Source organism: Staphylococcus sp. McC-251-APC-3A2 (genome assembly GCF_009695665.1).
Lineage (GTDB): Bacteria > Bacillota > Bacilli > Staphylococcales > Staphylococcaceae > Staphylococcus > Staphylococcus cohnii.
In genome coordinates this window covers 57,672-173,014 of the sequence record NZ_VUNO01000005.1, presented here as the reverse complement: position 1 = coordinate 173,014, position 115,343 = coordinate 57,672, and the positions used below count along the sequence as shown (strand labels likewise).

The following is a 115,343-nucleotide window of genomic DNA, read 5'->3' as shown; positions in this document are numbered from 1 at the left end:
TGTCGTTATAAGAAAGTAATTTAGCAAAACTATTTGCTTTTTTAATTTTTGCAGGTAGATAATGCGCATATTCAAACATTTTTTCATCGAAACGAAGCAAAAATGTATCGCCACATTGAGACTCTACGTTTGTACGCTGAGGTTGATTAAGTAAATCATATTGCTGATGTACACAAATACTACAATTGCTATTTTTAAGTTGGTTGATATTCACTGTATGATACTGAATTGAAAAAGTATCTATCGTTATTAATTTTTGAGAGAATCCAGCTGATGTTAGCCAACGCAATAATTCTGAGACTTCCATACTAGCTACTTGGTATATGACTGTAGGCAACACACCATTAATAGAACAACTTTCTGCAGATTCAGGTATTTTATCGAGCACACATTTTAAACATGGTCCTTTATAATCAATGCCATAAATGGTGCCTTGACTTCCAATTGCAGCCCCATAAATCCAAGGTATCGAAAATTTGTGGCATGCTTCGTTAATCAAGTACCTAATTTTAAAATGATCCATTCCATCCATGACGATAGCAGGATTAGAGTTTCTTAAAATGTGTTCAATGTTGGTGCAAGTTATTTCTTGGTATAATGCGTTGATTTTAATATTAGAATTTATATCTAATAAATGCTTTTTTAATGCTTCTACTTTGGGTACCATCATTTGTGCATCATTTTCAGTATAAGTGGCTTGCCTATGTAAATTTGATATTTCTACAATATCCATATCAATTATTGTAAGTTCGCCAACTCCCATACGTGATAATATTTCTGCACAATGACTTCCTAATGCTCCGGCTCCTACGATCATCACGTGTGTTTGTTCTAGTTTACGCTGACCATTTCTTCCAAAATTTTTATAACGTATTTGACGAGAATACCTTTCCATCATAAAAATCCGATTCCTTCTGTTGGACTTGAAGCTTGAGCTGTATACTTAACTGGTATTCTTCCTGCCTGATAACTCATTCTTCCTGCTTGAATGCCCAACTTCATAGCTTCTGCCATCTTCCCTGGATCTTTCGCACTTGAAATTGCTGTGTTTAATAGAATGGCATCTGCACCTAATTCCATAGCATGGCATGCATCTTTTGGTGATCCTACACCTGCATCGACTATTACAGGTACATTGGCGCGTTCAATAATATAACGTAGATTTAAAGGATTATTTATTCCTCTTCCAGTACCAATAGGTGAAGCTAGTGGCATAATTGCATGCACACCTAATTCTTCTAGACGTTTGGCAAGTACAACATCATTTGAAATGTAAGGACACACTGTATAACCTTTTTCTAGCAAAACTTTGCATGCCTCATATGTTTCTAAAGGATCGGGTAGTAAGGTTTCCTGATCACCTATCACTTCTACTTTAATCATGTCACAAAGATGGGCGTGGTTAGCAATTTCTGCAATTCTTATCGCTTCCTCAGCTGATGTTGCACCAGCAGTATTAGGAAAAGTAACAAAGTTTGATAAGTCAACTTTTGCTAAAGGATTAGGTAATTTCTCATCATATAAGTTCATTCGACGCACTGCAAAAGTTAAAACCTCTGTTTCAGACGCGTTTATAGCTTCCTTTTGAATGGCTTCTGTTTCAAATTTACCAGTACCTAATAACAATCTTGAATTAAATTCAAATTTACCTATTTTAAACATCCTATCCGCCTCCTACAAATTCTAGTAATTCTAAACAATCTTTATCATTAACGATATAATCTTGAAATTGGTTTTGTTTAATTAATTTTTTATTATGTTCAACAATCACTCTCTTTTCTTCTAACCCGAGTGTTTGCAATATTTCTTGTATATTCAAAGGGTTTTCAAATGTGAAATTATCACCATTAATAACACAATGCATCACGATTCATTCCTTTCTCACTTATTGATAAGTAAATAATTAACCTTAGGTTACTTCATAATTTAACCATGCTCTGTGTAAGGCTTGTACTGTTTTTATCGAGTGATTAAATATTGATATACCTGCGATACCTTGAAATCCTTTAGGTAAATGAGACACCGTTTTTAAATTAATACCACCTAATGCGACTACAGGAATATCACTTTTCAATGCATCATTAACCTCAGTTAATGATTTAGGTGCTAATCCTTTTTTAGACTTTGTTTCAAATACGTGCCCATAAAGTACAAAATCCAAATTTAAATCCTCTGCACATTGGATCGCCTGGCGATTGTGTGTAGACATACTTATTTTTATGTTTGAACAATGTTGTTTTAAAGCACGAATTTGCTCATCATTTTCTCTAAAATGTATACGTGACAAGTCGCAAGATTGGAGTACATGATAATCACTGTGAATAATAATTTTATCTTTCGGAAAATGCCGTTGCTTTAGTTGGTTTATCCATTCTATTGTCTCAGAAGTACACATCGGTGATCTGACGATTAGGTAATCTATATAAGGTTCAATTTCGCAATAATTAATGCTATCTTGCTTAGTTAATTTATGATAACTGGTAATCGCAATAATCACTATAATCACTCCTAAAATAAAAAAACGTTATTTTTCCAAATAGGAAAAATAACGTTAATGTGAACGGACAAATATGGTTTATAACGCCACTTTTCCTACGCCAGTACAAACTGGATCAGGTTCAAGGAATTCTAGCGTATCACGCTAGTCTCAGCCTTTTTATCATAAAGGCACTTCCAGTGGTTAAACTTAGCTCTATTTAATTAATGTGAATTTTACAATTAATTCATGTTTAATTTAACGTAAAAACTGTATTTTTTCAACCTTATATATTTTCAGCTTATTATTTTCTAGGAAATATCATGACCAATCATGCATGATTGTTGCTATAAAATAATTTTAGTGAGAGATTTTTAATAATTCCTTTGTTATTTCTTTAGTCTCATCGTAAATTTTTTGGTATATTGCAAAATATTTCATATATTGCATATGACGTTCTACACTGGGTTCAAATACTTTATCATATTGAATAAATTGTTGAACCATCTCAGCGACATCATTAAACCACCCTACACCTTTTGCTGCTATCATCGCTGCACCCATACTTGGTCCTTCTTCATGCTTTAATTTATATACTTTAGCGTTAAAGATATCTGCTTATAACTGAAGCCAAAAATCACTTTTAGCCCCACCACCGATAGAAATCATTTCTTTAATTTTTTTATCATTTTTACGTAAATAATAGATAGATTCATATAATGCAAAAGTGATGCCTTCAATCACAGCACGAGCCATATCTTTATTATTATGCATATGACTTAAGCCAATAAAACTTCCTCTAATTTGACTATCACCGTGGGGTGTACGTTCTCCTGATAAATATGGTGCATATATTAAACCATTACTCCCTAGAGAAGATTGTTTAGCTTCATCCAAAATTTGGCTATAAGTTAAGCTTGGCGTAATGTTTTTTTGAAACCATTTTAAACTATCACCTGCAGCTAATATGACACCCATTGCATAAGAATTTTGAGGGAGCACATGATTAAAGTGATGTATATTGTGACCATAAGTCGCTGTATTCTCAGAATCACACGCTAATATGACACCCGAAGTACCAATACTACATAGTGTGTCGCCCTCACTAATAACGCCTGCTCCTAATGCGCCACAGGCATTGTCTCCGCCCCCAGCATATACTGCGACATCTTTATCTAAACCTAATTCCTCTGCAATTGAAGTATTAAGGTACCCTACAAAATCTTGGGATTCAATTAAATTTGGACAAAGTTGGTATACACCATAATAGTCACAAATATTTTTATTCCAGCACTTATTTGCTATATCCATTAACAATGTGCTTGATCCATCAGAATATTCCATATTTATCGTATCTGTGAATTTAAATCTCACATAATCTTTAGGCAGTAAAAAGACATTTGCTTTGGACCAAATCAACGGTTCATTTTCTTTAACCCATAACAACTTCGTTAATGTAAAACCTTCTAAAACAGGATTATCCATTACATATTCACCAAATTGCTGTTTTATTTGTTCACACTGAAAAGTGGATCTTGTATCATTCCATAAAATGGCATTTCTAAGTGGTTGAAATTGATGGTCAAGTAACACTAAACTATGCATTTGACCAGAAAATGATATACCTTTAACCTTCATACCTGCTAACTTTTCCGAATTCAATAAGTACTTTATACAATCTTTAGAGGCTTCGTACCAATCTTCTGGATTTTGTTCACTAAAACCTGTTTGTTGATTAATAACATGAATTGGTTCACTAGTAACATCTAAAACGTCACCTTTTTTATTAATAGCAATGGCTTTAACAGAACTTGTACCGATATCTATGCCTAATACAATCTCTTTCACATATACCATCCTTTTATTTATAGTTATTTTTAAACTATTTATTTTCAATGTCATTCACGTTATATTTATAGCACAATATATTTGAAAATAAAAATTGTTTTTATAAAGAAAATATTTTCAATTCAATTTTTATACATCAAACAAGTAACAACAGTGAATGATATAACATTTTATGTTAAGAAATGTAATGATACTGTTTTCAATGTTTTAAAATACATTAGCTATTTTTAAGTTCATTCAAATTTATTAAAACTAAAACAAAAAAGCACTGAGATATTTTTTCTCAGTGCATAAAAGTATAAGTAATGATAATGCATGTAACTTTTTAAGTATCTAAAATAGTAATTTAGAAGCGTAAATAACAACCACCACAGTAATTGAACTTAATAAAGTAGATAAAAAGACAAGCTCTGCTGCAAGTTCTGGGTGATTGTCATACTCCTGAGCAATCACAGAACTATTTACTGACGTCGGCATTGCTGAAGCGATAAACAATGTTTGCGCAATCACGCCTTCAATACCCATGATTTTTATAATTATTAATGCGATGACTGGTCCAATCACTAAGCGTACAAATATAAAAATATATGATAATGACCACTTAAAAGTAAAGTTTATATTGGCAATTTGTGCGCCTAACATAATTAAAGCAATTGCAATCATCGCATCCGCTACATAGTTAGCTGGCGTCCAAATAAATTCCGGTATAGGGATATCAGCATAATTTAAAATAATTGCAAACAGCAAAGCGTATAATACTGGCATTTTAAAATACCCTAACATCGCTTTCAATTTTCCAATTTGTGCAGACTGTATTGCGAAAATACCATATGAAAAAGTGAAAATATTTTGTAATGATAAAACGATGACTTGTACTGACATCGCTAGTGGATCACCCTTGAACACTAGGTCATTGACTGGCACACCATAGTTTCCAGAATTAAAAAATAATACACTATTGGTTAGCGTTGTAGCCTCGCCCTTATCCCTCTTGTTTATTATAGTTAAAACTTTCCCCACTATATATAAAAAAATGATGTATATTATGAAAAACAATACAATATACAATAATAAACGCAGTTCAAAATTTGTTTTATAAAATTTTACAAAAATAAATCCTGGAACAAACACATAGATGTTTAATTTAGCTAAAGTCTTTAAATCTAGAGTGAACTTTTTCTGTAAGATAAATCCCAATGCTATCATTATAAAAATAGGTAATAACACACTCTGTAATATATAAACCATTTCACTCATCCTAGAACACTCCCTCGTAAGAAACTTTAACACTAGACATATTCATTTGTATTTAAGCTAAATTTAGATATCTGATTTTTAAAACTATGTTGTTTGTATACTTTAAAAATATAAAAATTAGGAGTGAAATAAAAATTGATAAATTAGAAATCAATTTCATATTTCAACTCCTATATCGTATCAATAAAAATTCTAAACTTTACTAAGATTACACTATTTTAATTTGTACATCATTTAATGGATTTGCTTTATTATTTAAAAGGGATTTATAACAATAAGATAATATATCATTCGTCTTTTCGGTTGACTTCATCGCTATTAGTAGTATTATTAATCTGCTTTTGTTCATCGCTATTATTTTCTTGCTTTCTTTTGTTTCGTTTTTTTTCTTCCAAAATTGACATAACTATAAAACCAACAACTAATAACGGTGTAAGTATACCAATCATCATCATCATTTAGCTCACCTCATTCGTTCATTTCAATTTAATGTCTAAATTAACCTTTACTATCAATTTACATGTTTTTGTTACCTTCCTCAATAGAACAACCTATTTTATTATATTTTAATAATTATCTCTATTCATTTTTCACTTGATATTACACCAATTCGTGTTCGACATTCTACTTTTTGCTCGCTTATCTGTCAGAAATGTTACTTTAGTTGCTCACATTGCATCTTTTATAAAAGCTAATAGTCTTAGATATATTGCTAAATCATAACGATAGTTACCAAAATAATTGTCATAATGAAAAGCTGAACATATTTTCAATTATTTAACACTTCAATATTATTCACGAATTGTTCGGATTTATTACTATTTTAGTGTACCATCATAGAATATATTATAAACAGATGCAAAAATTATCCATTTTTTTAGTTTTAGAATTTTATTTTATTATAATTACGCAACATTAATTGACTTATTAAATTTAAAAAGAGTACTATTTAAATAAATGAAATTAAATTTAAGTATATCTACATTTCCTGAACGAATTTATTGTGTACGCTCTCAAAACCTTAATACTTAATCTGATTCTCATTTTACTATAAATCATTGCCAATTTTACTAGCTAACATTTAAGGAAAGGAGGGGTTTAATGAATTATAACCAAATCATTTATGATGAAGGCGATAAATTAGAACATTTAAATACACCTAACTTTTCCAATATATATTTAGTCATTTCAGGTATGATTCATTTCCAAAAAGTAAAATCAAATTTTATATTTCATCGAGGAGATGTATTTGTAGTATATGATTTTGAAGAAAACCTCATTATTCATCGAGAAGGTATGCTTGCTTGTATTTCAGTAAATAATTTAAGTTATCATCGGTTCACCTTAATAAATCAGGAAAACCTTCTAGAAAAATATAAATTAAGTAAATTGATTACTGAAACCTATATTACAACTTTAAAAAATATTTTAGAAAACAATTCATTTAATGGAGATATCGGAGTTATTAAATTAATCAATTACCTCAATTCATCTCAAGCAAATATATATGGACAGTTGACTTACTCAAATAAATTAATTAAAAATGTTGTAGAATATATTAACCAACATTACAAACAACCATTAACGCTGAATTTAATTGCCAAAAATTTTTACGTAAACAGTAGCTATTTGTCTAGAGAATTTTCAAAAAAAATGAATATTTCATTAATCAAATATATTAAAAAAGTTAAAATCTATAGTTTATCTAGAGAGTTATTAACAAATGGCAATAGTGAATCAATTTGGGTAGACTATGGGTTCCGTTCATACAATACTTATTTGAGAGATTTCAAAAATGTGATGCAAATGACACCTAAAGATTTTATAAAACAACATTATTCTAAAAGTACAAATACAAAGATAGAACCACATCAATTATATAACCAGCTCCAATTAATTTTGGATACGATTAAATCTGAATAAAATACAAAAAATCCAAGTTTACCTATCAAAGGCAAACTTGGATTACGAATTAATATTTATATTTATTATCCTCATCATCATCGGAATAATTTTCTTTGATTTTTTGTTGTTCGTTCTCTTTTTGATCTTCGGATAATACAAATGAGTTATTATGTTCATTTACTTGTGATCCATCTTTGATATAGGGATTTGCATCATCTTCTTCATCTCTACTATAAATTGCTTTTTGTGGCTTTCTCACAAGTAACATAATACCTGCTACTAACCACAATATTGCGGTAATCCAATTACCAATTAATGAAATAACACCAACAATGATTAATAGAATACCAGCAGCTTTTGCTTTTTTACCAATTAACACTGCACCGATGATTGCTACTATAAGTAGCACAATAGACAATATAAGACCTGCAGTTACCAATCCACTTAACATATTAATAACCGCTTCTCCATTTTCATATGTGATCGAACTATCGTCTTCCATCATTGCTTGTATCATTGCATTTTTATTGTCACCATTTCCAACTAATGGTAAGAATATCGCAAGTACAATTACACCTAGTAGTTGTATACCAATACCAATCCAGGCAAGTATACGTTCAGCTGTTCTTTTCATTATGTTTCACCCCTAATCAAAAATTTATGTTTTTTAGTTAATATCTGTTTAGAATTATATCATTTAGTATACGCATCCTGTTGCTACAAGTCCATGTATAACACATTTAATTTCCTAGGTAATTATTTACTTTTTCTAAAAGCTTCATCTATTCGTTCCAATTGATTTACAAAATCTTCTATTTCTTCAAGTGAAAATTGGTCACCTAAGCGATTTTTTACTGATTCTGTCATTGCAGAAGTCGCTTGCTTTAAAAATGTTTCACCTTCTAAGCTTAATTGAACTAATTTTATTCTTTTATTATTTGAGTATGCTCTTTGCACATAGCCCATTTCTTCAAGTTTACCTATTCTTTTTGAAGCAGCTGTTTTAAATATATTTTGCAGCCCAGCCAACTCATTAATCGTAACTTGACCTTTTGTTTGAATAATTCTCATCGCTTCAATTTGTTCTCTTGAAAGTAAGTTTGTGAGAGACGATTCGTTCACCATTTCAATAATTTCTTTGTTTAAATACAACATCACTATTTGAAATTTGGTTATCGCTTTTTCAATCGATGCATCTACATCATTCATAATCTTATCCCCCTTTATAAATTACTTAAATTCGATAGAAAGTGGTAACTTATCGCGCTTATTGAACCATAGTAGAACTAAATATTGTAAAATCATCATTACGACTATGATACCGATAAGTAACGCTACAACAAATCCAAAGTCAAAGTGACCTGCATTAGTAAATATCGCTTCTCTGTATCCTTGAATAGCGTAAGACATTGGTGAAAATGGATGTATCCATCTATAGAACGTTGCAGAAAGTTCTATTGGGAACATACCTTCACTTGCACTTAATTGTAAGATTAAAAGAATCATTGATATAAATAGTCCTATTCTGTCTAAGAATAATGTTAGGAACGATGTAATTGTAATTGCTGCAATAGCCCATAATAAACCTACTAATATAAATTTCCATACATTACCAACTGACATGTTAAACACAAATAATACCCAACTACTCATAAATAACGCAGACAACGCACCTTGAACAATATATAATGCAAATTTTCCTAAAGCTTGTCTCACTGAAGTTGTAGATTTATCAATAGTTTTTCTCAATGGATAAATAGCACTAAACGATAGCGCACCAACAAATAAACTAACACTTGCCATATAAGGAACAATCGTTGCACCGTATTCATCAGCATTCGTTGGATTATTTTCTTTTACTTTTGTAACATCATTGAGTGCTTTTTCATTTTCGGATTCAAATGAAACATTATTTTGTTGACTAACTGCATCATCAATTTTTGATTTTAATTCGTCATTATTTGCTTGAAGTTCTTTCAGCCCATCTGTTACCTGTTGATTTCCCGATAATAATTTTTGAGCTGGTTGACCTACCATTGGTGCCATTTGTTGAATACCATCTGTTACTTGTTGATTACCATCAATGAGTTCTGTTTCTGCATCAGACATTTGTCCTAATGCTTCTGATGTATCTTGATAACCTGATTGTGATTTTTTAGCACTAGCGAATAATTCACTCAAATAGTTAGATCTTATATTATCTTTTATAGATTCAGTCACTGTATTAATAGCTGAATTTGCAGATTGACTTCCTGTATAACTAGAACCAGGATTTACCTTAGTTTCTAGATTTATTTTTTTAGGGTTTTCATCTAAAATTGTCGTTGCATTTGATGAGGCATTTTTGGGAACAATAATAGTTCCTACACTTTCACCTCTATTCAATTGTTTATTCGCTTCTTTTTCAGAAACGACTTGAAAATCAAACTTATCATTATCTTTTAATTTATCTACTAAATCATCGCCAATAGTAATATCTTTATTATTAAGCGTTGCTTTTTCATCGTGGTTTACAACAGATATTTTTAGATTTTCTGTCTTATCGTATGGATCCCACATTGAACCAACGAACAAAGCTACGTATAGCAACGAAATAAGTGATATTGCAATTAAAGATACCACTAACATTTTATTTTTAAATATAAATTTAAATTCATTCAACATTTTTCCAACTACCTTCCTTTAATTGTACATCCCATGTACTATAAGTTAAAAAAAGACTAAAACAAAAATATTTGCCTTAGCTTAACACGCATGACCAGCTATTTATAAGGGTGAAATCACTTCAGTACACCCCGTGTACTTTTTATATATTACGCTTCTTAAATTTAAATATCAAACCTATTTTCCAAAAAATTTCATGGTGATTTTGAACAAAAATATATTCTGAAAATTCTGTATTTACTGTTAATTTTATCCTTTATTAATGCTATGATACTTACTATCACTTTAAATTAGGGAGGGAAATTATCATGTGGAGTGAACCTATTATTTCAGCAACTGCTTTATTTGCTTTAATTGCTTTGGGGGAAGTTATTTCAACATTGACAAAAGCACGAGTACCAATGCTTTTGACTGCAATGGTCAGTTTTTTATTACTTAAATGGTCAGGTATATTTCCTGAAAATATTCTTGATTCAGCTATTTTACCTTCACTAGGTGCACTAGCTATAGCACCTGCCATTATGCATATGGGAACGATGATGCCTTTATCAACGCTAAAAACACAGTGGAAGGCAGTGATTATTTCACTTTTCGGCATTATAGGTTCAACGACTATGATTTTAATCATCGTATCTTTAGTTTATGATTTTCGTATCGCCGCTTCTGGTGTTGGTCCTATCTCAGGTGGTATTGTTGCATTACTAATTACAATTGATAAGTTAAAGGAATTAGATTTAAGTTATTTAATTGTTTTACCAGCACTTGTGCAAGGTCTACAAGGTGTTATCGGGTTACCATTAAGTTCAGTAATCATGAAACGTTACGGTAAACACTTTTTGCAACAAGAATCTAAAAATTTACAAACTGATACCCGTGAAGAAGCATCAACGACTCGAACATCAACAACACATACTTTACATGATAAATATCCTATTTTACAAAATAATACTTTAAGACTATTTATTATGTTTGTATTAGCTAGTTTAGCTTTTTTAATTGGAGAAGTGACCCCAATTCATTTTACACTTATCAGTTTATTCTTTGGGATTGTCGGGCTAAAACTAGGATTATTTGAACAAGCAGAATTAGAAAAAAACAAGTCGTTCACTTTAATTCTTGTTATTATCATGCTGATTGTCATCGGTTCTATGGGAGATATCACACCACAAGATTTATGGCATCACCTACCAGCTATCTTACTTATTTTATTAATAGGTACGATAGGTATTTTAATCGGAGGAGCAGTTGCTGCAAAATTGATTGGTTGGCGTTATACAAAGGCACTTCCAGTTGCGTTAACTGCATTGTATGGTTTCCCTGGAGATTACATGCTATGTGAAGAAGTGAGTCGTAGTTTAACCAAAAACAAAAAAGAACATGATGCACTTTTCAAAGAATTACTTAGTCCTATGTTGATAGGTGGATTTACTTCCGTTACGGTAGCTTCCGTGATTTTAACAGGTATTATTATGAATTTTATTAATTAGGAGGAATTTTAAATGCTTATAAAAAATATAAACCTTATAGATGGTACTGGTAGCGCTATACAACAAAACGTTGATGTGATTATTCAAGATCATCGCTTTAAGACTATTGGACAGAATTTAAACCATGAAAATCATGAAATCATCGATGGTACCGATAAATATTTATTACCGGGCATGATAGATAGCCATGTTCATATCATGGAAGAAATGAGACCATTGACAGATAAATTAGCTACGCCATTTTCTTATACATTCTATCGCGCTATAGATCATCTTAAACGTACAGTAAATTGCGGTATCACTACCGTGCGTGATGCACTTGGTGCTGACCAAGGGATTAAAGAAGCTGTACAAAATGGTTTGATACTCGGACCACGCATGCAAATTAGTGTCAATGCATTAACGATTACTGGTGGCCATGGTGATAAATTAACGAAATCTGGTATAACTATGCCAAGTTTTATTGAAGATTATCCAGGTTTACCTACAGGAATTTGTGATGGCGTTGAAGAAGTACGTAAAAAAGTAAGAGAGATGTTACGTGCTGGTGCAGATGTAATCAAAGTTCATGCAACTGGAGGTGTAACAAGTCCAACAGATCATCCAGACTTCACACAATTTTCTATTGAAGAACTTAAAGTTATGGTTGAAGAAGCACAATTCAGAGGTAATAGAAAAGTAATGGCACATGCACAAGGTCTACAAGGCGTTAAAAATTGTATCGCAGCAGGCATTCATTCTATAGAGCATGGCATTTACCTAGATGATGAAGCAATAGAAAAAATGAAGGCACAAGGTACCTTTCTCGTACCGACTTTACTAGCACCTGTTTCAGTTATTGAATTTGCAGATGAACTTGGTATGTCTGAAGGTTCTGTTGAAAAGTCAAAAGAAGTTTTAGAGGCACATACAACAAGTTTTACTAAAGCTGTAAACGCAGGTGTAAAAATCGCCATGGGTACAGATGCTGGTGTCTTTAAACACGGTACCAACTTACGTGAATTAGAGTTAATGGTTGAACATGGTATGACACCAATGCAAGCTATAGTAGCATCCACTAAAACTGCAGCAGAATGTCTAGGTTATGACAATGAAATAGGCACAATTGAAACAGACAAAAAAGCTGACTTTATTATCGTAGATGATAATCCATTAGATCGTATTGGGATATTAAAAAACCCTGATAATATTAAAATTGTAGGTATTGATGGTGAAATTGTGAAAAGATAATGCTATCTACTATTTATAAAAACAAAGCCTCATTGTATATCTACAGAATGATTGAAGATATACAACGAGGTTTTAATTTTGAATTCACTTTGCTTTATCATTATTTATATTTATTAACCAGTGCTTTAGGTAAATGACAGTAATCATTTGGAAATCTTGATAATCTGTCTTGATGTGTTTCTGCGCTTTTAACATAATTAGTCAATGGTAATACCTCTGTGGCAATAAGGTGATGGTCTTCAATTGCATCTATGTATGCTTGTGCTTCTTTTAAATGTTTTACGTCTTCACTATATAATCCTGTTCTATATTTCAAACCAATATCTTGGCCCTGTTGGTTTACACTATAAGGGTCAATAATTTCAAAAAGATACCCCATTAAATCAGTAACAGACACTTTTTCAGGATCAAAAGTTGTTTTAATTACTTCTACATAGCCGTCGTATTCTCCATCAAGGGTATGCGTAATACCATTTGCCCTACCACCTTCTGTTTGAATGACACCTGGTAATGTCTTAACAAATGCCTGAACACCCCAGAGACAACCTCCTGCTAAATATACAGTTTCCATTCTATCCCCTCCTGATTTAATACATTATTTAATAAAAGTATAGACACCACAACCATATGATGCAAATGCTCATATATTTATGATTTATTTTTTGTTAATAGGGAAAATTTATATTAGAGAATAAGGAGGTATTATATGCCTAAAGTTAAAGAAAGATTATTAGAAGATATTGAAGAAAAGCCTTCAAGAACCGACAGTGATTTTAATTCTGAGAAAGAAATGCAACAAAATGCTTTTGAACGATTAGGCAAAGATGTAGTGATTATAGAAACACTTTCGATCATGAATATTGTCTTTGCAATCAGTACAATTAGTTTAGTAGTTGCACTTATCTTTACAAATAAAAATAAATAAATTTATATACATGCTCTTTTCATTGATAATAACAAACTTGAAAAGAGCATGTTTTTTATTAATAACCTAATATTCTTCAAAAAAATTTTGACAATATTTAGTTTTACAAAATTTTTAAATTGAATATTGTACCTTTTTTGTTACAATATAGTGAGGAGAATTTCGTCCTTTTATAAAAGCATATAACAAATACACATTCATCATATCATTATGGATTGTAGACGCACGATACTATCAAACTATTAATTTTATATAAAACTATTATAAACAGAAAAAAATTTAGAGGAGAATTGAATTATGGATTACAGAGTACTATTGTATTATAAATATACAAATATTGAAGACCCCGAAACATTTGCTACAGAACACTTAGATTTTTGTAAAGATTTAGAGCTTAAAGGACGTATCTTAGTATCAACTGAAGGTATTAATGGTACTGTTTCCGGAACAGTTGAAGCAACAGACAAATATATGAATGCATTACAATCAGATGAAAGGTTCAAAGGAATTACTTTCAAAATTGATGAAGCAGATGGTCACGCATTTAAAAAAATGCACGTTCGTCCTAGAAAAGAAATTGTGGCATTAGATTTAGAACAAGATGTTAATCCTAAAGAACTTACTGGTAATTATTTATCACCTAAAGAGTTTAAAGAAGCATTATTTGACGACGACACAATTGTTATCGATGCGCGTAATGATTATGAATATGATTTAGGACATTTCCGTGGTGCTATACGACCTAATATTACTCGCTTTAGAGATTTACCAGACTGGATTAAAGAAAATAAAGATCAATTTATGGACAAAAAAATCGTTACTTATTGTACTGGTGGTATTCGCTGTGAGAAATTCTCCGGTTATCTATTAAGAGAAGGTTTTGAAGACGTAAGCCAGCTTGAAGGTGGTATCGCCACTTATGGAAAAGATCCAGAAACAAAAGGTCAGTATTGGGACGGTAAAATGTATGTATTTGACGAACGTATCAGTGTAGACGTCAATCAAGTTGAAAAAACAGTTGTAGGTAAAGAATGGTTTGACGGTACGCCTTGTGAACGTTACATCAACTGTTCAAACCCTGAATGTAACCGTCAAATTTTAGTATCTGAAGAAAATGAAGCACGTTATTTAGGTGCTTGTTGTCATGAATGTGCTGAACATGAAAGTAATCGTTATGTTAAAAAACATGACATTAGTGATGAAGAAAAGGCAAAACGCCTTGAAAATTTTAAACAACTTGAATAATACAAATATGCGTTGAAATTATGTGTAAATATTTTATAATTTTAATATGTATCAAGCTAACTAAAAAATGGCAATTTCTAAATAAAATTAGAAATTGCCATTTTTCTTTTATTAGGTGCACAACTTACCAGAATTACGCGCAAAAATTGTGTTATTTTCTACATTGTTCAGTGTTTTCACAGTGGCCATTGTCATCTTTTTATCCCGCATCTTATTTTAAAATTTGATAATAGAAACACATTTTCCCTATAACAAACTAGAATAAAAAAATACCAGCCTCTTATTTATAAATGAATGACTATTATTACCAAACTTTTGTAGTTAATTTGCATTTATTTTCTTATTTATGCTTATTGTAATTTCATAAATCCATTTCCCAGGACATCTCGCACATCATGGATAACTAAAAAGGCATTTTCATCATGACGGTTTACAATCTTTTTAATCCTAGCTAACTGATTTTGAGGGACGACGACGTAAAGTACATTAGTTTCTTTTTGTTGATATCCTCCTACACCATTTAACAGTGTAGAACCACGCCCCGTTTCTTCATTAATTTGTTTACTAATGTTCGCGTTAAAATCTGAAATAATAGTAATTGCTTTTTTAGGATTAAATCCTTCTATTACAAAAGACATACTTTTTTCAACGATAAATAACATAACAATTGTATAAAGTACATTTTGAATAGGTAAGACAAGCAAGAAAGATAAAACAATCAATGAATCAAGAATAAATAATGCTTGTGACGTTTTAATTTCACTATATTTGTTTATGATTTTTGCAATAACTGAAGTACCACCCAACGTACTACGGGCAGATATAACAAAGCCTGTACCAATACCAATTAACACTCCTGAAAAAATAGTATTGATAAAATCTGACTCTAAATTCAAATTAAAAGATTCAGTAATCCCTAAGAAAAATGAACTCGCAACCACAGTAATCAACGTATAAAGTGCAGTTGTTTTACTTAAATATTTCCATCCTACACCAATTAATATGATATTAATAATAAGCGTCGTCAATGCTGGAGAAAGGCCTAAAGTATATTTCAGATTTAAGGAGACACCGACTGTGCCGCCTTCTCCTAAATTTGAAGCTAAAACGAATGAATTAACACCTATTGCAATTAAAAAAGTACCTATAAGACAAAAACAAATATTTTTTAGATGAATTTTATATTCCATTAAACTCACACCCTCTCTATAAATGATTTAAATTTTTGAACACCATTTTCTTAACTATACTTCGTTCATTTTCTTTCAACACAAAAAGAAACTTCTTAGCAATGCTAAAAAGTTTCAGAATTACAATTTTAAACTATAATTTTTTTAATACAGAAGACATAATAATAAAAATACTTAAGTTTTTCAACGTAGGCGGGTTATGATTATTTATTGATATATAATATTTACTTCAATTTATCAAAAGTTATTTTATATTATGTCCTTATTTAATCATTACACATATTTTTTAAAAAATTAAAATCCCTAGATTCTATAAAAGAACCTAGGGATTGATGATTCAATATTTTAAAATTGAATATTATCTTATTACGCAGTAACCCATTGTGAAGCACCTTCAGATTCATATAAATCCATTGCTGCTTGGTCTTGAACTGATTCTGGTGCTTCTGTTGGTGATTGACCTTTATACTCATCTGGTGCTACTGAATCCCAAGTGCTTTGTAAGAATTGGTATTTACCTGCTGCACCTGATGATGGGTTAACAGCGTTAAGGTCGCCACCAGATTCACGTTCTGCAATTTGTTTCAAGTGATCGTTTACTTCTACTGATGAACCACTTGATGCTTCACTTGAGCTATCTGTTGATTGTTGTGATGAAGCTGATTCTTGTTGTGGTTGTTGTGTTTGCTCAGTTTGTGGTGCTTGTTCTTGTGCTGGTTGTTCTGATGAAGCTTGTTGTGGTTGTGTTTGTTCTTGAGTTTGTGGTGCTTGTTCTTGAGTTTGTGGTGCTTGTTCTTGTTGTCCTGCATCACTTGTTGATTGTGCTGATGCATCATTAGATCCGTTTGAACCTTCACCATAACTCCATGACCAATATGTGCCATCAGATTCAAAGTTATAATTTAAATTATCTTGATTAAAGTTATAGTTATAAGCGCCTTCATGTATTGGCTCAGCATTCAATTGTTGCGGATTGTTTTGTGCTTGTTGAGCTAATTGTGCTTGATCGATACCTTGTTCAGACGCATCTGCTGAATTTCCTGCTGCGATTCCTGTTACGCCAAGTCCTACTGCTAATGTTGAAGCTAATACTGTTTTTTTCATTATTAATAAATCCTCCTAAGAGATTATACTTTTAAATATTTAAATTTGTGTTTTCTGTTTTGCAAAATTACTTTTATCAAATTTGCTAATCCCTACTGTAACATCTTAAAAAAGCTTGTGGGTTACAGTGAAGTTAAAAAATATCTAGAATTTTTACGCCCTAATTACATTAAATACTTAATTCAATTCCATTCAAAAAACCATCACATCAACCATGAAATATAATATTGCTTTTACAAATATGTAATAATTATGTAATTAGTGTGAAAATAATATTCACTTATATCATTATAACTGGTTACATTTTATGACTTTTAAATATAAGAAAGATTGAATTTATATCTAACTGCTGATAATATCTTAATTTGGTTTAATTTTAATAATTTTATTTTAAAATTTATGAAAACCTATCAATATATAAAATGTTGGAGGAATTAAATGTTCGACAATATTCTTTATGAAGATAACCATTTATTAATGGTAGAGAAACCAATTAATGTTCCTGTACAAGAAGATAACTCAAGAGATCAAGATTTATTGTCCATTTTAAAAAATTACATAAAAGTCCAATACAATAAACCGGGTAATGTATACCTTGGACTCGTACATCGTCTTGATCGGCCCGTTGGAGGCACAATTGTTTTCGCTAAAACATCCAAAGCAGCCTCTAGGTTATCTAATGAACTTAGAAAACAAAAATTATATAGAACATATCTAGCAATTATCCATGGTATACCTTCAAAAAAAGAAGGTGAACTTCGCGACTATTTATGGAAAGATAGAAATAAAAATATTGTTTATGCAGTTGATTCCAAGAAAAAAGATGCTAAAGAGGCAATTTTGAATTATAAAGTTATCAAAACAATTAACAATAAAACCTTGGTTCAAATCCAATTGAAAACAGGTCGTTCACATCAAATTAGAGTACAATTCGCAAATCAAAACTTACCATTATATGGTGATCAAAAATATGGCCAGAAATTTAATAATCCCGGACAACAAATTGCACTTTGGGCATCAAAACTCAGCGTCAAACACCCCATTAAAGATGAAATCATTTCTGTAACTTCTACTCCAAATAAAGGTATTTGGAATGACTTTATATAACATACTTCTTAAATAACCGTAAATTCATCCAATATATTAATATAAAAAAGCTATGAAAGAATCTCTACTAAGAGATTCCTTCATAGCTTTTATTAGTGTTTTATACTTATATTTTTAATTAAAATTATACTTCAGATTATGCAGTAACCCATTGTGAAGCGCCAACTTCGTTATAAAGTTTTACAGCTGCAGCATCTTGTACTGATTCTGGTGCTTCTGTTGGAGATACACCTTTATATTCAGCTGGTGCTACTGAGTCCCAAGTACTTTGTAAGAATTGATATTTACCTGCTGCACCTGATGATGGGTTAACAGCTTTTAAGTCGCCGCCTGATTCACGTTGAGCGATTGCTTGTAAATGTGAATTAACATTTACTGAAGAACCACTTGAAGCTTCATTTGAGCTTGATGATTGAGTTGAAGCTTTTGTAGTTGCTTCTTGTTGTGGTTGTTGTGTTTGTTCAGTTTGTGGTGCAGTTTGTTGTGGTTGTTCAACTGTTGAAGCGTTAGCGCTTGAACCTTCACCATAACTCCAAGACCAAGTTTGTCCATTTGATTCAAAGTTATAGTTTAAACCATTATAATTAAAGTTATAACTATATGAACCTTCTTGTACTGGTGCTGCATTTAATTGTTCTGGGTTAGATTGTGCTAAATTTGCTAATTCTGCTTTATCTACACCTTGTTCTGCTGCGTCAGCTGAGTTACCTGCTGCGAATCCTGTTACACCTAATCCTACTGCTAATGTTGAAGCTAATACTGTTTTTTTCATTTTTGATTAAATCCTCCTACAAGTTTGTTTTTTATATTTTTAAGATTTATTTTTACTGTGATATTGAAACCAACTATTTTTTGTAAAATCCAATGCTGTTTCAACCAATTTCCAGTAAATACTATAACATCCATAAAAACCTTGTAGGTTACAGCGAAATTAAAAAACCCCCGTGCATTTTACATAATAATTACATAAAATTGAATGAAAATTAAAAGATATTTTGTAAAAAAACCTATTGCTAAAGTGAATAAAGTGCTTTTTAAACTTATTTTTTCTGTAACATAATTGTAATTAGTGTGACAATTATTCTAGTTAGTCAATTTGCTATTTTATATATTTAAAAAACCGTTCAATGATTAAAATTGAACGGCCTCGCCATTATATTCATTATGATAATGCTATTTTAATATGCGCTAAATGATGTTCTTCGTGCCAAGCTAATTTAGCAACTTTAGTTGCAACAGATATTTCTCCGCTTCCTCTTAATGTAAATGTACGATTCAAATCACTTTCTGTTAAATGATTGCCAATAGCTATAATACGTTCATTTATACCCTCTAACATTTTAAGGGAACTTTCTATAGGCAGTTGACTATCAGCAAGTTTTGCCCACTCATCTTGAATAAAAGGATCAACAACTGGATTCGTATCTGTTAGCGCTAATTTTAAGCGTTGAAACATATTTAATTGGGAATCTGCTATATGATGAACGAGTTGTCGCACAGTCCAACTTTTGTCTCGATATTGCTTGTTTAATGCTTCATCATTTAAATGAGCTACAGTTTGCCTCAGTCTATATGCATACGACTCAATTTCACTAAGCCATTTTTGGATATCTTCTAATGTTACTTTATTTGGCACTTCTAATTCACCAATTGGAAATCTAACATCCATATTAATCACCTTTTTTATTTATTAAATGTTTAATAGCATCTTTAATTTTTCCATTAGTAATGCTATTGCCTATTTATGACTATTTAAACTTTCATACTATTTATTGTAGAATTTAGGAATGCATCTACTCATATTCATAACAAAAGTATTCTCCCTAGTTATTAGCATAAAATTTATAAAATTAATGATATGACAAATACATAATTAGTAAATTTTTATGAACTTTCCTAAATTATAATGATACAACTTAATAAAATTTGTAATATTATTGTGAAGGATTTAACAAGGGAGTGGAAATTTATGAGTAAAGATTCATCTACCAAGTCTACATCTAATTTCAAGCCATTTTGGTTAATCACAAGTATGATTATCTTAATCACGATTTTGATATTACCTACACCAGAAAGTTTACCCCTTATGGCTAAAAGCGCATTAGCAATATTGCTATTTGCAGTCATATTATGGGTAACTGAAGCAGTGACTTATCCAGTTTCTGCGGTCATGATTGTTGGACTCATTATTCTATTAATAGGTTTCAGTCCGGTACAAAATTTATCTGAATCGCTAGGCTATCCTCAGTCAAATGGTGAAATATTGAAGGGAGATTCACTTTTCGGAACAGGTAATGCTTTAAAACTTGCTTTTAGTGGGTTTTCTACCAGTGCATTAGCTTTAGTTGCAGCTGCTCTTTTTTTAGCAACAGCTATGCAAATTACACAACTTCATAAAAGACTTGCACTAATTGTACTTTCCGTAGCAGGCAATAAGACAAATCGTATCGTTATTGGAACGATATTAGTGGCAATATTTTTAGCATTTTTCGTTCCCTCTGCTACTGCACGAGCAGGTGCTGTTATTCCTATATTATTAGGAATGATAACAGCATTCGGCGTTGCTAAACAAAGTAAATTAGCTGGACTTTTAGTTATCACAGCTGTACAAGCAGTTTCTATATGGAATATTGGTATTAAAACTGCAGCTGCACAAAACATTGTCGCAATTAACTTTATCAATGATCAGTTAAATGCTGATATATCGTGGGGACAGTGGTTCTTATATGCTGGGCCATGGTCCATGTTAATGTCAATTGCGCTTTATTTTATCATGCTTAAAGTCATGCCCCCAGAAGAAAAAGAACTTTCGGGAGGCAAATCATTAATTCAGCAACAGTTAAAAGCTATGGGACCTGTAACTTCTAAAGAATGGCGTTTAATTAGCATATCCATCATTTTATTAATACTTTGGTCTACCGAAAAGATATTACATCCTATTGATTCATCTTCAATCATTTTATTAGCATTGGCTATTATGTTAACTCCTAAAATTGGTGTTATGTCCTGGAAAGAAGCTGAAAGTCGTATACCTTGGGGAACAATTATTGTATTTGGCGTCGGCATATCTTTAGGAAATGTACTATTAAAAACTACAGCCGCCCAATGGTTGAGTGATCAAACCTTTGGTATCATGGGTTTAAATCACTATCCCCTTTTAGTAACAATTGCATTAATTGCACTATTCAATATTTTAATACATTTAGGTTTTGCAAGTGCAACAAGCTTAGCATCAGCACTAATACCTGTATTTATTTCACTAACTACTACGTTAGATTTAGGAAATCAGTCTATTGGATTTGTACTCATACAGCAATTCGTTATCAGCTTTGGTTTCTTATTACCCGTAAGCTCACCACAATCAATGTTGGCCTATGGTACAGAAACATTTACTGTTAAAGATTTTTTAAAAACAGGGATACCTATAACCGTTATTGGCTATTTACTTATTATTTTATTTAGTGCCACTTATTGGCATTGGCTCGGATTAATTTAATGTAAAAAATTATTCTCTATAATAAACTCGACATTGCTAACATTAGCGAGTGATTGAACCATTATAATGAATAACAGGCTGGGACGATTAATTTGTCACAGCCTGTTAATATTAATGAAAGCTATATAAAATGTTACAAACACTCTATTATGTTAAAACGCGTTTTGATTAAGCCATTGACCGCCGTCCATTGTCATACAAGCACCATTAATGTAATTCGCTTCTTCCGAAAATAAAAACTTAGCTAATCCTGCAATTTCTTCTGGCTGACCCATGCGGCCTAATGGTACACTATCCAATGTTTGTTGGCGTGCGTCTTCTGATAAACTAAGTTTTCCAGAGCCTCCTGTATTATCTATAGGACCTGGAGCAATAGCATTTACGGTAATGCCATACTTTGAACCCCACTCTACAGCGAGCGTTCTTGTCATAGCTAACACACCCGCTTTTGCACTAGCAGAATGTACAACACCCGGCCCTGAACGCCATGCATATGTTGCCACCATATTGATAATACGTCCATGATACCCTTGTTCAATCCATTTTTTTCCAACAGCCTGTGTGCAATGCCAAGTTCCATTTAACACAATATCTACGACAGAATTCCAACCATTCGTCGATAGTTCTTCCGCAGCACATATAAAGTTGCCAGCTGCGTTATTCACCAAACCATCTATCTTTCCAAAAGTATTAATGGCTTCATCCACTGTATACTGCACGCGTTCAACATCACGAACATCCATATCAATACATAAAATCTGTCCTTCTCGGTGTTCGATTTCTTTTTTAGTTGCTTCTAAACGTTCTAACGATCTACCTGTTATAATAACGTTCGCACCTTCTTCAGCAAAACGTTTCGCCATTGCTTTCCCCATACCACTACTTCCACCTGTCACCATTATTACTTTATCTTTCATTATAGAGTCTCCTTTATCAAACAATTTAGTAAGCGCTTACATTTTATTGATAAGTATAACAAAGTTTCACTGATTTTTCTTATAAAATGATAAAGACCTATGATTGATAAACATGATTTTATATCTATGTTTCATATGAAACATTTTACTGATTAAATAATTGAAATGTTAAAAGTAAGTGCAAAAACACAAATTAAGACCTCTAATTTTTATTTCTAATCTATTTATATTTTATTAAGGCATATTTGATTGAAATTTATAGAAATTATAATGTAATATTACTATATAACAATTATTATCACTTACTTTTAATGATTTATACTTGAAATATAGGGTAAATTATTAAAAGTAAGCTCACATATTCCAAATAGGAATGTGTTATATGATTAATATGTATTTTTACATGTGAGAGTCGCGTAATATAATAGTAAATAAAGACATAAGATGAGTGACAATGTATGACAAATTGTTACTGATGTTATTAAGAATGAAAGGTGAGGAACTATGGCTAAAACTGAGTCAAAAGACGTCATTCTTATTGGCGCCGGTGTATTAAGTACTACTTTTGGTTCTATGCTTAATGAGCTTGAACCAAATTGGAACATTAAACTGTACGAACGTTTAGATCGTCCTGGTGACGAAAGTTCAAACGAACGTCATAACGCAGGTACAGGACATGCTGCACTTTGCGAATTGAACTATACAGTTCAGCAACCTGATGGTTCAATTGATATTGAAAAAGCAAAAGAGATTAATGAACAATTTGAAATCTCTAAACAATTCTGGGGCTATTTAGTTAAAAATAACTATATCGAAAACCCTAGAGAATTCATTCATCCATTACCACACATTAGTTTTGTAAGAGGTAAAAATAACGTTAAATTTTTAAAAGACCGTTATGAAGCAATGAAAAACTTCCCTATGTTTGATGATATCGAATATACCGAAGACATTGAAGAAATGAGAAAATGGATTCCATTAATGATGCAAGGTCATAGCGCAAGCGATATTATGGCTGCCAGCAAAATTAATGAAGGTACTGACGTAAACTTTGGTGAATTAACTCGTAAAATGGCGAGAAACCTTGAAAAAAATCCAAAAGTAGAAGTTCAATACCATCATGAAGTACTTGATTTCAATAGACGTAACGATGGTAAATGGGAAGTTCAAATCCGTAACGCAAATACTGGCGAAACACAAACACAGTTAGCTGATTATGTATTTATCGGTGCTGGTGGTGCTGCTATCCCATTACTACAAAAAACAGGTATCCCTGAAAGTAAAAACTTAGGCGGATTCCCTATCACAGGTCAATTCTTAACATGTACAAATCCAAATGTGATTGAAGAACATGGTGCCAAAGTGTATGGTAAAGAACCACCAGGCACACCACCAATGACTGTGCCACATTTAGACACACGTTTCATTAATGGCCAAAAAACATTATTATTTGGACCGTTCGCAAGTATTGGTCCTAAATTCTTAAAATATGGTTCAAACTTAGATTTATTTAAATCTGTTAAACCAAGTAACATCACAACATTATTAGCAGCGGCAGCGAAAAACTTACCGCTACTTAAATATTCATTTGACCAAATTTTAATGACAAAAGAAGGTTGCATGAACCACTTACGTACTTTCTATCCAGAAGCACGCGATGAAGATTGGCAATTATATACTGCTGGTAAACGTGTTCAAGTGATTAAAGATACTGAAGAATATGGTAAAGGCTTCATCCAATTCGGAACAGAAGTTGTAAACTCTGAAGATCATTCCGTAATTGCATTACTTGGTGAATCACCAGGAGCATCAACTTCTGTATCTGTTGCATTAGAAGTATTAGAGAAAAACTTCTCTGAATATAAAAATGATTGGGAACCTAAGATCAAAAAAATGATTCCTTCTTATGGTAAATCATTAATTGAAGATGTTGATTTAATGAGAAAAACACGTCAACAAACTTCAAAAGATCTTGAATTAAATTATTACGAATAAACTTTTGATTGCTTAAGTGTAAAAACTAAAATGAACTGAGATTAAGATGGTGTTAAACACCTATTTATGAACCTACAATAACAGTTTATTTTCAAAACACATCTTTCAAGATGTGTTTTGAAAAATTTTATCATCACTAAATGTTTATTGGTTCTTTAATCTTTGTTTCATTGGTATTTTTTAGAAATACTTTGTTATCATTGATTCACTTAAAGGAGCGAAATGTATGAAAAAATTATTAATTGTTGTGGCTGTAGGCGCATTAGCATTTGCAGGTCTTAAACGTTACCAACAACATGTAAACAAAGCACCAAATATTGAATATTAATAAATCATGTAAGCCATCATAGGTAAAAGTTACCTATGATGGCTTTTTTGTTATTGTTATATAAAAAATACGGTTATAAATGTTTTTGATTATTTTCCGCGTTATATATTCCCCTTGTTAAACCCACTTCTACACATTTTCACAATCACATTACTATATTTCCCTTTTGTAATATCTAACGATCCAATTCGATTTCCACCTATTAGTTTTATCGTTAATCGATAAAAAAGTATTGATTTTCGATATGTTTTAGTTATAATGAAGTTAACAAATTAAAAGGAGCGCCAATATGTCTACAATTAAAAGCAAACATTTTAGTATTTTAGTCAAAACGTTAACTATTTTAGCAACTATCGCTTTGGTCTTAACATCTCTTAGTATGTTACCAATTATTATCGCAATTATAGCGCTATTAATCATTCCTTCCTCGTTTATTAACTCACAATTAGATAAAGCAAATAAACCTTTTTGGGTAGATTCATTAGGACTAAATTCACATGAAATTACAAAACATGACCTAAATAGTATTACTTTTCCCAAACCATCTGTTATATTAATGCTATTATTAATAATTGTATTAATTGCAATCTATATTCTGGTGATTACATATGTCAGAAAATGGCTTAAAAATGTTAGCAGAGGACAAATTTTTACAGATAAAAATGCAAACATCATTATTTTAATTTCTTATTGTTTTATTGTATTAGGTGTATTTGAGGCATTTATTGAATTGGCAAGTAATTTTATGGTTTATAATTTTTTAGGGCAAAATGCTAAATTGTATGCACTGATAGATAAAGATATCGAAACCTTTGCAGATTTCTTTTTTAATTTTAATTTCACACTTATTTTAGCGGGTATCGTTATTTGGATTATAGGAAATGTTTTTAAATATGGTGCATTCTTACAAGATGAGTTTGATTATACCGTTTAGGAGATAAGATAAATGATTGTAGTTAGATTAGATCGAATATTAGCTGATAGAAAAAAGAAACTCAGTGAATTAGCAAATGAAATTGATATTACTGTAGCAAATTTATCGAATTTGAAAACAGGCAAAGCAAAAGCAATACGTTTTTCAACATTAGATGCCATATGTAAAGCGCTCGATTGCCAGCCTGCAGACATTATAGAATACACAGAGTCTGAGGAGTAAACCAAAATTTATTTAAATTCACAAGTCATCTTATATTTATCACAGTTAAACCTTTGGCTTAATCCACATAGCAGTTAGGCTCCCGCTTGTATTAGTTCAGACTAACCGGGTGTCTAAGATTATATTGAAACAGAAAACAGGAGTGGAACATACTTATTACTTGTTCCACCCCTGTTTTTTAATGTGTTTTAATATTTAATCCTCTATAGCGATTGAGTGCACCACAGAATTCTTGTTTTCTCGGCAATGCTAAATTACCAGGATGTCCTTGATGCGGTGAAATGATATCTAACCCTTTTTCACTAATCAAATCAAAAATTTTATCAGCTGCTTGAGATATCGTATCTTGTTCATTCAACAAATTACTTTGATAATAATCTATCATGGTTGCTATGCAATTCGTTTGGCTAGCATCGATAAGTTGTTCTAATCCTGAAATATTAATTCGTTCTTTACCATATAAAATCGTATGCATACCTTTTACTTTAAAACGTCGATCTTTACCTTTATTTGAAAAACTAGATTTCAGTGGTATTCTTTGCGAAGTTTGTCCGAATTGGCATAGTGACGCTTCATCTTTTGAGTGACTATCTTCGCTAGCAATTGCTTTAGCTTTACGAGTAACGTCTTTTAATACATATTCATCCATCATTAATACTTGATCAGCCACATCGAAGTAATCGCCAGAACCTCCTACAATTAGAATTGTTGAAACATGATAATCATGGTATAGAGATTTTACTTTCATAGCGAAAGGCGTGATGGGCTCTTTTTCAGGTGCGATTAATTTTTGCATTCTGCTATCTCTAATCATAAAATTTGTTGCAGACGTATCTTCATCTATTAATAATAACGAAGTTTGAGATTCTAAGGCTTCTATAACATTTGCTGCTTGTGATGTACTACCGCTCGCATTTTCAGTAGAAAATTGAGTAGTATCTTTTTTACCTGGTAAATTATTTATAAAAGGCTCAATATTTACTTTTTCGATACTTCTTCCATCTTCAGCACGGATTTTCATCGCATCGTTACACGTAATAATGAGTTCACGTCCATCACCTGGAATATGGTGATATACACCACGCTCTAAAGCTTCTAGTAGTGTTGATTTACCATGAAATCCACCACCAACAATGAGTGTAATGCCTTTAGGTATGCCCATACCGCTAACTGTCTTTCCACTAGGTAAATTCAATTGAATTTCAAATTCTTGTGGACTTTGGAATTTTACAGCACCGGGTAAAGGTGTGTCAGACACGCCACTTTTCCTGGGTAATATAGAATCATTCGCTACAAATGCAACTAAATTCTGTCGTGACAGTGCATCGCGTATAAATACTTGATCTATCATCGTAGTCACTTGATCATTTAATGCAGCACGATTGATATGTTTATACAATAATGCTTTTTCTACTATTTCAGGTAGTAAATCTATGAAAATATGATGGGCAACTTTTCCTAAAATTTTTCTTCCTGCTGCTGGTAACCCTACTTCAAAACGAACTTCAATTTCGCTATGAGTAATGACTACAGAAGTACGTTGTAATATTTCTTGGCCACAGTGATCTATAAAAATATCCGGTCTCTTTTTAGAGACTTGATCAGATTTAAGCACTTTGCTAATACTTTTGCTAAACGCCCTTGTTAAAAAATCAGATACAGCAATTTTTTTATTTTTTGAATCTAATAATTCATCGGGGATATTGGCAATATGACGTTGCATTTTGGCACGCACTTTAGATGGCGGTGCATAAGGATCTGCTTGTATATGATCTATAATTAAATGGAATTTATCAAAAGCATATTCACCTTTAAGTCGTTTATATGCACCATATTTTTGTCCGTCTAATGATTTTAATAACTTTCCGAATTCCAATGTATTTTTCAAAAGGAACACTCCTTCAACATAGGTTAATACTCTTTTATATCATACCCAGACTACCGAAGCAGTGAAACTAACACTAGTAATAAATGTTAGTTTTCTTTTTTTAATAAAGTGAATACTTTTTAAATTAAAGACTCTCGTTTTTTCCTTTTCACCATCTTGTATATCGTCATTAATATTAAATTTCATGAAAATTGCCCACAAAAAGTTAGCTTTTAATCACTACTTTTTGTGGGCATTTTAAAATTTAGGAAGGAATTTCTGTACGTTTTGTACTGTGCTTTCTAATAATAGCTGCAATCAGTGCAGAAACAGCACCGAAAATCATAAATCCGATAAACATCCACATCGTTGTATCTAATTGAATACTTCCATGTAAATATAAAATTTCTCTTAATGAGTTTGCATAATGTGCAAATGGATTCCAATCGACAATATATTTTTGATAAAAATCAGGCAACATTTGTTTTGGCAATGTTACTAATTGCATACTGAAAAACATTAATAAGAAAAAGATTGGTACAGATTTCAAACCTAACCAAGTCATCGTACCTAGAATTAATCCGACAAATCCCATGATTGCTAATGCAATAAATGTAGCTGTTGTATTAGGCGCATTGAAATTAAAATCTAATACTATTTTCATAAAGTACACATATGTGAAAGCTCCTACAAATGCCGTAACAATGGTCATAGCAATTTGCCCTAGTGATGCAATAATGCGGTGTTGTATCGCTATGTTATTACTTGTTCTAAATGCAAAGAATAGTAATACCGAAACAATAATTGATCCCATCCAAACAGGCATAAACATTAAGAACGGACCATTTCCACCTGCTTGATGACTATTTACTTTATTTACTTTTTCATTATCTACTTTAACTGGGTGCGTTAAACTTTGAATATCTGATGGTTTCAAATCAATGTTTTGCTTTTCTAAAATATCCAAGCTTTGTTTGGTAATTTGTTGGTTCATGTTATCACCCATGCCTTTTAAAACTTGAGAAGACATTTGTGAAACTTGTGTTCCTGCACCATCATTGATAAATGTTTTAAAACTTGCTTTTTGAGGCTTTATTTGTTGATTCTCGCCAGATTGTGACATCTTTTCTTGCATCTTTTTGGCTTGTGCTGCTGGTATTTCTCCAGATTGAACTTTATCTTTCATTTCTTCTTTTTTAGCATCCATCACGACTTTTTGTGTTTTGCTTAGCGCATTTTTTGAAAAATCATTTTCTATAACAGCTGCTCCAAAATATTTTTGTTCTTTCATACCTTGTTTTAAATCTTTTTCATTATCAACTTGAATCCATTTAATCGTATTGGAATTACTATCTAGCAATTTATCTTCTAAATTTTTACCTATATTAATCTTGTTACCTTGCATATCAACACCTTTATCGTTGTTAACAATTGCAATTGGAATATCTTTGGGTTTAGGGTTAAATGCTGGATAAAAAGCGACTGAAAATATTACAAATATTAGAATAGCTGCAATCGGTGCAAGCCATAATAACTTATTTTTAAAAATATTCATTTATGATTCCCTCCTATTTAATAAACAAAGTGTTGAATATTTATCACATTGTCCATTATAATAATTACTAAATGATATACAATATGCAATGATGTTCAATACGTTCTTTAATGAACACTTTTGATATAAATGTCTATTAAATACAAAGGAGATTCAACATATGGCGGAAGACAGACGTGTTAGAAAAACACAAAATGCTATTAAACATGCTTTTATACAATTATTAAATGAAAAAGATTTAGATAAAATAACGATTAGTGATATTACACACAAAGCTGATATTAATCGCGGCACTTTTTATCTCCATTACGAAGATAAATATATGTTATTAAATAAAATGGAGAATGATTACATTGAAGAATTGTCTAAAACATTAAACACGAAAGATAAATTTTATGTAGGTATGGATGCAGAAGCGTTTGCACGTATTTTTACTGAAGAAAAGTTAAAAAGAATTATCCTTCATATCAATACAAATTTTGAATTCTATAAAACCATATTTATGTTAGAAAGAAGAAGTCAGTTAGAAACAAAAATAAGCCAGGTAATGTATGAAAATATGAAAAAACATTTAGTAACAAAAGATACAGTTGATGGCATTCCATTAGACTATTTTCATAGTTATGTAGCAGGTGCATCTATTTCTTTCATTAAATATTGGGTGAAAGATAATCGGAAAATTGATCCACAAACTTTAGTAGATAGCCTATTTAAAATTGTTTTTTATGGCCCGTTACGATTAATAGCAAAAGAACAATACAATATAAGTGAACAATAATAGATATAATCTTGCAGCGTGGATAAGAATAACATTTATCAAACGGTTTAATGACCACTACTTCAAAATGAGTTGAATGCCTATATTTCATAATATCAAACAAAACGCAGCCGCTTAAAAATAAGAAATATATTCGATTCAACTCTTTTTTTACATATTTCTTTTTTGGTCATAGTATATTAGCACATGAATATTGAACCCTCTTCAAAACATAGCTGTAATTTAATTCATTTTTATCTAACACCTACAATTATTTATACCTTTCACTTGCCCCCTCTAAAATCCAACAAATTTATATCATTTTTTTATTTTTAACGATAGTCTCTTCCATAACATATTAGGTAATGCTAATATGTTATATATTAAGTTTTACTAATATGAGGTGTTCAAAATGAATAGTAATGATTTTACATTACAGGCACGTTTTTTACATGGACTTTCTAATAAAGTGAGATTAACTATTTTAGAATTATTAAAGGTATCCGAAATGACTGTTAATGAAATTGTTTCAAGCTCAAAAATGAGCCAATCTAGCATTTCTCAACACTTAGCTTGTTTAAAAGAATGTGGTTTAGTAACCGCTAGACAAGATGGTAAATATATTTATTACCAAATTAAAAATCCATATATTTTAGAATTATTGAGCCTGGTAGATCATATCGTAGAAGAAACAAAAGATGATATTATCACTTGCAAATACCATAATAACTTAAGAATGGATGATGCTAATGAATAAATCGTCTGATGTTTGTTGCACTAACACTTGTCAAAATACGAACAATGAAAAAGTGTCGGAAAATATAACAAACGAATCCGATACATTACAGAAATTTACTTTTCAAGTTAATGGTATCGATTGTAGTTCTTGTGCCACAACGATAGAAAAAGCACTCTTACCATTAGATGATGTTTATAATCCAAAAGTTAACTTCTCTACTGGCAAATTAACAGCAGAAGTGAGTACTACAGATACGACTAACCAAATTGTAAAAACAGTCGAAAAACTAGGTTATGGGATTCAAAACACTCAATCACAATCAACACAAACCACTTTTATTATCAAAGGAATGGACTGTGGGAACTGTGCTAAAACCGTTGAAAAGCATGTGTTGAACCTCCCGTATGTTAAAGATGCACAAGTTAACTTTTCTACAGGAAAACTACAAGCCAGTATGGATGGACAAAATGAAAAAAATATAATAAAAGAAGTAGCGAAAATTGGTTATACTGCAATTTTACAAAATAATAAAAAAGATAATGATCAGAAGTTAAGATTATTTATCAAACCCATCATTTCTGCCGCATTCATTTTACTTGGACTATTAATGTCAATAACATCACTACCAATTGAAATTTCTAATATTTTATATACAGTTGCCATATTGGTTAGCGGACTTAAACCATTTAAAAGTGCATTTTATTCACTAAAATCTAAAAGTTTGGATATGAACGTTTTAATGACTGTCGCAGTTATTGGTGCTATGCTGATAGGTGAATTTTTCGAAGGTGCTATTGTTATTTTCCTATTCACAATTGGTACTTTATTACAAACAATTTCGATAGATAAAACAAGAAACTCCATTCAATCACTCATGGAATTAACACCTAATACTGCCAACTTATATACCCAAAAAGGTATTATCTCTAAAGACTTACATGAGATTCACGTTGGCGATATTATTCTTGTGAAACCTGGAGAACGCATACCATTAGACGGCACCATTACTGAAGGAACGTCTAGCTTAAATCAATCACCTATTACCGGAGAATCTATACCTGTTGATAAAACGACGAATGATGATGTTTATGCTGGTTCTATTAATGAAAATGGTACATTAAAAATTAAAGTTGCTACATTAGTAGAAGATACAACACTTTCAAAAATCATTGAGATGGTAGAAGCAGCACAAGAAAATAAAGCACCTGCACAAGCGTTTATTGACAAGTTTTCAGAAATTTACACACCTGTTGCTTTTGTATTAGCACTATTAGTAATGCTCATACCACCTATGCTTACATTAGGCTCCTGGGGTGAATGGTTCTATAAAGGACTAGAGTTACTTGTCATCGCTTGTCCATGTGCGTTAGTCATTTCAACGCCTGTTGCTATAGTGACGGCAATCGGTAACGCGGCAAAAAATGGTGTACTTATTAAAGGTGGTAATTATTTAGAAGCATTAGGTTCTTTAAATGCAATAGCATTTGATAAAACAGGAACACTCACTGAAGGAAAACCTAAGGTAACAGCTGTTAAGCATATGGAAAGTGACGAACAAACACTATTACAGCTTGCACTTAGCTTGGAAGCTTATTCAACACATCCTATCAGTAAAGCTATTGTTGACTACACCTCTAAATTAAATATTACACCAAAACATGTTAGTGATTTTGAAAATATAACTGGCAAAGGTATAAAAGGTAAAATAGATAATCAAACCGTTTACGCCGGAAATCAAAGCTTAATTGAGACTATCAATCCTAAAATCAAAACGCATGCATCAATGTTTAGTTATTATGAAAAACAAGGTTACACCATCATTATCATATCCTCTACGACGACCTTTTATGGTTTGATCACTATAGAAGATCCATTAAGAGAAAACATAAAAGCAACTATTCATCAGTTGCAAAAATACAACATTAAAAATACCGTTATGTTAACTGGTGATAATCAAGAGACCGCAAACAAAATTGCAGCTCTTGCAGGCATTCGCGAAACTTATGCAAAATTAATGCCTAAAGATAAATTATCAGCAATTGAAGATTTACAAAAACGTGGTTATCAAGTTGGTATGGTTGGCGATGGTATCAATGATGCACCTGCACTTGCTCAAAGTGATGTAGGAATTGCTATGGGAGGCGTTGGTTCTGATACCGCAATGCAAACAGCAAATATTGTTTTAATGTCAGATAACTTACAACAACTTCCAAAATCTATCTCAATTAGTAAAAAAGCTAAAACAATTATTAAGCAAAATATTTACTTTTCAGTAATTATCAAATTGATTGCTTTTATATTGGTATTTCCTGGGTTATTAACTTTATGGTTAGCTGTTCTAAGTGACACTGGAGCTGCTATCCTAGTTATTTTAAATTCATTGAGATTATTAAAATTTAAAAAAGATAAGCAAAAAGCGAGCACTTAAACTGTGCTCGCTTTTTATAATTTTTATATTAATACAAACTTTTTTCCTACTAAAATAAAATTTCATAATAAGATTAAAGAATAAATTTTGACTATTGAACACCTTCTCAACTATATTTAATATGTAAGCATTCGAAATCATATAACTAAGGGAATGTTTTATTATGAAAATTACTAAAATATTAAATAATAACGTTGTGCTATCTAAAATTAATGGGAATGAGCGCATCGTCATGGGAAACGGCTTAGCATTTGGTAAGAAAAACGGCCAACAATTAGAACGTGATAAAATTGAAAAAGTGTTTCGCTTAACAAGTCAAGATCAAGAACGCATGTTAACTTTATTAGATGAAATCAATCAAGATGTCCTTTTAGTCAGCGAACAAATCATTAAAGAAGCTAATAAACTTTATGATTCACCTATTTCAGAATCGATATATATCGCATTAACTGACCATATAAATTATGCCATCGAACGCACACATGAAGGTTTTGATATCAAAAATCCATTACTTTATGAAATACGCACGCTTTACCCCAAAGAATATGACGTAGCCCGTGATGGATTACACAAAATCAATCAATATTTCAATGTAACGTTGCCAAAAGATGAAATTGGATTTATTGCTATGCATATTGTGAATGCTAGTTTAGATGAAAATATTGCAAATATTTATGAAATTACTAAAATCACTAAAAGTATTGTTGATATTGTTCGTTATCATTTCAATCTCTCTATCAACGAAGATGAACTCAATTATTCTAGATTTATGACACACCTTAAGTCTTTTAGCCAAAGGCTAATTAATCAACAATCTTTAAGTGAAGTTACAGATGAAAACTTACTTGATGTTTTAAGACAAAAGTATGCTAAATCCGATGTTTGTGTCGATAAAATAGCAGATTTTTTATTCAAACATTATAACCACAAAATATCTAACGATGAACGTGTTTATTTAATCTTGCATATCGCAAGACTGTTAAAATAGTAAATGTAAGCGTTGACATTTATTTTTATAGAGACTATACTGTGTTTAAACTTATATATTGTTACTTTTGACGTTGCTATCAACGTTTGGGGTTGTAACTTTAAGTAGGCAAAACCCAGAGTAATGCATTACGAACCTTTTGTGTAGGGACGTATGTGTATTATTCTGGGTTTTTTTATTTTTTAGCTTATTACTTGTTTTCAAACTGCTTTAATTTCATTGAGTGGCCACTCAAAATAACATTCAAAAACATGATGTAGCTAGGAAACTAATTAAAAATTGAGGTGAATGAACCAATGAAATATGAAAATTTAGCACAAGAAATTGTTGAAAAAGTTGGTGGTGAAGAAAACATCAACTCGCTTACACATTGTATTACACGCTTACGCTTCAAACTAAAAGATGAGAGCAAAGCCGATACAGAATTTTAAAAAAATCATGATGAAATTGTAACAGTTATGCAATCTAGCGGACAATACCAGGTTGTGATTGGTAACCATGTTCCCGATGTTTACGATGCAATTACTAAAGTGACTCATCTTGATTCAGCTAGTGATGATCAATCACAAGAGAAAGGATCAGGTAACATATTAAATCGATTTATTGATTTAATTTCAGGTATCTTCCAACCGATTCTTGGTATTCTTGCAGCTGCTGGGATGATTAAAGGTTTTGCTGCATTATTCTTAGCACTTGGCTGGTTAACAGAATCATCTGGAACATATCAAATATTATTTGCATTAGGTGACGCGTTATTCTATTTCTTCCCAGTATTTTTAGGTTTTACTGCTGCCAAAAAGTTTGGTTCCAATCATTTTATTGGCATGGCTATCGGGGCAGCAATTGTGTATCCAACTTTAGTTTCTGCAATGGAGTTTGGAGCAAAAGGCGCGCATACACTTTTCGGTGGTACAATTTTTGAAGTCGAATCAAATTTATCTTTTTTAGGAATTCCAGTAATTTCTATGAATTATACATCTAGTGTTATTCCTATTATAGTAGCTATCTATTTTGCGAGTATTTGGGAAAGAAAATTAAAACGTATTATTCCTGATGTTGTCAAAACATTCTTTGTCCCATTTTTCACCTTGCTAATCATTGTTCCGATAACATTTATCGTAATCGGACCAATATCTTCATGGGTTGCTAATTGGATTGGTTCAGGAGCAATAAACATCTATGGCTTAAGTCCTATATTAGCCGGTTTGCTATTAGGTGCATTTTGGCAAGTCTTTGTCATATTTGGTATTCATTGGGGTCTAGTTGCATTTATGATCAATAATGTTTCTACGTCTGGTTACGATATCATTAACCCCTTAATATTCGCCGCTTCATTTGCTCAAACTGGAATCGTTATTGGGCTTTTCTTAAAAACTAAAAATACTAAACTAAAATCGATATCTTTACCAGCAGCTATATCTGGCATTTTTGGTGTAACAGAGCCTGCAATTTACGGTGTTACTTTACCAAGAAAAAAACTCTTTATTTATAGCTGTATCATTAGTGGATTGTTTAGTGGTTTCATAGGTTTCGCAGGTACCAAAATGTATTTTATGGGAGGCCTTGGTATCTTTGGTTATACTACGTTTATCGGAGAAAGTGGATTGAACTTTGCATTCTGGGCAACTATTATCGCTTCATTGTTAGCCGTATTAGTGGGTAGTATCGTTGGGTATCTTGTGCACTCTGATAAAAATGAACAAGAAGTCCAAGCTACTGCACCAGAATCAGAACAACAAAAGGATGATGCCAAAAATAATGCATCAAGCGCTTCAGTTGATGAAGCTATTACTGAACCAAAAGATGATTTTATTGTATCTCCTGTCTCTGGTGAAATGAAAAACCTTGAACTTGTAGATGACCCTGTATTCTCATCTCTTGCAATGGGCAAAGGGATTGCTATTAAACCATCATCTGATACGATTATTGCACCATTTGAGGCAACAGTAGAAAGTTTATTCCCTACTGGTCATGCAATCGGCTTAAAATCCAAAAATGGTACAGAATTGCTTATCCATATCGGCATCGATACCGTGAAACTAGACGGCTTAGGTTTTAAGCCACTCGTAAGCCAAGGAGATACAGTTACAGTCAACCAGCCACTTATACAGTTTGACTCACAAAAAATACAAGAAAATGCATATGATGACACTGTAATGATAGTAGTAACAAACACAAACGCAACCAAAGACGTTGTGATAGAAGAACAACAAACAGTTAAAGAAAGAGATTCATTAATTTCTGTCATTTATTAAATATAAGGAGGCAATATCATGTCAGTATTAGGCAAAGATTTTTTATGGGGTGGCGCTATCGCCGCGAACCAAGTTGAAGGTGCGTACGATAAAAATGGTAAAGGGCTTAGTTTGGTAGACCTACTACCAGCAGGAGAAGCGCGTAAAGAACCACTATTCAACCCAGCTAAAGGACTGAATAACACTTTTGATTTTTATCCTAGTCATCAATCAATCGACTTTTATCACCATTATGAAGAAGATATCAAATTATTCGCCGAAATGGGTTTTAAAGCATTACGCTTTTCAATCTCTTGGCCAAGAATTTTTCCAAATGGTGATGAAACAGAACCAAACCAAAAAGGCTTGGCTTTTTATGATAAAATCTTCGAAACTTTAGAAAAATATGGTATTGAGCCCATTGTTACAATCAATCATTTTGATACACCATATTATTTAGCTAAAAATTATGGTGGATGGTATAACCGTAAAACCGTAGATTTCTTTTTAAATTATGCAACTGTCCTATTTAAGCGATATAGTAACCAAGTTAAGTATTGGATTACGCATAATGAAATTAACATGATTTTACACATTCCTTATATTGGTGGTGGCTTAATTATTCCAGATAATGAAAATAAAAATCAGGTTATGTACCAAGCCGCACATCATCAACTTATCGCATCAAGCTTAGCCACGAAAATCGCTAAAGAAATTGACGATACAAATCAAATAGGTTGTATGTTGGCTGCTGGTGATGTATATCCAAATACGTCTCATCCAAATGATGTGATGGCTGCACTTTCTAAAAATCGAGAACAATATATCTTTATAGATGTTCAAACTCGTGGTGAATACCCTAACTATAGTAAACGTATGTTTGAAGATTTAGATGTTTCCATCGATAAACAAACTGGTGATGATGAAATTTTAAAACAATACACAGTGGACTATATTTCATTTTCTTATTATTCAAGCCGACTTGAAAGCGGTGATGATGAAATCAACCAAAACAAAGAAGCTGGTAATGCTTTTGCTTCTCTTAAAAATCCATACTTAGAAGCATCAAATTGGGGCTGGCAAATTGATCCCGTAGGATTACGCGTGACAATGAATCAAATATATGACCGCTATCAAAAACCTTTATTCATCGTAGAAAATGGCTTAGGTGAAATTGATAGACTTGAAGATGATGGCAGTATTCATGATACTTATAGAATTAAATATTTAAGTGACCACTTAAATCAAATGATCGAAGCGGTAAAAGATGGCGTCCCACTCCTTGGATATACTTCATGGGGTTGTATAGATTTAGTTTCAGCAGGTAGTGGAGAAATGAAAAAGCGTTATGGTTTTATTTATGTTGATAGAGACAATCAAGGAAATGGTTCATTAAATAGATACCGTAAAGATTCATTCTATTGGTATCAAAAGGTTATTCAAAGTAATGGCGAAAATTTATCATACTAATTCAAAAAAAGTGAGTGAGGTATTTAACATGGAAAATATTAAAGGTTTTAAAAAGAATTTTTTATGGGGTGGCGCAACCGCAGCTAACCAAATAGAAGGCGCATTTAACATTGATGGTAAAGGTTTGTCGAGTGCTGACTTTTCAGAATATGTTCCTAAAAGTCAACGCACAGGTGATAATCATATGGAAGTAACATCAGATTTCATTGATAAAGTTAAATCAGGTCAGTACCAAGGCCACTTCCCTAAACGTGTTGGTATAGATTTTTATCATAACTATAAAGAAGATATTAAGTTGTTTGCTGAAATGGGATTTAAAGCATTTAGAATGTCTATCAATTGGTCACGTATTTTTCCAAAGGGATACGAAAATGAGCCAAACGAAGCGGGGCTTGCATTTTATGATGATGTGTTTAAAACATTAAAATCATATAATATTGAACCTGTTGTAACTTTAAGCCATTATGAGACACCTTTTGGTTTAACTGAAAAATATAATGGTTGGATTAATCGTAAGGTCGTTGATCATTTTGTTCACTATGCCGAAACGGTCTTCAATCGTTATAAAAATGATGTAAAATATTGGATAACATTTAACGAAATCAATGTGATTAATATCTCACCTTTTACAGGAGCTGGTATCATTTCAGATAAATTAGATCATCCTATTGCAGCTTCGTATCAAGCACTTCATCATCAGTTTGTAGCATCAGCGTTAGCTACTCAAAAATTAAAAGAGATTGACCCAAGTGCACAAATGGGTTGTATGATCGCAAGGATGAAACATTATCCATATACTTGTAATCCACAAGATGTATTAAAAGCACAACAAGAAGACCAAATGAATTTAATGTATACTGACGTACAGGTTAGAGGGGAATATCCTAATTTTTACAAACAATTTTTAACAGATAACGGCATTGAATTAGATATTCAAGATAATGATTTAGATATCATTAAACAACATACAGTTGACTATCTATCATTTAGCTATTATATGTCGATGTTGTCATCTGTAGCTCCAGAAGGACAAACAACTCAGGGCAACTTGATGAACAGTTTAAAAAACCCTTACTTAGAAGCTTCTGATTGGGGTTGGCAAATTGATCCAATCGGCTTAAGAATTGTTTTAAATGAATTGTGGGATCGCTATAGAGTGCCATTATTTATAGTTGAAAACGGCTTAGGTGCAGTTGATGAAGTTGTTGATGGAAAAATTCACGATGACTATCGCATAGACTATCTAAGTAAACATATGGCTGAAGCAAAAAAAGCTGTCGAAGATGGTGTGGACTTAATAGGCTATCTCTCTTGGGCGCCTATCGATCTGATTTCAATGTCTACAAGCGAGATGTCAAAACGTTATGGCTACATTTATGTTGATCAAGATAACTATGGTAACGGAAGTATGAAACGTATGAAAAAAGATTCTTTTGAATGGTACAAAAATATTATCTCAACGAATGGAGCGTCATTATAGTTTCATAAAATACGCATTTCAATGCAATCAATATGAATACAGATAAAAATGCTGAGACTTTCTATCGTCTCAGTATTTTATCGTATATGATGCAATTACAAGTATTGTTTTGTTTGGCGATCAATATCTAATGCAGTTGTATATTTCGGCTTTTCTTTTCTAAATAGATATGCACCATTACGTATCGAAGCAAGACAGTCAACACGTCGACGTTGCGCTTCAAATACATTTGGTGCATCCAACACGATAAAGTTTGCTGGCTTGCCTTCTGATAAACCGTAAACTTCATCTAAATGCATTAATTTTGCACCGTTATAAGTAATTAAATCGAAATTACGTGGAAAATCTTCTTCTCGCATTAATTGTGTGGCATGCAAGCCATTGTCTAAAATATTCATTAAATTACCTGATCCCGCTGGGTACCATAAATCAACAATTGAATCTTGACCAAAAGCCACATTAATAGCATTATCTACAAACTCTTTGACACGTGTTAATCCTCTTCTTTTTGGATAACTATCTTGTCTGCCTTGTAAATATAAATTTTCAGTTGGGCAAGAGACAAAGTTTAAACCTGATTGGCGAAATAGCCCCATCATTCGAAATGCATAAGCATCATCAGCTGAACCAAATGAACAAGTATGTGAAGCTGTCGTAGCATTTCCATAACCTTGTTTCATCACTTCTGCATTTAATATTTCTAAGAAACGCGCTTGTACGTCATCTGTTTCATCACAGTGTACATCAATTAATTTATCATATTGGATAGCGAGTCTAACGATTTCTTTAATTGATTTCGCTCCTGCTTCTGGACTCCATTCATTGTGTGGAATACCACCGACACAATCTGCACCTAATTTTAAGGCTTCTTCAATTAAATCACGGCCTGTTTTACCTTGCTCTTCAAAAGCATACATACCATTTTGAGGAAATGCCACAACCTGAATCGTAATATTATCTTTCAATTCATCCCTTACTTCAAGCGCTGCTTTGATACCTGTTAAATCAGGATCTGTACAATCCGTTTGAGCACGAATATATTGTGTTCCGTAGCTCGCTACGTCGTTGACTGCTTGACGCATACGCGATTTCATTTCTTCTTTTGTAGTGCCTTTTTTATAATCATTCCATAAATCAATAGCCTCAAACAATGTTCCAGATGTGTTTTTAATTTGAGGATTTTGTCCTGTAAAATAATAATCTAGATGAAGATGAGCATCAACATATGGTGGCAAAACTAAAGCACCTTCTAAATCAATCACTTCATCCGCTTCATCAAGATTCTTGCCAAATGCTTTAAACTTACCGTTTTCAACTAAAATTTCTGAAGCTTCATCATACTTATAAATTGATGCATTAATGAATTTTTTACGCATTCATAAAACCCCCTATACCCTTCTACCATAAGTCTTAATACGTTTTTAAGCAATTATTACCCAGTGAATATGGTTGAAATGAACACCAATTTATTAGATTTAGCAGACTTTATGACAAAAAATCTGCTGACACATGCCACAATTAAGTCGTGGTATCAGCAGATAAATTGAACGATTTGTTTATAATTCATAGATTATATTGGGAAATTTTATGCGCATCTTTACTGAACAAATTTTTGAAAAATGCAGTAAATTTATTGTCGTCTTTTTTAACTGTGGCATCTACTTGAGGCGCATGTGTACCTTTAATAAATTGACGCTTATAGGCTACATATACTTTGCCTTCTTTATTCACATTAAACTTTAACTGATCCATTTTTTTAGGAACTACATCATATAAATCTTGCTTAACTTGGTACGTTTTTCCGTTAATTTCGTGTTCTCCTTCACTTAACACTTTTCGATATTCATATTTGTTAAATTGTTTATTCATAATGGCATTAGCAATTTTATGGCGTGCATTTTTAGCTTTCATACTAGGAAATGGTTTCACATTGAGTATCGCTTCATTGAGACGTAAACCATTACGTTTACTTGTTAACGCTAAACTATAACCTTCATCGCTTGTTCCTGTTTTCAATCCATCTGCACCTTTTAATTCAAATCGTTGTCCCTTTAAAGAAATATTTTTTGTTTTTAATTCTGTTCCAAATTGTTTATCCGTTGTTTTAGAACTATATTTTAAAATCTTAGGATGATCTTTTAATATATTTTGCATTAGAATGGTCATATCATCTGCAGTAGTTTGTGTTTTGCGCTCTTTTTGATATTGCTTTGGAGCATATTGCTGTAAAAGATGATTATCTGCACCTGTAGGATTCACAAAATGCGTATGGTTCATACCGAGTTTTTTCGCTTTATGGTTCATTTCATCTGTGAATTTTGATGTTGAACCACTCACCTTCTCACCCAAAATAAGTGTAGCTGCATTGCTTGATTCTAAAGTGATTTGTCTAAGAAATTGATTAATAGAGTAAGACTTTCCTCTCTCTAAAGGTACACTAGCTAAATCAGGTAATACAGACATATTTGCATAATCTGAAGTGATTTTTATTTTGTCTGTACCTTTTATATCACCGTTTTCTATCGCATCTAATGTCAAATACATCGTCATCATTTTGGTCAACGAAGCTGGATCAGTTACTTTTTCCGCTTTATCTTGATATAAAATTTGACCTGTTTGAGCTGTCACGCTAACACTTTCTGGTTTGTATTTAACACTTTGCTTAGGACTCGCTGATTTTTCTGTTTCAGCAGTTATTGTAGCTATTGGTGCAATAGCAGTTAACGTAAGCAACCAACTTAGCATCACCACACTTAATTTCTTAAACAATGATGACCATTCCTCTCTAAAAATTTATATTAAATAATCAAGCACACTTCAAGTTTAATCTTATTTTTTTGGATATAGGTTTAAGTACTCTTCTAATGTTTCATTACTTTTATATAATTTTTTAGCTGTATCTTTCCCAACATATCTGATATGCCACGGTTCATATTGGTAACCTGTAATATGCGTTTTATTCTTCGGATATCTGATGATAAAACCGTACTTGTAAGCATTATCTTTGAGCCACTGCCCTTCCTTAGTCTTACCAAAAGAAGTTTTAAAGTTGGTATCTGTGTTCTCAGAAACGATATCGTATGTCAGTCCAGTTTGATGTTCTGAATGGCCTGGCTTCGCACTGTATTTATTGGCTGCTTCTTCTCCATCTCTTTGAACATATTGATCAAATAACTGTTCTTGGCTTTGGTAACTTCTGAAACCACTGGCATTTGATAATTGAAATCCTTGATTATTACCATCATTTAAAAGTTTGTGTAATGCATCACGCGCTTCTTTATTTTCTCCAGGATTAAAATGTTCTGGTAACGAAATATCTTTGTTCACAATTAAAATATCATCAATATACGTTACACCATGCTTCACTTCTTTATGATGCTTATTTTCACTATTGTTACTTTGCTGTTTTTCATGATTTTTACTGTCTTTATGCTCAGATTCATTGTCTTGGGCAGAACATCCAACTAAGACTAAACACAACATGATAATCAATAATTTAAATTTATTCATTGTTACTCCTTTTTAAAAAGTATAATCAAAACAAATATTGACGGACAATAAAATAGTTTTAAAAACAATTGCAATTAACATTAATATAACACGCTGTATATAAGAGACAAGTATTTTATTGAATTTATTAATATTTCAAAACACAACTATCAACCTTCAAAATGAAAAACAACATTATAAAAACAGTTACCCTGCTGTGGTTAAGCAATGACAACTGTTTTATCGTACATTCTGTATTTTATAAAATATGCTTATTACTAAATATGTTAGAGAGTCACGGGTAAAAATTATATTATTTAGTATGCCCGATGTCTTGAAATAACTTTTTATAATTTTCTACAGCTTTATCATGACTAAGCTCTGATCTCGTCTGTACGCAATTAAATGGTTCATCTATTATTTTAGCCATACAATCAGCAAATGCTTTAATATTATCCGGCTCAACGAGATATCCATTCGTACCATGATTTATAATCTCTGACGGACCATACCTAACATCATAAGCAATGACTGGACAACCGACTTCGATACTCTCCATTACTGTTAAGCCAAATCCTTCAAATTTACTTGTTAAAAGTGAAGCTTTTGATTGTTGAAATTCTTTCAAAGGATTATTCGTAAAATCATTGATGTCTACTTTATCTTGAATACCAAATTGATCAATTAAATCCAACAACACCTTTTTCTGTCCATCTTCATCCATACCAAATATGGATAATTTCGTATCATACCCATAATCTAAAAATTGTTTATACGCTTTAATTAAATGGTCTACTTGTTTTTGAAGACCTAATCTACCTATAAAAATAAATCGGTCTAATTTATTTTCGTTTGCATGTGATTTATATGTTTTAATCGAATGTGGGATTACTGATAATTGTCTTTCATCTAATGTAACTTGGCTAATAATATCTTCTTTTTGCTTTTCAGTTAATATTAAATATTTTTCTACTTTTTCAGAATGATTTAACGCAAATTTATATGAACCTTTCATTTGTTGTCCATTCAAATGACTATTATGAAAAACCAAAATATTTTTAGTTGCATGTGTTTGATTTAATAATGGTTCATCTAAAAGTCTGGCATCATTAAATATCACATCACCATCACTGAAGCGATGGTCAAAATAATATTTAAATAAGGCTTTTTCACTACTGAAGGATAAATAAGGTCTATCATTTTTATAAAGTTGTATATAATCTAAACTTTCTTGTTCTGTATTAAAAAACTTTTTACAATATATAACGCCTTGTGTATCAAAGTAGAGCTCACATAATTTTGAAAAAGGGTTATGTGTGTAAAAAATCTTTCTATGCAATTGACCAAATTTATTGTATTCCCAACGTTCTAATCGTTTTTTACTAATAGATGACATAAAATCTTCAAATTGAACTATATTACTATTGTTATAATATTTTCTGTACAATACGTAATCACCATTTTTATAATATCTCATAACATTGCCACCATTAAAACTTTTACTTTCCAATCCTTTGAGTTCACGGTTCATCGTTTGATATTTAGGTTGTTTTTTAAATTTAGTCTTCGGTATTTCTAATAGTTTGAAGCCACTTAACCAATCGTATATATTTTCAAATTCTGTATGCTCTGTCACTTTTTCCTCGTTTATAAACTTTTCATAAACAGATGGGTAATTGGCATTATAATTCGTTGTTACAATTTTACTTTTGATCCCTAATTCACTATCTATTAATTTTATTCGACTTAGCAATGCCTTAGTTCTACCTCCATGTACTGGTGGTAATGTGCTTGTTATTGTATATATCATGATTTCCCCTCATTTTCATACCTATAGTGTAGTATTTATATCGTTTGCCTTAATAAATTTAAAAACTAATCATTTATATTGTACATTTCATTTATTATTTACTAGTTATTATAAACTAATATGTATTACACACCTAATATTATTTGTAATTGTAACCTCTTTTTTCTCGTATGAAACTTTTTAATTTATTTATCTAGTATAAAAAGATGTATTAAATTACTAAATTAATTTTATTTTTCGAATACATTCGTTACTATATGATTAAATATAAAAATATTTAGACAACGGAGTTGAGTATAATTGTTAACATTAAAGCATTTAATAGATATGAAACAGCATGCTAATAAAATTTCAATGGTTACAGCTTATGATTACCCTAGTGCAAAACAAGCAGAAACTGCACAAATCGATACTCTTTTAGTTGGAGATTCTTTGGGTATGACGGTGTTAGGTTATGAAAGTACGGTTCAAGTAACGATGTCAGATATGATCCATCATGCGAAAGCAGTGCGTCGCGGTGCCCCTAATACCTTTATGATTGTTGATGTTCCTTTTGGTGCTGTTGGTATTAGTGAACACTCTGATTTAGAAAATGCTATAAATTTATACAAGCAAACAAATGCAAATGCAATTAAAGTCGAAGGCGCACATTTAATTGATTTTATAAACAATTGCCAGAACATCGGTATACCAGTCGTTTCACATTTAGGACTTACCCCACAAAGTGTTGGTATCACTGGATATAAGATGCAAGCCAATACAAAAGAAACCGCACAACAACTCATAAACGATGCTTACGCTGTACAACAAGCTGGCGCTATCATGCTCGTTTTAGAAGCTGTTCCGAGTGATTTAGCTGCACAAATCACCAAAAATTTAGACATCCCAGTGATTGGTATAGGTGCAGGTAAAGATACTGATGGACAAGTATTGGTCTATCATGATGTACTCAATTATGAAGTTCCTCATCAAGCCAAATTCGTAAAGCAATATGGAGATTTTTCCAGTGGCATAACCGCTTTAATGCAGTATCATAAAGAAGTCAAAAACGAAATATTTCCTGATGTTTCACACACTTATAAAAAACAAATTATGGATGAGGTATCAGAATGACAACATTAATTACATCTATCAAAGAAATGAGTAAAATAAGTACAAATTTAATAAAAAACAATCACTCCCTCGGCTTTGTTCCAACGATGGGGGCTTTACACGAAGGTCATTTAGAAATGATGTCACAATCAGTAAAGGAAAATGACATTACAATCATCAGTATTTTTGTAAATCCATTACAATTTGGACCAAATGAAGATTTTGATGCGTACCCTAGAAATATAGACCAAGATAAAATTAAGGCAGCGTCTGTTGGTGTAGACTATATCTTTTATCCTACAGTAGAAGAGATGTACCCAGAAAAACCCACGATAACGTTAAATGCTGGTAGACTCGCCACTGTTTTAGAAGGTGCACAACGCCCTGGCCATTTCAATGGTGTCATCACAGTTGTTAACAAATTATTTAATATTATTCGACCACATCGTGCGTATTTCGGCAAAAAAGATGCGCAGCAACTAGCTATCGTTGAAAAAATGGCCGTAGATTTTAATCACCCAATAGATATCATTGGTGTTAATACAGTACGTGAATCAGACGGTCTCGCTAAAAGTTCACGCAATGTTTATTTGGCGCCTACAGAACGACAAGAAGCGCCAGCACTATATAAAAGTTTACAGTTAGCCAATGAACAATACCTTCAAGGAGAACGTAATTGTGCCAAATTAATAGACATAGCCAAAACTTATATTAAACAGCATACATCCGGTAATATAGAAACAGTAGCTATATATAGTTATCCAGAATTAGAAGCAATCACTCACATTAATGGAAAAATTTTCATTTCCCTTGCAGTAAAATTCAACAAAGCACGTTTAATAGATAATATGATTATCGGAGATTAATTAACTGGATAATAAAACTAATACTCGTATATACACAAAAAAACCTCTTATTTGCACTATATTGTGAATTAAGAGGTTTTATATATATTATAATTTAATTAACACTTCTCCTATGTCGACTGCACCGTCATGTGTTGTTTTAATCTCGTGTTCTCCTGAATTAGTTACGATAATAGGCGTAATGTCACTTTTCGCATGCGTTTTAATATAGTCTAAATCTACAGTCATAAGTGATTGACCTTTTACAATCGTCTCTCCAGAATCTACATGTACTGTAAAACCTTCCCCTTGCAATCCAACAGTCTCTAAACCAAAGTGAATTAACACTTCTACACCTGATTCAGATTTTAAACCTATCGCATGTTTGGTAGGGAAGACTAACTCCACTGTACCATCAAATGGTGCCACAACCTCTCCATTATCCGGATAAATCGCAAGACCATCACCCATTAATTTATCACTAAATACTTGGTCTGGCACTTCATTTAACGGTACTGTACGTCCTTTAAGTGGTGCATAAATCGTTTCACTTTCGACTGTAACTGATTCATTCATAGCTTCACTTTCAGTCGTTGTCTCCTCTGGTTTTGTAATATTACCAGCGATAATTTGTGCCATATCATGTTTAATTTGATCTGATTTTGGTCCAAAAATTGCCTGCATATTATTGCCTACTTCTAGTACGCCTGAAGCACCTAGCTGTTTCAAACCTTCAACATCTACTTGAGCTTTTTCATTAACTTCTACTCTCAAACGTGTAATACATGCATCAAGGTGTTTAATATTGTCTTTCCCACCCATCGCATCTAAAACTTTAAACGGTAGCTCACTCACTGATACAGAATTATTTTGCATTTCTTTATCTTCTCTACCAGGCGTTTTATAATTTAATTTTTTGATAATAAATCTAAATATAAAGTAATAAAGCACTGCATAAACTAAGCCTACTGGAATAACAAGCCACCAAGCTGTCTTATTAGGTAAGATGTTCAACAGTAAGAAATCAATAAATCCACCTGAGAAGGTATAGCCTAAATGTACATTCAATAAGTACATAATTAAGAAGCCAAATCCATCTAGCACTGCATGAATAAAGAACAAGAGCGGCGCTACAAATAAGAATGAAAATTCCAACGGTTCTGTAATACCCGTAAGGAATGATGTTAAGGCACCTGATAACATCAGACCACCAACCACTTTACGATTTTCTTTCTTCGCTGAATGATAAATTGCTAGAGCAGCAGCAGGTAGTCCAAACATCATTACTGGGAACTCTCCACCCATGAATTTACCAGCTGTCAGTGGTACATTTTCAGTGATTTGAGCAATAAAAATTCGCTGATCTCCATGAATAATTTGTCCAGCCGCATTTTTAAAACTCCCAAACTCAAACCAAAAAGGTGCATGAAAAATATGATGTAAACCAAATGGTATTAACAAACGTTTAATAAAACCAAATAAAAATACTGCTATTCCTGTATTTGATTCTAAGAGACCTTCACTGAATGCATTTAAACCATATTGAATGGTTGGCCAAATCCATGCCATTGGAAATGCAAGAATGAAAGAACACGTTGCCATCATAATTGGCACAAAACGTTTACCAGCAAAAAAACCTAAATAACTTGGCAATGAAATATTATAGAATTTGTTATAACACCATGCAGCAAGTGCACCAATGATAATCCCACCAAACACACCTGTCTGTAAGGTAGGAATACCTAATACATTTGCATAACCACTAGCAGCATCACTGACATTATCTGCTGTAATACCTAAAAATGCTCCCATGGTTTTATTCATAATCATAAATCCTACAAATGCAGCAATCGCAGCTACACCATCTCCGCCAGCTAAACCAATAGCCACACCTAATGCAAAAATCATTGGTAAATTATCGAAAATGACAACCCCTGCACCTTCCATCATTTGTGCAACATGTTGAAATCCATCTGCTTTAATAAATGGAAGGTAAGATTGTAAAACTTCTCCTTGCAAAACTGTTCCAAAAGCCAACAATAAACCCGCCGCTGGTAAGATGGCCACAGGTAACATTAAAGCCTTACCAATACGTTGAAGCTGACCAAAAAATTTCTTCCACATCATATAGTATCCTCCATTTTCAAGAAACTATATAACGTTTATGTACAAAAACATAATACATTATAAGTTCCTATATATTGCGTCAAAACAAGGTTAAAGACACAAAAAAAGGCATGAGTAAATAAACTGAGCTTTTGCTCTGTCTAAGTACTCATGCCTGATCGAATCAGTTACACGTGCTTATTTATTGTTGTGTTAAGTGGCTGATATGTAACGTTAAATAAATAACTTCTGCTTCATATACTGTGACACCTAACTGTTTTTGCATCATTTTCATTATCTTGACAGCAACATTATAGCACAGCGGATAATGCGCTTTCAACATCTTTTCAAATTCGATTTGCGACTTAATCGTTTCGCCTATGCTCAGTCTTCTAATTAAAAATTGAATATGTCTAATAAATCTTTGATATTGTACAGATGTCGTATCAATAGGTTGATGTAAATCATGCTCCACAATTTGAATACATTTACTGATTAAATCATTAATTTTAGTCATTTCGCTCATTGTTAGTTTTTCCATATTAGATGCAATATGTAGTGCTATAAAACCAACCTCATCTTCTGGAAATTGGAGTGACAATACCGAATTGAGTTTATAGATAACCGAAGCAGCTATTTTATAAGCTTCAGGGTATAGATGTCTCGTTTCGATTGCAAAAGGGTTGTTAATGTATTGATTTTGCTTTAATCGTTTATATGCAAATATAATGTGGTCGGTTAATGCTACAATTAAACGATTATCATCAATTTCTAAATCTGTGCTAGTAATCATATTAATTACCTCAATAATCGCTTGAATGACAGAATCATCAGCTTGTTCAATAAGAGCTTTATAATGTTCTTGTTGCTTTTTCTGTTCTAACGCATAAACTTTTTCTATCATTGTCTCATCATCAACAACCATCCCTGGTTTCTTATTGAACCCAATCCCTTTGCCGATAAGGACCACTTCACGTTTTTGATGCATACAAATAATAACATTATTGTTTAATGGTTTCGTAATTTGATATTGACCCATCATATACACCTTTCTTAGTTATTGCTTAAAATTATATAGTATATTTTAACAAATTAAAACTAAGAAGATGTATGGGCCTTCAAAATAATCATATTTTATAAAAAGACTTAGTACGTTTCTATAGCGCGATACGAAAGCTTGTTTAAACGTTGTACTTTTTCTGTCTATATAAACAAACATTCAATAAATTAAGTTTCTGCAAACACTCAATATTTATGATTTCAAATTTTCATAATACGTCTTAGAGTGATTATTGATGCTAAGGTTTTCAATTTGTAATGTTGTGTGCTTGATATTGTGTTTATTTTCCAATAATTTAGAAACATTATTTATTACTTCATACGATTCAATCTCTGATTGACTACTCAGTACAACATGTGCACTCAAGGAAAAATGTTCTGTGGTTATGCTCCACAAATGAAATTCATGAACATCATCAATCCCTTTTATACTTTTCATGTCAGCAATCACTTTATCTGTATCGAACTTTTCAGGTACAGCTTCCATTAATACAAACCAAGCATTTCTAGCAATTTTCCATCCACCGCGTAATATAATTAAGGAAATAACGATACTGATGAGTGGGTCTATCATCTGCCATCCTGTTATGTGAATTAACACAACGGCAACGATAACACCGATTGAGTTTAATAAATCTCCCATAAAATGCCATAATGCGCTTTGAACATTAATATTGTCTTCCTGTTTTAAAGAACGTACAAGAACGATTGTCAATACGATATTAACGAATAAACCAATCGTGGCTATGATAACCATAACACCACTTTCAATTGGTTGCTGATAAATCATACGTTTAACTGCTTCATACAGGATCCATAATGAAATAATCATTAACGCTAAACCATTTAAAAAAGCAGCTAATATTTCTAGCCTCAGATAGCCAAATGTAAAACGTGACGTAGGTTTTTTCGTTGCAAAATATATCGCAACCATTGACAAACTTAATGCGATAACATCACTTAACATATGAAACGAATCAGATAACAATGCTAAAGAATTTGAAAGTACGCCACCAACAAACTCTACTATGGTAAATATCAGTGTAATAAAGAAAGTTATCCACAGTGTTAATTTAGAGTTTTGTTGCTTTTTCCGATGATCAACATGATGAAAATATTCTCTTCTACTCAATAACTTTAGCCTCCCATTTACTTTAGCTACTCTAAATTATACCCTCTCCCCCAAATAATTTATACTATTATTTTTAATTAAAATATATTTATTATTGAATTGTCTTGGTTTTATATAACCAAATTTTCCATAAACAATAGCTATAGCGCAATTAAACCATTCATTTTACTTATCCATTGAACAAATGTAAGCTAATTATGATATGCAAAAGGGAGGCAAATATATGTTAAAAGACAAAATTACAATCATTTCAGGTGCAGCGAGTGGCATTGGATTGGAAATTGCTAAGGTATTTTTAAATGAAGGTGCAAAAGTTGTATTTACCGATATTAATCAAGAAGCATTAAATCATGCAGTTGAATCATTTAAAGCAAATGGCTTTGATTGTATGGGTTTTACTGCTGATGTTTCTAATGAAAAAGATGTAGAAGCATTAGTAGATGAAACCGTAAAACAGTATGGCCAGATTGATATTTTAATTAACAACGCAGGTTTGCAAAACGTGGCAAATATTGAAGATTTTCCAACTGATAAATTCAAACAAATGATAGATATTATGCTAGTTGGTACATTTATTATGACAAAGCATGTACTTCCAATAATGAAGAAACAACAATATGGACGAATTTTAAATATGTCTTCGATCAACGGGCTCGTTGGTTTTTCTGGCAAATCTGCCTATAACAGTGCCAAACATGGCATCATTGGTCTAACAAAAGTTACAGCTTTAGAGGCAGCTGAAGATGGTGTGACAGTCAATGCAATCTGTCCTGGATATATCGATACACCACTTGTTCGAGGCCAAATGAACGACCTTGCCAAAACAAGAAATGTGAGTGTTGAACAAGTATTAGAAGAAGTATTATTCCCACTCATTCCACAAAAACAACTTGTGAATATTCAAGAAGTTGCTGACTATGCTGTGTTCATCGCTAGTGATAAAGCTCAAAGTGTCACTGGACAATCAATCGTAATTGATGGCGGCTATACAGCACAATAATTTTTAACAATAACAAAGACGATGACTTTACAAATTTTAAGTAAAGTAATCGTCTTTTTATACTATAAATCCAAATCAGTTTTGCAACGGTACAACTATATATTAGAGCATGCGCGAACATTACGCGCAGACAAACCGAAGACTAACCGTATGTGTTAAAGCTTGTGTTATCTATCTCGCCACTGTCAATTTTTATATAGGTTCATGAATTGAATACTGTTTTAACTAATCTAAGGTTACTTGACTCATTTAATTGTCAAAATGAGTCCCAACCATGTCATTATTTATAACCTTGTTACCTATTATATTTGAATCATTAATTAAGACATTTTAATAATAATTCTACCGGCATCGCCATTTGCTAATTGATCAAAACCTTTATTAATCTGATCTAATGAGATGACATCACTGATTAATGGATCAATATTAAGCCTGTTTTGACGATATAAGCTCACAAATCTTGGTATATCACGATCAGGAACACAACTTCCCACATATGAACCTTTAACCGTTCTCTCTTCAGCAGCTAAAGTTACTTGTGGAAATGAAAATTCTGCTTTTGGATCAGGTAAACCTGTGGTCACTGTTGAACCACCACGTTTTGTTATCGCATATGCTACTTGCATCGCAGGTACCACACCTGCTGTTTCAAACACGTATTCAGCACCACCTGTTACATATGCTTTAACATCATCAATCACATTTTCATCACTTGAGTTAAACACTGCTGTTGCACCTAAAGTTTTAGCAATTTCAAATTTGTCCTCGTTAATGTCTAAAGCAATAATTTCATTAGCACCAGCCAGTCTTGCACCTATTATGGCATTTAGTCCAATGCCTCCAAGCCCCACTACCGCTACGTTACTACCCGGCCTAATCTGAGCTGTATTTATAACAGCACCTATACCTGTAATGACAGCACAACCAAACACTGCTGCCCGTTCATAAGGAATTTCTGGATCTATTTTCACTATTGAATTTTCTGAGACAACAGCATATTCTGAAAATCCTGAAACACCTAAATGATGGTGTATGACATCTTTTTCTTTAGATAAGCGGAACCCACCTTCTATCATTTCACCCGTCTCATTGGAAGCTGCACCATTTTCACATAATGCAGGTCTTCCTTCACGACATGGTATACATTTACCGCAGCTAGGGATAAAAGTACAAACAACGTGGTCTCCAATTTCAAAATCACTAACGCCTTCACCTAATTCTATAATTTCACCTGCTGCTTCATGGCCAAGCGCCATAGGCATTGGTCTTGGACGGCTCCCATTAATCACTGACAAATCAGAATGACATAAACCCGCGGCATGAATTTTAATGAGCACTTCATTCTGTTTTGGGGCATCGAGGTTTAAAGTTTCTATTTTTAAAGGCTCCGTTTTTTCATAAGGCCCTTCAACTCCCATTTCATATAATACTGCTGCTTTTGTTTTCATTGCTTCACACATCCTTTATTCATAATAACCATCCGTAGATTTTCTAAAAGATTCAAATTGGTTACCATCATGTCCAAACCAAATTTCTGCATTCTTTTCTTGAGCAAGGCGCTTAATATATTCCACAGAATTTGCCCATCCAACTGAATCATAAAGAATACCAGGTGGTTGTAATTTAGGTTCCATACTTTCTTGTGTGTAAATGGCATCAGAAGCTAATATGAGTGTCCCTAACTCTTCAGTTTCAATTTCCAGTCCAATCATTCCCCAGGCATGTCCACTACCAAAGTTGAGTACTTTCACACCATCTACAAGGTTTAGATGTGCTTGATCTCGCGCTATAGTTTGCCAAGTCAAATCACTTTTAATCCAAGCGTCGATATCACTCCAAATGTACGCACCTTCTTGTTGGTTACGCGCATAGCACTTCATCGCACCACTGAATTCATCGTCGTGAACAATAACAGTTGCGTTTGTAAAATATTCTAAACAACCAGCATGATCAAGATGTAAATGGGAAGCTACTACTATATCCACATCTTTAGGATCAACACCTAATTGTTCTAGTCTGTTTGGTAAGTGACATGATTCATCAGAAAAATAAGGGAAAGCTTTTTGTGTTGCATTAATCCATCGTCCTTCCTCTCCCATTGAATTCGGATTACAAGCAGTATCAAATAATATCTTAGCATCAGGATGATCTATAAAAACGGTATAAATCGGAAATTCATGTAGTTCATTTTCTTTATTTGGATTATCTAATGTCGCTTGGTTTGAATTTGCGATCATTAAATTTTTATCCATTTTCATTCGCCCATTATCCAACACATAAATTTTCATACGTTCTTTTTTTATATTCACCATACTAATCACCTCTTAGTATAATATTACACTAAAATGTAAGGGTTTTCCATAAATATACTAATACTTGCACTCAACACTTATATAAAAATGAATTATTACATTTTCACTTGAAATTCAATCAACTTTTAACACTTTTCTACGTATAAATGCGATTTGTTCATATCACACAAAACAAATATCATACTTTGGCACTTTTTACATACCCAAAACACCAAATAATGCTAAACTTAAATTAAAAATTGTGAATGTTTTCACATAATAGGAGGAGACGATTTTTATGAAGAAGATTTTTATCGCAGGTGCTATCCCAGAAGCCGGACTTAAACAACTTGAACAACATTTTGATGTAGATATGTACACTGGTGAAACGCTAATTTCCGAAGAATTATTAATAGAAAAAATTAAAGACGTTGATGCATTAATCACTTTATTATCTACTAACGTGAGCCGAAAAGTTATTGAAACTGCACCAAAATTAAAAATCATAGCTAACTATGGTGCTGGTTTTAATAATATTGATATTGAAGCTGCGCGTGAACACGATATCAATGTGACAAACACGCCCATTGCTTCAACCAATTCAACTGCAGAGTTAACAATGGGTATTCTACTTGCTGTGGCTCGACGTATTCCTGAAGGAGATCAACTTTGCCGTAATGAAGGATTTAACGGTTGGTCACCGTTATTCTTTAGAGGACGTGAAGTATCTGGTAAAACAATTGGTATTATAGGATTAGGTGAAATTGGTACTGCCGTTGCAAGACGTGCTAAAGGTTTTGATATGAATGTCCTTTATTCAGGCCCTAAACGTTATGAAGATAAAGAAGCTGAATTAAATGCAGAATATGTTACACAAGACGAACTTTTAAAACGTTCAGACTTTGTAACTTTAAACTGCGCATATAATGAAAAGTTAAAACACATGATTGACTATAATGCGATCAAAAAAATGAAACCAACTTCATATTTAATCAACGCATCAAGAGGACCAATTGTTTATGAAGAAGAATTAGTAAAAGCACTAGAAGAAGGTATTATTGAAGGTGCAGCACTTGATGTGTTTGAGTTTGAACCACAAATTACTGAAGTACTGAAATCAATGAAAAACGTAGTTATCACACCACATATTGGCAATGCGACATTCGAGGCAAGAGACATGATGGCTGACATTGCAGCATCTAACGTAGTGAAACAACTTAGCGGTGAACAACCAAACTATATTGTAAACTAACAGGAGTGAAAAATATGCCACAAACATCCAATCGTTTTTTTAAAATAAATGAGTTACAACATTTTTCTGACGACGCAGCGAAAAAAACTATATTTTATGAAACACGACATTCAGCTGGTGCGGTTTGGTGTCTTAAACCAGGACAATCATTACCTTGTCACACACATAAAGATGCGGATGATGTTTGGATTGTACTACAAGGCGAAGGTACTTTTTTCACAAATGATAATGAACAAAAACCCATTAAAGCCGGAGATATATTCGTTTCATTCCCAGGAGATGCGCACGGCATGACCAACACTGGTGATGAAGATTTTGTCATGTTAGGTTTTGCTACACCAATGCCATTGGACTTCAACCCATATGAATGTGCACAATAAGCGCGATGTATTTTAATTATTATAAAATTAAAACCACCTGTTTTACGGGTGGTTTTCTTTTGGGCTATAAGTCTGCTTTAGTGGCTAGGACTCTCAAGTGGTATTTAACTTACTTTAATAACCCTTATATGCGCCCTCATATTCTTTAACATGCTTTTTAATCTTATATATTTTTTGTTGATTCATTTATCCCCTATTTTACTAACATCATTCAACTTGTGGGAAGTAGATGTGCTTACATATTTACCAATGATATAATAATGAAGTCGTCGTTCTACTTCTGTGTTTTAACTAACATGGAAGGAGATGACACCATGTTAAACACTCTATTTGTAGTACTTATAGCGCCTATTATAGTAGGCACTATAGTCACGTTGTTTTCACATTGGTTAAATAAGCGTGATAAATAATACGACGGCGACATAACCAAATACACCAAAAAGAGCCCGATAACTATGTCCGTAGTTATCGGGCTCGGTGTTTACCATGTAAACACTCTATTTGTTAATTACATTATAACATCACAGTGAGTAGGAATGCAAAATGCTTTAAGTGCGATACACTAATTAGGAAACATCAAATTTTTTTATGCCTTTTGGAAATGTTTCTTCAAATTTCCCTTTTTCTTTGTATAAATCATACCAGGCCTCTGCAATAGAATCTGGATCACCTATTGTTCCAGGTTCTATCACTGTTCCTATTGCAAGATGTCTTACGATTATCTCTTTATCTTCTAGCTCATTGTAAAGATTTTCAGCATAGTTACGCAATCCAGCTCCTATAATGCCAGCATTTCCAGCAAAAGGTAAGGGGAATATTGTAGATACACCTGTTGTAAATAGGATTGATCCACTTCCTTTATTTATCATATCTGGTAAAACTTCGTTAACTAACTGAATTGATGGGAATAGATAAGTTTTTGACATTTCTGATATACTCTCTGGTGTAGTTTCTAATATATTTGTAAAGCTATCTTCTTTTGCGTAAGGGCTAAACTCTATGACATCTATAGAACCGAATTCAACTTTAATGGCTTGGATAGATTGTTTTAATGCTTCCAAGTCTGTGATGTCAGCTGTAAAAGTTTTCGCCTCAATGTTTAAGTTACTCAGGTTTTCTTGAATAACTTCTAATTTTTCAGTATTTCGAGAGATAGCTGCTACTCTAAATCCTTCAGAACCAAACTTTTTAGCTAGTGATAGCCCTAAACCAGTACCTGCGCCTACAATAACAAACGTCTTCATTTAAGCAGCTCCTTGTTTGTGATATATTAAAGCAACAAAATGTTGCTATAAATAAAATATACAGTTAGTAAAATGATTGAACAATCAACAAACTATACTTAAATGTTGCTATAACAACAAAACTTTTAAATCGTTGAGGAAGTGGTTCAAATGGCAGAAAAAGTAAAAAATTTGAGAATGACACATACGAAACAGTCATTAATTAATGCCTTTTTTAGTTTGGTTAATAAAAAAGATTTTGAGAAAATAACAATCACAGATATCACAAAAGGTGCTCAAGTAAACAGAGCTACGTTTTATGCGCACTTTGAAGATAAATATGATCTAATAGACTATATTATGGAGGATTTTGCTACAGTTTCTATTAAAAACTATATCTCATTTGATATGACTTTTAATCAAGAAAATATAAGCCAACTCATTTTAGCAGTTCATGATTTTTATCAAGAACCTAATATTGAATGCAGAAGCAGCTATGCTGGGTTAGCATTACCTCAAATGAGAGAAAAAATATTAAGAGAATTGAAACTTGTTTTATCAAAGAGCCTGAACGACAATTATGCAGATAGAGAAAAAGCCATATTTGTTCCTATTTTTGCACAAATGATTCATGAAGGTGCATTACAGTTAGTTGATAGTAATAATACGGCAGAGAAGGAAACATTAGCTAAGAAAATTGCATTATTTATAATTGGGAAAGCTTAATCATTTTTAGTTATTGAAAATAAAAAGTCGACAAGCATAAGTGATTCAAGTTGCGAAAAAAGGTATGCATTAAGGACATCCTTTGATTTAACAAATGTTAAAAAAATTATCTTGATTTAATATCTATGAATGCAAATAAATGCTTCTCATAGCGTCTAAACTTTCATAAAATGTAATTGAATTAAAATTTTATCAATTGCACAAGAAAAGAGTGTGGAAATTCACACTCTTTTTATAAAAGGTTTTCTTCTTAGTTTTTCCGTCCATTTTCTTCAAGCTTTGTGGTTGCTTGTTTAAAAAACATATCATAAATAAAAGATAAACCAGCTAATATGAAACCTAATGATAACAAGCCATTTAAATTCTTATTTTCATAGATATTTACTAAACCTAAATTTCCAATCATATTACCGAATTGATTAAGATTAATATTTAAATTCGTATAGTCCAATAATGTTGTTATTAAAAAAATAATTAAAATAATAATAATGGCATCTTTAAGTGCTTTAAAAAGTTTAGTTTTAATCTTTATCACCCTATAATCTCAATTTAACAAAATTGATTTATTCCAATACCTATCACTAACAAATAGATTTTCTCAGAATAAATACCTGCCCTACTTTTTGTTGTAGGAAGGTTTCCAAAATAAAATCACAACCATAAGTTGTAAAATAAATGACTCATATTTTTTCTATAAAGTTAAAGAACTATAACAAGAAAAGTATAAAGAATAATTTATGCTTTCTGCTTATGAAAGCCAATATTTGTTAATATACTGGCTATAAATAAAACTAAGAATAATATGAATCCATATATTTCAGATATATTCAGTTGTTCATTAGATAACTGTTTATTCATTATTAAAAACATCATATCTAATGAAAATATTAATAATAAATGTACATAAATTGTTGTAAATCCTGTTTTGTTTGTTGTGTTTTTATCTGTTGATTTATAGTGATGAACATATATAACAAATAAGCACGTAATAAAGGCGAAACATAATACATATAAAATATTTAAATGGGCTAATTCAATATTTTGTATTAATAAAACTAGACCTTCACCAAATAATAAAATCACTAATAAGCTTAATCGTTCAGTCAAATGGTTAAAAAATATAGGGTTACGATATGAAGTTTTATAAAAGAGTAATGGAAAGACTGCTACGATAAAAATCCCTATAAAATACACGACAAAATTAATCGGTGCCGGCAACATTATAGATATTATAGAAAGAATAATTGTTAATAATAAACCAATCGTATACACTTTAACCAATTTCATATCTATTCGCGTATTGGTAAATTTATAATTAATAAAGTATTGTATAAAAACACTTAGATATACCAAGGCTGACATTAAAACAAATGGAAGAAATGTTTGTTGAAAATCGCTATTTATAGCTTTAGACAATATAACGATTAAATACATATCTATAAATACAAAGATGTATTGATACCATTTTTGATTGAAGAACCTATTAACTAAAAGAGTACGGTAAACCCATATAGAAAAAAAGACGAGAAAAAGCATGAAGCTTTTTCCTAGTTCTTCTAAAGACATTAAATTATGTGAAATACCTTCTGCAGTCTGATTAATCGTAGATAAAATATAAACAAATATTAAATCAAAAAATAATTCTGTCATGCTGACTTCTTTTTTCTTCATTTTTCCACTCCTAAACCTGTTCTTTTAATTATTCAAAAAGAGTTTCCCTCAGTTTATCTGTTTGATTATCTATAATTTATAATTCATTGCCAGTTAATAATTTCTTTTTTTATCATATACAACAAACGATTTTATAAAGTTCTTTGTTATTTTAACATTGAAATTAAAAAAAATTAACTTCTTATTTACGTAATATTGTAACTGTGTATTTTTATTTTAAGGTGTCAGAAATTAACATGAGCAACTCACCTATTTTAGGTACTGTAGTTATATGCCACCTTCATATAATGATTTATCATAATTATAGAATTTACCTCTATCATCAATACTAAGTCTAGCAAACGTTAAAGCAATGGGTACATGACATATTAAAGAAGTGAGGACTTTTTGTTTTGACGAATTGATTTAACAATTCTCCGATTCACTTAATCGTTTTCCAGCAATTTAACTTTTTCTTCTAATGTTTGAAGTCCGTGATCTATAATCTTTTTGTTCAATTAAATTTTTTGATGTTCTAAAAATTAATTTTTCTGCTTCATTTTTGTGCCACTTCCTTGATGATATAACTCCGCAATTTCTTTTAATCAATATTCTCAAGGAGCGTCCTTTTTAGATATTCATCTTGCCAAACACGAAATACAAGTATGCTCACATCATTTTTTGATTATCATCATAAATTCTTTAAATCTAAATAACTATCATATTCACTCTTTCTCATTTTCCATTACTTTATTAATATGTATATCATGTATTATAGAAATAATAGGACGTATCAACATTTGAATACTACCTATTACAAATAATATTGTGCCGTAAAAAGTTGTGCTTTCATTAAAAAAGAAAAAACTACCATGCTTTCGAGGAAAAACTAAAAGAAATTAAAGAAAGTTCGAAACAAGAAGAATCACACCTACATTTACGTGCTAAAAACGGTGATATTGAAGGGTATGATTAGTGATTCAGATGATATAATAATGACGTCGCCTATCTCTCAGGCGTCAAATTGACGTAGAGAGGTGGTGTTAATCTATGCTAGAAATCCTTGTTCAGATCACGGGCACAGTCATCAGTGGTTGTATTATCGCGTTATTTACGCGTTGGCTACGCAAGCGCGATGATAAATAGGCGACTAGCCACACCAAAAAATCCCCTCACTATTGCGAGTAGTGAGGGGATTGGTGTATCCATGCTAGTTTCCTTGTTAAGTGTATTATAACATCATAGAGTGGAGGAATGCAAAATGCTAATCAAATATAAATATCCATATCAGTCTTTCCGTCCATTTTCTTCAACCTTTGTGGTTGCTTGTTTAAAAAACATATCATAAATAAAAGATAAACCAGCTAATATGAAACCTAATGATAACAAACTATTTAGATTATTATTTTCATAGATATTTATTAAAACCAAATTTCCAATCTTATTACCGAATTGATTAAGATTAATATTTATCACCCTATAACTCTCAATTTTGCAATATAGATTTTCTCAGCATATACGCCTGCCCTATTTTTTGTTATAAGAAGGCTTCCAAAATAAAACCACAGCCGTAAATAGTAAAAAATAAATAATAAACCAAAAATCTAAATGACTTTTTTTACTTGATGATATATAAATATAAACACTTTTAAGTTCTTTACAAAATTACGAATAACATTTAAGATATTATTTGATTGATTAATCAATCAAATAATAGATTATACAATCAAGGTGGCTAAATAATGGAAAAAGCATATTTCATTGCTGATGCAAGAAGAGAACAAATGATGGACGCAACGATAAAAACATTAAATGAAATAGGTTATAAAAAAGTAAGCTTATCTAAAATAGCAAAAAAAGCAGGTATAAGTACGAGCCTTATTTCATATCATTTTTCGGGTAAAGACGATTTAATTCAACATACCTTTTTATATTTAATTCAACAAGAATTCCATTATATACAAGAAAAAGTGAAGTCTATAGAAAATATCCCTAAACAATTAGTCGCTTATATTAATGCTAGTTTAGATTATCAGTATTTAAAGCCGGAAAACAACATTGCTTTAATTGAAATTGTATTCAATGCACGTAATTCCGAAAACATACCTTATTATTTGCTAGATGATGACGAAGATGATGATTTATTAAAAAATTTACTAAGAGATGTTTTAATAAAAGGTCAAATGTCAGGTTGTTTTAGCGATTTTCACCCAGAAATTATGACAGTAATGATTCAGGGTATTATATCAGAATCCATGTTATCTCCCCAAAAAAGATTAGATGGTTATAAAGAAGAAATAGTTCAAAATATTTTAAAATTAGTTCAATGAAAAGGAGAAATGTATGGAACATAATAAAACTATTCTAGGATTTAGTAGGTTTGAAAAGTTAATGATTATTTTAATACCTATGATATTGGGAGGTACAATTGGATGGTTTTTACCAACAATTGCAAAATGGATTTTGAAATTACCATTTATCCCTTTAGAAAAATTATTTATATTCGCCTCCCACAGTAACAATTTCTGGTTTTCAATTAGTGCCATGATTATTGGCGTCATTGCTGGTATTATTTTATCTATTTTTATATTAAGTGAATCTTTAAAAGTAATAATTTCAGATGATGCTGTAAAATTACAAATTGGCGATGAACAAAAAATCATTAACAAAAGTGATATTTCTGCTGTTTATGTTGAGAAAAAAACTTTAATAATTTTAGGGAAATACTCTAACGAATTATGCCGAGAAAGTCTTGAATCAAAAATAGAAACTACCAAAAATGCCTTTTTATACCATCGTTATCCTTGGAAAGAAGAAGATCCTTTTATAAAACAATACAAAAGGTGGGTATTAGGACATCCAGATTTTTCTAATCAAATTAATGCACTTTTGTATGCACGTGAACAAGCATTAAAAAACGACGAAGAGGATGAAGCAAAACAATTGCGCAAAGACTTAGTCCAGCTGAATATAGTTATTCGAGACGATAAAAACGCGCAATATGTAAGATACGCTACAATGAAAAATGATTATTAAATTTTTATCCATTATTCGATTATTTCATAGAACAATAATGATATAACATAAAATACGCTTATTAGAAAAATATAATAGAAATAAGGGAGAAATAAATTGACTCAACATGATGAAATTATTAAAATTGCAGAAAAATATCAATTACACATCCTACCTCAAACAATATCCTTAAATGAATCAGGATTAGATTTCCAAGTTGCGTTTGGACAAGATGAAAATGGCGTAGAATGGGTTTTAAGACTGCCAAGGAGAGATGATGTTTATAAACGAACAAAATCCGAAAAACAAATGTTAGACTTCTTGCAAAAGAATGTTTTATTTGAAATACCGATGTGGAAAATACACGCAAAAGACCTTATTGCTTATCCAAAGCTTACTGGCAAACCCGCGGCAACAATAGATCCAGAAATACAAAATTATGTATGGGAAATTGAACACAAACCAGTGCCGGAAAACTTTATTAACACATTAGCTGAAACACTTGTAGACTTACACAATATATCAGAAAAAAACATTAACAAACATCATATAAATATCAAAACTGTACAAGAAATAAAAAATGATTTTCAAAGAAGAATGAATAAAGTTAAAGAAACTTATGGCGTATCAGAGGAATTATGGAATAGATGGAAACAATGGTTGAAAAACGACAAACTATGGCCTCAAAAGGCGACCATGATACATGGAGATTTACATCCAGGACATATAATGGTAGATAAACATGCAAACGTTACAGGTCTCATAGACTGGACTGAAGCAACCCACTCCGATCCAGCAATGGATTTTATGGGACACCATCGTATATTCGGTGACGAAGGATTAGAACAACTCATAAAAGCATATGGTGAAGCTGGAGGAAAAACATGGCCACGAATGAAAGAACATATTATAGAACTCAATGCAGTATTTCCAATGTTTATTGCTGAGTTTGCTATGGAATCAGGAGAATCGGCGTACGAAAAGATGGCATTGAAAGAGTTAGGTATGGAAGAGTAGAGTTATAAAATAAGATAAATCATTTTATTACAATTTCAAGATTTACTTTAGGAAAACGTATCATCATGAATTTGAAATTAACTAAGATATAGAAAGACAATTGGATAATTTAAAAACATTTGGCGTAGAGAAAATCTTTACAGAGAAATCATCAAGAAAATCAGTTGAAGACAATCCTATATTTCAAAAAGTCTTTAATTTTGAAAGAGTGGTAGATTGATTCATTGTGAAATTTATTAATCGTTGAATCTACATAACTATCATATTCACTCTTTCTCATTTTCCATTACTTTATTAATATGTATATCATGTATTATTGAAATAATAGGACGTATTAACATTTGAATACTACCTATCACAAATAATATTGTGCCGTAAAAAGTTGTGCTCTCGTTAAAAAAGAAAAAACTACCAATCAAAAATATGATGCCTAATAAAAGATCATTTAATTGATAGAATAATTTATATATAGCACTGATTTTAATAGTCACATGTCTCATTTGTAAATCGACTTCATGTTGGTTGTTAGAGCCTATTTTTGATATTCTTTTCATAATTCATTACCCCCTCATTAATAATTTTCGAAATTTAATTAATGGTGTATTTTATATTATTATGACAGTTGTGTAAAACAAGATAAAATAGTTTCACTTAACAACCGTGCTTTCGAGGAAAAACTAAAAGAAATTAAAGAAAGTTCGAAACAAGGAGAATCACACCTACATTTACGTGCTGAAGACGGTTATATTGAAGGATATAATTAGTAATTCAGATGATATAATAATGAAGTCGCCTTAACTTCCGGCGATATTTTCGACGGAAGGAGGTGAGCATCTGTGGATTTTTTATTCGTAACGGTTATTGCACCTGTGATAACTGGATGTATTGTAGCTTGGTTTACCTATCGGTTAAACCAACGCAATAAATAGGCGACTATCCATATCACATAAAGAGCCCCAACCTACGGCAATAGGTTGGGGCTCGGTGTATATCTATGGACTTTCTATTCGTTATTTATATTATAACATCATAGTGCGTAGGAAGGCAAAATGCTAGTTTTATCTAAAAAAGAAAGTATATAACTGCTAAATAGCATATAAATACTAATATTTTAATTTTTATCAATGACAATATTTATTGATTGAATAATAATACCTAAAACAACTACAGTAAATGCACTATAAATTAATATATTAGTAGAACCTCCTTGTACAAGTAATAAACCGCCTAATGCAGCACCAATAGCACTACCTAAATAATTTAAAGAACTATTTAAAGCTACAGATGCACTACCATGTTTAGAATGCTTTTTTAATAATATATGCTGTTGAGGTGCTTGAGTAGCCCACCCCATAGCTCCCCATAGTATGAAGGGAATAAGTCCCAAAATTGATATTTTAATTAAAGTAGGAAGTAACATTATACTAATACTTAAAACAACTAAAACAATAAGCATCAACATTTGAGTGTTTTTAAATTTATCCATGACTAAACCTATCCCAAAACTTCCTAATAATCCTCCAATGCCCCAAGTCGTTAAAAAAAGTGTAATATAATGTGGCGAAACAGCTTCACTTATAATTTGAGAGAGATAGGTATATAACCCCAAGCTGGCAATTGCAGCACATACAGTTACAGATACCACTCTTAATACATGTAAGTCTATAAAAAGTGAGAATCTATCTTTCAAGTTAGGTGCTGCAGGCATCTTAAAATTAGGTAGTAAAATATATATACTAATGAACGCAACTATACTTACAATTACAATTAACCCTATGGCAAACCTCCAATTAATTAAATTAGCTAATTGTAATCCTAAAGGGAGACCAATTACAGTTCCTACACTCATACCGCCAACTATAAAAGCCAATGCTTTACCTTTATTTTTTTGGCTTACTAAATAACTTCCCGAACTAACTGCCATAGGAGAGAATAATCCTGCCCCTAGTCCAGCAATACATCTAGATAAGATATACGTCGAATAGTTATAAGATAACATAGTAACTAAATTAGCTAACCCAAAGGTCAGTAATGCGATTAAAAGTATGTTTTTAACAGAATACTTAGCCAATATTGTTGAAAATATGGGAGCAGATAAAGCAAAAAACAATGTAAAAACAGTAACACCTTGTCCTATTTCAGCACTACTTTTATTAAAACTTTTTCCCATATCAGGTAATAGACCTGCCACAATATAAGTATCCATCCCTAAGGCGAACATACCTAACGTTAAGATCCAAATTTTCTTCATGGTTTAACCCTTTCTAACGAATATTTAATGTAATTTAGCGTAGTATAATATTGTAATTAATGGAATAATGAATATATTAAGAGTGGTATTAAAGAAAAGTTAACAGAGGGAGTAATATATGAATATTGAATATATAGAAGATTTTATCAAAGTTGCTGAATATCAAAGCCTTAATCAAGCATCTAAAATACTTAATATCAGTACTCCAGCGCTTAGTAAAAGAATAAAAAGTATTGAAGAATATTTTGAAAGTGACTTGTTTTATAGAACTTCTCGAGGCATATTTCTAACTGAAAATGGTAAGTTAGTTTTGAATAAAGTTAAGACTATAAAAAGTGATATAGATGAATTAAAAGCACAAACTTTAAAAAATGGAGATTCAACAATTAGAATTGGGTTATTACCAAGTTTTTCATTATATAAATGGGCTGAACAAAAAAAGGAGATAATAAATGAAAATCTATCCATAAAAATTGAAAGTAATACTCAAATTTTACTTGATCATCTACATTATGGGGATATAGATGTAATAATTGGAGATATAACTGCTACAGAAAATAGTCAACTTTATAGTGATATTTTATATCGCGAAAAATATATGGTGGTTTTTCCAATAACTAGTAACTTAAGACTATCTAATAATATATTTTCTAATGATTTAATAGATGAACAGCTACTTCTACTTAATCCACCATGTGATACTTTAGCTTTTATACAAAAAAATTTCTCTAAAACTAAGATGAATATTGAACACAAAAGTGATTTAGAGTCCATATTGGCTAATGTTAAAGCTGAAAAAGGCATAACAATCATTCCTCAATCATTAATAATGCGAGTTGAAAGTATGAATCTTTTAATCAAAGAATTGGAAAATCATTCAAGAGAAATTGGACTAATAGCATATAACGAAGAAATAGCGCAAAAAGTGTGGAATATTCTAAATGAATAAGCAGTGGATCGTTATAATGTTTTAAAAACACAAAATACTATAGATAGCACTTTACGTAAACTCAACGAAAAGCCCTAAAGACTGTTAAGTAAATCTTTCTTTAGGGCTTTTCTGATTTATTCCAATACCTTTTATTAGCAAATAGATTTTCTCAACATAAACGCCTGTCCAACTTTTTGTTGTAGGATGGTTTCCAAAATAAAACCACAACCATAAATAATAAAAAATAAATAATAAACCAAAAATCAAAATGACTTTGATTTACTTGCTGATATATAAAGATAAACATTAAAATAGACATAATTAATTGTACAGAAAAACGCAACCACATAATATATAACCTCCTTTACTTTATCTTTTTCTTCATTTCAGATGCACCAGCCATAGGTTGTAAATTAAATACGAAAGCTATTAATAATGAAAAAGCCTAAAAACAACTTTCAATTTTTTATTCATAATATTTTCATCTTTAACCATTGTTAATATTGATACTATCAAATCACTTTTTTTAGAAAGCAAGTTTAGAAATAAAAGTTACAATTTAAATGGTTGTTTACTATGAAAAACGATATTGATAGTTTGAAACACTCTTAAAACGTGCAAAAACATTAAAAATTGTATTTTAAAAAATACTCACACTAATATAAATTAAAATGATTAGTTACTAACCGCAACCCAAATTTCACTGTATGCTATATCTTTATTTGTATCTTTAAATTTAGTAAAAGAAAACATTGGTATGTCAGACACTTTATATTCTGTATCTGGTAACCATTCAGAATAAATCTTAGCATATGTGTCTTGTAAAACTTTTGGAAACTTACCCTCGTTTTCAAAAACGACCCATTTACTTTCATTAATGTTTACAACATCAAGTTGCTTGCTTATATTATTTTGAGTCGTTAATACTCCAACCATATGCGTTAGATAACCTTCTTCTTTAATGAAATTTTCATCCGCATTATATGATACATTTACAATTTTCTTAGGTTCAATATCTTGTAAATTATACATTTCTTTCTTTTGCGAATCTGTGATGCTGTCCGCTAGATTTACTATTTCGTCATTAACACCTTCAAATTGCATAGAAACCCGTTTCTGAACACCAACTATATTGAATGAAGGTTGTTCTACAATTCTTGTTTTCATATCGATTCCTCCTTTGATATTAATAGAAAATGAAAGTTTAGGAAATGAAATTAAAATTTGATTTTCATATATCTGAGATGGCAAATATCCACTCCAAGATTTGAAGGCTCTTGTAAATCCATCGACCGAATAACCATATTTTATAGCTACATTAGTTACAGAAGACTTATTTAATAAATCTTTATTAGCAAAATATAATTTTCTCTTTTTGATATATTCAGATAAACTCATACCTGAAAGAAATATAAATAAATTTCTATAATGCTGTTCAGGTAAACCAACAAAGTTTGATACATCAAGTAAGCTTAAATTTGTAGTTAAATTTTCATCTATATAATCTATAGAATCATTTAATTGTTTTAAAATCATATCCATCACCTTTCTACTTTATAATAATTGGTTACAAAAAGAATGACTCGACAATATCTATATAAAAACAATCGATTATACTGTGAATATATAATTATTAGCAATAATTTTTCAGTTACATCTACTGTTTAGAAACGAATAGTTTCTTCTTATATAATAAAAAGTATTACAGCTTCATTGTATAATTTCTATATATCTAATTGATGATTATCAAAAACATATTAAAAAAGACTCCTTATTGAATAAGCAGTCTATTAATCGTTTCAAAATAAAGTGTATTTTTAATAACAATTGGTTATAATCTATTGGTTTCGTCAATTATTTTTCTTAATTCTTTAATAGATTGCTTTGCTTTATATTCATCCATTGAAAGAGAGGACACAATATGGTCGATTCGATTTTTATAATTTTTAGGCTTTATTGGAAATTTATTGATTATAGCTACAGATTTCTTTTCATTAATACAATAAACTTCATTTTTCGCAAAAATAACTTGATTCAAGCAAGAAAGGCATCTAAATAAATGCCCTATTATATACGAAATATCGTCTTTATTAATATTGTCTTCGATAAACATAAAAGAAAATGAAGCTTCAAAAGCAAAAAATTGAGTTATCGCTTGTTTAGCTTTAGGAGGGTACGGAAAAGTCTTATTTTTAAGCTCACTTAATTTGTTTTGTGGATCGGCTAAAATTTTACAAATACTTAACTCACCCTATATACATAACGTTCAAAAAACCATGAGGATGACCGGTTTGATAATGAATCGTTACTTCCCCTGATAAACAATCTTTTATTACTTCATTTACTTTTTTAATATCACGAAAAATTAAGTCCACATGGTAACCATTCACAAGCAGCCATCCCCCGCCGTTGATCCATTCTCCCCAATCTCCTAAGGATGTAATTAAGTTATCTTTTTTCTCATCGTTAATTTTTAATGCTGCTTTTTAAATATTATCTGTATTAAATCCTTTTGTTTCATCATAATAGATGCCTATGTCTATATCAGAATCCGGCCTATGATTACCCTTTGCTCGAGAACCTCCCAACACAACTCCTATAACGCCAGGCAATCCTTTTGTTTCTTCTACTATTTTTTGAATTGTGTGATCTACATCATTCATTTATCTCTCCCCTTTATTATTTCGAATTCTATATCCTACTATATTAACAAAATTTATAATAATAACTTCTTTTTCGACAAATATCCTATTAACCGTTTAAAAATGAAAATTTTAAATAAGAATCATTTTAGAAACCTATTCTCATAGGCTTTAATCGTACAAATAAAAACTCCATTTTACAAGAGATCTTCAACGAACGATTTAAAAATTTATTATCAAATACTCTTGAAACATAATCTTGAAATATGTAGAATGGAAATCTTGCTTTTTTAAGTTGATATAATTAAGTTCTCTATTTTTAGGAGGAATGAATAAGACACAAGGATATAGAATGCTATTTTTCGTATTTATGTTGGGTACTTTTACGATAGGTATGACAGAATATGTTGTTACAGGACTTTTAACACAAATAGCAAAAGACATGAGTATCTCTGTATCGAGCGCTGGATTATTAATCAGTGTTTATGCTATAAGCGTTGCTGTGTTAGGTCCCATAGTTAGATCCTTTACTTTAAATGTATCTCCTAAAAAATTATTGCCAATTCTTGTTTTAATTTTTATATTCAGTAATATGATAGCTATGTTAGCACCAACATTTAATGTGTTATTGTTATCAAGATTTTTATCTGCGAGTATGCACGCACCATTTTTTGGTGTATGTATGAGTGTGGGTGCTGCTGTTGTTCCTAAAGGAAGAGAAACTGGAGCTATAGCCTTAGTTCAAGCTGGACTAACAATAGCAGTAATGCTAGGTGTACCTTTCGGTGCCTTCATTGGCGGAGTGGCAAGTTGGCGTATTGTATTTGGCATTATTGTTGCTATAGGTGTAATAGTTTTAATTGGACTGTTTAAAGTAATACCTAATGTAAGTTTAAGTTCTGAAATAAGTTTAAAACAAGAGTTAAAAGTATTTAAAAATCCATACTTTCTGTTGGTTATTTCAATTGTAATTTTTGGTTACTCTGGTGTTTTTACCACTTATACATTTATGGAACCAATGATTCAGCAATTTTCACCGTTTAATGTACCTGGTTTAACATTATGTTTATTAGCTTTTGGTATTGGAGCTGTTATTGGGAATATCATATCAGGGAAAGCTTCTCAAGAGAACTTAACCAAATATTTATCTTATGTATTTATCTTTTTAATAATTACATTGATGTTATTAACGTATGCGCTAGGATTTGCTGTAACAGCAATAGTGATCTGTTTTATGTTTGGTTTTGCAAACTTCGGTTCTGTGCCGTTGCTTAATAGTAAAATTATATTAAGTGCAAAAGAAGCGCCGTTACTTTCTAGTACCCTTGCAGCATCAGTATTTAATGTAGCTAATTTCCTAGGAGCAATCATTGGGACATTGTTATTAAATGCAGGTGTAGAATATGTGAGAATAACTTTTATTTCAAGTGGTATAATTTTAATTGGTATAATTTTGAACTTATTTGTTAAAAGATTTGAAAATAAAAACTACACTGTTTAGTTAAACGTATTGAAAAGAGCCTGACCTGCAATGAGGTTGGGCTCTTAATTTCAAAAAAATTAATATGCAATATATGATTTAATGTCCTATAACATTAACGTCAGTGTTTGTACACTGGGATAAGCATCGTTTACTATTGTTAACGATGCGGTGCCAATTATTTTAGTTATCTTTGGTTATGATGGCTTAAAAAACAAGAGTTAACCTCTATACAATTATTGTTTTAATCTTGAGTCTAAAAAGTTTTTAATTAAAAACGCGCTTGTTGTAAGCTCTTCTTCTAATGGGAAATGACCTGTGTTAAATAAATGAACTTCACAGTCCTCAATGTCTCTTTGAAAACCTAATGCACCTTTAGGACCAAAAAACATATCATTTTTACCCCAAGCTACTAGTGTTGATGGTTGGTAAGTTCTAAAATAATTTTGCCATTTTGGATACAGTTTTAAATTGTTTCTGTAATCATAATATAGGCTGATTTGTATTTCTTGATTTCCTTGTTTATCTAAATTTTTTTGATCCATATTCCACCCATCAGGACTTATAGTATCAGGGTTTCTTGTGCCATCAATGTATTGATATTTAGTAAAGTCAGCTGTTAGTAATTTTATTAATTTTTCTTTGTTTTCATTTGATGGATTTTCCCAATACTCTCTGACTGGGTCCCAAGCCGATAATAATCCTTCTTCGTATGCGTTACCGTTTTGACTAATAATTGCTTGTATTTTATTTGGATTCCTAGTAGCTAATCTAAATCCTATTGGTGCGCCGTAATCATGAACATATATGCTGAATTTTTCTAAAGATAACGTTTCTATAAATTCATTTATAATATTTGCAATGTTGTCAAATGTGTATTCAAAGTCATCTATATTTGGTTGGTCACTATTTCCAAATCCTGGATAGTCTGGTGCAATTAGATGATAATCATCTTCTAATTTTTCTATTAAACTTTTATACATATGTGATGAAGAAGGGAAACCATGTAATAATAAAATAGTCGGATCTTTTGGATTACCTGCTTCTCTATAAAATATATTAATACCTTGTATAGTAAGGTTTTGATAAAACGTAGTCATTTTAATTCCTCCTATCATATAACTCCTTAAAAACTTTTTACAGGTTATACAATACACCTGAATAACTAACTTGTAAAACGATATTTTATAGGTTAGTATGTGATTGAGGTGATAACATGGATAAAAAAATATTAACTATTGGTGGAAAACCATGGATCAACCTAGTTAATACGATATTTATTAAAGATAATAAAAAAATAGATTTATTTATTAGTAAATCAGATATATTAAATTGGTTAATAGAGAATAATATAGTGAATCAAAATACAAATGAAAATGTTATAACAGATGAATTAGTTACTTTGCTAAAAGAATTAAGAGGATTATCTAAAGAAGTTTTAATTAGTATCCAAAGCGAAGGTGAACTTTCACAGAATATTAAAACTAAAATAAAAAAATATATAAATGACACAAATATCACTGTTAATTTTTTAGATAATGATAAAAATATAGATTTAATTTATATAGGTAAAACTATAAAGGATAATATAACTTATATTATTATTAATGATTTAATTAATACTTTAAAACATTACGACATTAGAAGAATTAGACAGTGTCACCATGAAAATTGTATATGTTATTTTCTTGATATATCAAAAGCTGGAAAACGCAAATGGTGCGATATGGAAACGTGCGGAAATAGAAAAAAAGCAAGTAACTATTATCAAAAATATAAACATTAAATCAACCAATTTTTAACCATTACACCACATCGGCTGATTTTATATTGAAATTTATATTTACATGAACAAACGATAATAACCATAAGTAATTGATAGTACCTTTCTAATTCAATTAACATAATCGATGATTATCAGAAGTTATAATGATATAAATCAAAACCACTCTTAAAACGAGTGGTTTTCTTTTGAGATATAAGACTCCTTTAACGGCTAGACTCTAAGGTGGAATAAGGTGGAAATTGAATAATTTTAATATCCCATAAAACTTTCTTATATGCTTTAACATTAATTTGTTTGAGTACAATATCATTCATTTTTATTAGACAAGAAATTCTGCGCATAGAAAAACACTTTCGTATGATCCATTTAAAATAAATTCAACGAAAGTGCCTTTACTTTAGCCTCACTTCTTTGATAATCTTTCTACTAATACTTGAAATATCAAGAAGTCACGTACTATTAAAAAAGATTATGATGTCACTTTTAATTCAAATGACTGCCATGGTTTTAATAAATTTAATAAGAAATGTTCTTCTTTTTTTACATGTCCGATAACATTTTTATAACCTTGATTTTCCATATCTTGTAATGCGATTTGTAGCTCCCCTTTGTAGTGACCGTATTGTTCATTACAAATCACAATATCACCCTTTTTAATTTGTACTGTATTATTTGGCGGGAATGGCTCATCTTTATAATGGACACGACTCATCGTTGACCGTATAACATAATCTGAAATATCACCCCGATTGAAATGAAATGCCTCTGTCACAATGGTTTCATCTAATTCAGTAATATCGTTATTTAAATAAACATCAAAACTAGGCATTGCTAAATTAATTTCTGAAAGTGATTGTAGCTCAGATTCAGAAGCAAATGCGTTACCAATAATAAAATCATCTACTAAATTCGTCATTAATAAATGCTTAACTTGTACTGCTATAGGTAAATTTCTATGACTTTCTAATGTAGGTAACCCTTCCATAATCATCCAAGGTCCAACTGTTGCCTCTTGTGAAGTAACAAAAGCTGCAGTGTGAACATTATTTCTTTTATAAGCCTCACTCGTATTTACAAAATGTTGATATGATAAGCCAGTATAGGTTTGAGGATAAAAATTGTGACAACCTACAAGTTTGTCTAAATTAGGTTGATAACTTAACACTTCTTCAATAAATGTATCACTCACACTGATGTTTAATTCTACATACATATGCTGTTTGTTATAACTCAGTTGTGCTATTTCTTGAGCTGAAAATCCTGCATCAACACGTATTCCTGATACACCTAGTGCTTTAAAAAAGGATAAATCATCACGCTTTAAATTCAATGCTTCAAAAACTTTATGGTTAATATCCGCAATCACAGTCATATCATTCTCTTTAGCAACTTTTACCACTGACTTAAATTTATTAAAAACCGCTTCTTCATCACTTTTAACTGAAAGTAAATTTGTGAAGATGCGCTTAAATCCGAATTTTGCACTCATTTCTATATAGTCACACATTTCTACTAAATCAGATTGTGTCGGATAAACTGAAATTCCTAAATTATGCATATATCTTTACTCCTTATTTGATTTATATATAATGCCACGCATTTGACGATGTTCAATCAATACACGAGATTTTTCAAAAAAGAGGATACTCGTAAATATTAATAAAAGTAATATTATGCCCCAGCCAAACAAGTTAATATTTTCAAACATGAATACAGGTACAACGACGATTAATGGGATAGCTATAAGCAACAACCATCTATTAAATTGAAACTTATTGACTATAAAATGGGCTATTTTATAAAAGCAAAATATGAGTAAAAATAATACTATTAAATAAATCAATCGCATCATATTAACACTTCTCTTCTAATTTTTGATATAACTCAATCATTTTTTCAATTAAATTTTTTTCGCTAATCGCTGTCATTAAATGATCTTGTGCATGTATCATCAATAACGAGGTTTGTACTTTGTCACCATTTATTTCAGACTGTATTAACTCTGTTTGTATATTATGTGCCTTACTCATTTCTTGCTTCGACAGTGCCATCAGTTCATTCGCTTCTTCAAAATTAAATGCTGTAGCTGCATCCAAAGCTTCATATGCTAAACTTTTCGCATTACCGCCATGTGAAATAATTTCAAAAATAATTTGCTCGTTTTGTTCAGTCATCAAATCTCCCCATCTCAATTAATCGTCGTTTAAAGCATCATTTGTAGTGCCTTGTTCTTGCTCTAACATTTTACGTTCATACATTTTAAAGAACGGATAGTATATGATTACTGCTACTAAAAGATTAAATACGACTAACACTAGTGCTCTCCAGTCACCATTTGTTGCAAATAATGCCCCCAAAGGCCCCGGTAATGTCCATGGCGCCAGTATCGTAATTTTAGCTATCAAACCTAACTTAAATACAAAATAAGTAATCGTAGTCAGAATTAATGGAATGCCTATAAATGGTAAAGCAAGAATCGGATTCATAACTAATGGCGCACCAAATATAAGTGGTTCATTGATGTTAAATATGCTCGGTATAATGGAAAAACGTCCTACCTTCTTCAAATATTCAGACTTAGAAAATATCATCAATATACACAAACTCAGCGTCGCCCCTGCACCGCCTATCCATACAAACCACTGGAAAAATGGTTCAACAATAATATGTGGTAATGGTTCCCCAGCAGCCTTAGCATCAATATTTTGGTCTAATAAAGAAAACCAAATAGGTTGGAATACTGCACCCATTACTGCCACACCATGTATACCTGCTGACCATAAAAGTACAATGAAAAACACAGGGATTAAAGCGCCTAATAAACTGTCACCAGCAAAATTGCCTAAAGGTTCAAAGATTTTATTAATAATGGCGTTTAAATCTATGTTTAATATCACTCTTACAAACCAAGAAATAACGATAATGACGATTGCTGGTACCAAAGATTCAAACGAACGCGCAACAGAGCCCGGTACCTGATCCGGCATTTTAATCGTAAATCCTGACTTCACTACAAGCTGCATCATCTCAACAGCAAATATCATGGAAATGATTGCTACAAACAAGCCGGAACCACCTAAATCTGCCATAGGTAACACATAACCAACAGCGTCACTTTTAGGTAATTTATCATCTAAGTTGAGCGGTAACGTCATCATTAAGAATGTGGCTAGTGAAAGTAACCCTCCTGCTTGGCCATCCATTTTATATGATTTTGCTAAGCTGTATCCCATTGAAAATGCAGCGTAAACTGCCATCAAGCCCAACGTCATTCTATTAGCGACCATTATCTTCTCAGCATGTGGTTCTACCAATTTTTCTAAAGCTGGTATGGGTGGAGACGCAAATAAAGTAAAGAACGATCCAACAATGATAAGTGGTAGTGTTGCAATAATACCATCACGAATAGAAGTCAAATGTCGTTGTTCAGAAGCTTTGGCCATGGGCGGCATCAATACCTTTTCTATCCATTTCAAAAATTTCTGCATAACATACACCCTCTGTTTACTTATTTAATTTAGTACTTATACATACGTTTTTATTTGCTTTAAAATTTTAGGTGCGCCAATGGGTGTATAGCCCATTGGATCTATGACATCTACAGGTTTATTAACTGCTTCACCGATTTTTTTAAATTTATCTAATCGATGTCTAACTTGAGGTGCTACTAAACCTAAGTCGTAATCAGCAATTTCATTTTCAAATGCTTCGGTTCCAACTGCTACAATTTCCAAATCAAAATTTTCTTTTGCAGCTTCTTTCTTCACAGCATCCACAATCATAGAACTAGACATGCCACCTGAACAAACCATTATTACTTTCATAAAACAACACCCTTTCAGTATTTTCTTTTTTTAACTTTAACTGCTTGCCGTGTACGTTCTAATAATTTCGTATGTCTTTCATAATCCCTACTAGCTAATGATACAAATAAAATATCTATGACATTAAGCATGGCTATACGTGAACTCATAGCTGCACTTCTCACAGGCTTTTCTGAAGAGCTATAAAATAAGTTAATATTGGCTAAGTCTGCCACATCATTATTGCTATATTTAGTTATGGAAATAATTTGAGCACCCGCTTTATGCGCTAACGCTAATGACTGCAAAATATCTTCTGTTTGGCCAGTGTTAGAAATAGCAATAACAACATCATCCTTTGTTACATTGGCACTCAATGTTGCTTGTTCATCATAGCTCTTACCAATCTCACACCACTTATCGATGCGTGTAAGCTTTTGCTTTAAATCTTCTGCAATAATTGACGAAGCACCAATACCAAACACACAAATTTTTCTAGCCTGATGTATCATTAAAGCCGCTTGTTCTAACGCTACTGGTGATAAAATTTGAGCTGTATTTCTTATAGATTTAGCATTACTTTGAGAAATACTGTTTATCACGCTTTCATTGGAATCATTAATATTGAGTTCTTCATAATCATATTCAATTTCATTGTTGCTATTTAACGCCATAGCAATTTCCATCTTCAAATCTTGAAAGCCCTTACATTTAATTTTTTTAGATAACCTAACAATCGTCGCTTCGCTGACATTTGTTAGGTGTGCTAAATGTTGTATTGAACTGTTGATCGTTTCATGCGGATAATCGATGATATACTGTGCCACTCTATACTCCGATGGATTCAAAGTCGCTAATGATGATTCCAATAATATTAAAATATTGCGAATAGCTATCACCTCTTTTCAAAATATTGTTTCATCTTAGCTACAATTTACAAAATATTATTTCGTGTGTCAAATTATATTTTGTTTGTAAAATAACACTTATTGAAATGTTGCTTACTGTGAGCTGAATATTTAATCATTTATTATCACCTTTCTTCTTTCAATATATCGAAAGTTCTAAGGATTCTTGCAAGTTAGATATACTCACTATCCTGAATTTGCTAAAATCAATACTTCATTTTAAAATTGATTTGAATATAATATTGGAAATTTCAAAATTTCTTTAGGTGTTAAATTTTTTAACGGAGTGATTTCATGAAACGTAACATTGAATTATTAAAAAATATCATTGATACTTCTAATAGCATTACATTTTTCACAGGAGCAGGTATATCTGTTGCAAGTGGTATTCCTGACTTTCGTTCTATTGGTGGTTTATATGAGGAAATTTCAAAAAATGGTTACTCTCCTGAGTATTTATTAAGTGAAGCGTATTTCCAAAATGATCCAGAAGGCTTTATTAATTTTTGTCATGATTATTTACTCTTTGCTGACAAAAAGCCAAATATCGTTCATCAGTGGATTGCTCAACTTGAACAGCATCAACAATCACTGGGTGTCATCACTCAAAACATTGACGGCCTACATTCAGATGCCGGGAGTTCACACACAGATGAACTACATGGTACACTAAACCGATTTTATTGTATTAACTGTGTGCAAAAATATTCTAAACAATACGTTATTCATCATAACCTACGTCATTGTGAAACTTGTGGCAGTGCAATCAGACCAGATATCGTACTTTATGGAGAAATGCTAAATCAAGACACGATATTTGATGCTCTACATAAAATCAAATCAGCTGACACCCTAGTTGTTTTAGGTTCTTCACTGGTCGTTCAGCCTGCCGCCGGTCTTATATCAAACTTTGAGGGTCAAAACTTAGTTATTATTAACAGGGACCCTACACCTTATGATAGTGATGCAAATTTAGTAATACACGATGACATGGTTTCAGTCATTAATGAACTGTATGCAACATTGTAAATTTCCAAATAAATGAGTATGCGCGTATCGTTTAAAAAATAAAAAGCGTATCTACATGCATTATGCATGTAGATACGCTTTCTCTTTTTATAATTTCAATATTATTCAATTACTGGTTCTTCAAATTTAGCCAGCGTTGGTTTTGGCATAGAAATACCTTCTTTATTAAGGTAATGTAAAACTTCTTTACGCAATAATCTCTGACCTGGAAAATGCATACCTGGCTTTACATGTACTAATAATTTAATAATCATTTGATTGCCGTCGATACTGTCTAACCCTAATAAATCAGGTGCTGCAACAAACATATCATATTTATCTTTGAGTGTTGGTAAAAAGTCTAATAATTTTTTCTCTATCATTTCATAATCTTCTGATGGTGAAACGGGTATCATCACTAGTGGTGATACATCTGTTGCAGAGTAGTTTACAATTTCACTTATTGTTCCATTGGGTAAAGTATATATTTCACCTGTATCTGATTGTATGCGTGTTGATCTTAAACCAATTGTTTTAACTGTACCCTCTGCAATCGTCACACCAGACGCATTAATTTGCACATAATCACTCACGTCAAATTGTCCTTCAAATATAATAAAGAAACCGGTTATGATATCTTTGACAATTGTTTGTGCACCGAAGCCGACCGCTAGACCGACCACACCAGCACCGGCTAAAATTGCCGATACGCTTATCCCAAAGCGTGAAAGTATAGATGTGAGTACGATAAACCATACAACATAACTAATTAGATTTTGAACAAGTGTAGATAACGTCTCACTTCGTTTAATTTTATAATGTGTTTTTTTCTTTGCATTTGCTTTGAAAAATTTAGTCACTAATTTCTTCGCAATGGTAATCACAATAATACCTATCAAAATATATGCCACAATAATTAATATATTAACTAAAAGTGATTGATAAAATTCAACCTGTGTTAGTGGTTCAATCAACTTCATAAAAAATTGCTTCAATTGATTCATATTGTATTTCCCCCATTCTTAGCTCGCTATACGATTGCGTTACAATACATCAAATAGTAGTGATTTATTAAGAAATTGCTTTTCCCATTACAAAAGTTATCATACTTTAAATGTTATCTAAACCCTTAAAGGTTTTGAACAACTCACTTTAACTTAAAGTGACACTTTTATTTCAATATGCAGTCTAAAAGCAGGATAGACATCCGCTATCCTGCTTTATTTTGTGTGTATATAAATTATAGAAAACCTTTATTTTTAACATAGTTATAATTTCCATGAAACTTTTCAAAATTTTTATTTTTCAACAAATAAGTGACGCTAAATAGCTTATTAAGAAAGTATCTATCATGTGACACAGTAATGATGGTACCTTCATAATCCAATAAAGCTTCTTCAATTGTTTCTTTTGCATCTATATCTAAATGGTTCGTTGGTTCATCTAAAACTAGTAAATTATAATCACTATTTACTAGTTGCGCCCATCTAAGCCTGATTCTTTCTCCACCACTTAAATCATTAACTTTTTTAAAAACGTCTTTGCCATAAAACATAAAGTTAGCTAACATATGTCTAGCCTGACCTTCTGTTACATCCACCTTTTCTCGAAAAATATTTAATATAGTATCATTTTCAACTTCCTCAAACTCATGCTGAGAAAGATATCCAATTTTTAAATTGTTTGCAGTTTTAATTGAACCTTCATCTACAGAAACTTGTCCTAAAATCATTTTTAAAAGGGTTGATTTACCTGTTCCATTGTCACCAATAATAGCAACATGCTCACCTCTTCTAATCAACATATCCACATTTTCAAATAATAAAGAATCATATGCTTTAGCCACATTTTCCATTTCAATGACTTTGTTTGAAACACGTTTACCTTCTTCAAGCACTATGTTCATTTTTTGTGAATCTATCGTTGGCTTTTCCAAACGCTTGATACGATTTAAGGCTTTTTCCATACTTTTAGCCCGACGGTACATTGCAGCGTTGGGTGGTTTTGCTTGGCTCGCCCATAATTTTAATTGCTTAATGGATTCTTTCATTTTTTTAATTTTCTTTTGTTGTGTTTTATAAGCTTCAAATTCAACTAGTAACCTTTTTTCTCTCTCTTCAACAAAATATGAATAATTGCCATTATAACTATAAAGTTGCTTCTGATCTATTTCTATAATTTGCTGTACTGTTTCATCTAAAAAATAGCGATCATGCGAAACAATTACTGTAGCGCCTTCGTAATTCTCAATATAGTTAGCTAACCATTCGATAGAACTAAAATCAAGGTGATTCGTCGGCTCATCTAAAAGTAATAAATCTGTGGGTTTAATCAATATTTGCGCAATACCTACTTTTGTACGTTCTCCACCAGATAAATCTCCCCATTTTGATTCGAGCAAATGTTCTATATTTAAACCATTAGCTACTCTACGTATTTTAGCATCTATTTCATAACCATCATGCGCTTCATAATATGACTGTAATTCGCCATACCGAGACATTAAATTATCTATATTTTCCGTTTCATGACTCATTTTTTCTTCAATCACTTCAAGTTGGTCTGATATACGATTTAAAGTTTGAAACACAGATTGCAAACATTGATAAATGTTTTGATGTGATTCGTATTCAGGTATTTGGTTTAAATAACCAATCTTTAAATTTTTCTTCCAACTGATTACGCCTGATGATGGTTTTTCTATACCAGATAATAAATTCAATAAGGTAGTCTTACCTTCTCCATTTCTACCTACTAAACCAATAGTATCTCCAGCGTTAAGAGTAATTTTAATATCATCGAATAAAGTTTCTTCAATAAATCTTTTAGAAATGTTAGATGCGTTTAATATATTCATTTTACTTCCTCCATATCGTCTATAAGGAAGCAAAATTCAGGTGTCAGTTCCTTATAGACTGTTGATTAATTTCAAAAAAGACAGACTTCACCAATTTTGAAGTTAATCCTGAAAATTTGTTGCGAACGATTTGTAAAAATCTGCAACTTTGCGCTATAAGAAACATTACGACACCTCCTTTTATATAATCAATAAACATTTTACAATATTTTGTTTATTTTTTAAAGATTCATTTATATCACTTATTAATATGAATGCTCAATCGTAATAGAAATATCATTAATATTAATCATTTAATATTAAATTTTCACTATTTTTACTTCTAGATTAAACAAACAGTATGCTATATAATAAATGGATGTGTGTAATTTCAATCTTTTGGGGGGAGTATTTTGAAGTATATTGAAGAAATACCTATTATTAGGTCTATTGCAACGCTATTTATTGTATGTGTTCATCTATCTGTTTCATACATAAATAACGAAAACAGTCTTAGTATGACAATTATTGCAGGGTATCTTAGCCAGATTGGTCGGCTCGGCACTCCTGTTTTTGCAGTTATTAGTGCCTTTTTATTAACACATTCTGTCTTGAAACGCGGTTTTGATTTAAACTATTTTGTAAAATCACGATTTACTAAAATATTTGTACCATACATAATTTGGACAACTGTCTATTTATACTACTTAGGCGTTGTTGAGGTAAACCTAGATAGTAATAAAAACTTTATAGGATATTATTTATTTGGAACTGGAAATTACCATTTATATTTTATATTAACCGTTCTTCAGTTTTATATTTTATTTCCAGTCTTACAAAAAATTAAAAAAGGCTTACCATTACTGCTAACATACGTTTTCTCTACAATACTCACTATATTCTGGCAATTGAACTACGAACAATTTTCAATTGATATACCGGTCATAGGTACTTTTGTTATGAGTAGAGCGTTTATTTTCAATTGGATTTCTTATTTTATTTTAGGGATTGTATTCGCAAGATATTACGAGGAGATAAACATGGGTATTAGAAAATATAAAACCTTATTATTACCTTCTATTGTAGTCGTTTTTATTTCATTTTTAATATTTATTGATTTAGATCATTTCGTAACATCATCCCATCCAATGTTTTTACTATATACACCGTTTTTCTTAGCATTTTTAATTTATTTTTACCTTCTTATCAGAAAAAGTAAATCAATCATGAAAATACTAACTTTAATCGGTAATTACTCTATGGGAATTTATTTAGTACATCCTTTAGTAAAATGGATTGTAATGAAAATAGCAATTTTTGATAATAGGGATAGCTTTTTATTATACGGTATTTTATTTATTATTATAGTTACTATATCTGTAATAATCATTAATTTGCTTATTAAAATTCCGAATGGAAACTATATCGTTCCAGTGCCTAAAAAGTCCAAAATCGTAAGTAATCAAACTAAATATTTTATTCGTGAGGCAACGCATTAACTTAACTAATTCCAATAATTTTTTATAACAAAGAGGCTACTATAAACCAATACTTTCGGTTATTTAGTAGCCTCTTAAATATATTCATTACTTCAATATTACGATATTACTTCAATAAAATCTTTGTTTGCTGTTAAGTAATTTCCTTCTTGTGTGACTAATCGTGGTGTTGATTTATTAGTATAGACAATATTAGCTATGTTAATCGTATCTCCAACTTTAAGTGTTTCTAGTGGTTCATTTTTAAATGTTCTAGAGTTATACAACTTACAAACTTTTTTAATTTTAACCTCACTAGGAACCTCTGTAATATATTTGTGATGGTCATCCATGTTAATCTGTGTTACAAAATCTTTATTAGCAGTGATCACACTACCGTCTTCAAGAATTAATCTAGGTGTACCATTCGATGTGAACTGAACGTCTGTCGGCACCACTTTCGTACCTGGATTTAAGCTCACGAGCTGTTCTTTAAATTCAATGTCACGATATACATTTGTTTTTTTAAGCGTCATCAATGGTTCTGAAGCCGTTAAGAAATATTTCCCTTTGTATTTTTCTCTCAATTTATTGACGAACTCTAACTTAAAGCTTTGTCGTTTCATTTTATAAATTTCATTATTACTTGGGTAAGAAGCGTAAACCAAGGCGATATCATTCATTTCACCAAATTCGACACCGAGGTTAACATCTATCTCTTTCGCTTGCTTAAATTGTTGCTGATGAATATAAATGTTTTTATCTTTATACACATAATCGACATGATACGCGTTCGCTGAGTTATTAATTTCAACTAATTTCACACCATTGATTTGTATATTTTCCGGTTTCAATACTTTAATCACTTCATATAATTCACCATTTAGCATTTGCGTCCCTTCATAAACTGGATAACAACGCACAGGTGTGGGTTCTAAAACATCATAATTACCATCAATTTCCATGTAAATCGCATCTTTATTTATATAATAATGCCAATAACCATAAACAAGTGCTTCTGTAAGGTTTAAAAAGGGTTCTTTATCTTCTTGATGGTATAAAGTATACATAGCTATGAATTTTTTATTGTTAATAAATTCCTTCATATGATAACCAGATTCATTTAGTATATGTTCTACTTCGTCAAAAATAGCATAGAACGTTTGCTTATCATCAGATTTTAAAAACGTTTTTGTATGCAACAACCTTCTAAAAAAGTCTACTTCCACCATTCTAGATAACATCATCTTTTTCAGAGATTCAGATATATCCATATTACAAATGCGCTTGGTTATATTCACATTCAAATAAGCTTTATCTACCACTGAAGTCTCTTTCACAAGTGATTGATTCTCATCGTATCTATTCACATGATAAGCAGGTATCGTAGACATTGTAATATTTTGAATCTTAGAAATAAGATCAATGAAAAATAATTTGTCCTCACCAAATTTCATATGTTCAAATTGAATCTGATTATTAATTACAATATCGCGTTTGAATACTTTGCCCGGTGGCCCTACTGCTCGAAAAATTTTTTCAATATCTTGTGGCATCAGATTTGATGCATCTTTATATGCTGTGAATCTAGCATGATATGTAATGCTTTTATTTGTATGTTTGAAAGTTTGTCCTAAGCCTAACTCTGCATCATCTGCATTTACTTTCTCCATAAATCTAGGAAATCCTTCTGTATCTAACCAGTCATCAGCATCCAATAAGGCGATATATTTGCCCTTCGCCTCTTTAATACCTATATTTCTTGGTTCTGAAGGACTACCTGTATTCGTTGGTAACTGAATTAATTTTATAAAATCATACTGACTAGCATAACTTTCAATCATTGCTACCGAATGATCTGTAGAACAATCATCGACAAAAATTGCCTCTAATTTTGAGTGTTCCATACTTAAATTGATTAAAGATTCAATGCATTTTTTTAAGAATGGTTCCTTATTATAGACCGATATAATAACCGAGACTAATTTATTCATTCAATTCTCCCCTTTTTTAATCCACTAGATTGTTTTTATAACTTTGATAAAACTTGTCATACTTAACATTCCCGATGCCACCCACTATATATTTACCTAGTTTGAACTGGTTAAACACATAAGCAATACACATTGAGAACGTAATTGTCAGCGTAAATGTGAATAGTATATTGAATATAGGATGATCGTGCAATGTCCCTAACCTATGAACAATAAAGTAATGAATTAAGTATATTGAAAAAGAATAATTGCTAATTAAGATGAAAAATTTCGGTACATATTTAACATAAGATGATATTAAAAAGAAGATTAAAATCATCATAGTTACATAAATCGGTGTGTCAATACGCTTAGAATCCACTAGTGTTAGCCAGCCCGATAAATAATTGATTAACGTTATAACTATCACAATTGTAGTTCCTAACACAATGTATTTCGTATATTTTTGTATATTAGACATCAGTGCTTCGTAATAATAACCCATATAAAAACCTAGCAAGAAATAACTAAGCCAACCTATGAAAATCATCCAACCTTCTCGTTGCCATAACCAATTTAAATACCAAACTTCAGGTGCATCGACAAACGTTCTCATAGCCCAAAATAAAGTCGTAACGATTAACGAATATGCGATTAATTTTAATGGGTTAAGTTTTACTAAGTGTTTCGCGAATAACATATGTAAAGCATAAAATTGGAAGATAATAATAATGAAATACGTCAGCGTGCCACCATGAAACATCATAAATTGAACAGAATCTAAGTATTCCGTTAAATTACTAGGATGCCCGTAGACATACGCTAAACCTAAGTTAATGATGATATATGGAATTCCTAATGTCAGCAACTTCTGTTTCACAAAACCTTCTTTAACCTGTGTCTTATAATGTTTGGCTAATAAAAACTCAGAAATAAAAACAAACATTGGTGTTGCGTATAATAATAGTAATTGAAAAGTTCTTAATAAATAGCCATCATTAGGCATTTCAAATTTATAAAATGTTGTAGTAATTGTATGAATCATCACAATACTTAGACAAGCAATTGCTCTCATCCAAAAAATAATTGATGTATATACTTTCATAATTGCGCTCCTCTTTAGATTATCTATGTATATGTAAATTTTCGCAAACTTAAATGCGTTATTTAACGTGAAATAACGTGAATTATATTACAATGTTTTTTTGAATTCAAACATTTCTTTGTTTTTGAAATCTATAATAACGCTACATTCTATATCCTTATACAATTTTATAAATATATATTTGATTACAATTAGTGTTTTTCTGCAGAATATCAAAAGATTTAGACTTCCCTTAGACTACTCATCAATGAATCTTACTAAATATATAAAAAACCCCAATACGTATACATACGCATTGAGGTCCTTACCTTATTAAAAGAAATATACTTATTAAAATTAAAAACTTGAAACGTGCTACTTTATCAATTTATTCACTTTCGTATACTTAATTTTCTGAATAGACTTGCTTGATTGCATCATTGAGTGCTTCGGCAAAGTCATACATTGTGTTAGTCCAATTTTCTATTTTTTTACGTGACGCTGTGCTAGCGTCTCCATCTTTGAAAAATGCTTTTCTTAAAGCAGTCGTTAACTCTAATTGAACACCTGTGCTTTCCTCTACTTTATTGATAAAATTGGCATTACTCAGTCCACCAAGGTATTCTGGCGGTATCTTCACTACAAACCCTTTATGTTCAAGTTGACTTTGAATAGCATCTCTAAGGGGTGATTGATAACCACCTAAGTATACGAGCTGTTCTTCTCCTTGAGCACCATGAATTGAAATTGTAGCCGTTCGGTCTTGAATCATGTCATGCAAAGTTGCATCATCATAATTTGTAGATGTGACATGCAATTGTGTATTATTAGATGGACGTATCGCTTCAAATGAAAAATAATCAAAATCACCATTGTTCGCCACTAATTTTGTTAATTCTGAAGTACCTTGTTCAATATTTCCGCCATGTGGTGCCACGATCAACACTGATTTCCCAACATCTCGCGTATCTTTCTTCCAGTCTATACCTTCTTTCGTATCATTATATAATTCTGTCATAGATTTATAGTAATCCTGTTTACGCGTTGCATTTTGTGTATTTGTCCCTGTTTCTGTAGTTGGTTTTACTGCTTCTTGGGACTGCAATGTCATATCTTGAGCGTTGGTATTTTCGAATTTCGGAGTTGCTATGTTTTGGAATTCTTCATTTGTTTTGACTGGTGCTTTGATTATTGTACTCGGTTGCACTGGTGCAGATGTTGTAGGCACTGTCGATGATGTGTTTGGTTTTGTAGACGGCGACATCGATGTACTTGGAGTCTTAATTGGTGTCTGGGTCATCGTTGATTTACTCGATGTCTTTACTGGAGTTGTTTGTGTCTTTGTCGATGTTTTTGTTGATATTGCCGAGGTCTTTATTGTTGAGCTTGGTTTCTTCACCATTGTTGAGGTAGGTGCTTTTGTTGTTGTGTTGGATTTCTTTATCGTTGTTGGTGTCGATACCTTTGTCACTGTGCTTGGCTTCTTCATTGTTGGCGTCGCTGGTTTGGACGCAACAGGCGCTTTAATCGTCGTTGTTGAAATAGCTTTGCTGACTGGTTTTTTTACAGGTACTGACTTCTTCGTCACTGGTGCTTTTTGAGCTGTGAGTTTTACTATTGCTTGTGGTTTTTTAGTCGTTACATTTGTAGTAGCTTTAGTCGTCGATGTTTTTACCATTACAGGTTTTACTGTTTTCACCGTTGTAGATGGTTTAGTTGTCGCAGGCACAGGTTTTGTTGTTTTCGTTACCTTTTGTGATTTTACTGTTGAAGTACTTGCATGTGCATTTTCACTCACTAAAGCAATCGTGCTAATCCCAATAGCAGTCGTTACAATCCCTAACACTAACTTCTTACTAGAAAAAGTACGTATATTCGTTTTCATTTTCATTCTTTTCCCCTTAATGTTTTCTATAATTTCAATAATACACAATATTTTTTCAAATACAATAATTAAATTAATGTTTAATCGAAGCTTAAGAACTTATAAATTTAGTAAAATCATATAGCAATAAAGTAAAAAGTTACTTAATTACAAGTATATATCAAAACATTTTACCGAGCCAACGACTATTTTAATATATTGTTCTCATTAGCAAAAATGTATTGCCATACACAAAAGAAAAAGTATATAATATTGAAGAAATAATCACACTTTTACTTTTTACACAATAGAAAACAGGGGGACAGATTAAGTGCATAAACCATATTGGGCAATAAAATATATTTCTGCTATCATTACTACAGCTCTGATAGTTTGCTTGGGGATAATATTTCATGTTGATAAAGTGGAAGCTGCTGAAAAAATTACTGATATAGATTATACAGTTAACCATAAAGTAACTAAAAAATCTCCAATAGCAACAAATGAGACAAAAAAAATCAATACAATTAATGAAGTAAAAAATACTATAATAGTAAATAACAAAAATTTAAAAGCACAACAAAATGAAGTTCAAATTCCTAAACAAGGCACTAAATTACAATACAATAATAAAGATATAAGTGTAAAAAAATCAGTTAAAAATGGTGTTTCACAAGGTACTCCGAATGTAATTTCAGGTAAAAATGTGCAACCATTATCAAAAACTATCAAAGTACAATCACCTTCACCAATTAAGCAAAAAAGAAAACTAGCAAAACAACAAATCATTCAAAATAAAAACAAGACACAAGCTATTATGCCCACTGACAAAAATCAAAAAGTAAATACAGCTATTAAACAAAAACAAAGTGGATTATCAAAAGCAAAAGTTCGAGTAGCTCAACATACTTCTTCTAAGCGTACATCAAAATCTATAAAACCACAGCTACTATCAAGCTCAACTAAGGTAGCAAAGAAAAAAACGAATAAGACTAAAGTAAATAAAAATAAGAAATCACAAACCTTATCTGCAACAGCAAAAAAACAGCAAGTGAAGCCATCAATTAAGCAAACAAAAGCATCTAAAAGTGTAAAAGTTATTCCAAAAACAACTAAGAAAACTATAAAAAACAGCAACTACTATAATCAAGCGCCTAAAGCATGGTCATCAAAGATACCAGGCAGTAATAATGTGCGAGATTTTGGTCAAACTACTAAAGCATCCGGCATCAATGATGCATTAAAAATCATGAAAAAATCTGGCAATAAAGGGGTTACTTTAGAACATACGACTGCGAAAACAGCCAATATTGCAACCGTATTTAATTGGAATCCTATTAAAAAAACACTGACTTATGGCACTGGAACTGCAATTGGTAAACATACCATATTAACAGCTAATCACGTCATCAATAATCCAGAAGCACATAAACCAATGTCACCATCTTCAATTCAAAACCTAAGAGTGAACTTGCTACAAGAAGGTTCAAGTTACACACGCTCACTCAAAGTAGTTGCTGTGAAGATGATGCAATTTGGTGATGTCGCATTATTATATACAAAAGAAGATATTTCGAAGTATATGAAAATACGTAAAATTGCTCCTGAAAAATCGATTACCAATATCAAAGCTAATACACCTATTCACATGTATCATTATGGATTACCAACTGGAAAATTCAAGAATGATCCTATGGGTACGATGTATCATTCTAAGGGTAAATATTCCCTCATGGCTCGTAACATCAATCCAATGGGCTACTATCAAATGATGGCTGAACCAGGTTCTTCAGGAGGCGCCATTTTAAATAGTAAAAATGAAATTTTAGGTATCCATGCTTTTAGAATTGATTCAGGTGATTATAAAAAATACCATCTAAATACGATGGCAGAATTAAGAAGTAAATTACGCAAAGAAGTTATTCAAAACATTATCTAAGCTATTTAATAAGCATCTTCACTTATTATTGAGGGTGCTTTTTTTAATCCTTTTCAAATTTTAAACAGACTTATCTATTTGATAAGTTGCAGTTCATTTAGACAAAAGTTGCTTTTTATATACTTTCAGCCCACATCATTTTTCCAATTCACAGATGAAAGTAAATGATTTTTATTATAAATAGGAAAGCGGAGAACAAAAAGCTAAATATATTTTTGAAAGCCTGGCTGATGACGTTTTTGATTATATCCATACAACTGAATATAAAGCTTAAGAAGCTACTTTCAAGGATGATTCACGCTCTTAGCTGCACTCGCCAATCATACTTCACCTCAAAAATTATACGCAAATAAGAAATTAATTGAATTCGAAATAGATGAAATCTTAATACTCTAAAAGTTCCACTGTTTGATTTACTATCAATTTTGTAACGAACGTTCACCATAGGATTATTATGCTAGACAAATCAAAGAAGGATTAAGCAACTCATGATTGCTTAATCCTCAAATTTTATATTAGTTCTGATTAAAGTATTCGTAACATTTTAATCAGAACTACCGTTTTTAATTAAATGACTTTAATTTTTCTTTCTTCTAGAAACGGTAAGTATTATACCACCGATTAACGCTATTATACTCGCAAAAAATCCAGTATTATTTGTTTCACCTGTATTAGGCAATTGTTTCTCTCTCGTTGTATTAGTTGATGCTGAAACCTTTGTTGTATTTACCGTGCTTGATACATTTGATGTATTTAATGTATTAAGTTTATTAGGTGGATTCGACGCAACTGATGTACCTGGTGTATTTGGTGTATTTGGTGTATCCGGTTTATCCGGTGTATTCGGTTTATTTGGTGTATCTGGTGTATTTGGTGTATCCGGTGTATCTGGTGTATTTGGTGTATCCGGTGTATCTGGTGTATTCGGTTTATTTGGTGTATCTGGTGTATTCGGTTTATCCGGCGTATTTGGTGTATTCGGTTTATCCGGCGTATTTGGTGTATCCGGTGTATTCAGTTTATTTGGTGTATCTGGTGGTGTCGGATCTTTCTCATACGGTACTGGTGTATCCTTCGATGGATCCTTTGGATCCGTTATCGATGGTGGAATGTATCCTCTTTCTGGATGGTCTGGATCTACTGGAACCAATGGGTTCCCACTTGGATCTTTTGGTGTATAACCTGGAATATACGGTAATGGTGGATTATCTGACGGTTCTTCTGGCGTCTCATCATATCCTACCGGCGGTTGTTCTGTGCCTGGTTTACTTGGGTCATACGTGTCTCCTGCTTTTTCTGGAATATGTGGAATATATTTACCTAATTCTTTATAAATGTACGTAACAGACGTTGTTCCTTCTACAACTTTTCCTGTTTCATGATCCCCTTCTTTTACTTTTGTGAAGAAATACTTTTTACCATCTTTTTTAATGAATTTCGGCTTGTTGTCTGTTGTATCATACGCTGTATCTATGTTTGAGTTCGATGTATCCTCGACAGATTCTTTAATCGGATTTCCTGCTTCATCGACATAATTCACCACGACATTACCTTGTTTCACTTCTGGTGTTGGGTCTTTCTCGTACGGTACTGGTGTATCCTTCGATGGATCCTTTGGATCCGTTATCGATGGTGGAATGTATCCTCTTTCTGGATGGTCTGGATCTACTGGAACCAATGGGTTCCCACTTGGATCTTTTGGTGTATAACCTGGAATATACGGTAATGGTGGATTATCTGACGGTTCTTCTGGCGTCTCATCATATCCTACCGGCGGTTGTTCTGTGCCTGGTTTACTTGGGTCATACGTGTCTCCTGCTTTTTCTGGAATATGTGGAATATATTTACCTAATTCTTTATAAATGTACGTAACAGACGTTGTTCCTTCTACAACTTTTCCTGTTTCATGATCCCCTTCTTTTACTTTTGTGAAGAAATACTTTTTACCATCTTTTTTAATGAATTTCGGCTTGTTGTCTGTTGTATCATACGCTGTATCTATGTTTGAGTTCGATGTATCCTCGACAGATTCTTTAATCGGATTTCCTGCTTCATCGACATAATTCACCACGACATTACCTTGTTTCACTTCTGGTGTCGGATCTTTCTCATACGGTACTGGTGTGTCCTTTGATGGATCCTTCGGATCCGTTATCGATGGTGGGATGTATCCTCTTTCTGGATGGTCTGGATCTACTGGAATCAATGGATTTCCACTTGGATCTTTCGGTGTATAACCCGGAATGTATGGTAATGGTGGATTATCTGACGGTTCTTCTGGTGTTTCATCATACATTACTGGTGGCCTATTTGTGCCTGGTTTATTTGGATCATAAGCGTCTCCTGGTTTTTCTGGAATATATGGAATATATTTACCTAATTCTTTATAAATGTACGTAACAGACGTTGTTCCTTCTACAACTTTTCCTGTTTCATGATCCCCTTCTTTTACTTTTGAAAATAAATATAACTTCCCATCTTTTCCAATGACTTTCGGTTTGTGGTCTGTTGTATCATATACTGTATCTACGTTTGAGTTCGATGTATCCTCAACAGATTCTTTAATCGGATTTCCTGCTTCATCGACATAATTCACCACGACATTACCTTGTTTCACTTCTGGTGTTGGGTCTTTCTCGTACGGTACTGGTGTATCCTTCGATGGATCCTTCGGATCCGTTATCGATGGCGGGATGTATCCTCTTTCTGGATGATCTGGATCTACTGGAATCAATGGATTTCCACTCGGATCTTTCGGTGTATAACCTGGAATGTATGGTAATGGTGGATTATCTGACGGTTCTTCTGGCGTCTCATCATATCCTACCGGCGGTTGTTCTGTGCCTGGTTTATTTGGGTCGTACGTGTCTCCTGGATTTTCTGGAATATGTGGAATATATTTACCTAATTCTTTATAAATATATGTGACAGATGTTGTGCCTTCTACAACTTTTCCTGTTTCATGATCTCCTTCTTTTACTTTTGAGAAGAAGTACTTTTTACCATCTTTTTCAATAAATTTCGGTTTATGGTCTGTTGTATCATACGCTGTATCTACGTTTGAGTTCGGTGTATCCTCTACAGATTCTTTAATCGGATTTCCTGCTTCATCAAGATAGTCAATAACGACATTACCTTGTTTCACTTCTTCGTAAACGTAAGTAACCGTCTTCGTTCCTACTTGTATTTTACCTATTGGTGCGTCTGATGTAGTTAAGTGACCCTGATCATCTACTTTACCTATTGTATAAGTACCTGCTGAAACAAGTTTATAAATTTTTCCATTTTTTTCAATTGTCACTGGACGATTGTCTATTACAGTATCATAATCTGTTCCTGCTAACCCATCTTTAACATCTTCAACTGAAGCTTTTAGTTCATTACCCTCTGTATCAACATAAGCAACAACTACATCTCCTTTTTTGGTGATATAATAGTATTCGACAGTATCTGGATACTCAAAGTTATTCGAAATATCAAAAGTTCTTCCATTATCATATCGAGAATTAGTTACTTCACCCTTTTTCAGTCTCACAATAGAGCTAGACGTTGCATCTCCTCCATCATAATCTGAAACAGATATAGCTACATTTGATGGTAATCCATTTTTTTGGAAACGGAATTTTTGGAATATTACTTTACCTTCCAAACCGAGTTGTTGATATCTCCCTTCAGATTCACCACCTACAATTTTTTCTCTAAATTCATAACCATTAGGATTTTTTTCAAAATCATAATTCATATCTGGAAGATTGTTAGCTGCTATTCTTCCTTTATCTACACTACTGCCATTCACTGGATCAAATGTATCTGGTGCTTTGGCATAAGTAAACCACACTTCACTTTCTACAGTACTTTTATTATCAAGGATTTTATCTTTACGATACATTGTGCCACGGCTAGTTGTCGCTTTGCTATATCGAACATTACCAACTATTTTAGAAGATTGTTTGTTAATTTTTCCATTTTGATTAAGCGGTGCTCTTGTGCTATCTAATGCGTATCCATCAATTTCTGGAGGTTCTGTTGTATAAGCACTCTTTGTCCATCCATACTGTGTGTATGGTGGCGCAATTTCTCTACCTTGTTCATCATAATAATATGTTGTCTGGCCTTTCCAATGTGGTAACACAATTGAATAACTCACAACCTCACCCGTTACCAATTGTGCAGAACTGCCGTAGATAGGAAGGAAATTGGACGGTTCATTTCCATCGATTTTATTTAACCTGTAAGAAAATCCATTCTTTTTTGCAACTATATTTAAAAAAGTCACTTCATCGAGTTGAATATCACTAGGTGTAATGGTCTTGATATCAATCTCTTTTATTAAAGTTACTTTATCTTTGTCAAATACCGTAACGAAGAACTTTGTGGGTGCACCTACGTGATCTACATCCTCTTTTCTAACAGAAAATACATATTGTTTGTCACCACTTTTACCTCTTCTAGCCACTTCGAACGTATATTGTTTGGGATCTGTTGCTTTATGAATTTTATGTGTCACCTTATTATTAGTTGGAAGATCAGAGTTAACACTATAGCCTTCTGCAGGAGGTTGAGATAAACTTTCATCGGCTCTTCTAAACATGCTATTTGAATCATATGACTCTGAGATGTCACGTTTTTTTATAGATTTAGGTTCCATATTTGACGATATACGCTCGACTGTTGATACATCTTTTTGACTTTCCGTAGTTTTTAGCACCTCTTTTGAAGGTACATTTTCTAATCTTGAAGTGTCTTTTTGGTTTTCTGATATTTCTGGTATTTCTTTTGAAGACGTGTTCTCTGATTTGGAAACGTTTACTTGATTCTCTGTTGCTTCCGTTATTCCTTTTGTATTTACATTCTCTACTTTTGGAGTGTCTATTTGATTCTCTATTGCTTCTGGTGTTTCTTTTGAAGATGTATGCTCAGGTTTTGAAGCATCTGTTTGATTTTCTGATGTTTCCAGTGCTGATTTCGAGGACACTTTTTCTGCTTTTGAAACGTCGCCTTGGTTTTCTGATGCTTCTGGTGCTGCTTTTGAATCTATGGTTGCGCTATCTACAGTCAAAGAAGGTTTTCCATCAATTTCAGCAGCGGACACATCATTTGTTGTACCAACAAATAATATAGCGCCTATTAAAACACTAACTGCACCAAAATGGTATTTTTTGATTGAAAAACGTTGTTTCTGTTCGTGTTGTTTGAAAATTTTCATTTTCTTTTCTCCTTCCTTATATAAAACTTACTTATATCTTAATATCACTCCATTCAATTGTCCACAATGATTTATATTTATTCTTTAAAAAATTCGGACATTTATTATTTATTTAAAATAAAATCAAAGAATTTAAAATTTATAGCGTGATATAGCAGTGTGAATTGCTTTTAAAGACTGATTTAATTCCAAAAAGTTACTATATTTACAAAATAACGCGCTAAAAATTTCATGAATTTGTCGGAAATAGCAATGGCTTTACTGATTGTCATCAATTCATTAGTACTGGCGATTTAATATAAAAAAAGAACTAAACCCTTATGGGCTAGCTCTTTTTTATTTAAATACTATTTATTTTTCTCTTTAATTTCTAATAAGTGCAGTAGTTGACTAGAGTGATTTAGTAAAATACGACATTGAATTATTGCCCAATAATTATTTTAGTTAAATAACCATCTTCATCAAAGAATCCCTTATATGAACCGCCATTATTTGTATAAAATGGAACCATTGTCTCATCTTCTAATTCTGAAGCATCATCGTCTTTATCCATGTTAGATTCATGTGCTTTTATAAATTCTGATTTAGTTACAGATTTGGGTTTCGTTTTAAAGCTCATTTGGATAACTTCGTCTTTATCGTTAAAATCTATCGTTGTATCGTAAATTGTTTTGCTATAGGCATAATCTTTATTTGCTTTAGGGTCTACTATATATCCATTGATAGTTGCATTGTCATATTTCATAGCTCTAACGAAATTATAATCTAACGTAAATGTTGGATCGTATGTCGTATAGCCTTCATACTTATACCATGGTGTTTGTGATTGTAATTTTGAAACACTCTGATTATTCATACTTTCTCCACCACTTGAACCGCCTTCACCACTACCCCATTTTTGAACTTGTTCCGCTGCTTGCACGTCATTAGTTATCGTCGAAAAATACGTTGCTGAGGATCCTATTACAAGTGTTGATACAACGGCCGTCGTCGATAATAATCTAGTTACTTTACGCATAATCAATCACCCCTTTAGTATTGAGTACCGCTTGGCTTTAGTTATTTAAACTCCATTCAAGTGGAACAATCTCTAAATTAGTAACGATTTCTCAATTTCCCATCAAATGATTGCGATTGGCAACCACACTTATGCTTCTATTTACGATGTTTGAACTAAATAATAATGACAAGTCGCTATATCATGACAATCATTTAACAGTCGTTTGAAATTATCACTCCTACGATTTGGCATAGGTTAAATACATGGTGTAATTATTCACTTTCATCATACATTATATCTTATTAAATGCAAGTATATATAATATTTCGATGGAAGATGACTAACAATGCATATTCATTATTTGTGGGTTTTTATCTCCTTTTAATTTTCACGTAATTATCCATATATTTAAGATTTAAAAGTTATTAACGATTCAATTACCTCTTTACAACCATCACATAAACATTCAAGTAATTATAAATTGTACAATATTGTTGACGATATATGTAAATGATATAGTTAAAGTGTATTTTAATATTTTTCAAACTGAAAATAACGAAGGAGCGTATTTCGATGTATAAGATAGGCATAGCAGGAGCTGGCGCAATGGGTGGACGAATTGGTGTATCCATAAAAGAAGCTGGCTATGATGTTACACTTATTGATAATTGGGAAGCACACGTCAAACGTATTAATACAGATGGTATGGACATTAAAACAGAAACGGATAACTATTCAGTCAACATCCCAGCAGTATTAACAAAAGATGTTTCAACTGAGTTTGACCTTATCATTATCTTGACCAAGGCTATGCACTCTGAAGCAATGTTACAACAATTACAAGAAGCTGGTTGCATCCATCAAAATACAGCTATAATGAGTATGATGAATGGCTTAGGTCATGAAGAACGACTATCACAAATTGTTCCTTTATCCCAAATTTATCTAGCAGTAACGATGTGGACTGCAGGTCTACGTGGACCAGGACAACTGTTACTAGAAGGTGAAGGATCTATATATTTACAAAGCGCAGACGGTGAAACCGATGACCATACGCATGCTATACTTCAAATTCTCAATGATGCAAATTTGAATGCCCAAATTAGTAGTAATGTATTCGAAGCAATATGGTCTAAAGCTACATTAAATAGTGTGTTAAATCCTTTATGCACGATATTAAACAAAACGATTTATGAATTTGGTAATTATCCGGCTTCAGCTGAAATGGTTATGCCTATCATTGAAGAAATTGTCGCAGTTGCTAAAGCAAAAGACATTCACTTAGACAGTCATGCACTATTAAAAAAAGTTGAAGCAGCTTATCCAAAAGAGGCACAGGGCCTTCATTATCCATCAATGCATCAAGATTATTCAAACGGACGTTTAACTGAAATAGATTACCTTAATGGACAAATAGCTGCTTATGGAAAAACATTCAACATACCTACACCCATTAATGCTATGCTCACCCATCTTGTACATCAATTAGAGTCAAAATTACAATAACTACAAAAGACAAATTTAATTATTATTATGCTATCGACGAAGTGTTTCTCAGCACTTCGTCTTTATTTTGTGTTCAATACTGAATCAGGTAAGTATTTAAATAAAAATAGAGTTGCAGGACCACTAAATTTTTAGTTTCTGCAACTCTGACTATTCTTCACTTATGTGGTTGTTAAATATCGTATTTCTCTAAAATTGCGATGTAAGTAAAAATGAATACTTGCGATATATAACGTGATAAAGTTCAACATAACAATTTCAATACACACTTAATATAAACGGTAGCGTATAGTGACGGCATACAACCCGATGACTTACCGCTCTATATTTCGATAAAATTATCACTTGTCATATCATAACTAAAAGCGAGTTTAATTATCATCTTTATTAATACGAACACGATCAATCGGGTCACCAAGTTTTTCATTACCTTGTGGTACATGGTATGTTAATACTTCAATATAATCCTTCGTGATATTCACTTTCGTATAAGCAGGTTGGTTATCCTGTATTGATTTAACTGCATAATCCTTTTTTCCATCTAATTCATAGAATTTGCTGCCACTAGCAGAGTTTAATGTTACATAAATTGTACCGTTGGGATTTGAATATGTTTGTGGTGCTGCGCCATTTTCATCCCATTTTACTTGAGCATCTTTACCATTCATAACATGTGAACGACTATAAGAATGGTCGTGTCCACCTAATACTAAATCAACATTGTACTTTTTCATCAACGGCGCAAATTTGTCACGTCTGATTTTTGTTGCTAATTTATCAGAATGTTTACCTGCTGAATATGGATTTCTGTGAGTGAGTGCGACAATCCACTTGGGATTTTGATCTTTAGTATCTGCAATCGCACGTTTCATCGTCTCTTCGTGCCCTTTATAATCCAAACTCTCAGAATTCAAACTGACAAAAAGTGTATCATTGTGCGTAAAATAAAAATCAGAACTCGCTAGATTTTTACCACCATTTTGCAAATTAGGAAGATTAAAATGTTCGGAATAAGCTTTATTGGCACGATCATGATTACCTAAAGTAGGTACAACTGTGAAATTTTCCATCCCTTTTGCTTCTATAAAACCACTATATGCCTTTTCATCCCAAGGCAAATTGACTTGATCTCCCAAGCTCATTAAGAAATCTGGATTTTTATTTAACTGTGCCATTTGATTCACAGTATTTTGCCATCCTGCATTATCCGCTACTAAATCTCCTGAAGCACCTAGTTGTGGATCGGCGACTGCGATAAAATTCGTTTCTCCATTATTATTCGTATCAAAACGACGTATCGGGGATTTTTCTCCATTAACACCGTTAAAAAAGTGATACATGTATGTTGTATTTTCTTCTAAATGAGGTAGCGTTGCATGGGTATAATTCATTTTTGGTATATCTTTATTTAACAAGCGTTTTGTATTGCTACCCTTATGTGTTTCTCCTTCAAGACGTCTTGCATTAGAAAAATCACCCTGCTCATTTGCTTCTGCAATTTCCACATAACCTTGCTCGTCGGATTCATGATACCAAGTTAAATTCTTTTCTGTGTTATCTTTGCCAATCGTCATGATCGCATAACGATGGTCATTAGATTGTGTTTGTTTTGTAGTTGTTTTTTTATTATTTGATTCTTGGATAGTACGCTCAGTGTTATTTTGTTGGGGTGAATGATTTTGCTGATTTGTATTCTTTATTGTAGCCGCTTCATCTGATGGTAACGATTTGTTCGACTTATGATTATCTTCTGTTGTTCCTTTATCTAATTGTTCTTCTTTGGGCTGTTGCTCTGAAGTAGCATCATCAGTTTTACCCGCTTCATTTTCCCAGTGTTGATTATTTCCTGGGTTATACTGATTGGACGTTGATTGATTTGGTAACTTTAGTTGTTCTTTCGCTGCTATATATGATTCTTTTTGTTGTTGGTTATCAGAAGATTGTATATGTTTATTACTTTCATCTTGTTGCTTATATGTAATTTGTGTATCTTGATCTACTTCCTCGTCGGCATTTTTAGAAGAAGTTAAATTTTGATTATTATTTGCTTTTGACTGTGCCTTTGTATCATTTTCTGCATCTTCCTGATCATCACCCTCTATGTTAGCTACTTTATTAGTAGGTGATTCTGTTTCCAACACTTTATCTGAAGTTTGTGGCACATTATTCTCATTTTGTTTCATTTCATGGGTTGTTGCTGCTGTTGTTTTTTGTTGATTCTCTAATTCCGATGCACTAGCATCTTGTGTCCCTACAAAAATACCTGCCGCTGACATCGTAAATATGATACTCGAGGTGCTTTTTTTCATAAAATAACGCCACTCCTATCTATTTTTTAAGTTACCAATTCATATTGATTACCACGAACGTAACAAAATAGTATTAAGTTCAAATTAAATAGAAGTAAATGTTAAATTAAAAAAGTGAACTAGAAATCTAATTAAAAAGATTTCATAGTCCACCTCATAAAGTTGACTAGTTATAAAATACGATAACATTTCACCTGCATTTATACAGTTATAGTAAAACAGTATTTTATGCACCGTCGTAATTATTTATAATTTCTATCCTCCAAAGAATAAATCGACAATATCTGTTGTTCTATTTTTATCCACTTTATAAAATTCTGTATACCCACAATTTTTACATGTTATTGTTGTAAAATTATTATGTTGCAAGTCAAATATTTTAGAAAAACCTGAGCCTGTCGCTGAAAGTGTTCCTTCTTCAATTTCTGTATGTCCACACTTAACACAACCTTTATGTGTTTCTGCTGCCATTATTTTCCACCCCTTTGTCATAAGCGTTATTATGTACATATCACTGATATGGCCACTTTAAACTTTATGGGATGTTATAGGCGTTGTGTATTCGCATGTATTTAGTTACATCATTGGTTTATCGCAAGTGAATAATTTAGGGTTCTCAATAGTTACTGTCCCTAAAGTGAGTTTGAAAAATTATACATCTTATCTATAAATACTTTACGTCTTATAAAATCAACTAGAATCACAAATTTTTATAATAGATATAAAAAACACTTTCAAGGTATTAATCTTGAAAGTGCATATAATCTGTTTCTTTATTTAATATAATTAACGTTAATTGTGTGGATTTCGGTTATTATTCCATTCCATAAGATATTCATGTTCATGAGTCTCTTTTTCAAACTCTTTAGATATTATTTCAAATTGGTGCTTTGAGTAAAAACGAATAGCCCTTTCATTTTTCTCATATACGTGTAACTTAAGCGCATTATAATCACTTTTTAATCTTTTCAAAAACAATCTTCCTATACCTTTATTACGGTAACTATCTTTAATAAAAATACCTGCAATATAGTTCGCATATAAGCCAGCGAATCCAACAATTTGATTATTAGCATAATACACGTAAATTGTTGAATCTGGAAGCATCTTTTTTACTTTTTCAAGGTTAGCAATCCAATAATCACGATTCACAAAATAATGTGTATCTAAATTAGAATTCAACCAAATATTTGAAATATCATCTATTTCTTCAGAATCAGGAGCTTCTAACTTTTTTAAAATTATAATGTTCCTCCAATTATATTATTTATTTGCTTAAATATCACAAAATTTTACAGTTCTAAATTATGTTATTAATTGATGTTTTTTTCTTTAAATATAATTTCATAAAATGGCTTCGTCTGTATTCTTCGAAGGTCACCTATAACATAGAATTCTTTTTTAGCCCTTGTAACTGCTACATTTAATAAGTTTGGTTTCTCACATGACCAATTCACAGCACCATCTTGAGTGTTGTCAGTACCTACTACAAAGTATACTTTATGTGCTTCTTTTCCTTGGAAAGTATGAACCGTACCTATAGATTTATTAACCCAGTTATTGATTCTCTCACGTTCAACATTAATTTTCGTTGGTAATTGTGATTTCACTATACGCTTAATTTGTTGTTGTACTGCTGAAAATGGAGATATTACAAAAGAGCTCGGTTCTATCTGATTAGCTTTTATCGCTTCATTCCAATCATTAACGAGTAATTCAAATACTTTTTCACCATGTTCCTTCACATATTGTTTTTGTACTGAAGTTCCACTTACATTATGACATCCTATCCTCCCAATTTGTTTAATATCATTAGGTAGTACCATTTTATTATTATAGGCAATTTGATTAGCTACTGTGAACATAGGTTTTAAACAACGTCTATGAACCCAAAGCGGAATACCTATCCAAGTTTTTTGCCCTTCTCCTGTAGAATCCTTTTTCCAAAATCCATAATAATTAGCATGGTCTGCAACAGATTGGACGGATGCTTCTTTTGATAGTAAGCGTTCTGAAATATTATAATTTTTACGGATGTTATCTATTAAATGACTTTCTAATGTAACAACAGGCTCTATTTGAATAGGATCACCTACAGCTATTACTTTTTTAGAACGATATAAAGCACCTACAGCTGCTTGAGGAACAGCTTGTCCCGCTTCGTCTATGAATAAATAATCGATAAAATCTTTGGGGATACCTTGATACATAGTTTTAAAGCTCGCAAATGTCGTACTTACAATTGGAAATATCAGATGTATGACATTCCATGCGTTATATACTAACTCAGGCTTTGTATCTATCAATTTGCGTCTATCTTTAAAATCTTTGATGGCATAATAAACTGATGTATTATTAGCAATTAATAATAGTTTATGCAATATCATTGCTCTTAAAAATAACATTGCTCGTCTATACTGCAACTCATCACTCGTCCATAAATTAGAAACTTGTCGCTCATCATAATTAGCGTTACTCCAAAAGTCTTTGGAAGGAATTGTAATATTTGATTCATTACGAAATGCTTCGAATTCCTGCACTTTAAACTCAACATTTTCTAATTCGTTTTGAATTTTTAATGATGTGTTTTTTAATAATTCTTGTTTATTAGTATTGTTAGTAATATCATCTTGTTTAGCCTTTTTAACTTTCTCTAAGTTCAACTTCTGTGCTAATAGCTGTTGTCTTTCTTGATTATATTTCTGAAATTGTTCATCTTCTTCTGTGCTAAACATAGCTTTTAATTTATTGACTAAACCTTTGTTACTATCTTTTATTGAGTGGATTAAGTCATTGATAACATCTAATTGTTTATCATAATGATTGATTTGCTTTTCTAAATCAATTAATTTTTTATTGTCTTTCTCTATTTCAATTTCTATTTTTTGTATATTATTTTTTACTGATTGTTCTTCAATTTTAAGTGAATTTTCTTTATTTATAGATTGTTCATAACCTTTATAAACTTCGAATGCTTTAATAGATTCCCTTTTCAATTTTTCTACATTTTTGAGTTCATCTGAAAATAATTGTTGCTGTGCTTTCCATTCTTTCTTTAATTCTTGAGTACTAAAATTATTATTCTCGTTTTGTAGCAATTTAGCAAAACCAATAGTGTCTTTCTCTTGCTTTAGGAGATGATTTAAAACTTCATTAATATTTTTACTGTTACCCAATACACCCGAAAACATTCCCCATGCTTTTTCACCGATTAAATCTTCAGCTATTTCAGCAAAATTGTCTAACTCTTGCGCTAACACTGCATAAGCTTTTTCATATTCCGGAAATTTACTGTTTTCAGGTTTTCTAATAATCTCTTCTAATTTTGGTAAATCTTTAGAAATATTTTCAACTGCTCCATTATTACCCGAAGCAACAACCATCTTATATTGTGAAATAGCATCTTTTAAAAGATATACATCCTTTTCATCAGTTTCATGTAGCTTTGTTTTTTTAAATGCGCTTTTAGGATTATCAAGCTTAGCTAATTCTTTACCTCTTTCAACTACAAAGTGTGCAAATACATCTTTTAATAACGTTGTCTTACCCGTACCAGGTGGTCCATTGACTGAACTAATCTTTTTATCACTACTCGTTATCTGATTTACAGCAACTTGTTGCATTAGAGATAGTCTGAATTCAGTCTTGGAAGGCCAACGTCCATCAGGTAGTTGTGACGGATGTAGAAATTGTTCGATAAGTTCTTTATTCTCGTCAACTTCTGTTCGTTGATCCTCCTCTAATCCTTCTATATAGTCTACTAATGTTTGGTTCGGACTTTTCTTAGCTATTTCAATATCACTTATAAAGAAACTATTAAATTCTGGTTGGGGTAATTCATTCTTTTTCACAAATTCTATAGCTACATAATGTGGAAACAAGCCATCTTTTTTTAAATTTAATACTGAAAAATACTTATCGTAGGCTTTATCCATTTTTTCCAATTTTTGTTCGTTGATAGGTTCATCTGCTAAAATTTCATTAACTTTCTGTAAAAATTTTTCAACTGAATCATTAAATTGTTCTTCAATATTTGCATTTCTATCTTTTTCGATTTCTTTTAATGCGCTCATAATCATTGGAATATGTATCGAATCGCTTTTAACTTTCCCATTTTCATCAATATTGAAAGTATATCCATAACAATGTGCTACATTAGGATTATGAATTTCTGAATGACTATCAAAAATATCTTGAATTTTCAGATTAATTTCATTATAACGAAAACAATGTCTATAAAACTTAAAAATTCTTTCACCTTTCACTTTCTTTTCATCTGAAATGATAAAACGATGGTCCTTCCATATATCAAAGTATTTATTAAAACTTTGAAGTTGTTTTTGCTTACATTCATTTTTAAAATGATCAGCCAACAATGTATCTTTAGATGTATAACGCACTTTTCCAGGACTTAAAGATTCTATTAATAACCATGCTGACAAAGTATCTTTTACCAAATCTCCCATCATAACCCACCTTGATTATTTAAAATTTTTGACTTAGCACTATTTTAACAAACAAAACAACAAAATTAATTGGTTTTCAAAATATTTCGAAAATTGCATAAGTATTTTTATTCCATATAAATACTTTAATGTACGTTCATAATGATGAACAATGCAGGCTAAAATTCTCCGAATACACTATCTATAAATATAAAGATCCCCCATACAAGATGAAAAAGTTTGTGTCAACATCTTGCAATGGGAACATCTAAGAAATCATCACTGGCTTTAAAACCGAAAAATACATCTAGTTATAAATCTTTGTATTTAGTATTTGAATCTTTGCTTTTGTCTATTGGGTACTTTTTAGCATTTTTCACTAGTTTCTTACGGATAATTTCATTAATATCAAAATCTAAATTATCTGCTAACATGTAACTATAGATTAATACATCTGCTAATTCTTCTGCTAATCTCTCATGTTTAGTATCCACTACCTCTTCAGGGGATTTCCATTGAAATAGCTCAAGTAACTCAGCTGCTTCTAAACTAATTGACAAAGATAAGTCCTTTTCATTGTGAAATTGTCTCCAGTTACGCTCATCTCTAAATTGATTGATTTCTCTTAATACATCTTTTGTTTCATTCATTTTTATCACCTTTTGATGCTTTTTTTAGTGCTTCCCTCAACTGGTCATCTACTGCATAAATATATAATCCATTTACACCACGAGTTAATAATACGTTCAATTCATTTTTAAGCAACATTTCTGAGAAATATTGCTTTGAACCGTCCTCTAATGTTCTTCTACGAGTAGCTTTTTTATTGGCACTGCCACTTTCGTCAAAAACTATCTTTCCGTTTCTATATTTTACGGAAGGCCCGATGACTACTCCAGCAAAGTTTAAATCTAGACCTTGAATAGTATATGTTGAACCTATTTCACATATAGATTGTTCTTGTTCAACCCATGGTAATTTTGACTGCTTTCTACTTACTTTAAGTTGGTAATTCCATGGCATTGACCAATCGCCAACCTTCACTCTCCAGTAATCCTCATTTTCAGGAGATTTGTTTTTATTATATTGCCAATCAAAGGTAGCTAGCATTCTTGATATACCACTATCTGTATTTTGAGCTTTATCTCTTATGGATTTCTCTAACGCATCAGGCGTATCAAAAATTTTAATCTTATACCCTTTGTTATCATAGGGAATATTCTTAATTGTTTGATTGTCAACCAAATTTCTTATCCAATGAATTGTTGTTTCATCACTATTAATCCGCATTTGATTTTTTAAAGTAACATGGTTATTTTTATTTTTTGCACATTCAAAATATTCATTTAATTTATCTTTTTCCCAAATTTGTTCAGTTGTAAGCACTTGTTTTAAATCAAAAACAATAACTACAACTTTAGCCCTTTCTAATAAATCATTTAAATGATTCTTACCTTGGTAACTTTGCTTCCCTTGAGTTAAAAGTAAATGTGCTTCATCTACAATTACAACGTCTACTTTTTCATTTGATGAATGATTATTAATAAAGCTAGTTGGTTTACTTACAATGTTATTCATTTTAGTCGAAATACCCAATTTAGTAACTATTTGATTATAGATTGATACATGCTCATCTTGATTTACTAATAGATGAATATCTAAATTTTTATCTAAATCTAAATTATACTTCCCAATTTCATAAAGCAATGTACTCATTAAAACTGTTTTTCCTGAGCCTGCTTCACCCTCAACGATTATCAATTGTCCAACTTCATTTAAAATAACAGATTCTTTAATTTTATCTAATATCTCTTCTTTTGCGTTAATTTGCTCTTGAGTCAATTTATGAAAAGGAGAGGCTTTAAATATTGCTGAATCCTTAATAATGCTTTCAATTGGAAATAAAGATTTATTTTTTTCATTTAATGATTTCCAAATATCCGAGAATATTTCTTCTAACTTATCAGAAGTAAAGTATTCATTTTGTTGATTTGTTCTACTATTATGAACCCTAGAAATTTTATCTACACTTAATAAATATTGCATTAATCTATTTTCAATATCTAATGTTAATGACTTATTAAACAATTCATGGCCAATCACATACATTGATGAATGATTTGATTTAGAAAAGTCTTCCCAAAATGTTTTCATTTTTCTATCTATATTGAGATGTTGTCTCGTTCTATTTCTAATATCTGCTGTTTCTCCAACATAAACTTCAAAATTATTTGCACTTTTTTTATTATTTATTATGTATACAGTTGGATATCTTAATAAATATTTTCCATCTAATGAAGTTTTCCATTTTTGGACTGAATTATTAAGATTTTCTAATGAATATTTCATATTTTCTATCTTTAACAAGTTCCCCATTTGCATCACCTATTCGATTATCATCTATCAGTTTCTATTTTATCAATTTTGTGATAATTTTATATACTTTTTTAAATATTTAATATAAAAAGCTTAAATTTTCATGATTATCTAAAAGGTATTTTTTGCTCTTCTTAAAATTTTATTAATTTCTTATACAAATTCTACTGTATCTAAACATTCTTCCTCTGATATTTTCAGTTTTTGAAAAATCACACTTTATTCTATCGCAAATCTATGTTTTATTACTTTTACCACAATATTTTGTTAAAATATAAAATAAACATGCTATTTGGAGGTAATATTTTGAAAAAACAAATCGAGGTTGTTGGTGCTGTTATTTTTTCTGATAATAAAGTTCTTTGTGCACAAAGAAATGAGAATATGAGTTTGCCTCTTATGTGGGAATTCCCTGGTGGTAAAATTGAAAAAAATGAATCTGAGATTGACGCATTAAAACGTGAAATAAACGAAGAAATGTTATGTGATCTTGAGGTTGGTAATAAAATTACCTCAACTACTTATGAATATGATTTTGGAATTGTTAATCTTCATACTTATAAATGTAAATTAAAAGAAAAAATGCCTACACTAACTGAACATAAAAGTATTAAATGGTTAAATATTCAAGAATTAGAATCATTAGAATGGGCGCCGGCAGACATACCGGCTGTGAAAATCATTGTAGATGGGGGACAATAGTGGATAATTTATTAGAAGACTTTAATCAGTCGCTACATAAAGGATTTATCGATCGTACAATCCCCCATAAAGGGAACTTCATGCCTAAGTTATTGATTAATAATAAAGATGAGAATGTACTTTCAACAATTATTAATGAATTATATAAATGCAAATCATTTACAATTTCAGTAGCTTTCATTACCGAAAGTGGTTTAGCTAGTTTAAAATCTCACCTTTATGATTTAAATCAAAAAGGTATTCGCGGAAAGATTATTACTTCTAATTATTTAGGTTTTAACTCACCTAAGATGTATAAAGAGTTATTAAAGCTTAAAAATGTTGATGTCAGATTAACTGATGTCAACGGATTTCATGCCAAAGGTTATGTGTTTGAACATGAACATTATGCTTCCATGATCGTAGGCAGTTCTAATCTAACTTCTAATGCATTAAAGGTAAACTATGAACACAACATTTTACTCTCCACACAAAAGAACGGTGACCTTGTTTATAATATAAAAGCTCAGTTTGATGAATTATGGAGCAAGAGCATACCTCTTTCAGATACTTGGATACAAGATTATGAACTTATATATGATGAACAATCTTTAAAAAATGCGCTACATATTGCAAGGGAAAAAAGGGTTATGCAAGATAACATTGAACAAACTATGAAAATCGAGCCAAACATTATGCAGAAAGAAGCCTTACATTCTTTAGCTGAACTTAGAAAAAGTGGAAAAAACAAGTCATTGATTATATCTGCAACTGGTACAGGTAAGACAATCTTATGTGCATTAGATGTGAGAAATTATAATCCAAATAAATTTTTATTTATCGTTCATAACGAAGAAATTTTACATAAAGCAATTGAAGAATTCAAAAAAGTATTACCTTTTTCCAAAGATGAAGACTTTGGATTATTAACAGGTAAGTATAAGGAAACTCATGCTAAATATTTATTTGCTACAATTCAAACTTTATCTAAAGATGATATTTATAATAATTTTGATCAAAATCATTTTGACTACATAGTATATGATGAAGCACATCGTTCTGCAGCAAAATCATATCAGAAAGTGTTTAATTATTTCTCACCTGACTTCACTCTTGGAATGACAGCTACACCCGAAAGAACAGATAACTTAAATATATTTGAAATGTTTGATTACAATATTGCTTATGAAATTCGATTACAAAAAGCTCTTGAAAGTGAAATACTTTGTCCTTTCCATTATTTTGGTGTTACAGACTATATTCATAAAGGAAAATCAACAGATGATTTTAGCAGATTAACTGATTTAACTTCTGATGAAAGAGTAAAACATGTATTAGAAAAAACACAATACTATGGTTATTCTGGTGAAGAATTAAAAGGACTTATATTTGTTAGCAGAAAAGACGAAGCTAAAGATTTAGCTGATAAACTAACATTACTTAATGTGCCTTCTGATGCACTGACGGGTGAAGACAGTTCAGAAAAGAGACAAAAAGTGATAGAGCAACTTAAATCTGGTGAGATAAATTACATTGTAACCGTTAATTTATTTAACGAAGGTATAGATATTGCACCTGTAAATCAAATTGTCATGTTAAGAGAAACTGAATCAAGTATAATCTTTATTCAACAGCTTGGTAGAGGGCTTAGAAAAAGCGAAAACAAAGAATATGTAACGGTTATAGACTTTATAGGTAATTACGAGAAGAACTATCTTATTCCAATAGCTTTATCAGGCGATCAGTCTCAAAATAAAGATAACTATAGAAGATTTTTAACGAGTAATACAGCATTAATGGGTGTTTCAACAATCAACTTCGAAGAAGTCGCTAAAAAGAAAATATACGACTCACTTAAGCAAGTTAAATTAAGTGCCGCTTCTCACATCAAACAAGCATATAATGAAGTTGAACAAAGAATTGGTAGATTGCCTTTACTCATGGACTTTATTAGACAGAACTCTATAGATCCAAGTGTTATATATTCAACAGACAGTTCATATAAAAACTATAATGATTTCCTCGTTAGAGCCAAGAAAATAGAAGAACAGTTAGATAAAAATGAAAATCTCAATTTAACATTTTTATCACGAGAAATTGCACCTGGTTTAAAGAATGTAGATCATACTATTTTAAACGCAATAATTAATAGACCCTATAAGATAAATGAGCTATTAACCATTGCTCAAAATGTAGATCCAAACGTTACCTTAGAAGATATTCAAACAACTTTAAAAATATTAAATTTTAGTTTTTTTAGTAAAGATATTAATAAAACCTATGGCAAACCAATCGCCAACATTTCAAATGATGAAGTAACGTTAACAGAGTCTTTTGCTGCATCACTTGAAAAATTACTTTTCAAAACATATGTCGAAGATATAATAGAATTAGCAAAATATAACAATAAAGTACATCACAAAAACCAAAATGGATTACTACTTTATAACAAATATACAAGAAAAGATTTTGTTAAATTACTAAATTGGAAATCAGATGAATCCGGAAATATCAACGGATATAAATTCGGTAATAATACTTTACCAATTTTCATAACATATCATAAACAAGAAAATATCAGTGACAATACTAAATACGAAGACGAATTCCTAAGTCCTGATGAACTTAAATGGTTTACAAGATCAAAAAGAAAATTAACCTCACCAGAAGTACAAAAAATATTAGCACATCAGAAGAACAATATAGATATGTATATCTTTGTAAAAAAAGAAGATGTTTTAGATGGAAATGAATTTTATTTCCTGGGAAAAGCACACTACTTAGATGGTACAGCTGAACAAACAACGATGCCAAACGAGAAAAAAAACAACATTGTAACGATGACATTGTCTATGGAAACACCTGTAAAAGATGAAGTTTATAGATATATATTGGAGAATTAGAAAAAATAAGAGCAGAAATTCAAGTTTAATAATGAATTTCTGCTCTTGTTGCTTTTTTTCGTAACTATTAATAGAAGTAATCTCACTTATGATGCACTTCTTTTTATCAATTTTACTAATTATTTTGGGTCTTTGGTATTAAGTCATAATCAAACATAACTTCCGATTTATTATCTAATACTAATTCTTTATTTAACTCAATGGATGTTTCTTTATCTTCTGTCACTCTATAAATTTTAGATTTTCTGTAATATATACCGTTTTCCTCAACAAACCTATGATTTTCTTCAACAATTTTATATTTATAGGGTATGGGGCTTTCACTATTTAATATCGCTACTAATTCTTGGTTTTCACAGTTTAAAGTTATTTGGAAACTTTGATCTGTTGTATTTTTGAAACGATAATCTACATAGTTATAAGCGACTGAAGTACCATTAGCTAATGGTACACGCTTTCCAATATCTGAAGCTAGTGCATCGGAATGAAAATGAACTTCTGTTATTTTTAAAGGGCTATGCAGAATTAATAAATTAATTGTATTGGCTAAATTACAAAGTCCTCCTCCCATTCCTGCTTCAACTTTATTATTAATTATAACTCGTCCTTCTTTGTATCCATTCTTTTTATTCACTTTGCCTACTAATTTCCAAAACGAAAATACTTCATTAGGTTTTATTACTAATCCATTTATTTTTGAAGAAGATAATTCAATATTAAAAGCTTTATTTTCTTGTAAAATTGGGTCAATATCTTTGCCAGTTTTAATTATTTTAGATTTATGTCTATAAATCTCATTAGGCAAACGATTACTTAAATAACTATTTGAAAAGTTATTGTTACTTACTAAATCTTTCACATGTCTCCGTATCGTTTCCTTTCTCTCAGCCACTCTATACCATATAGGAATAATTTCACTTAAACTTTTACGCTTTTTCATTATAATTCACCTTCAATTTTTCAATTTTCGAATTCTTTTTAAAAATCCACTTTGTTAAAAAGAAAATCCATAAAACAGCTTTTTCAACCCTTCTTTTTTTACCTATTTTAACTTCATTTTCATGTAATAAGTACTTTACTAATACACTATCTATTTTAGTTAAATTAGCTCCAAGTATGTCAGTAAATATCTGATCCCCAATCAATAATATTTCTGACTTTTCAACTTCTAATCTTTCAATAGCTTTAATATATCCATTTTTATTTGGTTTATTAGCTTCATCTATAAATGCTATATTTATATTCTTATTAAAACGCTCAATACGACTTGCACTATTGTTAGATAAAAATATAGTTTTAAACCCTATTCTTTGTAATTTTTCAAATAATTCATCCACTTCTTTTGTAGAATCTGAACCATGAGGAACTAAAGTACTATCAATATCAAAAATCAGTCCCCTGTAACCTAGCTTATAAACTTTATAAAAATCTATATCAAAAACTTTTCTTATGTAAATATTTGGAAATAAAATATTAATCATTTTAACATAACATCCTTTTTTCAACATTTGAATTATTAAAATTATTATTGTATTGTATAGCAACAAAGTGTAAACTAACTATTAACTTAAGTCAAATTAGGAATTTAATATAAAAGGGGCGTCTATTTTGGAAAATTCTGAACTTATTGTCATGCTCACATATAATGACTTTACAGTGAAAAATGCATTTGAAGTTTTTGAAGAATGTAAAGATACTAACGTTAAATATTGGGGATTTAAGGATAAAGGAATTTCTTTAGAAGAAATGGTATCATTATATAATTATATGAAACAGTGTGGTAAAAATACCGTTCTAGAAATAGTTGAATACGAAGAAAAACAATGTTTAGAAGGCGCATATTTAGCCAAAGTTTGCAATTGTGATATTTTGATGGGAACTATTTTCTACGAATCTGTAAATGATTATTGCAAGAAACATAATATTAAATATATGCCATTTGCTGGTAACATAAGTAATAGACCATCTGTACTTCATGGAGAAATTGAAGAAATTATAAAAGAAGCAAACAATTACTTAGATACAGGTATCCATGGATTTGATTTGCTGGGATTTCGTTACATAGGTAATGCTACAAATTTAATTTCTAAATTCGTAGCTAACATAGATATTCCTGTCTGTGTTGCTGGAAGCATTGATTCTTATGAAAGACTCGAATTCATTAAGTCTATTTCACCTTGGGGTTTCACAATAGGTAGCGCATTCTTCGATAATAAATTTGGCGACACTTTTAAAGCACAAATTGACAAAGTATATAATTATTTAAATGATTAATCTACATTTTATTAAAAATATAACTTTACTTCTTATTAACCTCATATAGTCTGGTAGGTTCACAATCTCTTTAAATAGCGTCTGAAAAACCGCATCACTTATAATCGCTTCTCTTTGTTAGTGATATAGCAAAAAATGAACTCATTATTAGAGCAAATTTAAATCACTATATCAACAAGTAGTCAAACCCTACTCATTAATTTACGTAGGGTTTGTCTACATTTATTTATGTCCTGTTAGTATATGATTTTAGTAGTAAATTGTGTCAACTCTTGCGAGAAAACTACTAGACGAAGACTATAGACTAAGAAATTAGTCGTGGAAAAGTGAGCACAAAACTGTTAGAAAGTAGAAGTCTATAGATATAGTATTAGTTATAAAATATAATTAACCCAGCAGTAAATCAAATTTTAAAATATTCAAGTACTATTTGGTTCAATTGTTCTGAAACTTGAACAAAATCGCAATTTAGATCTAATGTTTTCACACTAATATGATTTCCACTCATTTGATAATCATTGTCGGGAACTACTTTTTCATCAGTTTTAGCATAAAGTAACATTCCCGAAACTTTTGCTGACTTTTCTTTTAAATCAATATCTAGATTTTTAACATAGGTGAAAATTTGATACAGATTTCCTGAATGAATTTTATTAACACCATAATTATTTTGTAATGTTTTAGTGTAATACTTAGTATCAATTATTAAATATTTATTATTACATGAAAGGATAATATCGGTCTTCATCACAGGTAACATATCACTAACTCCATCATCCACCATCCAAGGAATATAGGACGCTGTAACTGTTAATTGCGGAAATTCTTTTTTGTAATATTCAAAGATGAATTTTTCAAATAAACGTGATAGTTGTTGCTCATCTGAGTAATCCATTAGTTGATTACTTCCATCTTTTTTTGACTGTAGTAATCCTTTAATAATTAGATAACATATAGACGTTAACATTTTATATGTTTGATTATTACGAGTAAATTGTAAATTCCAATTGATATTATGTTTTTCTAATGTATCTACTTTGTCAAAAAATAATAATAACTTTTTAATTTTTTTCTTTCTCTCATTTGAAATTTCAGTTTTAAGTAACAAAATCATAGTTGTTTTTATTATCTTATTCATATACATATTAATCGAAAACTCATCATATGAACAATTGAGCTTCTGATTCATGATATCTAGATTTTTAATAGATTCTGTGATATTAATTTTGCCTCGAACCATTTTCAAAGATTCTTTTTCTTCTACGTATTCATGATGTAAGCCACGTTTTAGTTGAATAGATACACCCTTAATTAAAATAGCTGCATACAAATCAATTGCATTCTCAAAATCTTCCGTCGCGACTTTACGGTAACCTTTTTCATTTAGTACTTTATATGCATATGACAACATATAATATACATTCTTAATAGCTATCATTGAATAGCTCCTCTTAATTTTTCAGACCATGAATCTACCTTATCTGGTTCATCAAACCAATATTCATTTATTAACGGAATAATTTCATATTCTACTATATTCTCTAATTCATAGTCAGTAACATTTGATAAGTTGCAGAAATAACTATGGCCAATAATAAATCCTTCACCAAGTGACTCATCTCTTTTAATTTCAGAGTTCAAATTTAAAATACATTGAATAAGAGAATCAAATTTAGCACTAGCTAGCTTTTCTTGATATAACCTAAATCCTGTTGTCATAAATCCTGTTGTCATATTATAAAAGGCAAATCGTCTACGCAATGCATAATCTAACATTGCTAAACTGCGATCAGCTGTATTCATCATTCCAAGAATATAAATATTTGGAGGGACAGAAAACTTTTCGTCTGCGTATAATAACTGAAGTTCTGTTCCGCGTTTATCATTCTCTATTAACATGAATAGTTCTCCTAAAATCTTACTTAGATTTCCACGGTTAATTTCATCAATAATAAAGAAATAATCATTTTCTATATCATTTTCTGCTCGTTTACAAAAATTGTAGAATGTACCTTTACGGAGTTCGAATCCTGATTCTGTTGGTCTAAACCCCATAACAAAATCTTCATAAGAATAATTTTGATGAAATTGAACCATTTGAACACGTTTTTTATCCTTTACTCCCATCATTGAATAAGCTAGTCGTTTAGCTACAAAAGTCTTACCAACACCTGGAGCGCCTTGTAAAATAACATTTTTCTTTCTTCTAACTAAATTTACTAACTTAAGATAATCCTCTTCTTCCATAAATACATCATTTAAAAAATGATTTCTATCATAATTTGGTAAGACTATTTCTGTTTCATCTTCTATATCAATTTTATCTTCTTCAAATAATTTTTTAAGATTTTCAACAAAATCATTATATGGTGTAATATTGGTTAAAGTTTTAGGGGCTGGTTTTATAGAAGTGATCCATTCTCCTTTATCTTTCCAATCGACTGTACGTATATTTTTAAATTCTTGATTTGGATGATACTCATGTTCAGAAGTAACTATTCCCCAGCCAATTATTTGTTTTTGGCCTTTTTTAACATAAACAATATCTCCAATTTTCATTTCATTAGTAAATTGCCAAATAGCATTCGTAATATTAATATAGTTGTTTGTATTTCCATTAATTTCTTGTAATTTTTCTTTCATGTCTCCTCTACTTGTATACTTTGAAAAATCTTCTAATTCTTCCCAACCTATCGCCATAAGTCCTTTTTTATAAAACGTATCC

Annotated in this window: 94 protein-coding genes, 5 pseudogenes and 1 riboswitch (2 of these 100 cut by a window edge); of the genes and pseudogenes, 41 read left to right on the top strand and 58 right to left on the bottom strand. The window is 31.4% G+C overall.

Going from position 1 to position 115,343, the window contains the following annotated elements:
* From FYJ81_RS11020 to FYJ81_RS10990, 7 genes and pseudogenes are all read right to left on the bottom strand, one after another.
* Positions 1 to 895, bottom strand: partial view of a ThiF family adenylyltransferase gene (locus tag FYJ81_RS11020; protein ID WP_181187285.1) — the 5' portion only. It extends 104 nt beyond the left edge of the window; 895 of the gene's 999 nt are visible here — the first part of the coding sequence; it begins with the start codon at positions 893 to 895; its stop codon lies off the left edge, out of view.
* On the bottom strand, positions 895 to 1,662 hold the full coding sequence (locus FYJ81_RS11015) for a thiazole synthase (RefSeq protein ID WP_107386322.1): 768 nt from the start codon (positions 1,660 to 1,662) through the stop codon (positions 895 to 897). Before FYJ81_RS11015 ends, FYJ81_RS11020 begins: the two co-directional genes overlap by 1 nt.
* Before the next feature lies 1 nt (position 1,663).
* Positions 1,664 to 1,864, bottom strand: coding sequence for a sulfur carrier protein ThiS (gene thiS, locus FYJ81_RS11010; RefSeq protein WP_154409644.1), 201 nt, complete (start codon positions 1,862 to 1,864; stop codon positions 1,664 to 1,666).
* A 45-nt stretch (positions 1,865 to 1,909) separates the two neighbouring features.
* The gene (locus tag FYJ81_RS11005) at positions 1,910 to 2,497 is read right to left on the bottom strand and encodes a thiamine phosphate synthase (RefSeq protein WP_107505251.1); all 588 of its coding nucleotides are present in this window, start codon (positions 2,495 to 2,497) and stop codon (positions 1,910 to 1,912) included.
* A gap of 74 nt (positions 2,498 to 2,571) precedes the next feature.
* A riboswitch (TPP riboswitch) is annotated at positions 2,572 to 2,685 on the bottom strand.
* Positions 2,686 to 2,836: 151 nt separating this feature from the next.
* Positions 2,837 to 4,324 (bottom strand): annotated as a pseudogene (xylB, locus tag FYJ81_RS11000) (xylulokinase).
* A gap of 333 nt (positions 4,325 to 4,657) precedes the next feature.
* Positions 4,658 to 5,581 carry an AEC family transporter gene (locus FYJ81_RS10995; protein WP_107523623.1) on the bottom strand — a complete coding sequence of 308 codons (924 nt, stop codon included), beginning with the start codon at positions 5,579 to 5,581 and terminating at the stop codon, positions 4,658 to 4,660.
* 287 nt (positions 5,582 to 5,868) lie between these two features.
* Complete coding sequence (locus FYJ81_RS10990) at positions 5,869 to 6,039, bottom strand: hypothetical protein (protein ID WP_154409643.1); 171 nt, start codon at positions 6,037 to 6,039, stop codon at positions 5,869 to 5,871.
* Positions 6,040 to 6,682: 643 nt separating this feature from the next.
* Between FYJ81_RS10990 and FYJ81_RS10985 the strand changes: the two genes are divergently transcribed.
* Entirely contained in the window at positions 6,683 to 7,504 is an 822-nt protein-coding gene (locus FYJ81_RS10985; protein WP_107383472.1) for an AraC family transcriptional regulator, read from the top strand.
* 49 nt (positions 7,505 to 7,553) lie between these two features.
* Here FYJ81_RS10985 and FYJ81_RS10980 read toward each other — a convergent pair whose 3' ends face one another.
* The 3 genes from FYJ81_RS10980 to FYJ81_RS10970 form a co-directional block, all read right to left on the bottom strand.
* Complete coding sequence (locus FYJ81_RS10980; RefSeq protein WP_019469167.1) at positions 7,554 to 8,120, bottom strand: DUF4064 domain-containing protein; 567 nt, start codon at positions 8,118 to 8,120, stop codon at positions 7,554 to 7,556.
* Between the two features lie 122 nt (positions 8,121 to 8,242).
* Complete coding sequence (locus FYJ81_RS10975) at positions 8,243 to 8,695, bottom strand: MarR family winged helix-turn-helix transcriptional regulator (RefSeq protein WP_107383473.1); 453 nt, start codon at positions 8,693 to 8,695, stop codon at positions 8,243 to 8,245.
* A 21-nt stretch (positions 8,696 to 8,716) separates the two neighbouring features.
* On the bottom strand, positions 8,717 to 10,150 hold the full coding sequence (locus tag FYJ81_RS10970; protein ID WP_019469169.1) for a YhgE/Pip domain-containing protein: 1,434 nt from the start codon (positions 10,148 to 10,150) through the stop codon (positions 8,717 to 8,719).
* A 308-nt stretch (positions 10,151 to 10,458) separates the two neighbouring features.
* On the opposite strand from FYJ81_RS10970, the gene FYJ81_RS10965 reads away from it, so the two are divergent.
* Together FYJ81_RS10965 and FYJ81_RS10960 are read left to right on the top strand one after the other, a co-directional pair.
* Positions 10,459 to 11,637 carry a hypothetical protein gene (locus tag FYJ81_RS10965; RefSeq protein ID WP_154409642.1) on the top strand — a complete coding sequence of 393 codons (1,179 nt, stop codon included), beginning with the start codon at positions 10,459 to 10,461 and terminating at the stop codon, positions 11,635 to 11,637.
* Positions 11,638 to 11,649: 12 nt separating this feature from the next.
* Positions 11,650 to 12,867 carry a metal-dependent hydrolase family protein gene (locus FYJ81_RS10960; RefSeq protein ID WP_019469171.1) on the top strand — a complete coding sequence of 406 codons (1,218 nt, stop codon included), beginning with the start codon at positions 11,650 to 11,652 and terminating at the stop codon, positions 12,865 to 12,867.
* A 100-nt stretch (positions 12,868 to 12,967) separates the two neighbouring features.
* On the opposite strand, the gene FYJ81_RS10955 is transcribed toward FYJ81_RS10960, so the two are convergent.
* The gene (locus FYJ81_RS10955; RefSeq protein ID WP_019469172.1) at positions 12,968 to 13,438 is read right to left on the bottom strand and encodes a peptide-methionine (S)-S-oxide reductase; all 471 of its coding nucleotides are present in this window, start codon (positions 13,436 to 13,438) and stop codon (positions 12,968 to 12,970) included.
* Positions 13,439 to 13,573: 135 nt separating this feature from the next.
* Between FYJ81_RS10955 and FYJ81_RS10950 the strand changes: the two genes are divergently transcribed.
* Both FYJ81_RS10950 and trhO read left to right on the top strand, forming a co-directional pair.
* A complete protein-coding gene (locus FYJ81_RS10950) occupies positions 13,574 to 13,792 on the top strand; it encodes a hypothetical protein (RefSeq protein WP_040030347.1) in 219 nt (72 codons plus the stop codon).
* A 297-nt stretch (positions 13,793 to 14,089) separates the two neighbouring features.
* On the top strand, positions 14,090 to 15,037 hold the full coding sequence (trhO, locus tag FYJ81_RS10945; RefSeq protein WP_154409641.1) for an oxygen-dependent tRNA uridine(34) hydroxylase TrhO: 948 nt from the start codon (positions 14,090 to 14,092) through the stop codon (positions 15,035 to 15,037).
* A gap of 350 nt (positions 15,038 to 15,387) precedes the next feature.
* Here the strand turns inward: trhO and FYJ81_RS10940 are convergent, their stop codons facing one another.
* Positions 15,388 to 16,227, bottom strand: a complete 840-nt coding sequence (locus FYJ81_RS10940) for a YitT family protein (RefSeq protein WP_019469175.1) — start codon at positions 16,225 to 16,227, stop codon at positions 15,388 to 15,390.
* A gap of 366 nt (positions 16,228 to 16,593) precedes the next feature.
* On the bottom strand, positions 16,594 to 17,331 hold the full coding sequence (locus FYJ81_RS10935; RefSeq protein WP_154409640.1) for a transglycosylase family protein: 738 nt from the start codon (positions 17,329 to 17,331) through the stop codon (positions 16,594 to 16,596).
* A gap of 438 nt (positions 17,332 to 17,769) precedes the next feature.
* Here FYJ81_RS10935 and FYJ81_RS10930 point away from each other — a divergent pair, with 438 nt between their 5' ends.
* The gene (locus FYJ81_RS10930; protein WP_154409639.1) at positions 17,770 to 18,438 is read left to right on the top strand and encodes an RluA family pseudouridine synthase; all 669 of its coding nucleotides are present in this window, start codon (positions 17,770 to 17,772) and stop codon (positions 18,436 to 18,438) included.
* Positions 18,439 to 18,574: 136 nt separating this feature from the next.
* Here FYJ81_RS10930 and FYJ81_RS10925 read toward each other — a convergent pair whose 3' ends face one another.
* Entirely contained in the window at positions 18,575 to 19,210 is a 636-nt protein-coding gene (locus FYJ81_RS10925; protein WP_154409638.1) for a transglycosylase family protein, read from the bottom strand.
* Between the two features lie 390 nt (positions 19,211 to 19,600).
* Positions 19,601 to 20,107, bottom strand: coding sequence for a YfiT family bacillithiol transferase (locus tag FYJ81_RS10920; RefSeq protein WP_107383483.1), 507 nt, complete (start codon positions 20,105 to 20,107; stop codon positions 19,601 to 19,603).
* Between the two features lie 300 nt (positions 20,108 to 20,407).
* On the opposite strand from FYJ81_RS10920, the gene FYJ81_RS10915 reads away from it, so the two are divergent.
* Complete coding sequence (locus tag FYJ81_RS10915; RefSeq protein ID WP_107523689.1) at positions 20,408 to 21,934, top strand: SLC13 family permease; 1,527 nt, start codon at positions 20,408 to 20,410, stop codon at positions 21,932 to 21,934.
* Between the two features lie 152 nt (positions 21,935 to 22,086).
* Here the strand turns inward: FYJ81_RS10915 and fadH are convergent, their stop codons facing one another.
* Positions 22,087 to 22,851: a 2,4-dienoyl-CoA reductase gene (gene fadH, locus FYJ81_RS10910; protein ID WP_107383485.1), complete on the bottom strand. Its 765-nt coding sequence runs from the start codon at positions 22,849 to 22,851 to the stop codon at positions 22,087 to 22,089.
* 504 nt (positions 22,852 to 23,355) lie between these two features.
* Here fadH and lqo point away from each other — a divergent pair.
* The 4 genes from lqo to FYJ81_RS10890 all read left to right on the top strand — a co-directional run bounded on the left by lqo (position 23,356) and on the right by FYJ81_RS10890 (position 26,330).
* Positions 23,356 to 24,846 (top strand): L-lactate dehydrogenase (quinone), encoded by a 1,491-nt coding sequence (lqo, locus tag FYJ81_RS10905; protein WP_107383486.1) that lies wholly within the window; start codon positions 23,356 to 23,358, stop codon positions 24,844 to 24,846.
* A gap of 226 nt (positions 24,847 to 25,072) precedes the next feature.
* A complete protein-coding gene (locus FYJ81_RS10900) occupies positions 25,073 to 25,174 on the top strand; it encodes an SE2200 family small protein (protein WP_019469251.1) in 102 nt (33 codons plus the stop codon).
* 289 nt (positions 25,175 to 25,463) lie between these two features.
* Positions 25,464 to 26,108: a DUF2975 domain-containing protein gene (locus FYJ81_RS10895; RefSeq protein ID WP_107383487.1), complete on the top strand. Its 645-nt coding sequence runs from the start codon at positions 25,464 to 25,466 to the stop codon at positions 26,106 to 26,108.
* Positions 26,109 to 26,120: 12 nt separating this feature from the next.
* Positions 26,121 to 26,330 carry a helix-turn-helix domain-containing protein gene (locus FYJ81_RS10890; protein ID WP_019469249.1) on the top strand — a complete coding sequence of 70 codons (210 nt, stop codon included), beginning with the start codon at positions 26,121 to 26,123 and terminating at the stop codon, positions 26,328 to 26,330.
* 178 nt (positions 26,331 to 26,508) lie between these two features.
* Here the strand turns inward: FYJ81_RS10890 and FYJ81_RS10885 are convergent, their stop codons facing one another.
* A complete protein-coding gene (locus FYJ81_RS10885) occupies positions 26,509 to 28,218 on the bottom strand; it encodes an ABC-ATPase domain-containing protein (RefSeq protein WP_107523400.1) in 1,710 nt (569 codons plus the stop codon).
* Positions 28,219 to 28,462: 244 nt separating this feature from the next.
* Complete coding sequence (locus FYJ81_RS10880) at positions 28,463 to 29,752, bottom strand: YhgE/Pip domain-containing protein (protein WP_107504717.1); 1,290 nt, start codon at positions 29,750 to 29,752, stop codon at positions 28,463 to 28,465.
* A 160-nt stretch (positions 29,753 to 29,912) separates the two neighbouring features.
* On the opposite strand from FYJ81_RS10880, the gene FYJ81_RS10875 reads away from it, so the two are divergent.
* From FYJ81_RS10875 to FYJ81_RS10845, 7 genes and pseudogenes are all read left to right on the top strand, one after another.
* Positions 29,913 to 30,530, top strand: coding sequence for a TetR/AcrR family transcriptional regulator (locus tag FYJ81_RS10875; protein ID WP_107385881.1), 618 nt, complete (start codon positions 29,913 to 29,915; stop codon positions 30,528 to 30,530).
* Positions 30,531 to 30,921: 391 nt separating this feature from the next.
* Complete coding sequence (locus FYJ81_RS10870) at positions 30,922 to 31,266, top strand: ArsR/SmtB family transcription factor (RefSeq protein WP_040030586.1); 345 nt, start codon at positions 30,922 to 30,924, stop codon at positions 31,264 to 31,266.
* Entirely contained in the window at positions 31,259 to 33,676 is a 2,418-nt protein-coding gene (locus tag FYJ81_RS10865) for a heavy metal translocating P-type ATPase (protein ID WP_154409637.1), read from the top strand. Before FYJ81_RS10870 ends, FYJ81_RS10865 begins: the two co-directional genes overlap by 8 nt.
* A gap of 163 nt (positions 33,677 to 33,839) precedes the next feature.
* On the top strand, positions 33,840 to 34,664 hold the full coding sequence (gene licT / locus FYJ81_RS10860) for a BglG family transcription antiterminator LicT (RefSeq protein ID WP_107523403.1): 825 nt from the start codon (positions 33,840 to 33,842) through the stop codon (positions 34,662 to 34,664).
* 296 nt (positions 34,665 to 34,960) lie between these two features.
* Positions 34,961 to 36,919, top strand: a pseudogene (locus FYJ81_RS10855) (beta-glucoside-specific PTS transporter subunit IIABC).
* Positions 36,920 to 36,937: 18 nt separating this feature from the next.
* A complete protein-coding gene (locus FYJ81_RS10850) occupies positions 36,938 to 38,368 on the top strand; it encodes a 6-phospho-beta-glucosidase (RefSeq protein ID WP_107523404.1) in 1,431 nt (476 codons plus the stop codon).
* 28 nt (positions 38,369 to 38,396) lie between these two features.
* Positions 38,397 to 39,848 (top strand): glycoside hydrolase family 1 protein, encoded by a 1,452-nt coding sequence (locus tag FYJ81_RS10845; RefSeq protein ID WP_107523408.1) that lies wholly within the window; start codon positions 38,397 to 38,399, stop codon positions 39,846 to 39,848.
* 95 nt (positions 39,849 to 39,943) lie between these two features.
* On the opposite strand, the gene FYJ81_RS10840 is transcribed toward FYJ81_RS10845, so the two are convergent.
* The 4 genes from FYJ81_RS10840 to FYJ81_RS10825 all read right to left on the bottom strand — a co-directional run bounded on the left by FYJ81_RS10840 (position 39,944) and on the right by FYJ81_RS10825 (position 45,147).
* Positions 39,944 to 41,224 carry an amidohydrolase family protein gene (locus tag FYJ81_RS10840; RefSeq protein ID WP_107523405.1) on the bottom strand — a complete coding sequence of 427 codons (1,281 nt, stop codon included), beginning with the start codon at positions 41,222 to 41,224 and terminating at the stop codon, positions 39,944 to 39,946.
* Positions 41,225 to 41,411: 187 nt separating this feature from the next.
* Positions 41,412 to 42,617, bottom strand: a complete 1,206-nt coding sequence (pbp4, locus tag FYJ81_RS10835) for a penicillin-binding protein PBP4 (protein WP_107523406.1) — start codon at positions 42,615 to 42,617, stop codon at positions 41,412 to 41,414.
* A gap of 60 nt (positions 42,618 to 42,677) precedes the next feature.
* A complete protein-coding gene (locus FYJ81_RS10830) occupies positions 42,678 to 43,358 on the bottom strand; it encodes a M15 family metallopeptidase (protein ID WP_107523407.1) in 681 nt (226 codons plus the stop codon).
* A 292-nt stretch (positions 43,359 to 43,650) separates the two neighbouring features.
* Positions 43,651 to 45,147 carry a glycosyltransferase gene (locus tag FYJ81_RS10825; protein WP_107523758.1) on the bottom strand — a complete coding sequence of 499 codons (1,497 nt, stop codon included), beginning with the start codon at positions 45,145 to 45,147 and terminating at the stop codon, positions 43,651 to 43,653.
* 300 nt (positions 45,148 to 45,447) lie between these two features.
* On the opposite strand from FYJ81_RS10825, the gene panB reads away from it, so the two are divergent.
* A complete protein-coding gene (gene panB / locus FYJ81_RS10820) occupies positions 45,448 to 46,260 on the top strand; it encodes a 3-methyl-2-oxobutanoate hydroxymethyltransferase (RefSeq protein WP_019469232.1) in 813 nt (270 codons plus the stop codon).
* Positions 46,257 to 47,105, top strand: a complete 849-nt coding sequence (gene panC / locus FYJ81_RS10815) for a pantoate--beta-alanine ligase (protein WP_107523445.1) — start codon at positions 46,257 to 46,259, stop codon at positions 47,103 to 47,105. The genes panB and panC overlap by 4 nt, the downstream gene beginning before the upstream one ends.
* A gap of 87 nt (positions 47,106 to 47,192) precedes the next feature.
* On the opposite strand, the gene ptsG is transcribed toward panC, so the two are convergent.
* The 3 genes from ptsG to FYJ81_RS10800 all read right to left on the bottom strand — a co-directional run bounded on the left by ptsG (position 47,193) and on the right by FYJ81_RS10800 (position 51,381).
* Entirely contained in the window at positions 47,193 to 49,208 is a 2,016-nt protein-coding gene (ptsG, locus tag FYJ81_RS10810) for a glucose-specific PTS transporter subunit IIBC (protein WP_107523454.1), read from the bottom strand.
* 184 nt (positions 49,209 to 49,392) lie between these two features.
* Positions 49,393 to 50,229 carry a glucose PTS transporter transcription antiterminator GlcT gene (glcT, locus tag FYJ81_RS10805; protein WP_107523446.1) on the bottom strand — a complete coding sequence of 279 codons (837 nt, stop codon included), beginning with the start codon at positions 50,227 to 50,229 and terminating at the stop codon, positions 49,393 to 49,395.
* A gap of 213 nt (positions 50,230 to 50,442) precedes the next feature.
* Entirely contained in the window at positions 50,443 to 51,381 is a 939-nt protein-coding gene (locus FYJ81_RS10800; protein ID WP_107523447.1) for a cation diffusion facilitator family transporter, read from the bottom strand.
* 223 nt (positions 51,382 to 51,604) lie between these two features.
* On the opposite strand from FYJ81_RS10800, the gene FYJ81_RS10795 reads away from it, so the two are divergent.
* Positions 51,605 to 52,381: a 3-hydroxybutyrate dehydrogenase gene (locus FYJ81_RS10795; protein WP_107383502.1), complete on the top strand. Its 777-nt coding sequence runs from the start codon at positions 51,605 to 51,607 to the stop codon at positions 52,379 to 52,381.
* A gap of 320 nt (positions 52,382 to 52,701) precedes the next feature.
* On the opposite strand, the gene FYJ81_RS10790 is transcribed toward FYJ81_RS10795, so the two are convergent.
* Together FYJ81_RS10790 and ahlS are read right to left on the bottom strand one after the other, a co-directional pair.
* The gene (locus FYJ81_RS10790) at positions 52,702 to 53,829 is read right to left on the bottom strand and encodes a zinc-dependent alcohol dehydrogenase family protein (RefSeq protein WP_107383503.1); all 1,128 of its coding nucleotides are present in this window, start codon (positions 53,827 to 53,829) and stop codon (positions 52,702 to 52,704) included.
* Between the two features lie 15 nt (positions 53,830 to 53,844).
* Complete coding sequence (gene ahlS / locus FYJ81_RS10785) at positions 53,845 to 54,693, bottom strand: AhlS family quorum-quenching N-acyl homoserine lactonase (protein ID WP_019469224.1); 849 nt, start codon at positions 54,691 to 54,693, stop codon at positions 53,845 to 53,847.
* 277 nt (positions 54,694 to 54,970) lie between these two features.
* Between ahlS and FYJ81_RS10780 the strand changes: the two genes are divergently transcribed.
* The 3 genes from FYJ81_RS10780 to FYJ81_RS10770 all read left to right on the top strand — a co-directional run bounded on the left by FYJ81_RS10780 (position 54,971) and on the right by FYJ81_RS10770 (position 56,714).
* The gene (locus FYJ81_RS10780) at positions 54,971 to 55,924 is read left to right on the top strand and encodes an NAD(P)-dependent oxidoreductase (protein WP_107523448.1); all 954 of its coding nucleotides are present in this window, start codon (positions 54,971 to 54,973) and stop codon (positions 55,922 to 55,924) included.
* A 14-nt stretch (positions 55,925 to 55,938) separates the two neighbouring features.
* Positions 55,939 to 56,304 (top strand): cupin domain-containing protein, encoded by a 366-nt coding sequence (locus FYJ81_RS10775; protein WP_070038787.1) that lies wholly within the window; start codon positions 55,939 to 55,941, stop codon positions 56,302 to 56,304.
* Between the two features lie 314 nt (positions 56,305 to 56,618).
* A complete protein-coding gene (locus FYJ81_RS10770; RefSeq protein ID WP_107523449.1) occupies positions 56,619 to 56,714 on the top strand; it encodes a type I toxin-antitoxin system Fst family toxin in 96 nt (31 codons plus the stop codon).
* A 156-nt stretch (positions 56,715 to 56,870) separates the two neighbouring features.
* Here FYJ81_RS10770 and FYJ81_RS10765 read toward each other — a convergent pair whose 3' ends face one another.
* Positions 56,871 to 57,548 carry an SDR family NAD(P)-dependent oxidoreductase gene (locus FYJ81_RS10765; protein ID WP_107523450.1) on the bottom strand — a complete coding sequence of 226 codons (678 nt, stop codon included), beginning with the start codon at positions 57,546 to 57,548 and terminating at the stop codon, positions 56,871 to 56,873.
* Between the two features lie 150 nt (positions 57,549 to 57,698).
* On the opposite strand from FYJ81_RS10765, the gene FYJ81_RS10760 reads away from it, so the two are divergent.
* Positions 57,699 to 58,253, top strand: a complete 555-nt coding sequence (locus FYJ81_RS10760) for a TetR/AcrR family transcriptional regulator (protein WP_107523451.1) — start codon at positions 57,699 to 57,701, stop codon at positions 58,251 to 58,253.
* 250 nt (positions 58,254 to 58,503) lie between these two features.
* On the opposite strand, the gene FYJ81_RS10755 is transcribed toward FYJ81_RS10760, so the two are convergent.
* The 3 genes and pseudogenes from FYJ81_RS10755 to FYJ81_RS10745 form a co-directional block, all read right to left on the bottom strand.
* Positions 58,504 to 58,788, bottom strand: coding sequence for a hypothetical protein (locus FYJ81_RS10755; RefSeq protein ID WP_107523452.1), 285 nt, complete (start codon positions 58,786 to 58,788; stop codon positions 58,504 to 58,506).
* Positions 58,789 to 58,988: 200 nt separating this feature from the next.
* Positions 58,989 to 59,924, bottom strand: a complete 936-nt coding sequence (locus FYJ81_RS10750) for a low temperature requirement protein A (protein WP_107523453.1) — start codon at positions 59,922 to 59,924, stop codon at positions 58,989 to 58,991.
* 704 nt (positions 59,925 to 60,628) lie between these two features.
* A pseudogene (locus FYJ81_RS10745) lies at positions 60,629 to 60,763 on the bottom strand (YrhK family protein); the annotation flags it as partial.
* A gap of 190 nt (positions 60,764 to 60,953) precedes the next feature.
* Here FYJ81_RS10745 and FYJ81_RS10740 point away from each other — a divergent pair.
* From FYJ81_RS10740 to FYJ81_RS13340, 5 genes and pseudogenes are all read left to right on the top strand, one after another.
* Positions 60,954 to 61,049 (top strand): type I toxin-antitoxin system Fst family toxin, encoded by a 96-nt coding sequence (locus FYJ81_RS10740; protein WP_107523788.1) that lies wholly within the window; start codon positions 60,954 to 60,956, stop codon positions 61,047 to 61,049.
* A gap of 596 nt (positions 61,050 to 61,645) precedes the next feature.
* Entirely contained in the window at positions 61,646 to 62,233 is a 588-nt protein-coding gene (locus FYJ81_RS10735; protein ID WP_107523740.1) for a TetR/AcrR family transcriptional regulator, read from the top strand.
* A 13-nt stretch (positions 62,234 to 62,246) separates the two neighbouring features.
* Entirely contained in the window at positions 62,247 to 62,939 is a 693-nt protein-coding gene (locus FYJ81_RS10730) for a YqeB family protein (RefSeq protein WP_107523739.1), read from the top strand.
* 96 nt (positions 62,940 to 63,035) lie between these two features.
* Positions 63,036 to 63,935, top strand: coding sequence for an Mph(C) family macrolide 2'-phosphotransferase (locus FYJ81_RS10725; protein WP_119517950.1), 900 nt, complete (start codon positions 63,036 to 63,038; stop codon positions 63,933 to 63,935).
* An 88-nt stretch (positions 63,936 to 64,023) separates the two neighbouring features.
* Positions 64,024 to 64,152: pseudogene (locus tag FYJ81_RS13340) on the top strand (recombinase family protein); the annotation flags it as partial.
* 49 nt (positions 64,153 to 64,201) lie between these two features.
* Here the strand turns inward: FYJ81_RS13340 and FYJ81_RS10720 are convergent.
* Positions 64,202 to 64,435, bottom strand: a complete 234-nt coding sequence (locus tag FYJ81_RS10720) for a YrhK family protein (RefSeq protein WP_187345541.1) — start codon at positions 64,433 to 64,435, stop codon at positions 64,202 to 64,204.
* Between the two features lie 336 nt (positions 64,436 to 64,771).
* On the opposite strand from FYJ81_RS10720, the gene FYJ81_RS10715 reads away from it, so the two are divergent.
* The gene (locus FYJ81_RS10715; protein ID WP_107360142.1) at positions 64,772 to 64,864 is read left to right on the top strand and encodes a type I toxin-antitoxin system Fst family toxin; all 93 of its coding nucleotides are present in this window, start codon (positions 64,772 to 64,774) and stop codon (positions 64,862 to 64,864) included.
* A 182-nt stretch (positions 64,865 to 65,046) separates the two neighbouring features.
* On the opposite strand, the gene FYJ81_RS10710 is transcribed toward FYJ81_RS10715, so the two are convergent.
* Entirely contained in the window at positions 65,047 to 66,186 is a 1,140-nt protein-coding gene (locus tag FYJ81_RS10710) for an MFS transporter (RefSeq protein WP_107523731.1), read from the bottom strand.
* 118 nt (positions 66,187 to 66,304) lie between these two features.
* Between FYJ81_RS10710 and FYJ81_RS10705 the strand changes: the two genes are divergently transcribed.
* Entirely contained in the window at positions 66,305 to 67,135 is an 831-nt protein-coding gene (locus FYJ81_RS10705; protein WP_107523730.1) for a LysR family transcriptional regulator, read from the top strand.
* Positions 67,136 to 67,792: 657 nt separating this feature from the next.
* On the opposite strand, the gene FYJ81_RS10700 is transcribed toward FYJ81_RS10705, so the two are convergent.
* Complete coding sequence (locus FYJ81_RS10700) at positions 67,793 to 68,653, bottom strand: AraC family transcriptional regulator (protein ID WP_154409655.1); 861 nt, start codon at positions 68,651 to 68,653, stop codon at positions 67,793 to 67,795.
* 295 nt (positions 68,654 to 68,948) lie between these two features.
* Positions 68,949 to 69,780: pseudogene (locus FYJ81_RS10695) on the bottom strand (nucleotidyltransferase domain-containing protein).
* Between the two features lie 307 nt (positions 69,781 to 70,087).
* Between FYJ81_RS10695 and FYJ81_RS10690 the strand changes: the two are divergent.
* Entirely contained in the window at positions 70,088 to 71,260 is a 1,173-nt protein-coding gene (locus tag FYJ81_RS10690) for an MFS transporter (RefSeq protein WP_107523737.1), read from the top strand.
* Positions 71,261 to 71,475: 215 nt separating this feature from the next.
* On the opposite strand, the gene FYJ81_RS10685 is transcribed toward FYJ81_RS10690, so the two are convergent.
* On the bottom strand, positions 71,476 to 72,339 hold the full coding sequence (locus tag FYJ81_RS10685; protein ID WP_107523738.1) for an alpha/beta fold hydrolase: 864 nt from the start codon (positions 72,337 to 72,339) through the stop codon (positions 71,476 to 71,478).
* A gap of 116 nt (positions 72,340 to 72,455) precedes the next feature.
* Between FYJ81_RS10685 and FYJ81_RS10680 the strand changes: the two genes are divergently transcribed.
* Entirely contained in the window at positions 72,456 to 73,025 is a 570-nt protein-coding gene (locus tag FYJ81_RS10680; RefSeq protein ID WP_119517732.1) for a CGNR zinc finger domain-containing protein, read from the top strand.
* A 469-nt stretch (positions 73,026 to 73,494) separates the two neighbouring features.
* Here the strand turns inward: FYJ81_RS10680 and FYJ81_RS10675 are convergent, their stop codons facing one another.
* The 5 genes from FYJ81_RS10675 to FYJ81_RS13290 all read right to left on the bottom strand — a co-directional run bounded on the left by FYJ81_RS10675 (position 73,495) and on the right by FYJ81_RS13290 (position 77,727).
* Positions 73,495 to 74,583, bottom strand: a complete 1,089-nt coding sequence (locus FYJ81_RS10675) for a DUF871 domain-containing protein (RefSeq protein ID WP_107523597.1) — start codon at positions 74,581 to 74,583, stop codon at positions 73,495 to 73,497.
* Between the two features lie 295 nt (positions 74,584 to 74,878).
* On the bottom strand, positions 74,879 to 75,199 hold the full coding sequence (locus tag FYJ81_RS10670; protein ID WP_107523595.1) for a PTS lactose/cellobiose transporter subunit IIA: 321 nt from the start codon (positions 75,197 to 75,199) through the stop codon (positions 74,879 to 74,881).
* 18 nt (positions 75,200 to 75,217) lie between these two features.
* The gene (locus tag FYJ81_RS10665; RefSeq protein WP_107523594.1) at positions 75,218 to 76,513 is read right to left on the bottom strand and encodes a PTS sugar transporter subunit IIC; all 1,296 of its coding nucleotides are present in this window, start codon (positions 76,511 to 76,513) and stop codon (positions 75,218 to 75,220) included.
* A gap of 36 nt (positions 76,514 to 76,549) precedes the next feature.
* Positions 76,550 to 76,849: a PTS sugar transporter subunit IIB gene (locus tag FYJ81_RS10660; protein WP_019469213.1), complete on the bottom strand. Its 300-nt coding sequence runs from the start codon at positions 76,847 to 76,849 to the stop codon at positions 76,550 to 76,552.
* A 14-nt stretch (positions 76,850 to 76,863) separates the two neighbouring features.
* Entirely contained in the window at positions 76,864 to 77,727 is an 864-nt protein-coding gene (locus FYJ81_RS13290; protein WP_256217584.1) for a MurR/RpiR family transcriptional regulator, read from the bottom strand.
* A gap of 303 nt (positions 77,728 to 78,030) precedes the next feature.
* On the opposite strand from FYJ81_RS13290, the gene FYJ81_RS10650 reads away from it, so the two are divergent.
* Complete coding sequence (locus tag FYJ81_RS10650; RefSeq protein ID WP_107523593.1) at positions 78,031 to 78,765, top strand: NAD-dependent protein deacylase; 735 nt, start codon at positions 78,031 to 78,033, stop codon at positions 78,763 to 78,765.
* A 101-nt stretch (positions 78,766 to 78,866) separates the two neighbouring features.
* Here FYJ81_RS10650 and FYJ81_RS10645 read toward each other — a convergent pair whose 3' ends face one another.
* Together FYJ81_RS10645 and abc-f are read right to left on the bottom strand one after the other, a co-directional pair.
* Positions 78,867 to 79,748: a mechanosensitive ion channel family protein gene (locus tag FYJ81_RS10645; protein ID WP_040030475.1), complete on the bottom strand. Its 882-nt coding sequence runs from the start codon at positions 79,746 to 79,748 to the stop codon at positions 78,867 to 78,869.
* 236 nt (positions 79,749 to 79,984) lie between these two features.
* Positions 79,985 to 81,601 (bottom strand): ribosomal protection-like ABC-F family protein, encoded by a 1,617-nt coding sequence (gene abc-f / locus FYJ81_RS10640; protein WP_107523592.1) that lies wholly within the window; start codon positions 81,599 to 81,601, stop codon positions 79,985 to 79,987.
* A gap of 392 nt (positions 81,602 to 81,993) precedes the next feature.
* On the opposite strand from abc-f, the gene FYJ81_RS10635 reads away from it, so the two are divergent.
* Positions 81,994 to 83,079, top strand: a complete 1,086-nt coding sequence (locus tag FYJ81_RS10635) for an acyltransferase (protein ID WP_107523698.1) — start codon at positions 81,994 to 81,996, stop codon at positions 83,077 to 83,079.
* 98 nt (positions 83,080 to 83,177) lie between these two features.
* On the opposite strand, the gene FYJ81_RS10630 is transcribed toward FYJ81_RS10635, so the two are convergent.
* From FYJ81_RS10630 to FYJ81_RS10620, 3 genes are all read right to left on the bottom strand, one after another.
* Positions 83,178 to 85,052, bottom strand: a complete 1,875-nt coding sequence (locus FYJ81_RS10630; RefSeq protein ID WP_107523699.1) for a glycosyltransferase family 2 protein — start codon at positions 85,050 to 85,052, stop codon at positions 83,178 to 83,180.
* A gap of 16 nt (positions 85,053 to 85,068) precedes the next feature.
* Positions 85,069 to 86,136 (bottom strand): acyltransferase family protein, encoded by a 1,068-nt coding sequence (locus FYJ81_RS10625; protein ID WP_107523700.1) that lies wholly within the window; start codon positions 86,134 to 86,136, stop codon positions 85,069 to 85,071.
* A 385-nt stretch (positions 86,137 to 86,521) separates the two neighbouring features.
* On the bottom strand, positions 86,522 to 88,000 hold the full coding sequence (locus FYJ81_RS10620; RefSeq protein ID WP_442803823.1) for a poly-gamma-glutamate hydrolase family protein: 1,479 nt from the start codon (positions 87,998 to 88,000) through the stop codon (positions 86,522 to 86,524).
* 310 nt (positions 88,001 to 88,310) lie between these two features.
* Between FYJ81_RS10620 and FYJ81_RS10615 the strand changes: the two genes are divergently transcribed.
* The gene (locus tag FYJ81_RS10615) at positions 88,311 to 89,918 is read left to right on the top strand and encodes a trypsin-like peptidase domain-containing protein (protein ID WP_326752337.1); all 1,608 of its coding nucleotides are present in this window, start codon (positions 88,311 to 88,313) and stop codon (positions 89,916 to 89,918) included.
* A gap of 577 nt (positions 89,919 to 90,495) precedes the next feature.
* Here the strand turns inward: FYJ81_RS10615 and FYJ81_RS10610 are convergent.
* The gene (locus tag FYJ81_RS10610) at positions 90,496 to 95,124 is read right to left on the bottom strand and encodes a MucBP domain-containing protein (RefSeq protein ID WP_154409635.1); all 4,629 of its coding nucleotides are present in this window, start codon (positions 95,122 to 95,124) and stop codon (positions 90,496 to 90,498) included.
* Between the two features lie 421 nt (positions 95,125 to 95,545).
* A complete protein-coding gene (gene isaB / locus FYJ81_RS10605; protein WP_107523461.1) occupies positions 95,546 to 96,142 on the bottom strand; it encodes an immunodominant staphylococcal antigen IsaB family protein in 597 nt (198 codons plus the stop codon).
* Positions 96,143 to 96,697: 555 nt separating this feature from the next.
* Here isaB and FYJ81_RS10600 point away from each other — a divergent pair.
* The gene (locus FYJ81_RS10600; protein WP_107386578.1) at positions 96,698 to 97,630 is read left to right on the top strand and encodes a ketopantoate reductase family protein; all 933 of its coding nucleotides are present in this window, start codon (positions 96,698 to 96,700) and stop codon (positions 97,628 to 97,630) included.
* A gap of 371 nt (positions 97,631 to 98,001) precedes the next feature.
* On the opposite strand, the gene FYJ81_RS10595 is transcribed toward FYJ81_RS10600, so the two are convergent.
* The 6 genes from FYJ81_RS10595 to FYJ81_RS10570 form a co-directional block, all read right to left on the bottom strand.
* The gene (locus tag FYJ81_RS10595) at positions 98,002 to 99,939 is read right to left on the bottom strand and encodes a metallophosphoesterase (RefSeq protein ID WP_107523460.1); all 1,938 of its coding nucleotides are present in this window, start codon (positions 99,937 to 99,939) and stop codon (positions 98,002 to 98,004) included.
* A 255-nt stretch (positions 99,940 to 100,194) separates the two neighbouring features.
* A complete protein-coding gene (locus FYJ81_RS10590) occupies positions 100,195 to 100,410 on the bottom strand; it encodes a zinc ribbon domain-containing protein (protein WP_046207202.1) in 216 nt (71 codons plus the stop codon).
* A 321-nt stretch (positions 100,411 to 100,731) separates the two neighbouring features.
* Positions 100,732 to 101,091 (bottom strand): GNAT family N-acetyltransferase, encoded by a 360-nt coding sequence (locus FYJ81_RS10585; RefSeq protein ID WP_233435582.1) that lies wholly within the window; start codon positions 101,089 to 101,091, stop codon positions 100,732 to 100,734.
* Between the two features lie 161 nt (positions 101,092 to 101,252).
* On the bottom strand, positions 101,253 to 104,405 hold the full coding sequence (locus FYJ81_RS10580) for a DEAD/DEAH box helicase (protein WP_119517921.1): 3,153 nt from the start codon (positions 104,403 to 104,405) through the stop codon (positions 101,253 to 101,255).
* A gap of 290 nt (positions 104,406 to 104,695) precedes the next feature.
* Complete coding sequence (locus FYJ81_RS10575) at positions 104,696 to 105,034, bottom strand: nucleotide pyrophosphohydrolase (RefSeq protein ID WP_107523750.1); 339 nt, start codon at positions 105,032 to 105,034, stop codon at positions 104,696 to 104,698.
* Positions 105,027 to 106,760 (bottom strand): DNA/RNA helicase domain-containing protein, encoded by a 1,734-nt coding sequence (locus FYJ81_RS10570; protein ID WP_119536001.1) that lies wholly within the window; start codon positions 106,758 to 106,760, stop codon positions 105,027 to 105,029. Before FYJ81_RS10570 ends, FYJ81_RS10575 begins: the two co-directional genes overlap by 8 nt.
* 306 nt (positions 106,761 to 107,066) lie before the next feature.
* Between FYJ81_RS10570 and FYJ81_RS10565 the strand changes: the two genes are divergently transcribed.
* Together FYJ81_RS10565 and FYJ81_RS10560 are read left to right on the top strand one after the other, a co-directional pair.
* Positions 107,067 to 107,462 carry a (deoxy)nucleoside triphosphate pyrophosphohydrolase gene (locus tag FYJ81_RS10565; RefSeq protein WP_107523761.1) on the top strand — a complete coding sequence of 132 codons (396 nt, stop codon included), beginning with the start codon at positions 107,067 to 107,069 and terminating at the stop codon, positions 107,460 to 107,462.
* A complete protein-coding gene (locus FYJ81_RS10560; RefSeq protein ID WP_119517907.1) occupies positions 107,462 to 110,344 on the top strand; it encodes a DUF3427 domain-containing protein in 2,883 nt (960 codons plus the stop codon). The genes FYJ81_RS10565 and FYJ81_RS10560 overlap by 1 nt, the downstream gene beginning before the upstream one ends.
* 115 nt (positions 110,345 to 110,459) lie before the next feature.
* Here FYJ81_RS10560 and FYJ81_RS13185 read toward each other — a convergent pair whose 3' ends face one another.
* Both FYJ81_RS13185 and FYJ81_RS13180 read right to left on the bottom strand, forming a co-directional pair.
* Complete coding sequence (locus tag FYJ81_RS13185) at positions 110,460 to 111,284, bottom strand: VanW family protein (RefSeq protein WP_119535999.1); 825 nt, start codon at positions 111,282 to 111,284, stop codon at positions 110,460 to 110,462.
* Positions 111,271 to 111,825 (bottom strand): YqeG family HAD IIIA-type phosphatase, encoded by a 555-nt coding sequence (locus FYJ81_RS13180; RefSeq protein WP_107523670.1) that lies wholly within the window; start codon positions 111,823 to 111,825, stop codon positions 111,271 to 111,273. The genes FYJ81_RS13185 and FYJ81_RS13180 overlap by 14 nt, the downstream gene beginning before the upstream one ends.
* Positions 111,826 to 111,952: 127 nt before the next feature.
* Here FYJ81_RS13180 and FYJ81_RS10550 point away from each other — a divergent pair, with 127 nt between their 5' ends.
* A complete protein-coding gene (locus FYJ81_RS10550; protein ID WP_107523671.1) occupies positions 111,953 to 112,618 on the top strand; it encodes a hypothetical protein in 666 nt (221 codons plus the stop codon).
* Positions 112,619 to 113,021: 403 nt separating this feature from the next.
* On the opposite strand, the gene mcrC is transcribed toward FYJ81_RS10550, so the two are convergent.
* Positions 113,022 to 114,056 (bottom strand): 5-methylcytosine-specific restriction endonuclease system specificity protein McrC, encoded by a 1,035-nt coding sequence (gene mcrC, locus FYJ81_RS10545; protein ID WP_107523672.1) that lies wholly within the window; start codon positions 114,054 to 114,056, stop codon positions 113,022 to 113,024.
* Positions 114,053 to 115,343, bottom strand: partial view of an AAA family ATPase gene (locus FYJ81_RS10540; protein WP_119517938.1) — the 3' portion only. The gene runs 848 nt beyond the window's last position; only the last 1,291 of its 2,139 coding nucleotides appear in the window; its start codon lies beyond the right edge, outside the window — the gene reads right to left on this strand; its stop codon occupies positions 114,053 to 114,055. Before FYJ81_RS10540 ends, mcrC begins: the two co-directional genes overlap by 4 nt.

Bases quoted from the DNA above. Each gene is read 5' to 3' on its own strand.
- FYJ81_RS11015 (WP_107386322.1), bottom strand. From the start codon at position 1,662: ATGTTTAAAATAGGTAAATTTGAATTTAATTCAAGATTGTTATTAGGT.
- thiS (WP_154409644.1), bottom strand. From the start codon at position 1,864: ATGCATTGTGTTATTAATGGTGATAATTTCACATTTGAAAACCCTTTG.
- FYJ81_RS10995 (WP_107523623.1), bottom strand. From the start codon at position 5,581: ATGAGTGAAATGGTTTATATATTACAGAGTGTGTTATTACCTATTTTT.
- FYJ81_RS10990 (WP_154409643.1), bottom strand. From the start codon at position 6,039: ATGATGATGATGATTGGTATACTTACACCGTTATTAGTTGTTGGTTTT.
- FYJ81_RS10985 (WP_107383472.1), top strand. From the start codon at position 6,683: ATGAATTATAACCAAATCATTTATGATGAAGGCGATAAATTAGAACAT.
- FYJ81_RS10980 (WP_019469167.1), bottom strand. From the start codon at position 8,120: ATGAAAAGAACAGCTGAACGTATACTTGCCTGGATTGGTATTGGTATA.
- FYJ81_RS10975 (WP_107383473.1), bottom strand. From the start codon at position 8,695: ATGAATGATGTAGATGCATCGATTGAAAAAGCGATAACCAAATTTCAA.
- FYJ81_RS10970 (WP_019469169.1), bottom strand. From the start codon at position 10,150: ATGTTGAATGAATTTAAATTTATATTTAAAAATAAAATGTTAGTGGTA.
- FYJ81_RS10965 (WP_154409642.1), top strand. From the start codon at position 10,459: ATGTGGAGTGAACCTATTATTTCAGCAACTGCTTTATTTGCTTTAATT.
- FYJ81_RS10960 (WP_019469171.1), top strand. From the start codon at position 11,650: ATGCTTATAAAAAATATAAACCTTATAGATGGTACTGGTAGCGCTATA.
- FYJ81_RS10955 (WP_019469172.1), bottom strand. From the start codon at position 13,438: ATGGAAACTGTATATTTAGCAGGAGGTTGTCTCTGGGGTGTTCAGGCA.
- FYJ81_RS10950 (WP_040030347.1), top strand. From the start codon at position 13,574: ATGCCTAAAGTTAAAGAAAGATTATTAGAAGATATTGAAGAAAAGCCT.
- trhO (WP_154409641.1), top strand. From the start codon at position 14,090: ATGGATTACAGAGTACTATTGTATTATAAATATACAAATATTGAAGAC.
- FYJ81_RS10940 (WP_019469175.1), bottom strand. From the start codon at position 16,227: ATGGAATATAAAATTCATCTAAAAAATATTTGTTTTTGTCTTATAGGT.
- FYJ81_RS10935 (WP_154409640.1), bottom strand. From the start codon at position 17,331: ATGAAAAAAACAGTATTAGCTTCAACATTAGCAGTAGGACTTGGCGTA.
- FYJ81_RS10930 (WP_154409639.1), top strand. From the start codon at position 17,770: ATGTTCGACAATATTCTTTATGAAGATAACCATTTATTAATGGTAGAG.
- FYJ81_RS10925 (WP_154409638.1), bottom strand. From the start codon at position 19,210: ATGAAAAAAACAGTATTAGCTTCAACATTAGCAGTAGGATTAGGTGTA.
- FYJ81_RS10920 (WP_107383483.1), bottom strand. From the start codon at position 20,107: ATGGATGTTAGATTTCCAATTGGTGAATTAGAAGTGCCAAATAAAGTA.
- FYJ81_RS10915 (WP_107523689.1), top strand. From the start codon at position 20,408: ATGAGTAAAGATTCATCTACCAAGTCTACATCTAATTTCAAGCCATTT.
- fadH (WP_107383485.1), bottom strand. From the start codon at position 22,851: ATGAAAGATAAAGTAATAATGGTGACAGGTGGAAGTAGTGGTATGGGG.
- lqo (WP_107383486.1), top strand. From the start codon at position 23,356: ATGGCTAAAACTGAGTCAAAAGACGTCATTCTTATTGGCGCCGGTGTA.
- FYJ81_RS10900 (WP_019469251.1), top strand. From the start codon at position 25,073: ATGAAAAAATTATTAATTGTTGTGGCTGTAGGCGCATTAGCATTTGCA.
- FYJ81_RS10895 (WP_107383487.1), top strand. From the start codon at position 25,464: ATGTCTACAATTAAAAGCAAACATTTTAGTATTTTAGTCAAAACGTTA.
- FYJ81_RS10890 (WP_019469249.1), top strand. From the start codon at position 26,121: ATGATTGTAGTTAGATTAGATCGAATATTAGCTGATAGAAAAAAGAAA.
- FYJ81_RS10880 (WP_107504717.1), bottom strand. From the start codon at position 29,752: ATGAATATTTTTAAAAATAAGTTATTATGGCTTGCACCGATTGCAGCT.
- FYJ81_RS10875 (WP_107385881.1), top strand. From the start codon at position 29,913: ATGGCGGAAGACAGACGTGTTAGAAAAACACAAAATGCTATTAAACAT.
- FYJ81_RS10870 (WP_040030586.1), top strand. From the start codon at position 30,922: ATGAATAGTAATGATTTTACATTACAGGCACGTTTTTTACATGGACTT.
- FYJ81_RS10865 (WP_154409637.1), top strand. From the start codon at position 31,259: ATGAATAAATCGTCTGATGTTTGTTGCACTAACACTTGTCAAAATACG.
- licT (WP_107523403.1), top strand. From the start codon at position 33,840: ATGAAAATTACTAAAATATTAAATAATAACGTTGTGCTATCTAAAATT.
- FYJ81_RS10850 (WP_107523404.1), top strand. From the start codon at position 36,938: ATGTCAGTATTAGGCAAAGATTTTTTATGGGGTGGCGCTATCGCCGCG.
- FYJ81_RS10845 (WP_107523408.1), top strand. From the start codon at position 38,397: ATGGAAAATATTAAAGGTTTTAAAAAGAATTTTTTATGGGGTGGCGCA.
- FYJ81_RS10840 (WP_107523405.1), bottom strand. From the start codon at position 41,224: ATGCGTAAAAAATTCATTAATGCATCAATTTATAAGTATGATGAAGCT.
- FYJ81_RS10830 (WP_107523407.1), bottom strand. From the start codon at position 43,358: ATGAATAAATTTAAATTATTGATTATCATGTTGTGTTTAGTCTTAGTT.
- FYJ81_RS10825 (WP_107523758.1), bottom strand. From the start codon at position 45,147: ATGATATATACAATAACAAGCACATTACCACCAGTACATGGAGGTAGA.
- panC (WP_107523445.1), top strand. From the start codon at position 46,257: ATGACAACATTAATTACATCTATCAAAGAAATGAGTAAAATAAGTACA.
- ptsG (WP_107523454.1), bottom strand. From the start codon at position 49,208: ATGTGGAAGAAATTTTTTGGTCAGCTTCAACGTATTGGTAAGGCTTTA.
- glcT (WP_107523446.1), bottom strand. From the start codon at position 50,229: ATGGGTCAATATCAAATTACGAAACCATTAAACAATAATGTTATTATT.
- FYJ81_RS10795 (WP_107383502.1), top strand. From the start codon at position 51,605: ATGTTAAAAGACAAAATTACAATCATTTCAGGTGCAGCGAGTGGCATT.
- FYJ81_RS10790 (WP_107383503.1), bottom strand. From the start codon at position 53,829: ATGAAAACAAAAGCAGCAGTATTATATGAAATGGGAGTTGAAGGGCCT.
- ahlS (WP_019469224.1), bottom strand. From the start codon at position 54,693: ATGGTGAATATAAAAAAAGAACGTATGAAAATTTATGTGTTGGATAAT.
- FYJ81_RS10780 (WP_107523448.1), top strand. From the start codon at position 54,971: ATGAAGAAGATTTTTATCGCAGGTGCTATCCCAGAAGCCGGACTTAAA.
- FYJ81_RS10775 (WP_070038787.1), top strand. From the start codon at position 55,939: ATGCCACAAACATCCAATCGTTTTTTTAAAATAAATGAGTTACAACAT.
- FYJ81_RS10770 (WP_107523449.1), top strand. From the start codon at position 56,619: ATGTTAAACACTCTATTTGTAGTACTTATAGCGCCTATTATAGTAGGC.
- FYJ81_RS10765 (WP_107523450.1), bottom strand. From the start codon at position 57,548: ATGAAGACGTTTGTTATTGTAGGCGCAGGTACTGGTTTAGGGCTATCA.
- FYJ81_RS10760 (WP_107523451.1), top strand. From the start codon at position 57,699: ATGGCAGAAAAAGTAAAAAATTTGAGAATGACACATACGAAACAGTCA.
- FYJ81_RS10750 (WP_107523453.1), bottom strand. From the start codon at position 59,924: ATGAAGAAAAAAGAAGTCAGCATGACAGAATTATTTTTTGATTTAATA.
- FYJ81_RS10740 (WP_107523788.1), top strand. From the start codon at position 60,954: ATGCTAGAAATCCTTGTTCAGATCACGGGCACAGTCATCAGTGGTTGT.
- FYJ81_RS10735 (WP_107523740.1), top strand. From the start codon at position 61,646: ATGGAAAAAGCATATTTCATTGCTGATGCAAGAAGAGAACAAATGATG.
- FYJ81_RS10730 (WP_107523739.1), top strand. From the start codon at position 62,247: ATGGAACATAATAAAACTATTCTAGGATTTAGTAGGTTTGAAAAGTTA.
- FYJ81_RS10720 (WP_187345541.1), bottom strand. From the start codon at position 64,435: ATGAGACATGTGACTATTAAAATCAGTGCTATATATAAATTATTCTAT.
- FYJ81_RS10710 (WP_107523731.1), bottom strand. From the start codon at position 66,186: ATGAAGAAAATTTGGATCTTAACGTTAGGTATGTTCGCCTTAGGGATG.
- FYJ81_RS10705 (WP_107523730.1), top strand. From the start codon at position 66,305: ATGAATATTGAATATATAGAAGATTTTATCAAAGTTGCTGAATATCAA.
- FYJ81_RS10700 (WP_154409655.1), bottom strand. From the start codon at position 68,653: ATGATTTTAAAACAATTAAATGATTCTATAGATTATATAGATGAAAAT.
- FYJ81_RS10690 (WP_107523737.1), top strand. From the start codon at position 70,088: ATGAATAAGACACAAGGATATAGAATGCTATTTTTCGTATTTATGTTG.
- FYJ81_RS10685 (WP_107523738.1), bottom strand. From the start codon at position 72,339: ATGACTACGTTTTATCAAAACCTTACTATACAAGGTATTAATATATTT.
- FYJ81_RS10680 (WP_119517732.1), top strand. From the start codon at position 72,456: ATGGATAAAAAAATATTAACTATTGGTGGAAAACCATGGATCAACCTA.
- FYJ81_RS10675 (WP_107523597.1), bottom strand. From the start codon at position 74,583: ATGCATAATTTAGGAATTTCAGTTTATCCGACACAATCTGATTTAGTA.
- FYJ81_RS10670 (WP_107523595.1), bottom strand. From the start codon at position 75,199: ATGACTGAACAAAACGAGCAAATTATTTTTGAAATTATTTCACATGGC.
- FYJ81_RS10665 (WP_107523594.1), bottom strand. From the start codon at position 76,513: ATGCAGAAATTTTTGAAATGGATAGAAAAGGTATTGATGCCGCCCATG.
- FYJ81_RS10660 (WP_019469213.1), bottom strand. From the start codon at position 76,849: ATGAAAGTAATAATGGTTTGTTCAGGTGGCATGTCTAGTTCTATGATT.
- FYJ81_RS10650 (WP_107523593.1), top strand. From the start codon at position 78,031: ATGAAACGTAACATTGAATTATTAAAAAATATCATTGATACTTCTAAT.
- FYJ81_RS10645 (WP_040030475.1), bottom strand. From the start codon at position 79,748: ATGAATCAATTGAAGCAATTTTTTATGAAGTTGATTGAACCACTAACA.
- abc-f (WP_107523592.1), bottom strand. From the start codon at position 81,601: ATGAATATATTAAACGCATCTAACATTTCTAAAAGATTTATTGAAGAA.
- FYJ81_RS10630 (WP_107523699.1), bottom strand. From the start codon at position 85,052: ATGAATAAATTAGTCTCGGTTATTATATCGGTCTATAATAAGGAACCA.
- FYJ81_RS10625 (WP_107523700.1), bottom strand. From the start codon at position 86,136: ATGAAAGTATATACATCAATTATTTTTTGGATGAGAGCAATTGCTTGT.
- FYJ81_RS10620 (WP_442803823.1), bottom strand. From the start codon at position 88,000: ATGAAAACGAATATACGTACTTTTTCTAGTAAGAAGTTAGTGTTAGGG.
- FYJ81_RS10610 (WP_154409635.1), bottom strand. From the start codon at position 95,124: ATGAAAATTTTCAAACAACACGAACAGAAACAACGTTTTTCAATCAAA.
- isaB (WP_107523461.1), bottom strand. From the start codon at position 96,142: ATGCGTAAAGTAACTAGATTATTATCGACGACGGCCGTTGTATCAACA.
- FYJ81_RS10600 (WP_107386578.1), top strand. From the start codon at position 96,698: ATGTATAAGATAGGCATAGCAGGAGCTGGCGCAATGGGTGGACGAATT.
- FYJ81_RS10595 (WP_107523460.1), bottom strand. From the start codon at position 99,939: ATGAAAAAAAGCACCTCGAGTATCATATTTACGATGTCAGCGGCAGGT.
- FYJ81_RS10590 (WP_046207202.1), bottom strand. From the start codon at position 100,410: ATGGCAGCAGAAACACATAAAGGTTGTGTTAAGTGTGGACATACAGAA.
- FYJ81_RS10580 (WP_119517921.1), bottom strand. From the start codon at position 104,405: ATGGGAGATTTGGTAAAAGATACTTTGTCAGCATGGTTATTAATAGAA.
- FYJ81_RS10575 (WP_107523750.1), bottom strand. From the start codon at position 105,034: ATGAATGAAACAAAAGATGTATTAAGAGAAATCAATCAATTTAGAGAT.
- FYJ81_RS10570 (WP_119536001.1), bottom strand. From the start codon at position 106,760: ATGGGGAACTTGTTAAAGATAGAAAATATGAAATATTCATTAGAAAAT.
- FYJ81_RS13185 (WP_119535999.1), bottom strand. From the start codon at position 111,284: ATGAAAAAGCGTAAAAGTTTAAGTGAAATTATTCCTATATGGTATAGA.
- FYJ81_RS13180 (WP_107523670.1), bottom strand. From the start codon at position 111,825: ATGATTAATATTTTATTTCCAAATATTTACATAAGAAAAGTTTTTGAT.
- mcrC (WP_107523672.1), bottom strand. From the start codon at position 114,056: ATGATAGCTATTAAGAATGTATATTATATGTTGTCATATGCATATAAA.